Origin of the sequence: Pseudomonas sp. LRP2-20 (genome assembly GCF_024349685.1) — a bacterium.
Classification (GTDB): Bacteria; Pseudomonadota; Gammaproteobacteria; order Pseudomonadales; family Pseudomonadaceae; genus Aquipseudomonas.
In genome coordinates this window covers 2533877-2646985 of record NZ_AP025944.1, presented here as the reverse complement: position 1 = coordinate 2646985, position 113109 = coordinate 2533877, and the positions used below count along the sequence as shown (strand labels likewise).

The window sequence follows — 113109 nt, the reverse complement described above, 5'->3', positions numbered from 1 at the left end:
GAGTACCCAGGCGATGTCGGTGACAAGGACTACGCGATACCCTCCGAGGTAGCCTCGCCAGCTCGCTTTCTACGCTGCCCAAGCAAGGCGTGCGCCGCTACTGCAGCGACCACCAGGCCAGGCGATGCTGCCAGCAGCAGGCCGCCGACCCCCGCCCCCGCGGCCAGGATCTGCCCGGCCGCCAGCGGCCCGGCCATCGAACCCAAACGCCCAATGGCCACCGAAGCCCCCACACCCGTGGCGCGCACCTGGGTCGAATACAAGGTGGGCGCCAATGCATACAGCACCAGTTGCCCGCCGATGGCGCAGTAACCGGCAGTGAACCCAGCCAGTAGCATCAGGCCAAAGCTGCTCGACAAACCTAGCCCCGCCAACGACGCCAGCATCCCGGCATAGGCGATCAGCACCGCCCGCCCGGCATGGCCGCGGTCCATCATGCGCCCGGTGAGGAACGAGCCCACCGCCCCGCCAAGGTTGAACAGAATCTGCACCGCACCGGCCTGGGGCCGGCTGAAACCTTGACCGATCAGCAGCGAAGGCAGCCAGTTGAGCAGCATGTACAGCACCGTCAGGGTAAAGAAGCACGCCACCCACAGCAGCAGCGTACGGCTCACCTGCCCCGGACCGAACAGCTGGCTGAGCATGCTGTCGGCGCCGGCCTGCTTGCTGCCCTGGGCGCGGAACGCCTGGGACTCTTTCAACCAGAGCATCAGCACCAGGGCAATCGCAATCGGCGCGATGCCACCGACGTAGAACACCGCACGCCAGCCCTCGCCCACTGCACTCATGCCAATCACCGAAGCCAGCGCACCACCCAGCGGCACGCCGCAGTAGGTCAGGCTCACCGCCGTGCTGCGCAGGTGCGCGGGCGCCGCCTCGCTGGCCAGGGCGATCAGTATCGGCAACGCCGCGCCCAGTCCAAGGCCGGTCATCAGCCGCGCGATCAGCAGCGAGGTGTAGCTTTCGGCATGGGCGGTGCCGAGCGAGAAGCCGCCGAACAGCAGCACCGCCACGATCAGGATCGCCTTGCGGCCGAGCCGGTCGGCCAGCCAGCCGCCGACGAACGCCCCGGGCAACAAGCCCAGCAACCCGGCACTGAACACCCAACCCAGCATGCTCGGGGTCAGGGCAAACTCCTTGGCCATGTGCGGCGCGGCAATGCCGGTCGCCTGCAGGTCCAGCCCTTCAAGCAGTGCGACAAGAAAACACAAGCCGATCGTGATCACCGCCTTGTTGGAAGTTGCGGATGTATGACGCATGTCTGGCCCCTCTTGTTGTTATGGGTTGGGTGGTCACAGCCGGAACGTGGCGCGTACCGAGATGATCGACGAATCCTCGCCGCCTGCGTCCTTGATGGCCGCGCCGACGTCGTAGTACTTGAGGTCGAGGTCCAGGGTGAGGTTGGGCGTGGCCAGCCAGCGGGCGTTGGCGCGGTAGATGGTGCCCACTTGCCGGCCTGTACCGCGGGTGTTGGCCAGCAGGCTCATGCCGGGCATGTACACCCCGTCCTCTTCACGCTGCTTCCAGACTGCGAAGATGCCGGGTTCGAAGCGCACCGTGCGCCAAGGCGAAAAGCCGAACGTGGGCCCGACCACGATGATGTTGCTCAGGGTGGTCAGGCTGGCCTCGCCATAGACGCCATTGCGTGGGTAAAGCGGGTCGAAGGTGCCGACCTTGCCGTCGCCTGCGTCGCTGTCGCCGCTGGCGGCATCGATGCGCATGCCCAGCCGTGGTTGCCAGGGATGGGCGAAGGTATAACCGCTGTCGCTCGACACGGCCCAGGCGCGGATGGATGCATTGCCCAGGTGGCCGGTCTGCCCGGCCAGGTTCCAGCTCCAGTCCAGGGCCTGGTGGCGACCGAACAGCCGCGTGCCGAAGGTGTAACGCTGCTCGTCACCGGATTCGCCGGCCAGGCTGCGGTCATCGGTTTCCAGGCCGAAGGCGAACAGGTCGATGTTCCAGGCCGGCGACAGCGGCAAGGTACCGTACAGGCCATAGAACTTGACACCGTTGTTGCTCCCGTCGTCCCAGCTGTCCTCGCCGGTTTTCAGCGGGCGCACGGCAAAGGCATCGAGCTTGCGACCGTCCTTGAAGTTGAACCCGGCGCGCACGCCGTCGAAGCTCAGGCGAATGTTCGGTGAATCGCGGAAGGTGACGAACACCTGGTCGCCAAAAGCCATCTCCTGGCGACCTACACGGGTGGTGTAGCGCCCGCCGGCAAAGTCGTGGTTGAAGTCGACGAAGGCCTGGCGCATTTCATTGCGGCCCTCATCGTTGGGCGAGTACAGGTCCTTGCCGAAGGCGCGGGTGTTTTCCACCTGGACGAAGGTGCGCACGGCATCGTCGAACAGGTGCAGGTCGGCGTGGGCCTGCAGCCGTTGCATCAGGTAGGAATCGTCTTGCACCCCGCGCAGGCCGAAAAAGGGTTTGTCGAGCGTATCGAGCCGGTAGCGTGCCTCGGCACCGAGTTGCAGCCAGGCCGACTCGGACAGCCGGTGGTAACGCAGGCCATCGAATGGGTCGGTGGCTTTGCCGGGGGCATCGAGAAAGCGGTAGTCCTCGATCCAGCGAGGCGCGCCGGGCCGCCCTGGCCGGCTCTCTTCAAGGGGGTTGGCCGCATGCACGGACTGGCAGAGCGAAAGCAGTACAAAGGGCACCCATGCCCCTTTCAACGGCCTGGTCATCAGAATTTCCCTTTTTTCTTATATTTGTGATTGAAACTGGATAACTCTATTAACGATTATTTTTGTTAACTATTGAGCCGTCAATAGGGACAGTCGCTGCGGCAAGCGGCGACCACCAACAAGCGTTCGCTGATCGCACACTTCTGCCCCCAGCGACGGCGGACACCCATGTCGGGCCGCTAGTATTTCCATGGCGCGGCCTCTAGCGTGCGGTCGTGGCAAAACCCTCATCCACAAGAACAACAAGAGCACCGCAATGACTCATCTTCGCCCCCTTGCCGCCCTAGGCATGCTCATGCTCGGCGCCAGCCAGGCCCTGTCTGCACCAACCGTTAAACAACCAAACATTCTGCTGGTGGTCGCCGATGATCTCGGCTTCTCCGACCTGTCGGCCCTGGGCAGCGAGATCCAGACGCCAAACCTCGACAAACTGCTGGCCGACGGTCGCCTGATGCTCGACTTCCATGCAGCGCCCAGCTGCTCACCGACCCGCGCGATGCTGATGTCCGGCAATGACCCGCACCTGGCCGGGCTGGGCATGATGTCGGAAGCGCGCAAGCGCCTGCCGGCCGGTTCCGAGGTGCGCGCCGGCTACGAAGGTGTGCTCGGTGGCAACGTCGCCACCCTGGCCGAACTGCTGCATGACGCCGGTTATCGCACCTATATCTCCGGCAAATGGCACCTGGGCATGCAGCCAGCGCAGCAGCCGCAAAACCGCGGCTTCGATCAGGCCTACGTGTTGCTCGAAGGCGGCGCCGCTCACTTCAAGCAGGCCAACATGGACCTGCAGTCGAACTACAGCGCGACCTTCCGGCACAATGGCGAGCCCATCGAGTTGCCCGACGACTTCTACTCCACCACCTGGTTCACCGACCGCCTGATCGACGTCATCGATAAGGGCAAGGCCAGCAACAGGCCGTTCTTCGCCTTCGCCGCCTACACTGCGCCGCACTGGCCGCTGCAGGCGCCGGACCGCTACCTGGCGCAATACCGTGGCCGCTACGACCAGGGTTACGAGGCCAGCGCCCACGAGCGCCTGGTGCGCCAGCGCGAAACTGGCCTGGTACCGGCCGACTTCCCCCTGGAGGCGCAACTGGAAGGCGTGCCCAGCTGGGCATCGCTGAGCAAGGAACAGCAGCGCCAGTCGGCCCGCACCATGGAGGTGTACGCCGCCATGGTCACGGCCCTGGATGCCGAGGTCGGGCGCCTGGTGGAGCATCTGCGCAATACCGGCGAGCTGGATAACACGCTGATCCTGTTCATGTCCGACAACGGGCCGGAGAACGCCACCCGCGTCGACCCCGACTGGATCAAGGCCAATTTCGACAACCGCCTGGACAACTACGGCCGCCGCGACTCGTTCCTGATGATCGGTTCGGCCTGGGCCCAGGTCAGCGCCCTGCCCAGCCGCCGCTACAAGATGACCACCTACCAGGGCGGCATCCGCGTACCGGCCTTTGTCTACTACCCGGCCACCATCAAGGCCGGCCGCAGCGAGGAGCTGGCCAGCGTGCGCGACATCATGCCGACGCTGCTGCAACTGGCCGGTGCGCCGCTGCCCGGCATCAAGTACCGCGACCGCGATATCGTGCCACCACAAGGCACCTCGGCCCTGGACTACCTGCAAGGCAAGGACAGCCAGATCCACGCCAGCGACGAAGCCCTGGGCTGGGAAATCAACGGCAGCGCCTCGCTGCGCAAGGGGCCGATGAAGCTGCTGTGGGATGCCACCGACGGCAAGCCGGGCTGGCACCTGTACGACCTGCGTAAAGACCCCGGCGAGCATCACGACATCGCCGCCGAGCACCCTGGGCAGGTGGCGCAGATGCTGCGCGACTGGAAAGCCTATGCCCAGCGCAGCAACATCGCCATCGATGCCGATGGCCGCCCTGCCAGCCCGGCACGCCCGGCCTTGGCCAGGCAGCCATGATCGCCCGGGTCGCCGGCGGCGCAGCGCTCGCCGCCGGCCTGCTCGCTGCCGTCTGCGGCGCCTGGCCACAAGCCCCGGCGCCAGTGCTGCTGTGCGCGGACTACAGCGGCCTGCCCGCACCCCGCCAGGGCCCTTGGCGGGACGGCATGGTGCACGTGCCTGGCGGTGAGTTCAGCTTTGGTTCGAGCCGCTTCTACGATGAGGAAGGCCCGCCCCATCGCGCCAAGGTGTCGGGCTTCTGGATCGACGTGCATCCCGTCACCAATGCCCAGTTCGCCCGCTTCGTGAAAGCCACCGGGTACGTCACCCATGCCGAGCGCGGCATCAGTGTTGCAGACGACCCGTCCCTGCCCGACGACCTGCGGGTGCCCGGTGCGATGGTGTTCAAGCAGGGGCCGGATGTGCTCAACCCCGGCTGGCAGTTCATCCCAGGTGCCAGCTGGCGGCACCCGCAAGGTCCGGCGAGCAGCCTGGCCGGGCTGGACAACCATCCGGTGGTGCAGGTCACCCTCGAAGATGCCCAGGCCTACGCCCGCTGGTCCGGCCGCGAACTGCCCAGCGAGGCGCAGCTCGAGTACGCCATGCGCGGCGGCCTGGCGGATGCGGACTTCAGCTGGGGCGCCAGCGAGTTGCCCAAGGGCAGGCTCATGGCCAATACCTGGCAGGGCCAGTTCCCTTACCACAACGCGGCGGCCGACGGCTTTACCGGCACCTCGCCGGTCGGTTGCTTCCCGGCCAATGGCTTGGGCCTGTTCGATGCCGGCGGCAACGTCTGGGAACTGACCCGCAGCGGCTACCGTCCCGGCCACGACGCCCAGCGTGACGCCGTGCTCGACCCGCCGGGGCCGACATTGAGCGACAGTTTCGACCCCGCCGAGCCGGGTGTGCCTGTGGCGGTGATCAAGGGCGGCTCGCACCTGTGCTCGGCGGACCGCTGCATGCGCTACCGGCCCTCGGCACGTCAGCCGCAGCCGGTGTTCATGGCAACCTCACACGTAAGCTTCAGAACGCTTCGGCAATGAAGGGCAAAGGTGCAGCGGCCGCGGCGACGGCCGCCACCTGCCGGTCAAGGTCGGGTAGCAGGTAGTCGAAGAAGAAATCGATGCTTTCCTGCTTCTCGCGGCGTTGTGCCGCCAGCGCCGGCAGAGCCTCGATACAGCGGGCAGTGCGGGCCCAGGCAAAAGCCTGCAAGACCGTGGCACAAAGTTGCAGGCAGTCGCCAGCCGCGCGATAGGGGTATTCAGGATCGCCCGCTGCCATTGACCGCACGTTGGCCAGCACCGCTTGCAGTTTGTCGCAGGCCCCGCCCAGCTCGGTGGCAGCCCTGCCAGACGACGCGGCAGCCTCGGTGCGCAGCTCGCCCAGCAGCAGGGCAACCCCTTCGCCGCCATCACCCAGCACCTTGCGTAACAACAGGTCGTTGGCCTGGATCTCGTTGGTGCCTTCGTAGATCATCGCGATGCGGCTATCGCGCAGCGTCTGCTCGATGGCGAATTCCTGGGTGTAGCCATAGCCGCCGAACACCTGCAGGGCCTTGCTGGCCAAGCTGAAACCTTGCTCGGTGAAGGCCGCCTTGATGACGGGCGTCAACAGCGCGGCCAGTGTCGCCGCCTGGGCCCGTTGCTCAGGTTCGTCAGCGAACGCGGCTATATCCAGCCAGTGCGCCGCCCAGTAAGCCAATGCACGCATGCCTTCGCTGCGCACGCGCAACTCCAGCAGGGCCCGACGCATGGCCGGGTGCAGGTGGATCAGGTCGGCCCCCTGGGCAGCCTTGGCCTGCCCCGGCGTGTTCATCTGGCGCCGCTCCAGGGCATAGTCGCGGGCCTGCTGCCAGGCGGCCTCGGCATGCCCCAACCCTTGCAGGCCGACATGCAGCCGGGCCGAGTTCATCATCACGAACATCGCCGCCAGGCCACCGTGGGGCTGCCCGACCAGCCAACCCCGGGCAGCTTCGAAGCGCAACGCGCAGGTGGCGCTGCCACGAATGCCCAGCTTGTGCTCCAGGCCATCGCAATACACGGCATTGCGCTCGCCGTTTCCCTGCCACTTCGGCACCAACAGCAGCGACAGCCCACGGCTGCCGGCCGGCGCATCCGGGAACCGCGCCAGCACCAGGTGGAGGATGTCGTGGCTCAGGTCGTGCTCGCCTCCAGAGATGAACAGCTTGTTACCAGTAACCGCGTAACTGCCATCGCCCCGTGGCTCGGCACGGCTGCGCAGCAAGCTCAGGTCGCTGCCGGCCTGGGGTTCGGTCAGGCACATGGTGGGCAGGGTCTGGCCACTGACGATGCCCGGCAGATAGCGTGCCTGCAAGGCGGCGGACCCGTGGCTTTTCAGGCACAGGTAGGCGCCGTGGGCAATGCCGGTGTACATGGCCCAGCCGTGGTTGCTGCCGAAGAGCATTTCCTGCAGGGCCGCTTCCAGCACCAGGGGCAGCCCCTGGCCGCCGAGGCTGGGGTCACATGCCAGCGCCGGCCAGCCACCTTCGACGAAAGCGCGGTAGGCCGCCGGGAAACCGTCCGGCGTGCGCACCTCACCCTGTTCCAGCCGGCAGCCCTGGCGGTCACCGGACGCATTCAACGGCGCCAGCACCTGTTCACTGAAACGGGCCGCCTCCTCCAGCACCTGAACGGCCAGGTCGAGGTCGACGTCGGCATAAGCCGCCAGCTGCGGCCAGGACTGGTCGACCCGCAACCAGTGTTGCAGGACGAATTGCATGTCGCGCAGCGGAGCCTTCCAGGCCATGGCATACCTCGGGATCAGTCAGTGAAATGGGGGTTTTCGATCAGCAGCGCCATGCCCTGGCCTCCGCCGATGCAGGCCGCTGCGATGCCATAACGCAGGTTGCCGTGGCGCAGCTGCCGGGCCAGGGTGTGCACCAGGCGCAGGCCGGTGGCGGCCAGGGGGTGGCCGAGGGCAATGGAACTGCCGTGAACGTTGAGCTTTTCCCTATCGAGTTCGAGTGCCTGAGCTACCGCCAGCAACTGGGCGGCTTGCGCCTCGTTGATCTCGAAGCGGTCGATCTGTTCCAGGCGCAGGCCGCTGCGCTCGAGCAGCAGTGCGATGGCTGGCACGGGCCCGATGCCCATGGTTTTCGGCGGCACGCCAACGGCCGTGGCCATCAGCAAGCGCGCCAGCGGTGGCTGGCTGCAACCCGAAAAGCGCGTGACCACTGCCGCCGCCGCGCCATCGACCACGGCACAGCTGTTACCGGCGGTTTGAACGCCACCGTCATGCACTGGGCGCAATCGGGCCAGAGACGCCGCGTCGGTAGGCCGTGGGTGGCTGTCCCGGCTGACCTCGCTCACTGCGCGCGGTAACGCGATGGCCCGTGGCAGGCAGCCTTCTGCGCTGAACGCCTGCGCCGTGACAGGTACGATCTCATCGTCGAACCAACCCTGCGCCTGGGCGTGCAAGGCGCGCTGGTGGCTGCGCAAGGCCCAGGCATCCACCGCGTCACGGCCCAGGCCATGCTCACGGGCCAGCAGCTCGGCGGTAGCGATCATGTCCATGCCGGCAGCGGGGTCGTACAACGCCTCCCAGAGAAAGTCCTTGAACCCGACCGGCGCGCCAAGGCGGAAGCCGCCCCGGTGTTCGTAGGCAGCGATCGGGTTGCGCGACATCGACTCGGCGCCCACGCACAGCACGTACTGCGCGCCACTGCGCAACTGCTCACCGGCCTGGCGCAGCAACTCCAGCCCGGTGCCGCAGATACGCTGCACCGCCAGCGCCGGAACGCCTTGCGCTACGCCACAGTACAGGCCGATGTGACGCGGCAGCATGTAAGCATCGAAACTGGCCTGGGCCATGCTGCCGGCAAGCACGCTGTCCACTGCCTGGGGTGCGATAGCGGCCCGCGCCAGCACCGCCCGACCGGCCAGGATACCCAGGTCGATGGGCGAAACCCCGGCCAACGCACCGCCCAGGTCGACCCAAGGCGTGCGCGCCATCTCGACGATGGCGGCGTCCTCGAACGCCGTGCACAGCCCGCCGCGGCTCATGGCAGCGCCCCGGCGCGCAGTGCGCCCGGGTCTTCGCCGCGGTACAGCGCTTCGACCTGCGCAGCGCGCCGTTGCAGCACAGCACGCTGGTTGATCGAGCCCTTGTCGGTGATCTCGCCGGCATCGATCGACGGCGACTCGGCGAGCAGCGATAACCATTCGATGCGGCTGGCGTTGCCCTGGGCATCCCGGTTCAGGCGCTCCAGCCAGCCGCCGAACCACTGGCGCACGGCATCACTGGCCAATACTTCGGCATCGCTAGCACCGGCAGCCAGACCAGCCAGTTGCCGGCACTCGGGCATACGCGGGAATACCAGCAGGCCCAGGCATTCCCGGTCCGGCGCGGTCACCACGACATCCTGCACATAGGGTGAGCCCTCCAGTACCGCACGGTTGCGCAGCGGGCCAACACTGACGAACACCCCCGAAGACAACTTGAAGTCCTCGGCGATGCGGCCATCGAACATCAGGCCCTGCTCGGGTTGCTCGGCAACAGCAAGTTTCAGGGCGTCACCCGAGCAGTAGAAGCCTTCTGCGTCGAAGGCCTCGGCGGTCTGCTGCGGCGAGCGCCAGTAGCCCGGCATGATGTGTGGGCCACGGAAACGCGCCTCCAGCTTGCCGGCCTGCGGCACCAGCTTCACTTCGCAGCCCGGCGCGGGCAAGCCGACATAGCCGGCCATCGACAGCGGCCCGGTGGTGAAGGTGCACGACGGTGAGGCCTCGGTCATGCCCAGGCCGGCCATCATGCGGATACGCTCGCCACAATGCTGCTCGGCAATCCGGTCGAGGCGGTCCCACACGCTCTGCGACAGGCCCGCAGCGGCGAAGAAGAACAGCTTGATGCGGGCAAAGAACACCTCGCGCAGCGTGGCGTCCTGCTCCAGCGCCTTGACCAGCTCTTCCCAGCCCTTGGGTACGGTGAGGTAAGCCGTGGGGGAAATCTCGCGCAGGTTGCGCAGGGTCTCGGCAAAGCCTTGCGCAGTCGGCTTGCCGGTGTCCAGATAAAAGCTGCCGCCGTTGTACAGCACGATGCCAAGGTTGTGGCTGCCCCCGAAGGTGTGGTTCCACGGCAGCCAGTCCACCAGCACCGGGGGCTCCTCGGCGAACACCGGGAAGGTCTGCAACAGCATCTGCTGGTTGGCGCACAGCATCCGCTGGGTGGTGATCACCGCCTTGGGCAGCTTGGTCGAGCCCGAGGTGAAGAGGAACTTGGCGATGGTATCCGGCCCGGTGGCGGCGAATGCCGCATCGGCCGCAGCCAGGTCGGCAGGCCGCAGCAGGCGGTCAAAACTCAGGTGGCGACGGCCCGAGGCCACGCCGCGCACGCTGATCACCGCGACCGATTCGTCCAGCACCGCGTCGAAGGCACGCTGGAACGGTTGCGCGTCGCAGGCAAACACCAGGCCTGGCGTCAGTACCTCGCACACATGGCGCAGCTTGGCGAAGTCCTGCGACAGCAGCGCATAGGCCGGCGACACCGGGCAATAGGGAACGCCGGCGTACATGGCGCCAAGGGCGATCTGCAGGTGCTCGATATCATTGCCGGAAAACACTGCCAGCGGCCGCTCGGCGCTGAGGCCAAAGCCCAGCAGGTTGGCGGCGATGGTGCGCACAGCGGCGAGCATCTGTGCGTAGCTGATCGCACGCCAGGCACCGTCCGCCTGGCGCGCCGCGATGAAAGGGGTGTCGGGGCGCACGGCAGCCCAGTGCAGCAGGCGGTCCAGCAGGCGCGCCGGCAGCGGCGCCAAGGACTCGACGGGCTGCATGCGCAGCACGCCATCGACATGGCTGACCTGCACCTGGGGATGCCCGATGGCCACCTGCCGGTAGCGCGGACGTTGGCCAGGGTCGGTCGACCGTGAGCGGGCTTCGGTATTCACGCAGGTTGCTCCTTGTTCTTGTTGTACATCCTGCCGCCGCCTGGCGTTGCAGGCGGCGGTCTTCTTGCGCGTTGCCTGGGAATTGGAGGCTAGATCGGGTAATGCCGCGGGCCTTGCTGCAGGGTGACCCAACGCAGCTGGGTGAACTGGTCGATGGCGGTGCGGCTGCCGAAGCTGCCGTAGCCGCTGGACTTGACCCCGCCGAAGGGCATCTGTGCTTCGTCGTGCACGGTCGGGCCGTTGATATGGCAGATACCCGACTCCACCCGTTGTGCCAGGCCCAGGGCGCGGCTGGTGTCGCGGCTGAAGATGGCCGACGACAAACCGAATTCCGAATCGTTGGCCAGCGCCAGCAGCGCTTCGTCCCCCTCGGCGCGCAGCACCACCGCCACCGGCCCGAAGGACTCCTCGCGGTACAGGCGCATGCTGGCATCGACGTTATCGAGCAAGGTCGGTTGCAGGATGCTGCCGTCCAGCTGGCCACCGCACACCAGGCGCGCACCCTTGGCCACGGCGTCGTCGATCAGCGCCTTGATGCGCTCGCCAGCCTCAGCGCTGACCAGCGAACCGAGCACCGAGGTGCTGGCCTGCGGGTCACCGGCGCGCAGCCCGGCGACCTTCCCCGCCAGCTTGTCGACAAAGGCGTCGGCGATGCGGCTGTCCACCACCAGGCGTTCGGTGGACATGCAGATCTGGCCCTGGTTGAAGTAGGCGCCAAAAGCCGCGGCTTCTACCGTGGCGTCCAGGTCGGCATCATCGAGTACCAGCAGCGGCGCCTTGCCACCCAGTTCAAGCAAGGCAGGCTTGAGATGGCGGGCGGCCAACTCGCCGACGATGCGCCCGACATGGGTTGAACCGGTGAAGTTGACGCGGCGCACTGCCGGGTTGGCGATCAGGCGCTCGACGATGGCCGGGGCATCTTCCGGGGCATTGCTGATGACATTGACCACCCCGTCGCCGAGGCCGGCGTCATGCAACACCTGGCCGATCAACCGGTGCACCGCAGGGCTCAGCTCCGAGGCCTTGAGCACCACGGTATTGCCGCAGGCCAACGGCATGGCGATGGCGCGTGTGGCGAGGATCACCGGGGCGTTCCACGGCGCGATGCCCAGCACCACGCCACAGGGGGCGCGCAGGGCCATGGCGAAGCTGCCAGGCACATCCGAGGGAATCACCTGGCCGGTGATCTGCGTGGTCATGGCCGCGGCTTCGCGCAGCATGTTGGCGGCCAGCTTCACATTGAAACCGTACCAGTTGGCCATGGCCCCGGTTTCGCCGGCCGCGGCGATGAACTCGGCAGCCCGCGCCTGCAAAAGGTCCGCTGCGCCGAGCAAGCGGCTGCGCCGCTCACCGGGGGCCAATACCGCCCAGGCCGGAAATGCCGCGTGTGCCGCAGCCACCGCCGCATCGGCATCGTCCAGGGTGGCGGCAGCGGCTTGCGACACCACCTCGCCCGTCACCGGATTGCGGCGTTCGAACGTGCGTCCATCGCTGGCGGGACGTGGCTGCCCGCCAATCAGCAAAGGCACCTGCAACATGCTCATTCCTCTTGTTGTAGTTATAGAGAAATACCCGCGGGCAGCGGCGGATCAGGCCATTGCCCGCTGCTGGATTCAGCGCTTGTAGGCTTGCAGACCGGGCTTGATGCTCTTGTCGTCAAGGAACTGCTTCATGCCCTGCTCGCGACCACCCGTGGTGTCCAGCAGGCGCGACTGGTCGAGCTTGGCGTAGAGGTAGTCTTCGTTCTGCTCCCAGGTGAGCTCGCGGCAACGCTTGAAGCCGTTTTTCGCGGCGCGCAGCACCACCGGGTTCTTTTCCAGCAGGTTCAGCGCCAGCTCACGGGTGGTTTCACGCAGCTCGGCCAGCGGCACGCTGTCGTTGACCAGGCCCATTTCGGCAGCCTTGCGGCCGTCGAAGGTCTTGCCGGTCATGATGTAGTACAGCGACTGGCGATGGCCAACGGTATCGGCCATGGCCTTGCTGACCAGGTTGCCTGGCGGGATACCCCAGTTGATTTCCGACAGGCCGAAGGTCGCCTCGTTGGCGCAAATGGCCAGGTCGCAAGCCACCAGTGGGCTGAAGCCGCCGCCGAAGCACCAACCGTTGACCATCGCGATGGTCGGTTTGGCGTACAGACGCAGCAGCTTCCATTGCCACTGCGAGGCTTCACGGCGGATCTTCTCCTGGAGGATTTCCGGGCCGGCGTCCACCTCTCGGAAGTATTCCTTCAGGTCCATCCCTGCCGTCCAGGATTCGCCGGCCCCCGTCAGCACCAGCACACCTGCATCGGCGTCCTGCTCGAGGGTTTCCAGCACGTCGACCATCTCCCGGTTCAGGGTGGGGCTCATGGCGTTGCGCTTTTCCGGGCGATTGAGGGTGACCCAGGCGATGCCCGCCTCCAGTTCGACCTTGACGGTGGTCCAGCGGCCTTCGTATTTGCTCATGGTTCTGCACTCTTGTTGTTCGGGGTGATGGGCTTACGCTAATCGAGCAAATTAGTTATGTCAATTAACCATTATGAAAGTTATCTTTCTTCACCTTGCTATCGAGCAGCTTTTTTACTGGCACGCCCCTAGCCTGATCGTGCGGGGGCAGGCAAACTGGGTAACTTTCTTATCAATAATCGAGGAGCATGCCCTCTGATGGCCAGGTCTGCCCACACTGCCGATACCGCCCCCCTGCTTCCCGCTGCCGGGGAAGTGGTACTCGAGGACTTGATCGGTTACGCGTTGCGCCGCGCGCAACTGAAGCTGTTTCAGAACCTGATTGGTCGTCTCTCGGCGTACGACCTGCGCCCGGCGCAGTTCTCGGCGCTGGCGATCATCGAGCAGAACCCGGGGCTGATGCAGGCAGACCTGGCGCGGGCGCTGGCGATCGAGCCGCCGCAGGTGGTGCCCATGCTGAACAAGCTGGAAGAACGGGCGCTTGCAGTAAGGGTGCGCTGCAAGCCGGACAAGCGCTCGTACGGCATCTACCTGAGCAAGGCGGGTGAAGCGCTGCTCAAGGAGCTGAAGCAGATCGCCAGCGACAGCGATCGCGACGCGACGTCAGCGCTGGATGATGAGGAACGGGGGCAGTTGCTGAAATTGCTGACAAAGATCTATCAGGATTGAGCCCATCACAGCGCAAGCACCAACTCGGGGCGAAACCTGCAGCAGGCTGCATGACGCGCCTTTTTGATGCACGCCAGGCGACAGCATCGGTGCAGGCCAGCCACCACTGGGCGCTACACCGCCCTTCGACGCCAAGGTAAAACCACACCTTTTCAATGCCTTAGCGCTCACTGCCGCGCATTCCGGTGCTGCGCCGAACTTTCGGCACTTTCATTGCAATGGCCTTTTGCATGCACAACGCACTGCCAGCAACGGTAGCAAGGAGTGGCTATGTCCCGGGCTTTTTTCAATGAAATGTACGAAGTGAACGGCAATTGCCGCCCGCATTACCAGGAGTTCGCCCGCTGGTTGGCCAATACCCCGCTGGAGCTGCTGGAGCAACGCCGGCGCGAAGCCGACCTGCTGTTTCACCGCGCCGGCATCACCTTCACCTTGTACGGCGACAAACAGGACACCGAGCGCCTGATCCCCTTCGACATCATCCCGCGCAGCATTCGCGCCAGCGAATGGCGCATGGTCGAGCGCGGTTGTATCCAGCGGGTGCAGGCGCTGAACCTGTTCCTTCAGGACATCTACCACGACCAGCGCATTCTCAAGGCTGGCATCATCCCGCCAGAGCAGGTGCTGGCCAACGAGGGCTACCAGATCGCCATGCAGGGCCTGGACCTGCACCGTGGGCTCTATGCCCATATCGCCGGCGTCGACCTGGTGCGCGACGGCGATGGCAGCTACTTCGTGCTGGAAGACAACCTGCGCACCCCCAGCGGGGTGAGCTACATGCTCGAAGACCGCAAGATGATGATGCGGCTGTTCCCCGAACTGTTCGCCGCCCAGCGTATCGCCCCCATCGACCACTACCCCAACCTGCTGCTGGATACCCTCAAGAGCGCCAGCCCCCTGGACAACCCGACCGCCGTGCTGCTCACCCCGGGCCGCTTCAACAGCGCCTACTTCGAGCATGCCTTCCTGGCGCGGGAAATGGGCATCGAACTGGTCGAGGGTGCCGACCTGTTCATCCGTGACGAGCATGTCTACATGCGCACCACCGCCGGCCCGCAGCAGGTGGACGTGATCTACCGGCGCCTGGACGACGACTACCTGGACCCGCTGTCGTTCAACCCGGACTCGATGCTGGGTGTGCCGGGGCTGATCTCGGTGTACCGCGCCGGCAATGTAGTGCTGGCCAACGCGGTGGGTACCGGGGTGGCCGACGACAAGTCGATCTACCCCTATGTCGGCGACATGATCCGCTTCTACCTGAGCGAAGAGCCGATCCTCAACAACGTGCCCACCTGGCAGTGCCGCCGGCCTGCAGACCTGTCCCATGTCCTGGCCCACTTGCCCGAGCTGGTGGTCAAGGAAACCCAGGGCTCCGGTGGCTACGGCATGTTGGTCGGGCCGGCGTCGACCAGTGCCCAGATCGAGGACTTCCGCGCCCGCATCAAGGCCCGCCCGCATGCCTATATCGCGCAACCCACACTGTGCCTGTCCACCTGCCCGACCTTCGTCGACAGCGGCATCGCCCCACGCCATATCGACCTGCGCCCGTTCGTGCTGTCGGGCAGTGAAACCCGCCTGGTACCCGGTGGCCTGACCCGCGTGGCGTTGCAGGAAGGCTCGCTGGTGGTCAACTCGTCGCAGGGCGGCGGTACCAAGGACACCTGGGTGGTGGAGGACTGAACCATGCTTTCGAGAACCGCTTCCGACCTGTACTGGATGTCACGCTACCTGGAACGTGCAGAAAACCTCGCGCGCATGCTCGAGGTCAGTTATTCGCTGTCGCTGATGCCCCAGGCCGGGCGCAGTGACGGCCATGCCGAACTGGCCATGTCGCTGCTGGCCTCCGGCACGCTGGACGACTACCGCCGCCGGCACACCGAACTCGACACCGAGCGCATGTTGCACTTCTTTGCCCTCGACGCGACCAACCCCAGCAGCATCTATTGCTGCCTGCAGGCGGCCAGGACCAATGCCCATGCGGTACGTGGGCGGATAACCGCCGACATGTGGGAAAACATCAACGCCACCTGGATCGAGATGCGCAACATCGCCCGCAACGGCCTGGGCCAGTATGGCATCAGCCAGTTCTGCGACTGGGTCAAGGAGCGCTCGCACCTGTTCCGCGGGGCGACCTCGGGCACCATCATGCGCAACGACGCGTACAGCTTCATCCGCCTGGGGACCTTCCTGGAGCGGGCGGACAACACCCTGCGTCTGCTCGATGCGCGCTATGAAATGTTTGGCGAGGCCTCCGAAGAGGTCAGCGACGACTCTGCCCGCGGCTATTACCAGTGGAGTGCCCTGCTGCGCGCGCTGACCGCGTACGAAGCCTTCAACGAGCTCTATCGCGCTGCGCCCAGTGCCCGGCCAGTGTCCGAGCTGCTGTTGCTGCGGGTGGACGTGCCGCGCTCGCTGCATGCCTGTATCGAGGAACTGGACCAGATCCTCGCCAGCCTGCCCGGCAGCACCGGGCGCGCCGCCCAGCGCATGGCCGCCGAACTCAATGCACGCCTGCGCTACACCGCGGTAGACGAAATCCTCGAAGCCGGCCTGCACCCGTGGCTGACCGACTTCATCGGGCGCATCAACCAACTGGGCCAGGCGGTCCATCACTCCTACCTGGAGGTCGTATGAAACTGTCCATCCGCCACGACACCACCTACAGCTACGCCAGCGACGTCAGCAACAGCATCCAGTTCCTGCGCCTGACGCCACGCAACAGCGAACGCCAGCGCATCGATGAATGGCAGCTGGACCTGCCGTGCAAGGTGAAGGGCCAGATCGACCCGTATGGCAACATCCTGCATGTGCTGACCCTGGAAAAGCCCCATGGCCATCTGGCGCTGACCGCCAGCGGCCAGGTCGACATCGACCCGGCATGCGAGCACGAGGCGGGTGAACTTTCACCACTGCCCTTCCTGCGCGGCAGCCACCTGACCCAGGCCGACGACACCCTCAAGGCCTTTGCCCGCCAGCACTGTGGCGAACACCGCGACCGCTCGGCGCTGATCGGGCTGATGCAAGGCCTGGCCGAGCACATGCCGTACCGCCCAGGTGCCACCTCGGTGGGCACCACCGCCATCGAAGCGTTCAACGGCGCTGCCGGGGTCTGCCAGGACCACACCCACGCCTTCCTCGCCTGCGCGCGCAGCCTGGGCATACCGGCACGCTACGTCTCCGGCTACCTGTGCACCGAGGACGAGCAGCACCTGGCCAGCCACGCCTGGGCCGAAGCCTGGGTCGACGACGCCTGGTATAGCTTCGACATCACCAACCGCCTGACTCGGCCAGAACGCCACCTGAAGCTGGCAGTCGGCCTGGACTACCTCGATGCCTGCCCGGTCAGGGGCGTGCGCCGTGGTGGCGGCGCCGAATCGATGCAGGCCAGCGTCCATGTCCACCGCCAGTGACCGCGGCAACATCCGTTCATTGAGATAACAAGGGAACCCGCATGACTTACTGTGTCGCCATGCACCTGGCGGACGGGCTGGTCTTCATCAGCGACTCACGCACCAATGCCGGCATCGACCAGATCTCGACCTTTGCCAAGCTGTTCGTGTTCAGCCTGCCAGGCGAGCGCCTGATCGTCCTGCAGACCGCCGGCAACCTGGCCACCTCGCAGTCGGTGGTGAACCTGCTCCAGCAACGCACCCGGGGCCCCGGCCCTCACCTGCTGAACGTGGCCACGCTGTACGACGCCACCGTGCTGGTCGCCGATACCCTGCGTGAGGTGGTCAGCCGCGACCGCAGCAAGTTGACGGCCGGCATCGACCTGAGCTGCTCGTTCATCGTCGGCGGCCAGATTGCCGGCGCCGACATGGCCATCTACAACATCTACGCGCAGGGCAACTTCTTCCAGGCCACCGCCGACACGCCGTTCCTGCAACTGGGCGAAAGCAAGTACGGCCGGCCGATTCTCGACCGCAACCTGAGCTACCACACGCCCCTGGACGAAGCGCTGCGCTGCGGCCTGATCTCGTTCGACTCGACCATTCGCAGCAACCTGTCGGTTGGCATGCCGCTGGACCTGCTGGTGTACCGCAAGGACAGCCTGGAAACCCACTCGCGCCAACGCATCAGCAACGACGACGCCTATTACGCACAGATTCGCCGGCAATGGAGCGATGGCCTGAAAAAACTGCTGGCCGAGCTGCCAGCGCCGCCGTATGGCTGAAGGCCAGCCACTGACGAGGGGCAAATCTGTACAAAATTATTTTTCTGTATAGCTTTATCCGGACACCTGCACTATACCTTGTACATCGACTTAACTTTGTACAGGTATTGTGCATGTCCACCTACCTGCAGCACTTCACCGAACGCTTTGCCACGCTGGGTGCAGACAACCTCGAGCTGCTGGGCGACCTGTACAGCGAGGATGTCACCTTTCGCGACCCGCTCCATCACATCAGTGGGCTGACGGCCTTGCGTGGCTATTTCGCGCAGCTGTATGCCAATGTTGCCGAGGTCCGCTACACCTTCGAGGGCCTCGACGAGCCGCAACCGGGCCACGGCTACATCCGCTGGACCTTGCACTTTCGCCACCCACGCCTGGCCGGCGGCCAGCCGATCAGCCTGCAAGGCTGCAGCCACTTGCGCTGGCGCGGCCGGGTGCACTTTCACCAGGACTACTTCGACGCTGGCGCCTTGCTGTATGAACATGTTCCGGTCATGGGCCGGGCAGTTCGCTGGCTCAAGGGCAGGCTGGCATGAGCCGGTGCTGGCTCACCGGTGCAAGCAGCGGCATCGGCGCGGTGCTGGCGCAGCGCCTGCTGGAGCAAGGGCACCAGGTGGCGCTGGGGGCACGCCGGGCAGAAAGCCTGACAAACCTCGCCGCACGCTTTCCGGGCCAGACCCTGCTGGCCGTGGGCGATGTCGACCAGCCTGAGCAGGTGGCGCGGATTGCCACGCAGATCGAGCAGGCCTGGGGCGCGCTCGACCTGGTGATCCTGAACGCTGGCACCTGCGAGTACCTGGAGCCCGGGCAGTTCGACCCAGCCCTGGTCGAGCGGGTGATCCGTACCAACCTGATCGGCACCAGCCATTGCCTGGCGGCTGCCCTTCCCTTGCTGCGCCGCGGCCAGCGCCCACACCTGGTGGTGATGGGCAGCTCGGTCAGCTGGCTGGCGCTGCCACGGGCCGGTGCCTACGGCGCGTCCAAGGCAGCACTGCGCTACCTGGTCGAATCGCTGCGCCTGGACCTGACCCGCGAGGGTATCGATGTCACCCTGATCAGCCCCGGCTTCGTCGACACCCCGCTGACGCGCCGCAACGACTTTGCCATGCCCCAACTGTGGAGCGCCGAGCGCGCCGGCGGGTATATCGTCGCGCGCCTGCCCCGTCGCCCGCTGGAGATCACCTTCCCTGCCAGCTTCATCCTGTTGCTGCGCCTGCTCGGCGCACTGCCGGCACGCTGGCGTCTGAAGCTGGGCCAACGCCTGGCGCGTCAACCCCAGGGCTGAACCATGCGCATCGCTATCATCGGCAGCGGCATCGCCGGCCTCACCTGTGCCCACCTGCTGTCACGTCGGCACGCAATCACCCTGTTCGAAGCGGCGGACCGGGTCGGTGGGCACACCCATACCGTCGATTTGCACTGGCGTGGCCAGCACTACGCGGTGGACACCGGCTTCATCGTCTTCAACGACTGGACCTATCCGCACTTCATTCGCTTGCTGAAGCACCTCGGTGTCGCCTCGCGGATGACCGAGATGAGTTTTTCGGTGCACGATCCGCGTACCGGCTTCGAGTACAACGGGCACGACCTGAACAGCCTGTTTGCCCAGCGCCGCAACCTGCTGTCGCCAGGCTTCTGGGGCATGCTGCGCGATGTGCTGCGCTTCAACCGCCAGGCGCTGGCCGACCTGGACCAGCAACGTATCGATGGCGCGACCACGCTGGGCAATTACTTGCGCGACAACCGTTACGGTCAACGCTTCATCGACCATTACATCGTGCCGATGGGCTCGGCCATCTGGTCCATGTCACGGGCCGATATGCTGCATTTTCCGCTGCAGTTCTTCGTGCGTTTCTGTCGCAACCACGGGCTGCTGTCGGTCAACCAGCGCCCGCAATGGCGGGTGATCGAGGGTGGTTCACGCAGCTATCTGGCACCCCTGTGCCGGCCCTTTGCCGAGCACATCCGGTTGAACTGCCCGGTGCAACGGGTAAGCCGCGACGATGAAGGCGTGACCGTGGCCTGGCCAGGCGCCAGCGAGCGCTTCGACAAGGTGGTGTTCGCCTGCCACAGCGACCAGGCCTTGGCGCTGCTGAGCAACCCCAGTGAGCAAGAGCAGGCAATCCTCGGCGCCATCCGCTACGCCAGCAACGACGTGGTGCTGCACACCGATACCCGCCTGCTACCCCGCCGACGCCGGGCCTGGGCCAGCTGGAACTACCGCCTGGATAGCAGCCAACAGGCCCCCGCAGCGCTCACCTACGACATGAACATCCTGCAGGGCATCGAGGCGCCGGTCACCTTCTGTGTCAGCCTCAACCAGACCGTGCTGGTGGACCCGGCGCAAATCATTGCCCGCTTCGAGTACGCGCATCCCCAGTACAGCCTTGCCGCCGTGGCCGCCCAGGCCCGCCAGGACGAACTGCAGGGCCCGCTGCACAGCTACTACTGTGGCGCCTACTGGGCCAATGGTTTTCACGAAGACGGTGTGCTCAGTGCGCTGAACGTCGCCAGGCACTTTGGAGAACAGCTGTGAACAGTAGCCTGTGCCACGGCTGGCTCAACCACCGGCGCCTGACGCCTGGGCAGCACGCGTTCCGCTACCGCATCGGCATGTTCTACCTGGACCTCGACGAGCTGCCGCAGCTGCTGAGCCTCTCCCGCTGGCTCGGTCGCTCGCGCCTGGCACCGCTGTGCTGGCGCGAAACCGACTACCTGCCCGTGTTGACTGGCCAGGGCATGCCCCTGGTCGAGGCCGCGCGCCTGCTGGTTGGCCAGGCCACCGGGCAGGTACCCGACGGCGCCGTGTACCTGCTGACGCAACCACGCTGCTGGGGTCTGTCGTTCAATCCGGTGAGCATCTATTTCTGCCACGACCGCCACGGGCAGGTCGCGGCCGTGTTGCTGGAGGTACGCAACACCCCGTGGCGCGAGCGCTTTCACTACGTGCTGCCAGCGCATGGCGAGCTGGCCCAGCCCTTTGCCGTGGCCAAGGCCTTCCACGTCTCGCCGTTCATGCCCATGGACATGGACTACCGGCTGCGCTTCGCCGTCGATGCGCAGCGCGTGCGCGTGCACATGGAAAACTGGCGCGCCGGGCAACAGGTGTTCACAGCGGACCTCGCCTTGCATCGCCAGCCGCTCGACCGCGCCAACCTGCAACGTCACATCCTCGCTTTTCCCTGGATGAGCCTGCGCACCGTGACCGGCATCTACTGGCAAGCCCTGCGCCTGCTGCTCAAACGCACCCCCGTATACGATCACATCGCCAGCCAGCACGACCTGGCGCTTGGCCAAACCCTCCGCGAGGAACCCGACCATGTCCGAACCGACCTTGAGCGTTAGCAAATCGGCCAGCATCGCTCCGCTGCTCGGCAGCCTGGCCCGGCGTGCGGTGCTGGCGCAGCTGCGCCAGCTGAGCCATGGCCACCTGCGCCTGATCAGTCGGGACCAGCAATGGACATTCGGCGATATTGCCAGCCCGCTCTACGCGGAGGTGGAGATCGTTGATGAGGCAGCCTGGGGCCTGGTGGCCGGCAATGGTTCGATCGGCGCTGGCGAAGGCTACATCCACGGTTACTGGCGCAGCCCGGACCTGGCTGCGGTGACGCGGCTGTTCGTCGCCAATCTCGAGGTGCTGGACGCCCTGGAGGGCGGCCTTGCTCGCCTGGCGCAGCCGGCCCTGCGCCTGCTGCATCGCCTCAACCGCAACAGCCGGCGCGGCGCGCGGCGCAACATCCTGGCCCATTACGACCTGGGCAATGCCCTGTTCGAACGGCTGCTCGATCCGACCATGATGTATTCCGCGGCGCGCTTCGACAGCGCCGAGCAAAGCCTGGAACAGGCCCAGGTGAACAAGCTCCGGCAGATCTGCCAGAAGCTCGAACTCAAACCCGGCGAACACCTGCTGGAAATCGGCAGCGGCTGGGGCAGCCTGGCCATCCACGCGGCGGTGCACCATGGTTGCCGCGTCACCACCACCACGCTCTCTGCCGCGCAGCACGCGCACACCGTGCAGCGGGTCAAGGCGCTGGGCCTGGAGCGGCAAGTCAGCGTACTGCACGAGGACTACCGCGACCTGCGCGGGCGCTTCGACAAGCTGGTGTCCATTGAAATGATCGAGGCCGTCGGCCACCGCTACCTGCCCACCTACTTCCGTCAGTGCGCCGCGCTGCTCAAGGACGAAGGCCTGATGCTGCTGCAGGCCATCACCATCCGCGACCAGCGCTACGCCCAGGCCCGGCGTTCGGTGGACTTCATCCAGCGCTACATCTTCCCCGGTGGCGCCCTGCCCTCGCTGAGCGTCCTGCTCGACACCGCCAGCCGCCAGACGGCGCTTAACCTGGTGCACCTTGAGGATTTCGGCCAGGACTATGCACGCACCCTGCGCCATTGGCGCGACAACCTGCGCCATTCGCGCACCGAGCTGGCCAGGCTCGGTTACGACGACACCTTCCAGCGTTTGTGGGAGTTCTACCTGTGCTATTGCCAGGGCGGCTTCGAGGAGCGAACCATCGGCGTGGCCCAGATGCTCTGGGCCGGGCCCAAGGCGCGGCGGGCGCCACTCCCGGGCGCCTGAGCATGGGCCGCCGTGGCTGGCTGCTCGGCAATGCGCTGTGGCTGCAGGCCGGCTGGTGGCTTTGCGTGCTGGGGGCGCACAGGCCCTGGCTGTTGCTGATCGTGGTGGTCGGCCTGCTGCTGCACCTGTGCCTGAGCCCAGGCGGCGAGCTGCGCGTGCTGCTGGGGATAGCAGCGGCTGGCTGGCTGCTGGACAGCACCCTGGGCGTGCTCGGTGTGTTCCGCTTCGGGCAATGGCCGCTGCCGCCCTGGCTGGCATTGCTGTGGCTGGTGTTGGCCAGTGGCATGCGCCATAGCCTGGCAGGGTTTGCCCAGCCCGCATGGCGCGCAGTGTTGCTGGGCATGTTCGGTGGCCCGTTGGCTTACCTGGCCGGCGCCCGGTTGGCCGGTGTCGACCTGCCGATGGGGCGCCTGGATACCGCGCTGATCCTGGCGCCGGTCTGGGCATTGGTGCTGCCGCTGGGGTTGCGCCTTACGGCTAGGGTTTGATCAAAGGCGGTGCTCACAGGCGCTGAACAACCGTCGACGAACACCTGGTGGCCGTTATGCGTTCCTAACCAGCACACAGGCGTGACCGATCACCTCCCCCATAAGCCGTCGCGCGAGCCGGCCCCGCGACAACAACCCGCCTTGCGTGCCCCACGCCCCAGGCCAAGGCGCGGCTCATCGATTCCCCAGGCCTGGAAGCGAACGCCTCTTCATGCAGCGCCCTGCCACAGCCTGCGTACACGCCGATGAACATCTGCGTGTTACCTGTTCGCGACAGTCGCACCTGGACATCGATGGTTGTGCCATCGTCCAAAGTTTCATCATGAGCCTGATGATGAAGTATCGGATCAGCCCAGTTCCTGAACACATCACCACGAATCCGCATGCCGCCCTCCTGCGACTTTAGTCTTGTATGTATGGCTCACCAAACCATAGCGGAGAAGGTCAATAGCGCAACGCGATAATGGCAGATTGCCAACCCCGTCCGACTAGCGGCCCGCCTAGTCGGCCAGCGGATACAGGCTTTGCAACAATCGGTCCTGCTCAGATTGTGGTCCCAGGTAGCGCGTGAACAGCTCCTGGCCGCGCAGCCCGGCAAGCGCCTGGCTCAAGGCGCTGTCCACCAGCAGCCGAAAATCCTCATCGCCACGGGCCATCGCCAGCGCGACGCGGTTCATCACGAACAAATGCTCCGGTACCCACAACTGCGCGCGCTCGGCCTGCCCAGCCTGGTAGGCCAGCAAGACCATCCGCTCGCCCAGGAAGGCATCGACCTCACGCGCCGCCACCCGGCGCACCCCTTCCTGATAGGTGGGCACCTCTTGCAGGGTGGATTGCAAGCCAAGCTGGCGAATGCGTTGCCGGGCCCAGTCGCTGCTCACCGTGCCTTGCAGCACGGCAAAGCTGTGTTTGCTCAAGCCTGCATTGATCGTCGCACGCCAGCGCGGGGCGCTATCGCTGGCATTGCCGCTGAGTGGGCCAAGCAAGGTACTGGGCGCATCACGCCGAACCATGGCCGCCAGCCCGGAGGTGAAGATCGGGATGGAGAAGTCCAGGTTCTTTCGCCTGGCGAGGGTTTCCACCACAGGGGTGCAAAACAGATCGACCTGGCCCGAACTCAGCGTGTTCGCAACCTCCTGCTCCGCCAGCGCCCGCCAGCGCACCTGCAGCCCGGCAAAACCGGGCGTCTGGCGAAGCCGTTCGGCGACGGCCCGGCACAATTCGACCGCGTAACCTTGGGGTGCCTGTTCGCTGCCCGAAGAAAACGGTGCAAAGCCATCCATGAAGCCAAGCGTCAGCACCTGGCTAGCACGTAGCCGGCTCATGGTATCGGCTGCGGCAACCGCGCCGTAAGGTGCCGCCCAACCGAGCAGGCCGGCAAGGCACACGCTGGCCAGTCTTGCTTTGCGGCTCATGGCGTACCTCCGATCATGTCCAGCGCCTTGATGAAACGCTTGGCAATGAAGCCGAACAACAGGTACCCCAACGCCATGATCAGTGCCGCACCGAACACGGCCTCCAGGCCCGAGGCGTAAAGCGCATAGAAGCAATAGCACACGGCGACCAGCATGATTGCACTGTTGCGGCGGAAAATGGCGATGTCCACCTGGGCCTTGTACATGATCACCAGCAAGCCGGTCAGCGAGGTGATGTAGGGAATGATGTTGGTGACCGCCGCCAGGTTGACCAGCCTGCCGAACTGGGCGCTGGCGTTGGGCGACAAGGTCGACAAGGCAATCAGGCTCTGCAGCACCGCACAGGTCAGCATCCCGGCCAGGGGAACACCCCGGGCCGTGGTGCGGGTGAACAGCTTCGGGAAAAGCCCCTGCCCGGCCGTTACCTTGGCGGTTTCTGCCAGGGTGAACTGCCAGCCCAGCAGCGAGCCGACGCAGGCGATCACCGCCAGGCCCATGATCACGTTGCCAACGGTGTCATCGAACATCCGCGCGTACGCCAGGGCAAACGGTGCGCTGGCGTTGGCCAAGTCGGCGTTGGGCACGATGCCCTGTATGACACTGGTCGACAGGATGTACACCACTGCCGCGCCCAGCGTGCCGAACAGGCAGGCCAGCGGCACATTGCGCTTGGGGTCCTCCACCGCGTCGGAGTTCTGCGCGGCCGACTCCATGCCCAGGAACGCCCACAGTGTCAGCGGAATACTGTTGGTGATCGCCTGGCCGACAGGTACCTGCCCCGGGTTCCAGGCCTGCTGGAACGTAGCAGTACTGAACCAGAACCAGCCGATCAGGCTCAGGCCTGCCACCGGGACGATGACGCCCCAGACACTGATCGCCCCCAGGCGCCCGGTGATGTCGGCGCCCCCCAGGTTCGCCAGGGTCGTGAACCAGATCAGCGTCACCGCCCCGACCAGCAGCGGCACCGCACCGCTGCCGAGCCAGGGAATGAAGGGCGTGAGGTAACCGACGGCGGAAATGCCTATGGCAACATTGCCGATCATCAGCGAAAGAAAATACAGGTAGGAACAGAGGAAAAAGGCCGATTTGCCATGGGCCTCTTCACTGTAGGCCGACATGCCACCTGAGCGCGTGCAGTAGATGCCGCACTGGGCGAAGCAATAGGCGATGGCCATCGACCCCACCGCCGTGATCACCCATGACAACAACGAGACGGCGCCGATCTGCGCCATGCTTGCCGGCAGCATGATGATGCCGGAGCCCATCATGTTCACCGTGACCAATGTCGTGAGCCCGACCAGGCCCATTTTCTTTGCAGGATCGCGCACGATGATGACCTCCGCGCAACTAGTCGATGGCAATAGGGGCGATTGCACTACAAGAGCGTCGGCCAGCCAGGTGCAGCGCACCCACAACGCGGCCAGTACCGCTAGATTCTGCTACATGATGATGGCTGGTGATTTGCCGTGCAGCCAGGTACGAGGGTGAACAAAACCGTCGTTTGCTTCTTTCCAGGAGTGCCCCATGCGAGCCATGAAACAGTTGCGGCATGACTTCATCCGTGAGTTCTGGCGCGGCCTGCGCGTCGTCTGGCCAATCGTGTCGGTACTGCTGGCCGTCATGGCCTTGCTTGGGCTGGTGGTCGGCGAGCTGGAAGGCTGGCCCTTGGGCGATGGCCTGTACTTTTCCTTCGTGACAGGCCTGACCATCGGCTACGGAGACCTGGTGCCCAAGCTTGGCCTGGCGCGCTGCCTGGCCATGCTGATCGGCCTGGCCGGCATCGTCATGACCGGATTGATCGTTGCAGTCGGCGTGCATGCGTTGCGCAAATCCCTTGAAGATCAGGGTGTCCACTGACCAGTAGCCGGCTCCACCCGCCCTGCATGGCAACGGCAAGCAGATCGGCTACAACAGTACATAGCACTCGGGCGGCCTGACAGGAAGCGAGCGAATGGCGGCGAAACACAGACTCTACGAGATCAGGCTGAGTCCATTGCTGATCCCAATGCTACTGTTCGCTCAGGCAGCAATCGCCGAGGATCTGGAACCCAGGGCCTACGCCAACACGCCGGTCGGCATCAACTTCCTGTTGCTGGGCTACAGCGAACTGCGTGGCAACGTGACCGCCAACCCCTCAGTCCCGCTGGAGGACGCCAGGCTCGACATCGAAACGGTGGTGTTTGCCTATGCCAGGTCATTGGAGGTCTGGGGCCGTTCGGCCAAGTTCGATGTCGTCGTACCCGAGGCAAGGTTGACGGGCTCTGCCTTGTTCGCCGGTGAGCCGCGGGAGCGCAATGTGACCGGCCTGATCGACCCGAGATTGCGCTTTTCGGTCAACTGGTATGGCGCCCCGGCACTGTCCCTGGCGCAGTTTCCCAGCTACCAGCAGGACGTGATCATCGGCTCCAGCCTGGCGATCACCGCGCCGCTTGGCCAATACGACTCCAGCCGGCTGGTCAACCTCGGCAACAATCGCTGGTCGTTCAAGCCCGAAATCGGCATCTCCAAGCGCATCGGCGCGGTGACCCTGGAATTGTCAGGCGCGGGCACCTTCTTCACCGACAATGACCAGTACCTTGGCAACCGCAGGTTTTCCCAGCGGCCGATCTACCAGACCCAGGTGCACCTTATCTATGCCTTTCAAAACGGTATCTGGGCCTCGCTTGACGGTACCTACTTCGCGGGTGGCAACACCTCGGTCGACGGGGTTGGCAACCACGACTTCCAGGAAAACTCCCGCTATGGCTGCACCCTCACCCTTCCGGTCAACCGCAACAACTTGGTGAAGCTGTTTGCCAGCAATGGCGCGCACACCCGCACCGGCAGCGAGTTCGATGTGGCGGGAGTGGTCTGGCAGTATCGCTTCGGTGGCGGGCTGTGAAGGCCAGCGGCATTTGACAGCCTCCTCCCGGCCAACTACTCAATAGGTTTGTGAAATCGCAAGGTGAGGAGCATGAACATGGAACGTACCCTGGCTTCCCTGCTGATCGCGAGCGGCGTGCTGGCAACCGGGCAGTCCCTTGCCGGCGGAAAGGACCTGGCGCCAGGGCCGACTGTCAACGATGGTCCGTTGCTTTGGCACAATGAAAGCCTGACTTACCTCTGGGGCAAGAACTACAAGGTCGACCCGCCCATCCAGCAGACCTTCACCTTCGAGAGTGCGAGCAACTGGACGTGGGGTGACATCTGGTTCTTCGTCGACCAGATCAACTACAACGGCAAGGAAAGCGCCAATAATGGCAACAGCAGCTATTACGGCGAATTCAGCCCGCGCCTGTCGCTGGGCAAGCTCAGCGGCGCCGACCTGTCATTCGGCCCGATCAAGGATGTGCTGATCGCCAGTACCTACGAGTTCGGCGAGGGTGATGTCGAGGCTTACCTGCTCGGCCCAGCCGTCGATCTGGCCATACCTGGTTTCGACTACTTCCAGCTGAACGTCTACTACCGCAAGCCCGACGGCAACCGCGTACCCTCCGGCGCGTGGCAGGTGACGCCGGCCTGGGCCATCACCTTTCCGGCAGGCAACTCGGACATCCTGTTCGACGGTTTCATGGATTGGGTGATCAACAACAAGGATGCCAGCGCCAGCCACCGCAACCAGTCGGACTACCACGCCAACCTGCACTTCAACCCGCAGCTCAAGTACGACCTCGGCAAGGCCATGGGCTACGAGGCCAGGCACTTGTACGTGGGCCTGGAGTATGACTACTGGTCGGACAAGTACGGCATCAGGGACTCGAAAGGCTTCACCACCGATCAGAACACCGCGAGTGCCTTGGTCAAGTATCACTTCTGAGCTCACTAGCAACGGTGGGGCGGAATCCGCCGGTCGCAGAGTGACCGCTATCGACCCATTGCAGCCGCTCACGAATGGGAACGATCGCCCGGCATCGGATGATTGTTTGACACGGCCTACGTTCACCCGCTGCACCTTTGGAGTGCTAGCTCACACTCAAACGGTTTCCACCTGTGCCTTGTGGAAAAGCGAAAACAGTTCTTGCGGCGATTTTATATTCAGCTTCACGTAGACATGCCGCCGGTGGACCTTGACGGTCTCTGCCGAGATACTCAGCTTGCCGGCCACTTCCTTGTTCGAGCAGCCGCTGAGGATCAGGCGGATCACATCCAGCTCCCTGGCGGTCAAAGGCGTACCAAGGCGCACCATCGCCTCTTCAAGGTTGGATTGCCAGCGCGGCGCCTGGCGAGGTGCGCTTTCAGGCATCGCTGCCTCGAAAAACATACGCTGGCGCATCAGGCCCACTACCCACGGGCGAATCATCTCCAACAGCGAAACCTGCTCGGGCGTGAACAGGTGCCGGCTTCCCAGTGACAGGCACAGGCTGCGCACTTCATCCAATCGCACGTTGTAGTGCAACTCATCCTGCTTCACATAATGGTTGAAGTAACGCTCGTGGTACTCGGTGTCCTTGAAGCGCTCCGGCGCCACGTCCGCCAGACGGAACAGCCCGGTTGCAGGTTGTTCGCGGTTGGCGATGTAGAAAGGGTCGAGTAGATACATGCCCTTGATGTAGTCGTGGAACAGCGGGTCGGGGCCTTCCCCTTCATACGGGCTTTCAGCGAATGCAAACGGGCAACCGTCGCTGAACAGCAGCACCGCCCAGTTATCAATCGGCACATATTCGCTTATCAAACGGCTTAGGGTTCGCCAGAAATCCGCCTTGTCCAGGTGTTCGATCACGTGGCCGGCAGCGCGATGCCAGGCCATGTCCTGGAGCGTTGGTGTCATGTATCTACCCCCTGGGGTTAACCACTCGACGTGATAGGAAACGGGCTGAAAAAACGCATAATTGCATCGACCTTTTGCAAAAGTCACTTATTTCCTGACCGGGACTTAGCCCGATACCAAGGTCCGAATATGAAGCTCGAACTTGTACAGCTGGCGGGGCGCGATGGCGACACCGCCTACAATCTGCGACGTACGCTGGACGCCATCATCCATTGCGCTCCAGGTGTCGATATCATTGTTTTTCCCGAAGCGCAGATCACCGGTTTCCTGAACCACCAGAACATTGCCGAACAGGCCTTGGCCCTGGACAGCCCCATTATCCTGGCCGTCCAGCAGGCCGCTCGTGAGCGCCAGGTGGCGGTGGTAGTGGGGCTGATCGAGAACGACGGTGGGCATTATTACAACACGACGTTGTTCATCACCCCTGAAGGGGTTCAGCTCAGTTATCGCAAGACCCACCTCTGGGTTTCCGAACCCGGGCTGGTGCTGCCCGGCGACCGTTATGGCACCGTGGAGTGGCGCGGCGTGCGTATCGGCCTGCTGATCTGCTACGACACCGAGTTCCCGGAAACCGCCCGGGCTGTAGCGGCACTGGGCGCCGAGTTGATCCTGGTCACCGATGGCAACATGGAACCCTATGGTCACGTGCATCGAACCTCGGTCACCGCCCGTGCGCAGGAAAACCAGGTGTTCGCCGTGGTCGTGAACCGGGTTGGGGACGGTGAGGACAATACCGTTTTCGCCGGTGGCAGTGCGGTAATCGACCCGTCCGGGCAGATGTTGTTGGAAAGTGGGCGCCAGGAGTGCCGACATGTCATCGAGTTGGACATGACCCAACTGGCCGATGCTCGTGCGCTCTACCACTACCAGGCGGACCAGCGCTTCCAGTTGCCCGGTGAACGCATCGAACACGCCGATGGCCGCCGTGAACTGCTGATTCCCTGAGCAAGGCTTCACGTGCCCACGACCACCGGGCTCGCGCCAACGATAACAATAATCCAGCGACAGTCTGCGGACTGCACGGTCGCAAGCCGGCACTCCGCCAGGAGTCTTCCATGACGCTTCACCGTTTACTGAAGTTCGGCCTCATCGCGCTGCTCGGTACCAGCTTGAACCCCGCATACGCGGAGCCTGCCCGTGTGCACCTGTATAACTGGTCGGACTTCCTGGCACCGGAAACACCCAAGGAATTCGAAGCAGATACGGGTATCTCGCTGATCTGGGACGCCTTCGACAATGCCGAAGTGATGCAAAGCAAGCTGATGACCGGGCGCACCGGTTATGACGTGGTGATGGTACCCGACGACCTGTTGCCCAGTTTGGCCAAGGCCGGAGTGATACAGGAGCTGGATCGTGAACGGCTGAACAACTGGTCTCACCTAGCCCCGGAAATCCTGGAAAAGCAGCAAGGCAACGACCCGGAAAACCGCTATGCCGTACCGTACATGTGGGGCACTACTGGGATCGGCTATGACCAAGCCAAGGTCGAGCAACTGCTGGGCAAGAACGCGCCGGTGAATTCCTGGGACCTGATATTCAAAGAGGAAAACATCGCGAAGCTCAGTAAATGCGGCGTCGCGATGCTGGATGCACCCGTGGAGATCGTGCCTATTGCGCTGAACTACCTGGGGCTGCCACCCAATAGCAAGAACCCCGAAGACTATCGCAAGGCTGAAGCGTTGCTGCTCAAGATCCGCCCGTATATCCGCTACTTCGATTCCTCGAAGTTCACCACCGACCTGGCCAATGGTGACATCTGTGCCGTGGTCGGCTGGGGCGGCTCGGTCTACAGCGCCAAGGTTACGGCAGACCATGCCAACAATGGCGTCAAACTGGCCTACAGCATCCCGAAAGAAGGCGCGCCGGTCTGGTTTGAAAACATGGTGTTGCTCAAGGATGCACCTCACCCGCAGCAGGGCTATGACTTCATCAACTACATGCTGCGCCCGCAAGTGATTGCCAAAAGCTCCGATTATGTCGGTTATCCCAATGGCAACAAGGACGCCACGGCCCTCATCAATCCGCAGCTGCGCGACAATCCGGCGTTTTACCCCTCGAAGGAGATAATGGCAACGCTGTATGCGCTCGAAACGCTGCCGCTCAAACTGGAGCGTGTGCGTACCCGGATCTGGAGCAAGGTGAAGAGTGGCACTTGATTGTCGCGCCGCAGATCGTCCGCATTATAAAAATCCGCTTGACCGGAGTACGCATGACTATCTCAGCAGACTTGATCATTACCCACGCTGACATCCACACCATGGACCCGAACCTGCCGAGGGCCCAGGCCATTGCCGTGCATTAGGGGCGCATGGTCGCTGTGGGTGCTAACGTCGATATCGAACGCATGGCGGGCATCGAGACCCGCCGAATCAACGCACAGGTCGGCTGATGGTGCCCGGCCTGCAAGACACCCACTTGCACTTTCAGCTCAGCAGCGCCGACCTCTACCACAATGCTGCGCTATACACAGCTACCACCCTGGATGAACTCGTGGGCTGTGCCCTCGACGTGATCTATCTCACCTGGCTGACACGAGCTTTCCGTCAGCCTGCGCCCGACCTTCGGTCGTGGTGACACCACGGGCATTCGATGTTCAGTCCACAGCTTATGCTGGGCAAGTTGTTAATGGGTGAACGTCCGCTATGGGTCGATAGCAGACGCACACGACCGGCTGCTTCCGACCCAAAGCAGACATGCCGCTCGAATGTTACGGGGTGGGTAACCCAACGCGGTGTGCTTCAGCGCTTTCACTCATCGGTTTCCCTTTAGCACCGGCTTATACCCGAGCAGGGCAATGGCCGGTTCAAGGCTCTCGTCCGGAGGCACCAGCAGGTCGTGAAGGCGTTCAAGGCTTGCCCTGCTGTGCTCGGCTAGCAGGCCCTGCGCCGCGTCGAGAACGTCGTGATGATTCAGGCGGCCCGGCAGCGATCACGCCAGAGGCCTCTCATGGTCAAAGGCGTGCCAGCTAGCGTAGCGACATGACTGCGTTTTGCACGGGTAACCGGGATTGCTCCGGGTGCTGCTGCAAGAAATGCTTGATCGCTTGGCCCTGCCAGTCCACGACGCACACGTTCACGGTGGCGTGAGGGACCGTGCATTCGTCCAGAGCGAGAAATCCGCAGTTCATCACGCCGTAGAGCGCGACCGGCTGAGCGACGGATGAGCAGTCGTACACCATCTCCCCAAGGTAGTTGAGCTTCCCTTGATTGACGGTGAACCGCAGCGGGCTGGAATACGGGCCCATGACCCCGCGGCGGTGCCCCAGGCGAGTGACTTCATATTCCCCGGCGGGCAACCACGCCGAGTAATCGTCCTTGGGCCCCCAGCCATAGGTCTTGTGACTATTGATGTCCTGGAATTCCAGGTAGGTGCCATAAGGGCCACCTCCTATCAGCGCGCCGACCACAAGGCCGGCATTTTGCGCGTTATAAGTGGTTGAATCCAATGCCATCTCAGTGGGTATTTGCGAGCAACCGGCCAATAGTCCTATCAGGCCGATTGCAACGATGTGGTGCGAGCAAAGCATTCCATTACCTCAGTAAAAAAAAGAGCACGCCGTTGGAATAGGCGCGCTAGACGGCAGCTACCGCCTTCACTAGGATGGCGGCCTTTCGCTTTCCTGTGAATCAAGGACGATACATCATCATGTTCGATTTCTACCAATGGCGCCTGTTTGGCGCCGTCAGCATCGCCGCCCTTTCCATCAGCGGGTGCAGTATCAACGGTTCCTATCCAGACGCCACCGAGCCCGACGCGGCAAAGCTGCGCTTCATCAGCAGCAATCAAAATTCGACGATGGATGTGTTCGACGCTGCCCATTGTGGCGGACAGACCACAGGGCTGCTCAACAACCTGTTCACCGCCAACACCCGGCGTCGCGCAGCCATGAGTGTCCCCGCGCCAAACGACGCCAAGGCTTATCTGGAGGTGCGGCTACAACCGGGCCGCGAGTTGTTTGTTCGTGCCAATACCTTGGGCTCCGCCAGTGTCTGCACCGTCGCGTTCAACTTCACGCCTCAGAGCGGTGGCGAATACGAAGCGAACTTCCGCTACGTGGGTAACAATTGCCTGGTCACGCTTAACCGGCTGCGCGAGATCGACGGGAAGGCGGTGCGTTCGCCCATCGTGCTAATCAACAAAGGCCTGCCCGCTTGCTCCGGCAGCAACCCGATTTTCTCCAAACCCACCCAGGCACAACCGCAGTCAGCAGAGCGTACGGCCTTGATCAGTCAGATCGTGGACGCCAGCGTCATAGCCAAGATGAAGTACGCTCCTGCCGACACCACTGCGCAGACAGCGTTGTTCGATAAGGGAATTGAGGAGCGCAAGCAGCGCCTGGGCTTCACCCTGCCGGATGCCTACTGGACCGAATACCGCCTTAATCTGGAGCAATCGGCCAACGACATGGCGAGTACCCAGGCGCGCTCGCTGCAGCTGTACAAGGATTACTACAGCAATAAACTGGGCCTGCTCGACACGCCGGCGATCAAGGAACTGCTTCCGGACAGTGAGACCGCAGACCGCAGCAAGGCGATGACCACCAATAACACTATGCTGGAGTATTACTACCGGACCCAGCGGGAACTTCAGAAAGAAGCATTCAGCGCGCATCAAGCACGCATGGCCGATCTGGACCAGCGCTTTGACGTATGCAAACGTTACCCGACGTGCTGGCAGAACTAGGTCGGGCCCAAAACGCACGATACGTGTGTTTCTGGAGCGGTCGGTCATTTAAGTGAGTCTATTGGATAGTCGCGGCGAGCATCGCCTTGGCCAGCATGTCCTGCTGCTCTTCTGGCTCAATGAGCTCCAGGCTGACCACCTCGCGATCGAGACGGCAGTTTTGAGCCCATTCTGATCCCCAAGCATGAGCGCCGTTACACCGGATTTGATGACAAAATCATCGCCATGTACGCCCGTGACATGACGGTCAGAGAGATCCGGGCCTTCCTTTCAGAGCAGTATGGAACCCACGCTTCACCCGACTTCATCAGCTCTGTGGCAGACGAGGTCGTGGAGGAGATTGGCGCGTGGCAACAACGGCCATTGGAGCCGATGTACTCGGTCATTTTCTTCGATGCGCTGCGGGTGAAGATTCGCGAAGAAGCCCTGGTACGCAAGGCCATTTACTTGGCGCTGGGTGTTCTCGCCGACGGGACGCGCGATATCCTTGGGATCTGGATCGAGAACACCGAGGGTGCGAAGTTCTGGATGAAGGTTTTCAACGATCTCAAGACACGTGGTGTCGAGGATGTGCTGATTGCCGTGACCGACGGCCTCGAAGGCATGCCTGAAGCCCTTAGCGCAGTATTTCCAGAGACGACGTTGCAGACGTGCATCGTACACCTGATCCGCAACAGCCAGGACTACTCGGCCTGGGACAAGCGCCGGGCACTAGCCAGAGAGCTGAAGCCGATTTACCAAGCCATCAATGCAGAAGCGGCTGATGAGAAATCGCCCCTGACTTGACCAAGCGTTTACATCCCACTTGACCACCTGTTTGCATCCGACTTGACCAGCCATTTGCATCGAATGTGACCTGTGCACGGGTACGTCTTGACCGGCGGAATCGACCCAAAGCAGACGTTCACTATTGGCTGCATACGGCCCCATGCCGTCAGTCGCTTACTGGCGTGTACCAAAGGGCTGCGGCGTCAGCATGAACATGTTTTTGTTTATGGGGTATGAAGGGTGTGTCGAGCGTGCCTAAGGCTATCGAAACCCAGTCGGCAAACTCCCCGTGCGATCGTGACCAGAACAAGGTCGAACCACACTCCATGCAGAACTCACGCACGACCTTCCGTGAAGAGGCATAGGCTTTGATCTGGCTGGAACCTTCTAATACTCGAAGCGCGCTGCGAGGAACGCTGCCGTACGAAGCGAACAACGCTCCGTGCCCTTTTCGGCACTGGCTGCAATGACAATGACTTACTGCTTGGGGTGCACCAATCAGCTCGAATCTGACCTTCGCACATAAGCAACTCCCCTGATAGACCTCAGCCATACGCCCGCCCATGCACGCAAAAGAACGCCAGCTTAATCTTCCGCATCCGAGCAGTCGACTGACTGCTATTGGCCGATTGCTGCCCCGCACGAAGGGCTGCTTTGGGTCGTTAGCAGCCATTCGCGACCGACCGCTATCGACCCAAAGCGGACTCGATCAACCCCGATGATTCCTGTGCAACGAGCCAAACATACAGGTATGTCCATCTGCGCATGAGTATTTGCAACGTTCAGAATCTGAACACTTCGAGCGCAGGTAATTGTTCAAACGCTGTACACCCTCCGCACTAATACGCCGGAATCTAGCCCCAGCAGCTCGTTGGCATGCCCTCTGCAATAAGCATCCTGACTACAACAACATAAAGGATGCTTAGCGTGGAAACCTTATTGCCACCCCAACTCTGGAACGAGCGTCTGTTCACCGGGAGCTGGGTTCCGGGTGAACTGCCCGTCACTACAGTCACCTCCCCTGGCAGTGGCCAGCCGCTGGGGACCTTGGCCAACGCTGGTACCAAGCAGGTGGAGCAAAGCGCGCAGGAGGCCGCCAAAGCCCAGCGCAACTGGTATGCCCTGCCCTATGACGAACGCGCCAGTGTGCTGCGCAAGGCGGCAGCCATCGCCGAGCAGTATCAGGCCGAGATCGCCGACTGGATTGTGCGTGAAAGCGGCTCGACTCAGTCCAAGGCAAGCTTCGAATCCTCCATCACCATCAAGTCGCTGCACGAAGCCTCGGCCCTACCATCGCGCAGCCAGGGCGAAGTGCTGCCCTCCACGGCCGGTCGCCTAAGCATCGCCCGGCGACGCCCTCTTGGCGTGATTGGGGTGATTTCGCCGTTCAACTTTCCGCTTTACCTGGCCATGCGCGCAGTCGCTCCGGCGCTAGCGTTAGGCAATGCGGTGGTGCTCAAACCCGACCCACGCACTGCGGTATGTGGCGGCCATGTGATTGCCCGGATCTTCGAGCTGGCTGGCTTGCCGGATGGGGTACTGCATGTGCTGCCAGGCGGCGCCGAGGCCGGCGCTGCACTGACGGCGTCACCCAACGTGGCGATGATCCAGTTCACCGGCTCCACGGCCGCTGGGCGCAAAGTTGGGGAAGCTGCCGGCCGCCACCTGAAAAAAGTCTCGCTGGAACTCGGTGGCAAGAACTCGCTAATTGTCCTCGACGATGCCGACCTCGATCTGGCCATCGCTAACGCAACGTGGGGCGTGTATCTGCACCAGGGGCAGATCTGCATGTCGACCGGGCGCTTGCTGGTGCAAAGAGGCATCTATGCCGCCTTCGTCGAACGCCTGGTGGCCAAAGCGCGCAGCCTGACCGTGGGAGACCCGACCAGCGGCCAAGTGCATCTCGGGCCGCTGATCAATACCGCCCAGCGCGACAACGCCCTACGCGTCGTCGAGGCCGCACGCGCTGCCGGGGCGACGCTTGCCACCGGTGGCTCGGCCGACGGGCTGTTCTTCCAGCCGACGGTGCTCAGCGATGTGCAGCGCGACAACCCTGCATTCCAAGAAGAGATCTTCGGCCCGGTGGCCGTGGTGGTGCCATTCGACAGCGACGACCAAGCGGTGGAGCTGGCCAACGACACTGATTACGGTCTGAGCGCCGCGATCCTTTCCCGCGACACTGGCCGCGCCCTGCGCCTTGGCGAACAACTGCGCACTGGGTTGTTACATATCAACGACCAGACCGTCAACGATGAGGTCATCAACCCGTTCGGCGGTGTCGGCGCGTCCGGCAACGGCACCAGTATCGGTGGTGCCGCCAACTGGGAAGAGTTCACCCAATGGCAATGGCTTACCCTCAAAGGCGAAGCCCCTGCCTACCCCCTGTAAACCCGGAGAACAATAACAATGACGACACCTCTTTTCCGCCCCATTCAAGCTGCCGTGACGCGCGGCAAAGGCGCACCTTTCGTCCTAGAACAAGCAGGTATCCGTGCTCCGCAAGGTGATGAAGTGCTAGTGCGCGTGGTCGCAACCGGCATGTGCCATACCGACATGATCGTGCGTGACCAGTACTACCCGGTGCCGCTCCCGGCGGTCTTGGGCCACGAAGGGTCTGGCATCGTCGAGGCTGTTGGCCCGCTGGTGCAGAACCTGGCGGTCGGCGACCACGTGGTGATGACCTACGGTTACTGCGGCCATTGCCTGGCATGCGACGCCGGACAGGCGGCTTACTGCCAAGACTTCTTCGGGCGTAACTTCAGTGGGGCCGGTCCCGAGGGCCAGCATGCCCTGCAGGATGCACAGGGCCAAGCCCTAAATGACCACTTCTTCGCCCAGTCTTCGTTCGCCACGTACGCCTTGGCGCGTGAGAACAACACCGTACGCGTGCCCAAGGAAGCACCAATTGAGTTGCTCGGCCCGCTGGGTTGCGGCATCCAGACCGGCGCCGGCGCGGTGATCAATTCGCTGAAGGTAACCCCTGGCAGCGCCTTTGCCGCCTTTGGCGGCGGTGCTGTTGGCCTTTCTGCCGTGCTGGCCGCGCAAGTCGCGGGGGCTGCAACCATCATCGCGGTCGACGTCGTGCCGTCACGCCTGGCTTTGGCCCTGGAGCTGGGCGCCACCCACGTGGTCAACAGCCGCGAGGCCGACCCGGTGGCTGCCATCCGGGAAATCACCGGCGGCGGCGTGCAGTTTGCCCTGGAGTCCACCGGCCGCCCGGAAGTGCTGCGCCAGGCCGTGGATGCCCTGGGTAGCCGTGGCGCGCTGGGGGTGGTCGGCGCACCGCCGCTGGGTACCACAGCGCAATTCGATGTCAACGACCTGCTACTGGGCGGTAAGGTCATTCGCGGCATCGTCGAAGGAGACAGCGTGCCGAAGAAGTTCATCCCGGAGCTGGTCAACCTGTACCTGCAAGGCCGCTTCGCCTTTGACAAGCTGGTGCGCTTCTACGACTTCGAACAGATCAACCAGGCCGCCGAAGACAGCGAGAAAGGCCTGACGCTCAAACCCATCATTCGTATCCAGAAGTAAGCGCCAGGGGGCGGCCATGCGCTGCCCCCACCCATAACAAGAACAACGGAAAACCTGTCATGACTAAAATCTCCAGCCTTGCCTGGGGCACGCTGGCCTGTGCGCTGGTTTCGGCCAAGGTCCACGCCGTAGACGTGAATGCCGGCGACTACACAGCGCTGCCACCGGGCACCAACGTCGCCGCCTGGTACCAGCAGTTCAGCCGCGCGGATCGCTTCAACGGCGATGGAGCACCCGACGCTACCCACAACACCAGCCTGCGCTCCAACATCAGCATCCTGCGCCTGATCCACTTCACCGAGATCGCCGGGATCACGGTGGACCCACAAATCCTCCTGCCTTTCGGCCACGTCTACGACGTGAAAGTGGGGGGCCAGTCGCTGGGCAGCAACAGCGGTATGGCCGACCCGATCATCGGTGCCACGTTCTGGCTGGTCAACCAGCCGGGCGTTGGCGCCAGCGGCCGCTACTTCGGCATTACCCCGCTGCTGTATCTGCCGTGGGGCCAGTATGACCGCGACGCCGGGGTGAACCTGGGCGAAAACCGCTGGAAAGGCGACCTGCAACTGGGCTGGGTGGAACCGTTGTGGGGCCGCTGGTCGATGGAGTGGTACGCCGATGCGGTGTTCTATGGCAGCAATGACAAGGCCGGCAGCGGCAGCCAGACCTTGCGCCAGGACCCGACCTACCAATTGCAGACCAACCTGCGCTATGACTTCAACCCGGCACAGCGCCTGGCGTTGGGCTTCTCGGCCAGTGAGGGCGGCAAGCAACAATTGTCGGGGGATTACACCGGGCAGAAGACCGAGATGCAGCAAGTGCGCCTGGAGTTCCAGCAGATGGTCGGCGAGACCGTGCAACTGAGCGGCCAGCTGACCCACGACACCCGCGTGGTAGGCGGCTTCCAGGAAGACAGCGGGGTCAACCTGCGGGCGCTGCTGCTGTTCTGATTCGCCCGGCCGCCTTGACGCGCTGCTGGCAGCGGCGCAACGTGCGCAATCAGTAGCGTGCCGCCAACCCTCAAAAGGTGTACTCATGGATCGCCTACAGCTGCAGTTGCATAGTGCCCGCCGGCAGTTTGCCGAAGGCCTGCCATTACCAGCGGGACTTCTGCCCGAGCCAATCGAGCGCTCGTGGGAACGTTCCCGCGCCGCCGGCCTCAGTCCGTGGCAACCGCGCCTGGCCCAAGGCCAGCTGGATGTACTGCCACTGACCGAGGCCGACAGTCAGCTGGCCGCCTGCGTGCAGCCAGAACTGGAGCGGCTGTGGGAGCTGATTGGCGATTCGCATTGGATGCTGTTTTGCGTTAATCCGGACAACCGTATCGTCCAGACGCGCAAACCAGCGGGCATCGACGGCCCTCTGTCGGCACTGCACATCGGGCGCCGGGTCAGCGAAGCCGATGTCGGCACTACTGCCCCGGCCTGCACGCTGATGGATGGCCTGCCGGCGATCGTAGCTGGCAACCAGCACTATCTGCAGGAGTTTGCCGAGTTTTTCTGCGTCAGCGTGCCGTTGCGCGGGGTCAATGGCGAGCTGCTCGGGGCGCTGGACCTGACCGGCATCGGCACCCGTAACGCCGGCACCATGCTCGAACGACTCAAACACGCCGCGCTGGCTACCGAAAACAACTTCTTCCTCAAAATGCAGGGTTGCCGCATCCTCGAATTGCAACACGATCCCAGACTGCTCGGGTCGCCGCTGCAGGCGCTGTTGGCGGTGCATGACGATGGTACGGTGCATGCGGCCAACCGTGCCGCGCAACAGTTGCTGGGTGTACCGAGTTACCGCCCTGAACGTCTGACCCTGGACCAACTGTTCGACCGCCCCAGCCACAACGGCCTGGACGGCTCGACACAGCTGCTGGCCCTGGCCGATGGCTCACGCCTGTATGGCCGGCTACTTGCGCAGCCCACCGCCAAGGCACGGTCGTTGCGGCCCAGCAGCACGACACTGGGCAGCGACCGGCGGGTCAACGCGCGCTTCGAGGATGCCTGTAAGGCCGTGGCCGGCAACCTGCCGGTGCTGATCACCGGGCCGACCGGCTCTGGCAAGGAAGTGTTCGCCAAAGCGCTGCATGCACACTGCTGCCCGCAGGCCCCGTTCGTAGCCATCAACTGCGCCGCCCTGCCCGAAAGCCTGATCGAAGCCGAGCTGTTCGGCTACACCGAGGGCAGTTTCACCGGCGCGCGTAAAGGCGGTGCCATGGGCCTGATGGAGTCCGCCGGCAACGGTATCCTGCTGCTGGACGAAATTGGCGACATGCCGTTGCCTCTGCAAAGCCGCCTTCTGCGGGCCTTGCAGGAGCGACAGATCACCCGCGTCGGCAGCACCAGTACGGTACCACTGAAAGCCCACGTGATCGCCGCCACGCACAAGGACCTGGCCAGCCTGGTGAGCAGCGGTGGTTTTCGCGAAGACCTTTTTTACCGTCTGGACGGCATGCGCGTAGCTTTGCCCGCACTGGAGCACCGGCTGGACAAGGTGCAACTGATCGACAGCTTTTTCCAGCGCCCGGGCGTCCCGCCGCTGGCGCCCGAGGCCCGGCGACAACTGCAGGTCTATCACTGGCCGGGCAACCTGCGGCAACTGGAAAACGTCGCGCGTCTCGTCGGGGTATTAGCCGTCGGCGAACCATGCATCGGCATGCGACACCTGCCTGATGAACTGCAGTGCGGGGCCATAGCGGTCTCTGGCAACCTGGCCGATGCCACTCGAGACGTCATTGAGCGCGTACTACTGGCCCATTCCGGAAACGTCAGCGCTGCCGCCAAAGAGCTCGGCATCTCCCGTACCACATTGTACAAGCGCCTGGCCAGGTTGGGTTCTCAGTGATATGACTGCTGCCGCAGGCGTTCCCTCTTCTTAGCGAAACCCCACCCACCGCGAGTGGCGGCTTTGGGTCGGTAGCTGCCTTTCGTGGCATACGACCCCATACGGACACAACCTGCTCTGATTTCGGCCATCCCGTCACGGAAGTACCTGTCGCCGCGCTTCTCGCCTCACCACCTCCGGCAACTGCACGATCGATTCTCCAGGCCTGAGCCATTGGACCGCCACATGCCTTTGAGCATGGGGCAACGTCGCACGCCGTACTGACAGTGTTCGCCCAGAGCATGATGGCAACCGTCCAACCCGCCTACCCTGCCACCCTGTCAAAGGCGTAATCCTTGAAAACCAACCACCCGATCCCATAAGAGCACTGTACATGCCTATCGACTTCAGACCCGCTCAAGCCTCGGACGCACAAGATATTGCGCGCTTCTTTCAACTGACATCGGAAGGCATGGCCGATTACATATGGAGCAAGCTTGCCGCACCTGGAGAAGCATTGCTGAGTGTCGGTGCGTCTCGCTATGCCAGGGAACAGGGCGACTTTTCCTACAAGAACTGCCTGATGGCCACTTTCGAAGGGCGCGTCATCGGAATGATGCATAGCTATGCCTTGCGCGAGACCCCTGACAGGCCGGTCGAGACAGACCCGGTCCTCGCGCCGTACTCCGACATGGAAATACCCGACACCTTGTACATATCCAGCCTGGCCCTGGATGAGGCCTGGCGCAGCCAGGGGCTGGGCGTCCAGTTTCTTCACCACGCCCAGCAGCGCGCTGAGGATTCTGGCCTGGATGGGCTATGCCTGATCGATTATGCAGAAAACCACGGTGCACGCCGCTTCTACGAACGTCACGGTTTTCAGATTGTTAAAACCTGCCAGATCGTTGCGCACCCGATGCTGGGCGTCACCGGTGAAGCCTATTTGATGTATCGCCCTAACCCCAACGTGCTCGAGAAAAAACCATGAACAAGAAACTCACCGTGTTCCGCGAACTGGATATCCAACCGGTGCGCGACCTTCCCTTTTTTGAAGAGGTCGTGGAAGGCACCCCTCACACGCTGACGTCCAAGTACTATCACGATGAACAGCAAGGTCGCATTTCCGGAGAATGGGAAGCCAGCACCGGAGCGTGGCGCATCGACTACAAAGTTTGGGAGTTCTGCCATGTGCTGAGTGGCTGCTGCGTCATCGAGCTTGACGGGTGCGCCCCCGTCACACTGACCGCCGGCGACACGTTCATCATCGAACCGGGCGCCAAGGGCAAATGGACCGTGCTGGAAGATATGAAAAAGAACTTCGTGATCCTCTTGCCTGCGAACTAGACGCGGGGTCGCGTTTCAACTGCATCTCATGGGCCGGCCTCTTCGCAGGGCAAGCCCGCTCCCACAGAATCACTGCCAACCTCACTGGCAGCCATGGGTCGAAAGCTGTCGGTCGAGGATCACTGCCTTCGGCCCATGACTGCCCGTAAGCTCAGAGGCGATCTTTGTGGGAGCGGGCTTGCCCCGCGAATACGGGCGCAGCCCGTGCCATGCATCTGCTTTACATGGGCCGGCCCCTTCGCGGGGCAAGCCCGCTCCCACAGAATCACTGCCAACTTCACTGGCGGCTTCGGGTCGCAAGCGGTCACCCGAACAGCTGATTTCGATTCCTGGCGGTTATCAGCCTCTGCCCTGTTTGAAGGCACTACCCGTCAGGTAGCAATGCTCGACGCGGCATTGACTCCTTCCAAGGTCGCAAAGGAAATGTCCTTTGCAGTGAGCAGGAAATCACTCATGAAAGGCACTTCGAGCATGTCGCTGCGCACCGCCGCGTACAGCGTCGCCTGCAAGCCTTTTTCGCCCAGGCGCCTGGCGACCACATAGCCCCGCGAGGTGTACTCATGCACCGCCCAGTTTGGCAGGCAGCACACACCCCGGCCGCTGGCCACCAGTTGCATCATCATGACGGTCATCTCTGCAGTACGTACCTGAGCCGGCTCGATATCGGCCGGGTCGAGGAAGCCAGTGAAGATGTCCAGGCGGCTGCGCTCGATCGGGTAGGTGATCAAGGTCTGGCCGGCGATATCGGCAGGTTGCACATACGGTTTTGCGCACAGGGCATGATGCTTGTCGATGGCCAGCAGGGCCTCATAGCCGAACAGCGGCACGTAGGTAATACCCGGCAAGGTCAGCGGGTCGGAAGTCACCACCAGGTCGAGGTCGCCGCGCTCAAGGGCCGGCAGCGGCGCGAACGACAAGCCCGAGGCCAGGTCCAGTTCAACCTCCGGCCAGGCACTGCGAAACGCATCCAGCGACGGCATCAGCCACTGGTAGCAGCTGTGGCACTCGATCGCGATGTGCAGGCGATCGGCCGTGCCGTTGGCCAGCTTGCTCAAGTTGCGCTCGGTGGTACGGATCAGCGGCAGCACTTGGTCGGCCAGTTGCAGCAGCTTGAGGCCCGCAGTGGTGAAGCGTACCGGTTTGGACTTGCGCACGAACACCGCCATGCCGACACGGCTTTCCAGCTCCCGGAACTGATGCGACAGCGCCGACTGGGTCAGGTGAAGGCGCTCGGCGGCTTCAGGCATGCTGTCGGTTTCGCGCAAGGCATGCAGGGTGCGCAGGTGTCTCAGATCGATCATGGGCAGCAGGCAAGTTCGGCGTAAATAATCGCTATCATCCTGACGGTCGAGGTTCGTCACTTGCGCGAGAGTTCGCTGCGAACGATCTCTGCCCCTGCACTCAAGGCGCGCAGCTTGCCGCTCGCGACCCGACGCGGTAGCGGCGCCATGCCACAGTTGGTGCAAGGGTAGAGCTTGTCGGCATCGACGAATTGCAATGCCTTGCGCAGGGTATTGGCGACTTCCTCAGGGGTTTCAATCGCGTGGTTGGCGACATCGATGGCACCGACCATCACTTTCTTGCCACGGATGAGTTCGAGCAGGTCCATCGGGACATGGGAGTTGTGGCATTCCAGCGAGATGATGTCGATGCTGGACTTCGCAAGCTTGGGGAAGGCTTGTTCATATTGCCGCCACTGCGAACCCAGGGTCTTCTTCCAGTCGGTGTTGGCCTTGATGCCATAGCCATAGCAGATATGCACCGCCGTTTCACACTTCAGGCCTTCGACCGCCCTCTCCAGGGTGGCTACACCCCAGTCATTGACCTCGTCGAAGAAGACATTGAAAGCCGGCTCATCGAACTGAATGATGTCAACGCCAGCGGCCTCCAGCTCCCGCGCCTCCTGGTTGAGGATCGTGGCGAACTCCCAGGCCAGTTTTTCACGGCTCTTGTAATGGCTGTCATACAGCGTATCGATCATGGTCATGGGGCCTGGCAGCGCCCACTTGATCGGTTGCCGGGTCTGCTGGCGCAGGAACCTGGCATCTTCGACAAACACCGGCTTTTGCCGCGCAACGGCGCCCACTACTGTCGGCACGCTCGCATCATAGCGGTCACGGATCCTGACGGTCTTGCGCTGGTCGAAGTCAACGCCGCTCAGGTGCTCGATGAAGGTGGTGACAAAGTGCTGGCGCGTCTGCTCGCCGTCACTGACGATATCGATGCCGGCGTGCTGCTGCTCTTGCAGGGCCAGGCGCAGGGCATCCTGTTTGCCTTCAGCCAATGCCTCGTCTTGCAACTTCCAGGGTGACCAGAGCGTCTCGGGTTGAGCGAGCCAGGAAGGTTTCGGCAAGCTGCCGGCAGTGGAAGTGGGTAGCAGTTTTTTCATGGTGTATGACCTTGTATGCCGGGTAATTCAAGCCGCGTAATGAGCGGACCACTGCGCGAGCACATCGTGGTAAGGCTTGATGAAGTGCTCCTCGACAAAGCGCCCCTGTTCGATGGCCAGCCGGCTACGCTCCTCGCGGTCATAGACGATCCGCGTCAATGAGTAATCCTGATGCTGCAAGCTGGGCTGGTAAGACTTGCCTGCAGCAGAATTCGCGTTGTAGATCTCGGGCCGATAGATCTTCTGGAACGTATCCATGGTGCTGATGGTGCTGATCAGTTCCAGCGCCGTGTAGTCGCCGAGCAAGTCACCAGAAAAATAAAACGCCAAGGGCGCAACACTGTTCGGCGGCATGAAGTAACGCACCTTCAGGCCCATTTTTTCGAAATACTCATCCGTCAGCGAGTCTTCATCTTGCTGATATTCAACGCCCAGTACCGGGTGCTGGTTTTCAGTTCGACGATACGTTCGGCTGCTCGAAACGCTCAGGCAGATAACCGGTGGCTTGGCAAAATGTTCTTTATACGCCGTTGAGTTGACGAAGCATTTGAACAACTTACCGTGCAGTTCACCAAAGTGCTCAGGCGTGCTGAAGGCTGCCTGGTCTTTATTGTGCTGCAGCAGTAATACACTGAAGTCGTAATCGCGCACATAAGAAGAGAAATTGTTGCCGACCATGCCCGTGATGCGCTGACCGGTGGTGCGATCGACAATGTTCGTTTTCAGCATTTCAATCAAGGGTAGCGCGTGATCGCGGCGCTCATCCCCCATGTTCATTGCGACAGAAACAATTTCAAGCTCGACCCTGTAACGGTCCCCGGCAGGATTGTCCCAGTGCGCCAGGGTGTTGAAACGGTTGTCGATCATCTTCAACGTGTTACGCAAATTCTGCTGACGGCTCGCGCCTCTGGCCAAATTGGCGAAGTTGGTAGTGATACGCGTTGTTTCCGCAGGACGATAGTTTTCGTCAAAACGGATGCTCTTGATGAAAAACTTGAAATGTGTGGGCGTCATGATCGACCGTCTCACTCAAATATTTAATTAATCTCTTATGGGTGCGCATTCTAGGTTGAGGGGCTGTTCGCGTGGAACTGAATTGATTTCACAGAACCTTTAGCCACGCTCATGACAGGCGCTGCAGCTACCGTTGAAGTGCAGGCTGTGGTCTATGCTGAACCTTCTCTGGTGAAGGAGTTACCCCATGTCAAAGCTTTATCCCAGTATTGATCCCGAGGGCCTGGTCGAGTACTCGGTGGTGTACACCGACCGTTCGCTCAATCACATGTCGCAGGCCTTTCAAGGCGTGATGAAAAACATTTCCAGGACCCTGAAACAGGTCTACAACGCCCAGGCCGTTGCGGTAGTCCCGGGCAGCGGTACCTTCGGCATGGAGGCGGTAGCGCGACAGTTTGCCAACGGCCAGCAATGCCTGGTGATACGCAACGGCTGGTTCAGTTATCGCTGGAGCCAGATCCTTGAGATGGGCAACATCCCGGCGGCCACCACGGTGCTGAAAGCCCGGCCGATCGACACGGGGCGCCAGGCGGCCTACGCCCCGCCCCCTCTGGACGAAGTGCTGGCGGCCATTCAGACGCACAAGCCGCAGGTAGTCTTCGCCCCCCACGTCGAAACCTCCTCCGGGATGATCCTGCCCGACGATTACCTGCGGGCCGTTGGCGACGCCGTGCATGCGGTTGGCGGCCTGTTCGTGCTGGACTGCATCGCCTCCGGCACGCTGTGGGTCGATATGCAGAAGTGCGCAGTCGACCTGCTGATCAGCGCCCCCCAGAAAGGCTGGAGCGCCTCCCCTTGCTGCGCCCTGGTGATGCTCAGCGCCTTGGCCCTCGAGCGCATCGCGCAGACCCAGAGCAGCAGCTTTGCCTGCGACCTGAAAAAGTGGCTGCAGATCATGCAGGCCTACGAACAGGGCGGCCATGCCTACCATGCGACCATGCCCAGCGATTCACTGGCGCGCTTCAACGACGTCATGAACGAGATGCAAGCCTACGGTTTCGACAAGCTGCGCCACGAACAACAGGCGCTGGGCGATCGGGTGCGTGCCATGCTGGCTGGCAAGGGCATCAAGATCGTGGCCGCGGCCGGCTTTCAGGCCCCAGGCGTGGTGGTGAGCTACACCGATGATGCCGACATCAAGACCGGCAGGAAATTTGCCGAGCACGGCCTGCAGATAGCCGCCGGCGTGCCGCTGCAATGTGACGAGCCAGCCGATTTCCAGACCTTCCGCATCGGTCTGTTCGGGCTTGAAAAACTGCACAACATCGAGCGCACGGTGAGCATCCTTGAGCAGGCACTGGACGAAGTGATGGTGAGCTGAGCGGCGAAGTTGGCGATCAGCGCACCTTCAGCAAGTGATCCAGGGACAGCCTGCCCGCCCCGCGCGCGATCAACAGCAGCAGCAACCCTGCCCAGGTCAGGTGGGTGGGCCAGGCATCGGGGTAGACGAACACCTCGATCACCGTGGTCATGCCCAGCAGTGCCAGCGCCGACAGGCGGGTCATCAGGCCCAGCACCAGCAGCAGCGAGAACAGGTGCTCGGCGTAGGTGGCCAGGTGTGCCGCCAGCCAGGGGGAAATCAGCGGCAAGGCATACTCGGTGCGAAACAGCTCGTAAGTGCTCGGCGTGATGGTCAGCAAGCCTTCGACCTTGGTGCGCCCGGAAAGGAAGAACACCGAGGCAATGCCGAACCGCGCAACCAGGCACAGTACGCTGTCGCTCAGGTGCTGTTGCAGGGACTCGGCAAGCCGGTTCCAGGCGTGCCGCAGGTTGCTGGCCAAAGGCGTGGGGTGGACGTGGTCCATGGTGGTTTCCTCAGGGAAAGCTCAGCGGGCAGAAGACCTGTGCACTGATCAGGCGGCCGAGCAGGTCGCTGAAGTCCAGGTCCGGTTGGGTGTGTTGGGCAAACGATGAGGCCTGTTCAAGGGGCTGCCCGGCTGCGCAGGCTTGCAGGAACGCACAACCGCCCTGCTCCAACGGCTGGTGGCTGACGCCCTCGGGGCTGCCGACGAACAGCACGCCTTCGCCGTCCCAGGGCTGATCGTCTGCCCACTCCAGCTGCTCGCGGCCGCAGCGCCACAGGCGGTAGGCCGGGTGCTCCGCGCACCAGTGCCAGCGGGCATTGTCACGGGGGTACAAGACGCTACGCGCAAGGTCGCCGGCCGTCATGCCGGCCAGCTCGGCAAGGTCGAGGCAAGGTGCATCGACTGCGCTGAAGGCCTCGTTCCAGCAGGTATCCAGCCGCGCAACCGCGGCCAGGTACGGCACGCCATGTTGTGCCTGCGCCTGTTCGAGAAAGTCGGCGAAGCCTGCGCCGTAATGGATCAGCCGGGGATCGCCGGGCGGCATTTGCCCTGCGTAGGCCGCCGCCACAGCCTCCATCCATTCGCGCCCGACCAGGGTCAGGACGCTGGGGAAGTTGGCACACAATGCCTCCACGCAACCGGCCATGACCGTGTTGCGGTACACCGCGAACGCCGGCTGCCTGGTGAGCGCCGCCAGGCCCGGTGCCGGGCGCCCCTGCAAGGCTGCAACGAAGGCGTCCTGAAACTCGCTCAAGGTCAGGTTCATGGCTGCACTCCCGGGCCACTCAGGGCCGACTGGGCCACGGCGCGTTCGCCCAGCAGCTCGGTGAAAGGCGGAACATTGCCATCACGCTCGACCAGTGTCGGGCGCGGGCCGATTCGTGCGATCAGGCGCCGGTAAAGCGCCCAGACCGGCTCGGCGATGCGCGCATCATGGGAGTCGATCAACAAACTGCCTTGCGCATCATGGCTGTAACCCGCCAGGTGCACTTCGCTGATGGCCTGCGCCGGAAAACGGTCCAGGTAGTCACTGGCACTGAAGCCCAGGTTGTGGGCACTGACGTACACGTTGTTGACGTCCAGCAGCAAGCCGCAGCCGGTGCGCCGGGCCAGCTCGGCAAGGAAATCGATCTCATCCCAGTCGTGCCCGTCCAGCTGCAGGTAGTGGCTGGGGTTCTCGATCGAGATCCGCCGCCCCAACGCTTCCTGGCTGCGCTGGATGTTGCGGGTGATGCGGACCAGGGCCTCGCTGTTGCGCGGGAATGGCAACAGGTCGGGGTGATAGGCACCGCGCCAGGTCGACCAGGCCAGGTGCTCGGACACCAGCACCGGCCGGGCCTGGTCGATCAGCGTGCGCAAACGCTGCAGGTGCAGCGGGTCCGGGTCGGCATCGGCCGCCAGCGACAGCGCCACCCCGTGCAGCGACAGCGGATGGCGCTCAGCGATGCGCATCAACCAGGCAAGGCGCGGGCCGCCGACCATGTAGTTCTCCGGGTGGACCTCGTACCAGAGCCCCTCGGCGCGGCACGCGAGCGCCTGGGCATAGTGCTCGGCCTTGAGCCCGATGCCGGCGCCCAACGGTAGATTGCCGTTCATGGTCGGCCTCCCCTGCTCAGGACTTGATCGGTGTCAGCGAACCCATGCCGGCCGGGGTCTTGATCGAGGTGCAGGTGCCGGCCGGGACGTTTTTCCAGTGCATGCCGTCGTAATCCTTCTTCGCAGAACCGGCACAGGTGGTACCGGCACCGGCCTTGCAATCGTTCTTGCCGGCCATGGCGACGCCGTAGCATTTTTCCATGGCGGCGCCGCTGCCGGCTGGCTGGGTCGGGGTGGCCGCCAGGGCGGCGCTTGCCAGCGAAGCGAGGGCCAGGGCGGCGGTGGCGAGGGCTAAGGTTTTCATGTGGAAGTCTCCTGGGTCTGTGGCCGTGGCATTTTTACCGGCGGCTCATGGAGTAGTTCGCGGCGTGCGCGGATCGGGTTACAGCCCTGGAAAAATTTTTCGCTCAACTGGCTGCGGCGACCTAACGTTTCAATCCAGGGGGCGCATGCGTGGGTGCCATGCATCGCTAACGGTCGGCTCACAGTAAATGCACCCAGGGTGTAACCCAGGCGGCCCATGCAGCGAACTAACTCACAGGCAGTACTCGAGGCGCGCGAGGCCCAGCTGCAAACTTTGCTGCTGGGTGGGCTCGCGGGCGATGCGCAGGCCTACCGGGCATTTCTTGCGGCCCTGGCGCTGCATATCCGGGCGTTTCTGCGCCGGCGCCTGGCCAATCGCCCGGCCGAGATCGAGGACCTGCTGCAGGAGGTGCTGCTGGCGGTGCACAACGCGCGGCATACTTACCAGGCACAACAGCCGTTGACCGCCTGGGTGCAGGCGATCGCCCGCTACAAGCTGGTCGATTACCTGCGCAACCGGGCCCGCATCGATGCGCACAACGCGCCACTGGATGACGATGCCGAACTGTTCGCCAGCAGCGATGCCGAGCCGGCCGAAGCCAGCCGGGACCTGGCCAGGCTGCTGGAGCAACTGCCGGCGCGTCAGCGCCTGCCGATCGTCCACGTCAAGCTGCAGGGGCTGTCGGTGGAAGAAACCGCACAACTGACCGGGCTTTCCAGCTCTGCGGTCAAAGTGGGCATACATCGCGGCCTGAAGGCACTGGCCAGGTTGATTGGAGGCAAGCATGAAGACCGATGAGCTGATCAGCCTGCTGGCCGCAGGCGAAGGCCCGGTACAGCACAACGCAACCGGCAGGCGCCTGGGGCTGGCCATGCTGCTGGGCATGCTGGCGGCCGTGCTGATGACCGTGGCCCTCTACGGTGTGCGCAGCGACCTTGCCGAGGTGGCGCGCACCCCGCTGTTCTGGGCCAAGGTGGCCTTGCCCAGCAGCCTGGCGGTGCTCGGGCTGTGGCTGACCAGCCGGCTGGCAAGGCCCGGCGTGCGCGGTGGCATGGCCTGGGGGCTGCTTGGCCTGCCCCTGCTGCTGCTGTGGCTGGGCGCGGCGCTCAGCCTTGCCGGCGCCCCCCTCGAGGCGCGCGCCGACCTGCTGTTCGGCCGCACCTGGCGCACCTGTGCGCTGAACATTACCTTGCTGTCGCTGCCGGGGCTGGTGAGTGTGTTCTGGGCCTTGCGCGGCCTGGCACCGACCCGCTTGCGCCAGGCCGGCGCAGCAGGCGGCCTGCTGGCCGGGTCTACGGCGACCTTGGCCTACTGCCTGCACTGCCCGGAGATGGGCGTGCCGTTCTGGGGCCTGTGGTACGTCCTCGGCATGCTGCTGCCAACCGCACTCGGCGCGTGGCTGGGGCCACGGCTGCTGCGCTGGTGAGCCTGCCCGCAAGCATTGCTCAGTCGCGCCGCAACCAGCTGATGAACTGGGCAAACAGCTCCGATTGCGAGTTGATTTCCAGCTTCAGGTAGAGGTTCTTGCGGTGCATCCGCACTGTCTCTGGCGAAATGCCCAGCTCGTGGGCCGTGGATTTCACCGAATGCCCCTGCAGCACCATCTGCGCCACTTGCCGCTCGCGCTCGGTCAGCACCCCGCAACCGAAACTGTCGAACGCAGCCTGCACGCTCCCTTTCGCTTCCGGCTGCTGCGCCAGCCCGTGCCGGGCAAAACGCATCAGCAGCTCGCGCACCATCGGTTCCACTGCCTGCAACAGGTGCAGCTGCGCCACGCCCAGGCGTGCACCGCTGCAGCCCTGGAACAGGCTCAGGGAGATCTTGCTGTCATTGCCCAGGTCGACGATGAAGTAGCTGTCCTCGCTGCAGCCGGTGCCCAGGTAATAGGTCTTGTAGTAGTCGCTGTCGAAGAAGTTGTCCGGGGCGATGTCTTCCAGGTGGTAGAAGCCTTGGGCCAGGCCCTTCTCCACCGCCAGGCAGAACGGGTCAAGCAGGTAACCCGCGGCGAAATAGCGCTCCAGCACCGCCTCGTGGTAACGGTGCGGAATGCCCTGCTGGTACAGCAGCTGTGGTGGCTGGCCCTTGCGCTCAAGGCTGATCAGCATCGATTCGGCGGCCACCAGCTGGCTGATGGCTGCCGCCAGCCAGCTCAGCGCGTCCGGGCCCTCGCTGTGGGCGAAGGCCTGTTGCAGGGCGCTGTGCCATTGCTGCAGGGCATGAAACGGCAGGTTTATTGTGGTGTTTTCGTGTGCTCGGCTCATGCCCCGCAGTCTACCGGCCGGGGCATGCGCGTGCATCTTTGGCTGCAAGTCGATCATTGGCCGTGATACAGGCCCTGTTCGGTCAGTTCCTGCGCCGCCTCGATTATGCAGCTGCGCAGGGTAGCGACGATCTCGTCCACCTGGGCATGGGTGATGATCAGCGGTGGCGACATCACGTTCAGGTGCATGATCGGGCGTACCAGCAGCCCCTTCGCCTGGGCCCGCACGTGGATGCGCTCGCCGATGTTCACCGCGTCCGGGAACAGGGCCTTGGTCTGCTTGTTGGCGACGAATTCGACACAGGCCATCAGCTTCATGCAGCGCACCTGGCCTACCAATGGCAGCTCGGCCAGGGTCTGCAGGCGCTGCTCCAGGTAGCTGCCGACATCGTTGACGTGGGCCAGCAGGTTTTCCCGCTCGATGATCTCGATGTTCTTCAGCGCCGCCACGCAGCACACCGGGTGCCCGCTGTAGGTGAAGCCGTGGGTGAAGCAGCGGCCCTTGCCCGGCTCGGCGATGACCTTCCAGATGCGCTCGGAGAAGATGCACGCGCCCAGTGGCAGGTAGGCCGAGGTCAGGCCCTTGGCGGTGGTGATGATGTCCGGGGTGACGCCGAACAGTGCTTCGGAGGCGAAGAAGGTGCCCAGGCGGCCGAACGAAGTGACCACCTCATCGGCGACGAAGAGGATGTCGTAGGTCTGGCACACCTGCCACATGCGCTGGAAATAGTCCTTGGGCGGGATGATCACCCCGCCCGAACCCATGATCGGCTCGGCGAAGAAGGCCGCGACGTTGTCCGCACCCAGGGAGAGGATCTTGTCCTCGAACTCGGCCACCAGGAAGTCGAGGAACTCGGCCTCGTCCATGTCGTCTGCCGCGCGGTAGAAGTTGGGGTTGGAGACATGGTGGATCAGCTCGTGGGCGTAGTCGAATTCCGGCACCCGGTCGGCGGCCTTGTTGCCGATCGACATGGTCAGGCAGGTGGAGCCGTGGTAGGCGTTGTAGCGGGCGATCACGTGCTTCTTGTGCGGCTTGCCGCGGCAGTTCTGGTAGTACTGGATCAGCCGGTAGGCGGTGTCCACCGCCGTGGAGCCGCCGGTGGTGAGGAATACGTGATCGAGGTCGCCCGGCGCCAGGCTGGCAAGCTTCTGGCACAGCTCGATGGCTTTCGGGTTGGCCATGTCCGAGAACGGGTTGGAATAGGCCAGCTGGCGCACCTGGTCGGCGATGGCCAGGGCCATTTCCTCGCGGCCCAGGCCGATGTTGGTGCACCACATGCCGCCAACGGCGTCGAGGAAGCGGTTGCCCTGGGTATCGTGGATGTAGGCGCCGTCACCGGCCTGGATGTTCAGCGCTCCCTGCTCGGCGTGCTCGTCGAACATGTGGTAGCCGTGCATGTAGTGGGCTTTGTCGGCTTTCACCAGCAGGTCGTTGATCGGGGTGGCGGCCAATGGGCGAGTCGGGGTAGCCATAAGCAATTCCTTGTCGGATCGGTACGGTGAAAGGTGTCAGATGCCGGTCTTGACCGTGCTCCAGACCCGGGTGATGGCGCGCATGGCCTGCGGGTCCTGGGACTTCTGGGTGAACAGACGCTCGCGGGTCTGCGGGTCGGGGTAGATCGCCGGGTCGTTGCGGATGTCGGCCTGCACCAGGGGCGTGGCGGCCGCGTTGCTGTTGGCGTAGTGGATGTAGTTGGTCACATCGGCCATGGTCTTGGGTTGCAGCAGGTATTCGATGAAACGGTGGGCGTTGGCCACGTGGGGGGCATCGTTGGGCAGGTAGAGGCTGTCGAACCAGATCAGTGAGCCTTCCTTGGGAATGAAGAACGCCAGGTTGATGTCCTTCTTCGCCTCCACCGCGCGGGCCTGGGCCGTGGCGTAGTCGCCGGACCAGGTCAGGGCCATGCACACGTCCCCGTTGGGCAGGCTGGTGAGGTAGTTCACCGAATCGAACTTCTTGATGTAGGGGCGGATGCCCATGAGCACGTCCTGGGCAGCCTTCAGGTCTGCCGGCTTAGCACTCTGCGGGTCTTTGCCAAGGTACTTGAGGGCCAGCGGGATCACTTCGCTGGGCGCGTCCATCACGGTCACCCCGCAGTCGGCGAAGCGCGAGACGACTTTCGGGTCGAACAGCATGGCCAGCGAGCCGATGGGGGCGTCGGGCATGCGCTGCCTGATCTTGTCGACGTTGTAGGTGATGCCGGAGCTGCCCCAGGTATACGGCGCCGAGTAGCGCATGCCGGGGTCGAAGGCCTGCAGGCTCTGCACCACCTGCGGGTCGAGGTTGGCCCAGCTGGGCAGCCGGGCCTTGTCCAGCGGCTGGAACACCCCGGCCTTGATCAGCGGTGGCACCAGGGAGCCATTGAGCATCACCAGGTCGTAGCCGGAGCGGCCGGTGAGGAGTTTGGTCTGGACCGTCTCGTAGCCGTCGAAGGTGTCGTAGATCACCTTGATGCCGGTTTGCCTTTCAAAATCGGCGAGGGTGTTTTCGCCGATGTAGTCGGTCCAGTTGTACAACCTGAGCGTGTTGCTGGTGTCTGCCTCGTTGGCCAGGGCGGCCGTGGCGCTGCAGCACAGCAACAGACTGGAAATCACCTTCAATGCCTTGCGCATAGCAACTCCATCGTGTGATCAGGATCGGCTCGGGTGAGCGGATGGAGCCACTATCCGGGGGATTAGCCCAGGGGGCCATAACCCGAATGGGTGGGGTCGCGCATTAATAGACTGAACTTATATATGCATACGTTAAATCGATTTTATTTATGAAGAGGGCACTGCAAGGATGCGTGGCACAGGGCACGCGTTGCTTGGTGCCCTTTTCGGTCCCTTTCTGGAGAAGCACGATGCGCCCTTTCTGGCTGGAACAAGCCCTGAAAAATCAGCCCGATGAACCCTGCCCGCCCCTGCGGCAGAACACCCGCGCCGATGTCTGCATCGTCGGCGGCGGCTACACCGGCCTGTGGACCGCCATCATGCTCAAGGAGCAGAACCCCGAGCTCGATGTGCTCATCGTCGAAGCGGACATCTGCGGCGCGGGCGCCAGTGGGCGCAACGGCGGTTGCGCGCTGTCGTGGTCGGCGAAGTTCTTTACCCTGGAGCGTCTGTTCGGGCTCGAAGAGGCCGTGCGCCTGGTCAAGGCGTCGGAGCAGAGCATCTACGCGATCGGCGACTTCTGCAGAAAGTACGGCGTGGATGCCGACTACCGCCTCGACGGCACGCTGTATACCTCGACCAGCCAGGCTCAGGTCGGCTCCACCGACGCGGTGGTCGCGGCGCTGGAGCGCCATGGCATCAACACCTTCAGCAAACGCCCGCTCACCGACGTGCAACGGATGGCGGGCTCGGCCCAACACCTGGAAGGCTGGTACTCGCCCGCAGCGGCCAGCGTGCAACCGGCCAAGCTGGTGCGTGGCCTGCGCCGTGTGGCGCTGGGGCTGGGCGTGCGCATTCATGAAGGCTCGCCGATGGTCGGCCTGGACGAAGGGCAGCCAGCCTCGGTCATCACACCCCACGGCAAAGTCACGTGCAGCAAGGTGGTGCTGGCGATCAACGCCTGGATGGCCCGGACCTTTCCACAGTTCTCGCGTTCGGTGGCCATTGTCTCGAGCGACATGATCATTACCGAACCGCGGCCGGACCTGCTGCAGCGCATCGGCCTGACCAGCGGCGTGACCGTGCTCGACTCACGCATCTTCGTGCACTACTACCACAACACACCCGACGGGCGAATCATGCTGGGCAAAGGCGGCAATACCTTCGCCTTCGGCGGGCGCATGCTGCCGGTATTCGACCAGCCATCACCCTATGCGAACCTGCTGCGCGGTGCGCTGGAAAGGTTCTTCCCGGCATTCACTGGCGTCGATATCGCGGCAAGCTGGAACGGCCCTTCGGATCGCTCGGTCACCGGTTTGCCGTTCTTCGGCCGCATGGGCGCCAATCGCAATATCTTCTATGGCTTCGGTTATTCCGGAAGCGGTGTAGGCCCCTGTCACATGGGCGGGCAGATCTTGTCGTCGCTGGTGCTGGGGCTGGATAACCCCTGGACACGCTCGCCATTGCTCAATGGCCCGCTCGGGCATTTCCCACCGGAACCCATCCGTTATCTGGGGTCCTTGATGGTGCGCAATGCCATTCGCCGCAAAGAGCGGGCCGAGGACCTTGGCCGGCACCCTCGCCGGCTGGATGTTCGGTTGGCCAAGTTCGCTGCAGCGGCGGGCAAGGCAGACAAGGCGTGAGTGCTCGAGAACCCCGGGGCCGCTTTGCGGCCCCGACAATCCAAGCTGCCCTATGATCAGCGAGGCAGTGGATACAGCGCCTCATCGAACTGGTCCAGGCGTGGGAAGCTCAGCGGCAGGTCATCCGACAGGTGCTGAAGGCGTTGCGCGTAACTGTGCAGGAACGCCTGACGCGCCTCATCGCTGATGTACGGCACATGCCACGCCACGAACGGCTCCAGCACCTCGAAGCCGACATAGGCCAGGGTCCCGCGCAGGATCGGCCGCAGCATGTCTTGCAGCGGCCCGTGGATCGCCCCTTCGCCGAACATGTGCTCTCGCCCGCCCAGGGTCACGGTCACCAGCGCGCGCTTGCCGGCCAGGCCGCCCTGGTCGTAGAAACGCTTGCCGCCATAGCACACCCCGGACACCAGCACCCGGTCGATCCAGCCCTTGAGCATGGCCGGTGCCGAGAACCAGAAGATCGGGAAGTTGAGCACCAGCAGGTCCGCCCACAGCAGCTTGTCCAGCTCTTGCTGGATGTCGGGGGCGATGGAACCGCTCTTCACCCCCAGGCGCTGCTCCAGCGCGTACACCAGGTAGTCGGGGTTTTCCCGGTGGCTGAAGTCGTCGGCGCTGGCCACCGGGTTCCAGCCCATGGCGTACAAGTCGCTGACCTGCACCTCATGGCCCTGGGCGCGGAAGGTCTGTGCCGCCTGGTCACGCAGTGCGGCGGTGAAGGATTGAGGCTCGGGGTGAGCGTGAACGATCAGGACTTTCATGGGCAATCCTCAAACAGTTGTCAAAGGGGAAATGGGGTTGCGCGCGGCCAGCAGACGGTCGAGCCAGTCAGGGTCCATCTCGGGCTCGCAGGCGAACAGCAGCCCGGTGTAGTCACGGTGCGGCGGCTGGAAGATCGCCTCGCGGCTGCCATGGTCGACCACCCGCCCGCGTTGCATCACCAGCACTTCGTCGGCGATGGCGCGCACTGTGGCCACGTCGTGGGTGATGAACAGGTAGGCCACGCCCAGCTCGCGCTGGATGCGGTCGAGCAGCTTGAGCACGCCCTCGGCCACCAGTTGGTCGAGCGCCGAGGTCACTTCGTCGCAGATGATCAGCTGCGGTTCGGCGGCCAAGGCACGGGCGATGCAGATCCGCTGCTTCTGCCCGCCCGACAGCTCCCGTGGCAGGCGATCCATGTACTTGGCCGGCTCCAGGTCGATCATCCGCAACAGCTCGGCGACCCGCTCGCGCAGCGCCTTGCCCTTGAGCCCCAGGTAGAAGCTCAGCGGCCGGCCGATGATGTCGACGATGCGCTGCCTTGGGTTGAGCGCGGTGTCAGGGATCTGGTAGATCATCTGGATGCGCCGCAACTGCTCCTTGCTGCGCTGGCGGTAGTCGGCCGGCAAGGCCTCACCGTCATACAGCACCTGGCCCGAGGTTGGCGGCAGCAGGCCGCTGATCAACCGCGCCGTGGTGCTCTTGCCGCTGCCCGACTCGCCGATCACCGCCAGGGTCTGGCCGCGATAGAGCTTCAGCGACACATCGTGCAGCACCGGCTGCTGGCCATAGCGGGCATCGGCATTGCGTACTTCCAGCAAAGGCTGTTCATGGCGCGGGCAGGCCTTGGCCGCGGTGTGGAAATTGCGCACCGCCCACAGCGACTGGGTGTAGGCCTGCTGCGGGGCACTGAGCATGCTGCGGGTCTGCGCCTCTTCCACCAGGCTGCCGTGGCGCAGCACCATGATGCGGTCGGCCATCTGCGCCACCACCGCCAGGTCGTGGCTGATGTACAGCGCGGCGCTGCCGAAGGTCTTCACCGCGTCACGGATCGCAGCCAGCACCTCGATCTGGGTGGTGACATCCAGCGCCGTGGTCGGTTCGTCGAAGATGATCAGGTCCGGGTGGCAGGCCATGGCCATGGCCGTCATCACCCGCTGCAACTGGCCACCCGACAGCTGGTGCGGGTAGCGCTGGCCGATGTGTTCGGGGTCGGGCAGGCGCAGGATGCGGTACAGCTCCACCGCCTCGGCCTCGGCCTTGGCGCGCTCGATGCCGCCATTGATCACCGCGGTCTCCACGTGCTGGTCGATCAGCCGGTGCGCCGGGTTGAACGAGGCGGCAGCGCTCTGCGCCACGTAGGCGATGCGCAGCCCGCGCAGCTTGCGCAGGGTTTCGGCGCTGCAATCGAGCAACGGGATGCCATCGAAGCAAACGCTGCCGCCGCTGATCCGGCAACCGTCGCGCACGTAGCCCATCGCGGCCAGGCCCAGGGTCGACTTGCCGGCACCCGACTCGCCGATCAGGCCTAGCACCTCGCCGCGCTTGAGGGTCAGGTCGATGCCCTTGATCAGCGGGTGCCAGGCGCCGTCGTGGTGGCCCTCGATGCGCAGGTCACGGATTTCCAGCAACGTATCAGGGTTCATGTTCAGCACTCCTTCAGGCCACTGGACAGGTGCAGCACCCAGTCGACGACGAAGTTCACGCTCACCGTGATCAACGCCACCGCCAGGGCCGGAAGCAGCGGGCTGATGTCACCGAAGGTGATCAGCACCGCGTTGTCGCGCACCATGCTGCCCCAGTCGGCGGTCGGCGGCTGGATGCCCAGGCCAAGGAACGACAAGGCGCTGATGAACAGGAAGACAAAACAGAAGCGCAGGCCGAATTCGGCAATCAGCGGCGCCGCAGCATTGGGCAGCACTTCCCGGCTGACCAGCCACCACAGCCCCTCCCCGCGCAGCCGCGCGGCCTCGACGAAGTCCTGCACCACCACGTTCATTGCCACTGCCCGCGACAGGCGGAACACCCGCGTGGCGTCGAGCAGGGCGATCACCAGCACCAGCGAAGTGGCCGTGGTGCCGACCACACTGAGGATCAGCAAGGCGAAGATCAGTTGCGGGATGGCCATCAGGATGTCCACCAGGCGCGACAGGCCCTGGTCGATCCAGCCGCCCTTGATGGCCGCGACCAGCCCGCACAGGCCGCCCAGCAGGAAGGCCAGGCTGGTGGTCAGGAAGGCGATGCCCAAGGTGTTGCGGGCGCCGAACAGCAGGCGGCTGAAGGTGTCGCGGCCAAGGTTGTCGGTGCCCAGCAGGAACTGCGGGCTCCAAGGCGCGAAGCCCTCGCCCACCACCTGGGTTTCGCCGTACGGCGCCAGCAGTGGCGCAAACAGCGCCACCACGGTGTAGGCAACAATCACCAGCAAGCCGAACTTGGCGCTCAGGGGCGCACGCAGCACAGGTGTGATCAGACTCATGGTCTACCCCTTCGGATGCATCAGGCGTGGGTTGCTGGCGATCGACAGCACGTCGGCGCCGGTATTGAGCAGGATGTAGGTGCCGGCAAAGATCAGGCTGCAGGCTTGCACCACCGGGATGTCGCGCTTGGCCACCGAGTCCACCAGCAACTGGCCGAGCCCCGGGTAGACGAACACCACCTCCACCACCACCACGCCCACCACCAGGTACGCCAGGTTCAGCGCCACCACGTTGACGATCGGCGCCAGGGCATTGGGCAAGGCGTGCCTGAAGATCACCCGCGCCGGCGACACGCCCTTGAGCCGGGCCATTTCGATATAGGGGCTGGCCAGCAGGTTGATCAGCGAGGCACGGGTCATGCGCATCATCTGCGCGATCACCACCAGGCTCAGGGTCGCCACCGGCAGCACCGAGACTTCCAGCACCTCGCCCAGCGAGGCATCCGCAGGCAGGCTGGAGATGCCCGGCAGCCATTCGAGCTTCACCGCGAACACCAGGATCAGCAGGTAGGCGACGAAGAACTCGGGGAACGACACCGCGCTCAGCGCAGCGGTATTGAGCAGCCGGTCGAACCAGCTGTTGCGATACAACGCCGCGAGCATGCCCAGCAGCAAGGCCGTCGGCACCGAGAACAGCGCCGCCAGCAGGGCCAGGCTGAAGGTGTTGCCCAGCCGCGTGCCCACCAGTTCGACGATCGGCCGCTGGTTGGCCAGCGATACCCCCAGATCACCGTGCAACAGGCGCCACGCCCACTGGACGAAACGCTGCACGGGTGACAGGTCCAGCCCCAGCTGGGCACGCAAGGCGGCCACGGTTTGCGGGGTGGCCGACTGGCCGAGCATGGCCTGGGCGATGTCGCCTGGCAGCATGCTCACTGCCAGGAAGATCACCACCGAGACCGCAAACAGCGACAACAGGCCCAGGGCCAGCCGCTGCACTAGCAGTTTGCCAAGATTATTCACCGTAAAACTCCTCGAATGGAGGCCTGGACTGGATGCCTCGGCTGGTTGCAGGGTTGAGCCTTGCGCAACATGGCCGGCTCAGGCCTGCCACCAGCGCTCGATCACCCGCAGGCCATCCAGCTCGCCATAGGGCGCCGTGAGCGGGCCATGGGCCACGCGGCTGGAACGGGCGGCGACGGAACTGGCGAACAACGGCACGATCGCCCCGCCGTCATCGCGGCACAGCGCCTGCATTTCGTTGTACATCTCGCGGCGCAGGGGCTCGTTCATCTCGCCACGGGCGGCGTTGAGCAGCTGGTTGAAGCGCGGGTTGTCCCAGTGGGTCTCGTTCCATGCCGCGCCCTTGGCGTAGCCGATGCTGAACATGCGGTCGGCGGTGAGGCTGGAGTACCAGAACGAAGTGGTGAACGGCTGCTTCATCCACACATTGGTGAAGAAACCATCGGCAGGCTCGCGCACCACGTCGATGTCGATCCCGGCCACGCGCGCCTGCTCCTTGAACAGCACCGAGGCATCCACCGCGCCGCTGTAGGCGGCATCGGACGCCTGCAGGCGCACCTTGAGGCTGTCCATGCCGGCCTGGCGCAGGTAGAAGCGCGCCTTGTCCGGGTCATAGACGCGCTGCTCCAGCGCCGGGTTGATGAAGCGGTTGGCCGGCTGCAACGGGTGGTCGTTGCCGACCTGGCCGTAGCCATACAGCACCGAGGCCAGCAGGGTCTCGCGGTTGATCGCGTGCTTGAGGGCCATGCGCACGTTGTTGTCACGGAACTGCTGGCTGTCGGTGAGCATCGGGAAGGTGTAGTGCTGGGCGCCCTTGGTTTCCTCGATCACCAGTTTCGGGTTGCGCTTGAGCAAGGACACGGTCTTGAGGTCGACCTTGTTGATCACATCGACCTTGCCGGTCACCAGGGCGTTGACCCGCGCGGCGCCGTCGGCGATGGCGATCAGCTCGGCGCTGGCGAAGTGCGCCCTGCCCGGCTTCCAGTAGTCGGGGCTGCGCTCCAGGTCCATGCGCACGCCCGGCTCGAAGCCCTTGATGCGGTAACCGCCAGTGCCGATGCCGGCCTGCCAGTCGGCCAGGCCGTCCTTGGCGGGCATGATCACCAGGTGGTAGTCGGCGACCACGTAGGCGAAGTCGGCGTTGCCCGAGTGCAGCTCGAACACCACGGTGTCGGGGGCGCTGGCGTACACCTTGGCCACATCGCCCAGTACGGTCTTGGCTGCGGAGGTGGATTTCTCGCCCAGGTGATGCTGGATCGAGGCCACCACATCGTCGGCGCTCAGGGTCTTGCCGTTGTGGAAGGTCACGCCCTGGCGCAGGGTGAAGGTCCAGACCCTGGCGTCGGGGCTCGACGCCCAGTGCTCGGCCAGCTCGGGGATGGCGGTGCCGTCCACGGCAATTTCGGTGAGTGTGTTGTACACCGCCGAGAAGCCGATGAAGGTGAAGGTGTCGACCCACGAACCGGGGTCCTTGGAGTCGGTGGTGCTGCCCCCGGCCAGCCCCAGGCGCAAGGTGCCGCCCGGCTTTGGCGTGGCCTCGTCGGCAAGGCCGCGCAGCGGCAGGCCGAGGGAAAACGCCCCGGCCATGGCCGCAGCGGCCGCGCTGTACTTGAGGAAGTCCCGGCGCGGCAGGCCGCCGCCCGGAATGGCGTGAGGATTGTTCTTGTTGTTATCGCTCATGGCATTTGCCCCTGTTGAACCGCAAGTATTTGTTGTTCGGTCAAAGCGGATTGCGTAGAAGCTGTTTACAATTTGTAATTGTTACCGTAACAAATACATTAGCGGCAGGACAAGCTGATTTCCAGCGCCCGATACCGGGCTTTTTCAGTGGTGTAACATTGACGTTTTCGCAGGGAGCCTTTGCCCCATGAGCCAGTCGACCCGACTCATCACCGCCTCGTACATCCTTTCGTTCGTGGCGGCCAATGCCCCGCAGAAGCTGCGCACCGAAACCATCGCCAAATGGGTCAAGGTACACCCGACCCGCGTGCGCTCGATGGTGTCGCAGATGGTCAAGGCCAACATCCTGACCTCGTATCGCGGCGCCCAGGGCGGCGTGACACTGGCCCGCGCGCCGCAGGAAATCACCCTGCGCGAGGTGTATGACGCCGTGCAGGAAAGCTCGCTGATCGCCGAGAAGATCGACAACCCGTTTGCCGGGCTCGAGGACCACTGCAAGGTGTACGAGGTGTTCACCCGGCTGTTCGCGATGCTGGAGCAGAACATGCGCCTGGACCTGGGGGCGATCACGGCGGATCAGCTGTTCGTGGCGTTCGATACGCCGAAGGAACACACCCGCACGGCCTGAACGCCAGTTTCCGAGAGCTGGCGCGGTCCCAGTGGGAGCCGCGCTTGCCGGCGATGGGGCGCGAAGCGGCCCCGGCAATTTATGCAACAACCTTGAAATCGTGGGGCCGCTTCGCGGCCCATCGCCGGCAAGCGCGGCTCCCACAGGGTGAATCGCGCCCGCTTTCAGAAATTGAGCAAGACAGTTGCTCTTTCGCCCTTCAGAGCTGAATGGCCTTCACCTCGACAAACTCGTTCAGCCCTTCCTCACCCCACTCACGCCCATTGCCCGACTGCTTGTAGCCGCCAAACGGTGCCTGGTAGTTGAACGCCCCACCATTGACGAAACACTGCCCCGCGCGCAGCTGGCGGCCCAGTTGCAGCGCTTTGTCGCGGCTACCGGCCCACACCGCGCTGGACAGCCCGAACGGCGAGTCATTGGCCAGGGCAATGCCTTCGGCCTCGTCGGCATAGGGAATCAGGCACAGCACCGGCCCGAAGATTTCTTCCTGGGCAATGCGCATGCGGTTGTCGACGTCGGCAAAAAGCGTTGGTGGCACATAGAACCCACGCTCGAAGCCCGGCGCGCTCGCACCGCCACACAGCAGCCGCGCGCCCTCTTCCTGGCCAACCCGAATGTATTCCTGCACCGTGCGCCGCTGCCCGGCCGAGCACATCGGCCCAAGGAAGCTGCGCGGGTCTTGCGGGTCGCCCATGACCAGGCCACGGGCCTCGTCCACGGCGATCTCCAGGGCCTGGGCATAACGCGAGGCCGGCAACAGCATGCGCGTCAGTGCCGTGCAGGTCTGCCCCGAGTTGATCATCACATCCTGCACGCCATGGCGCACCGCCGCGTCGAGCGGGGCGTCGGCGGTGATCAGCAGCGGCGACTTGCCGCCCAGCTCCAGGCACACCCGCTTCACCGACGGTGCCGCCGCCTGAGCGACCCGCACGCCCGCGCTGGTGGACCCGGTGAACGAGACCATGTCTACCTGTGGGTGCAGTGCCAGTGCCTCACCGACCTTCGCCCCCGGCCCGCTGACCAGGTTGAACACCCCGGCCGGCAACCCGATGGCCTCGATCATTTCAGCCAGCAGGAAGGCATGCAGCGGGGTCTCCTGGCTCGGCTTGACCACCACCGTGCAGCCTGCGGCCAAGGCAGGCGCAAGCTTGCCGATCAACTGGTGCAACGGGTAGTTCCAGGGGTTGATGAACGCGCACACGCCCACGGCCTCGCGGTACACCAGCGAGTTGCCGACTTCGCGCACCTCATCCATCAGGCCGGCCAGTTCGATGTACTGCTCAAGACCAACGATGGGCCCGTCGACCTGCACCGGCCGGCACCACTGCACCGGCATGCCCAGCTCGCGGGTAATCAGCGCAGCCATCTCGTCGGCCCGCGCCTTGAGCTGCTGCGCCAGGGCGCGAATGAACCCGGCGCGCACGCTGGACGGCGTTCGCGACCAGTCGGCGAAGGCATTGCGCGCGGCACTCACCGCCCGCTCGACATCTGCTTCGTTACCCAGCGGCACCTTGCCGACCACCGCCTCGCTGGCCGGGTCGATCACCTCGGCCATGCCCTGCCCCGCCGGTTGCTGCCAGCGGCCATCGATGAACAGACGGCTGTATTCACGCATTGCCTTGCGCCTCCATCAGTTCGCTGGCGCACAGGGCAATGCGCCGGCAGGCTTCGCCCAGGGCCTGGGTATCGAGCACCAGGCCCAGGCGGATATGCCCGGCCGCGCTCGGGCCGAACGCCTCACCGGCCAGCACCGACACCCCGTGCAGGTCGAGCAGGCGGTTGGCGAATGCCTGCGCGCTGAGCCCGGTCTCGCGGATATCGACCATCACGAACATACCGCCATCGGGTTTGAGTGCCCGCAGGCCTGGGCAGCCTGCAAGGCGTGCACACACCAGGTCACGGCGCCGGCGGTAGGCTTCGCGCATGCCGTCGAGTTCTGGCAATGGCTGCTCCAGCGCGGCCACCGCCGCATCCTGGATGAAATCGGGCGAGCCATACAGCATGCACAGCGCCAGGTTTTCCAGGTGCCCGGACAGCGCCGGCGAGCCAACTACCCAGCCGACTCGCCAGCCGGTCATGGCATGGGACTTGGACAGGCTGTTCAGGGTCGCCGTGCGCTCGGCCATGCCCGGCAGGCTGGCCGGGCTGATGTGCTCGCCCTCGAACAGCAGTTCGCTGTACACCTCGTCACTGATCAGCCACAGGTCATGGCCGATGCACAGTTCGGCCAGGGCCTCCCAGGTGCTGCGCGGCAGGCTGGCACCGGAGGGGTTGTGCGGGCTGTTCAGCGCCAGGGCACGGGTGCGCGAGGTAATGCGTGCGGCGACGTCTTCGGGCTGCACGCGAAAGCCATGCTCCGGGCGCACCGGAACCGGCACCACCGTGGCACCGCAGGCACCGAACACTGCCTCATAGGTGACATACATCGGCTCGGCGACGATCACTTCATCACCCGGCTCCAGCACGCATTGCGCCACGCAGAACAGCGCGCACTGCGCCCCCGCCAGCACTGTCACCTGGTCGGCGCTGACCGCCTGGCCGCTGCGCTGCTGATGGCGCCGGGCAATGGCCTCGCGCAGGTTGCGCTTGCCGCGCACATCGGCGTAATGGGTATTGCCGGCTTCGAGGCTGGCCACGGCGGCCTGGACGATCGGCGCCGGGGTGTCGAAGTCCGGGTCGCCGACGGAAAGCAGCAGCACGTCGCGGCCCTGTTCGAGCATGGCCAGGGCGCGGTAGTGGATCTCCCAGGCGGCGGCGCCGTCGCCGGCGATCCGTTGGGTCAAAGAGGAAAATCGCATGGCTGGTTGTCCTGTTGTGCGGGGTGGGCTCAGCGCGCGCAGGCGTGCTTGAGCTCGATCAGGGTCACGCCGTTGCGGGCAAAGCCGCCGCGCAGGTCGCGTTGCAGTTCGTCCAGGCTCTGCGGCTGTGCGACCGTGCAACCGAAGGCACGGGCCAGGCCGGCGAAGTCCGGGTTGCGCGGCAGTACGCCGATGGGCTCGATGTTCAGGTCGAGCATGTCGTCGCGGATCTGCCCCAGCGCGTCGTTGTTCCACAGCAGCACCACCAGCGGGCGGTCCAGCTCCTCGACCGCGGTCGCCAGTTCCTGCGCCGTGTAGAGGAAGCCGCCGTCGCCGACCAGCACCAGGCCTGGGCGCTCGGCAGTGGCGAACATGGCGCCGATACCTGCGGGCAGGCCATAACCGAGGGTGCCGTAGCCGGTGGGGTGCAGCCAGCTGCGCGGCGCCCTGCTGCTGAACAGGTAATTGCCGGTGTAGGCCAGTTGGGTCATGTCGGTGCTGATGAAGGCGTTGTCCGGCAGCTCGGCCGCGACCCGCTGCAGGATCGCCTGGTGAAGCGCCTGCAAGGGCCCCAGGCTCGCCTGCACGGCATCGCGCAGGCGGGCCACGGCGGCGCTGGCCTGGGTGGCGTCGCGCACGCCGTCCGGCAGCTGTTCGAGCAACCCCGCCAGGGTCTGCCGGGCATCACCGTGCAACGCCAGCGCGCAGGGATAGAAGTCGTTGAACTTGCGCGGGTCGATATCCACCCGCAGCAGCTCGCCGGTCAGTGGCAGGCGCTCGCGCCAGAAGTCGGTGTCAGCCATTTCGGTACCGACCGCCAGCACTACGTCGGCCTCGGCGATAAGCGCCCAGCCCGGCTCCACGCACAGGCTGGAGCCGGCGTTGAGCGGCGAGTCCAGTGGCGCCAGGCCCTTGCCGGCGACACTGGTGAACAGGGGCGCCGCCAGGCGTGTGCTCAACTGCTGCAGCTCGGCGCCGGCCTGCAGGGCGCCACCGCCGGCGATGATCATCGGGCGCTTCGCTGCCGCCAGCCTGGCGGCCGCCTGTTGCAGGCTGTCGAGGCTGGCCGGGCCACGCCCGGGGCGACGTACCACGTCATTGCTCCAGTCCCGCGCCACAGGCGCGGCCAGCACGTCCAGCGGCACCGAGATGTGCACCGGGCGCGGGCGCTCGCTGTCGAACACGGCATAGGCGCGGGCGATCAGCTCCGGCAGGTCCTCGGCCTTCAGCGCCACGGCCGAGAAGGCGGTGATCGGCGCGGTCATGGCGCGCTGGTCCTGGGTCTCGTGCAGGCAGCCCCAGCCTTTGCCCAGGCTGGCGGTGTGGTTGACGCTGGAGATCATCAGCAACGGAATCGAGTCGGCGTAGGCCTGGCCAATGGCGGTGGCCGCGTTGGTCACACCGGGGCCGGTGATGACAAAGCAGACGCCGGGCTTGCCGCTGACCCGGGCATAGCCGTCGGCCATGAAACCGGCGCCCTGCTCGTGCCGGGTGAGCACGTGGCGAATGCCGCTGCCGGGCAGGCCGCGGTACAGCTCCAGGGTGTGCACGCCGGGGATGCCAAAGACGGTATCGACGCCGTAGTTGGCCAGCAGGCGCACCAGCGCCTGGCCGCCTGTGAGTGTTTGGTTCGTCATGTTCATGTCCTTACACCAGGCCGAGGCGGATCAAGGCATCGACCGCTGTGGTGCCGCTGGCACCGACCATCAATGGGTTCACATCCAGCTCCAGCAGCTGGCTGGCGTTTTCGCAGGCGTAGTCGGCTACCGCGCGGATGGCGGCGACCAGTGCCTCCAGGTCGGCCGCCGGTTTGCCGCGAAAGCCCTGCAGCAAGGCAGCGCTGCGCAGGCCCAGTACGGCTTTGCGGATGGCGCCATCGGTGGTTGGCAGCAGCAGGCTCTGGCTGTCCTTGAGCAGCTCGACCAAAACACCCCCGGCACCGATCACCAGCGCCAGGCCGAAATCCGCCTGGCGCTTGATGCCAACGATCAGCTCGGCCAGCGGCGCAGCGGCCATGGGTTCGAGCAGCACCTGGTCGAAGGCGACACCCGGCGCGTAAGCGGCAATGCGTGCGCGCATCTGCCCAAGCGCATGGCTGAGCGCCGCTTCGTCGGCCAGGTTCAGTGCCACCGCGCCGGCTTCGGTCTTGTGCGGCAACTGCGCGCTGACGGCCTTGAGCACCAGCGGGAAGCCCACCTTGGCGGCATCGGCCAAGGCGTTCTCTGGGCTGCTCAGCACGCCATTCGGAATGGGCAGGCCGAAGCCGCGCAGGGCTTGCTTGGACTCCCACTCGTTGAGCAGGCGATTGTCCCCGGCAAGCGGCTGCGGGCACAGCGGTACCAGCGCCGACTCACCCATTGCCAGCAACGCCGGGCGCTGTTGTGCGTAACGGGCCACCCGGCCCCAGGCCGCCAGGCCATCCTCCACCCCTTGCAGCGCCGGCACACCGGCCGCGTGCAGGCATTCACGGGCACTGGCCGGCAACAGCTCGGGGAAGGCCGAGGTGACGAAGCCGGCCTTGCCATGGCGCTTGAGCGCCGCGCAGTACAGCTCCAGCAGCAGGTCGCATTCCTTGCGCTCGCCGGTGAGTTCGGCGGGGTAATCGAGCACCAGCATCGCCGCATCGGCGTCGCTGCGCAGGGCGCTGTCGAGCATGCGCGCCTTGGCCGGGCCGTCGCCCCAGATCGCCGTGGTGAAGTCCAGCGGGTTGACCAGGTTGGCATAAGCCGGCAGCACCTGGGCCAGTGCTTCGACCTGGCTGGCGCCAAGTGCCGGCAGGCTCAGCTGGTTGCTTTCGCTGTAGTCGGCGATCAGCCCGGCATCACCGCCCGAGCAGGCCAGCGCGATCAGGCTGGGGCCCTTGGGCAGGTTGCCGCAGGCCGCCGCCTTGAGGGTTTCGACGAAACTCACCGGGCCGCTGACACGGATCACCCCCAGGCGCTCGAACAGGCTGTCGTACAGGGCATCGGAGCCAGACAGCGAACTGGTGTGGCTCAGCGCCAGCTCGGCGCCGATCTGCGACACGCCGGTCTTCAGCGCGACGATCGGGATGCCCTTCTCCAGCGCCTTGTGCGCGGCGCGGGCAAAGCCCGGCACATTCTTCAGGCCTTCCAGGTGCAGGCCGATGGCAGTGACCCGTGGCTCATCGAGCAGCACGTCCATCAGCTCGGCGATGCCCAGTTGCGCCTGGTTGCCGACCGAGGCCATGTAGGCCACCGGCAGCGAACGGTCGCTCATCGACAGGTTGTAGGCGAAGTTGCCGCTCTGGGTCAGTACCGCCACGCCCTGCTCCACCGCCTTGCCACCGTGGGCCACCGGCCACAGGGCGGCACTGTGCAGGTAGTCGAGCAGGCCGTAGCAGTTGGGCCCGAGCAGCGCCATGTGGCCGGCGGCTTCGAGCAGTTGCTGCTGCAGTGCCTGGCCCTCGGCGCCGCTTTCGGCAAAGCCCGAGGCATAACAGATCGCCCCGCCCGCACCCTTGGCGGCGAGCTCGGCGACACAGGCCAGGGTCAGTTCGCGGTTGGTGGCGATGAACACCGCATCCGGCGCGCAGGGCAGCTCGGCCACGCTGCGTACGCAGGGCACAGCGTCGATGCTGTCGTGTTGCGGGTTGACCAGCCACATCTGGCCTGGGTAGCCGCCGTCGGCGCAGCGCTTGAGCGCGCGGGCCATGCTGCGCCCGCCGACGAATGCCAGGTGCCGGGGGGCCAGCAGGCGTTTGAGGTTGTCACGAATGGCTTGCGACATGGTGAGGCTCCGGTCAGCGCAGCAGTGGGCGCAGCAGTTCGCGCGAGATGATGTGCCGCTGGATTTCCGAGGTGCCTTCCCAGATCCGCTCAATGCGTGCGTTGCGCCAGATCCGCTCGACCGGCCCCTCGTCCATCAGGCCCATGCCGCCGTAGATCTGCACCGCCTCGTCGGCGACCTTGCCGAGCACTTCGCTGGCGAACAGCTTGGCCATGCCCGCCTCGCCGTCGGTCATGCTGCCCTGGTCCATCTTCCAGGCGGTGTGCAGGGTCAGCAGTTCGGCGGCGCGGATCTGCGTGGCCATGTCGGCGAGCTTGAACGACACGCCCTGGTAGGTGCCGATCGGCTGGCCGAACTGCTTGCGGTCGGCGGCCCATTGCAGCGACACGTCCAACGCGCGCTGGGCCTGGCCGACGCAGTTGGCGGCGACCATGACCCGGCCTGCGGTCAGCCAGGCGTTGGCCACGTCCCAGCCCTTGCCGACTTCACCGAGCACCTTGGCGGCCGGTACCTTGCAGTCGTCGAAGAACAGCTCGTAGGTGTGGTAGCCCCGGTTGCTCACGCATTTGGGGCCACGGCGGATGGTCATGCCCGGGGTGCCCCGGTCGACCAGGAAGGCGGTGACGGCGTTACGCTTGCGGCCGTTATGCTCATAGGTGTCGGTGACGGCAAAGACGATGGCGAAATCAGCGTGCCCGGCATGGCTGATGAAGTGCTTGCTGCCATTGATCACGAAATCATCGCCTTCACGCACGGCGCGGGTCTTGATCGAGTTCGCGTCGGAGCCGGCGCCCGGTTCGGTCAGGGCGAAGCAGTCGGTCTTCTCGCCACGGATGCACGGCAGCAGGTAGTCCTCGACCTGCTGGCCGGTGCAGGCCATGAGGATCTTCGAAGGCCGGGCGACGAACACATGCAGCGCCCAGGAAACCTTCGACAGTTCGCGCTCGATCAAGGCCTGGGACAAGTAGTCGAGACCACCGCCACCGACTTCCTCGGGCATGTTGAAGGCATAGAAGCCAGCGGCGATGGCCTTGCCACGGATCTGTGCGGCAAGCTCCGGGGACACCTCATCGGCACGGTCCACGGCTTCTTCATGGGGCAACAGCTCCTTGGCGACAAAACTGCGTACGGCATCCACCAACATTTCTTGTTCTTGGGTCAGTTGGAAATTCATGGCCTGTTCCTGGGTAACCGGGGAATGAGTGAGTGCTTACTTGCCGCTGAAGCGGGGCGCGCGTTTTTCCGTGGCCGCGCGCAGGGCCTCGGCGCCGTCCTCGCTGCGCCCGCAGAGCAGGCCGGCGGCCAGTTCTGCAGTGAGCTGCTCGGCCAGGCTGCGCGAAGCGCCTTCGCGCATCAGGCGCTTGGTCTGGGCATAGGCGAACGTCGGCCCTTGGGCCAGGCGCGCCGCCAGTTCGGCGGTGGCGGCCGGCAGCTGGTCGTCGGCAACCACGTCACCGACCAGGCCAGCCGCCAGTGCGCGTTCGGCGCCCCACAGTTCGTCAAGGAACAGCAGGCGCTTGGCCTGCTCGCTGCCGATCAGCCGTGGCAGGTGCCAGCTGGCGCCGGCATCCGGCGAGTAGGCCATGCTGGTATAGCCGGCCTTGAACCGGGCCGACTGGGCGGCCAGGCGCAGGTCACAGCACAGCGACAGGTCCATGCCGGCGCCGACGGCGGTGCCGTTGATGGCGGCGACGGTGGGCTTGTCCAGGTTGTGCAGGCAGTGCATCAGGGCGTGTGCGGTTTCGGTCCAGCCGTAGGTTTCCAGTGCACCACGGGCTTCGGCTTCGGCCCATTCGGCGAGGTCGGCGCCGGCGCAGAAGCTGCGGCCAGTGCCGGTCAGGACGACCACGCGCACGGCGGGGTCGGTGTTGTAGGCCTCGAGGGTGGCGTGCAGGGTTTTCAGGGTGGGGATGTCCAGCGCGTTGCGCTGCTCGGGGCGGTTCAGGGTGATCCAGGCAACGCCGGCTTCAACCTGGGTGATTAGGGACGACGGAGCGGTCATGTGGGGCCTCGGATTATTGTGATTGCTGTGAGAGGTGAGGCTCATGCTAAACGAGTGTTCAGTAAGGAGGCAATTGGGGGAGGAAGCGGTGTTACAACTTCGAACAAGTGGTGGGAAATCAGGGGGCTGAGGTGAATTGCTTTTGGGCTGACAGGTGTATGGCGACAGGTTTTCAGCGCCTGTGAGATCGAGCGCCGCCCGCGCGGCGCATCGCGAGCTTTGCTCGCTCCTACGTTTGTTTCGGGCCAATCAGTCCTGGGGGATATGCGCGCGAACGCCTTGGCGCATGGCGCGACATCCCGTCGTACAAACCAGGCGGTCGCGCGCGCCTGTCACAGGCTTTACTGGCCCGAAACAAACGTAGGAGCGAGCAAAGCTCGCGATGCGCCGCGCGGGCGGCGCTCGATCTCCCAGGCGCTGCAAGAACAACGGCGAACACCTTGCGGCCCTCACTCAATACCCCGCCATGCAACACCAAGCCCTTCTCATGCCACCGGCACTTCCAACCCCACCCCCTGGCGCTTGCGCTGCACCACAAAGTAAGCCGCATAACACAGCGCGATAAAGCCAAACCCCCAATACAACGAAGGCCGCTGCGTCTCATCCATCGCCATGAACACAAACAGCGAACTGCACAAGGTGATGCACAGCAACGGCACCAGCGGGTACAGCGGCGCGCGGTACTTGAGCTCGCTCAACTGGCCGCCATCACGCAAGAACTGCTTGCGGAAGCGGTACTGGGCCAGGGCAATGACGATCCAGGTCACCGTGCCGGACATGCCGCTCACGGCCATCAGCACCATGAACAGCGTGTCGGCAGCGACAAAGCTGGTCATCAGCGACACCAGCGCGAAGCACAAGGTGATGAACAGCGCCCGCAGCGGCACGCCACGGCTGCTCAGCGGCGACAGGCTGCGCGGCGCCATGCCGGTCTTGGACATCGCCCAGAGGATGCGGGTGGAGGCATACAGCCCGGAGTTGCCGACCGACAGAATCGCGGTGAGGATCACGAAGTTCATCAGGTCTGCGGCGTAAGGAATGCCGACCATGTCGAACACCTGCACGAACGGGCTTTCCATCAGCCCGGCCTGCTGCCACGGCACGATCGCCGACAGCACCACGATCGCCAGCACATAGAAAATCAGCACGCGGAACACCACGTTGCGCACGGCCCGCGGGATGCTCTTTTCCGGCTGGTCGGTCTCGCCCGCCGCCACGCCCATGATCTCGCAGCCCTGGAAGGCATAGACCACGGTCATCATCACCGCGAACACCGCCGACAGGCCATTGGGGAACAGCGAATCGCCGATCAGGTTGCTCATCATCGGCGCCGGCGCCCCGCTGTTCAGCGAAATGCCGCCGAAGATCACCAGCACACCGACGATGATGAAGCCAAGAATTGCCGCCACCTTGATGCCGGCAAACCAGTATTCCGCCTCACCGAAGGCGCGGGTGGCCAACGCGTTGATGCCGAACAGCACCGCAACGAACAGCGCCGACCAGTACCAGATCGGCACCCCGGGGAACCAGCGTTCCATCAGCATGCCAGCGGCGGTGAACTCCAGGCCCACGGTGGTGGCCCAGCTCATCCAGTACACCCAGCCGATCATGAAGCCGGTGGCCGGGCCGATGAATTTCGTCGCGTGGGCCTGGAACGAACCGGACACCGGCATCTGCACCGACAGTTCACCCAGGCAGACCATCACCAGGTACATCAGGAGACCGGCCACCAGGTAGGCCAGGATCGCGCCCACCGGCCCGCCCTGGTTGATGGTCACCCCCGAGCCCATGAACAGCCCGGTGCCGATCACGCCACCGAGCGAGAGCATGAAGATGTGCCGGCTCTTCAATGCCCGTGTGAGGTGGATACCTTCAGCTTTACGGCCTTTCATTATTATTATCTCCAATAAGCGTCGAAGACCGCGTGTTCAGCGGTTGAATGCGATTATTGGAAAGCGATGTAAGGCCCGATTGATCGTAAAGATCAAAGATGTAAAAAGTCGTAAGGATTTTGTCGCTCAGGCGGCCAGCAGTTCGGCCAGGCTGTTTTGCGCACGTTGCAACTGCTCGTGCAGCAATGGCGCCATGGCACGCACCCCTGGCTTGTCACGGGCCAGGGCACGCGCTTCAAGCCGGCGCAGAGTCGCCGCCAGGCCGCACAGGCCCATGGAGTCGCTGCTGCCGGCCAAACGGTGGGCCAGGTGAGTCACCTCGGTGCAGTCGCCTGCGTCGACCGCTTCGAGCAGGGGCTGGCGCTGTTGCGCCAGGCCATCGCGCAAGCCAGCCAGCAGGCCCTGCAGCTTCTGCTCGCCGAGCAGCGTGCGGTGCGTGCTCAGCAACTCATGGTCAAGCCACGCCGGGGTTGCCGACGGTGCCTCCTGGCACTGGCCCGCCAGGGCCTGGCGCAGGTTCGCAAGCTTCAGCGGCTTGCCCAGCACACCCTGCATGCCGGCATCCAGATAGGCACGCACCAGCCCCGGCTGAACACTGGCGGTCAGTGCCAGGATGCGCGTATCGCGGTTGGGCGTGGCGCCGGCACGCAACTGCCGGCACAGCTCCACGCCACTGAGGCCTGGCAGGTGCACATCCAGCAGGAGCAGGTCGAAGCGCCGCTGTGCACACAGCTGCAAGCCCTGCTCGGCATCCTCGGCCAGCCAGACTTCATGGCCGTCGCGCTCCAGCAGCCCGCGCACCACTTCACGGTTCAGGGCCACGTCTTCCACCACCAGAATGTGCAGCGGTACCGCGGCGCGCTCTGCCAGCGCCTGGGCCGGCGGCGCCAGCGCCGTTTGCAGCTCCAGCTCCAACCAGAAACAGCTGCCTTCTCCCTCGCGGCTGCGCACTCCAATCTGCCCGCCCATCTGCTCGACCAGGTGCTTGCTGATCGCCAGCCCCAGGCCGGTGCCGCCATAGCGGCGGGCGACCGCCTCGCTGGCCTGGACGAAACGGTCGAAGATCTTCGGCTGCATCGCCTCGCAGATGCCGATGCCATCGTCGGTGACGCTCAAACGCAGACGCTGCCGCCCGGGTTGCCCCTGCAACACCTGCACGTCGACGAGGATCTCGCCACCCTCGGTGAACTTGATCGCGTTGGCCAGCAGGTTGCTCAGGACCTGGCGCAGGTACTGCTCGGCGCCGTGCTGGTAGGTGGCCAGCTGCGGGTCGAGGCGGCACAGCACCAGGCTGTGGTTGGCCAGCGCACGGGGTTCGAGCAGGGTCACGACCTCGGCACACAACTGGCGCAAGGAGAAATCCACCGCCTCGGGGCGGCTTTCGCCCTCTTCGAGGCGGGCAAAATACAGCACCTCGTTGAGGATGCTCAGTAACCCCTCGCCGGCCTTGTACAAGGCCTCCAGGCGCAGACGGTCCGCCGCAGCGAGCCCGGCGCCACGCAGCAGCTCGGCCATGCCGAGAATGCCGTTGAGCGGCGTGCGCAGTTCATGGCTCATGGTGGCGAGGAAGCGCGACTTGGCCAGGTTGGCCGCTTCGGCATCGTCCTTGGCACGCATCAGGCTCGCCGTGCGCCGCTCGACCTGCTTCTGCAGTTCGTCGCGCTTGTCCTGCAAGGCCAGGCGGTCGGTTTCACGGCGTTCGCTGTCACTGAGGATGGCCCGGCGCATGTCCTCCAGTGCCAGCGCCACGCTGTCGATTTCGTCGGCATGGGGCGAGCGGCGCTTGTTCAGGCGCAGTGGCTCGTGCCATTGCCCGGCACCGATGCGCCGGGCGAAGTCGGCCATCACCTGCAGGTGGCGGGTGACCAGGCGGTAGAACAATCCCGACAACGCCAGCGCCAGGCCGCAAAGGAACACGCTCATCCACAGCAGGCTGGTCAGGCCGGTGGCGAACAGCCGCCGGTGCACCGCGCCCAGGTCAATGCTCACCTCCAGCTCGCCCAGGTGCCGCACAGGCCCGGAAGGCGGCTGGTAGTCCAGCGCAAAGCGCTCGACCCGCAGCGGCCCCTGCGGGTTCGGATCACCTTGCTGCAAGGTGAAGTCGGCACTGTTCAGGCGCACCAGCGCCACATCGGAAAAGTCCACCAGCCCACGCAACTGCACGTTCAGCTGCTCCTGGTTGAGGTCCCACAGGCTGCGCTCCAGGCTGGCCAGGTAGCCGGCGCGGATCAACGCCATGCGCGCATCGATCTCGCGCATTTCGCGACGGTACTCGAAATACAGCTGCACGCTGCTGGCCAGCACCGTGAAGCACAGGCTGAACAGCAGGATGAACAGCAACAGCCGCCGCAGCAGGCCACCCGGTTGCAGGCGCATCATGGCTGCTTGACCATGTCGCGGTAGGTGACCTCGCTTTCATGCAGCCAGCGCTCCAGCTCGCCGGCGTCGGTCATCTGCTGCAGTTGCGCGTCGATGTCGCCCATGCGCTCGCTCAACGGTGAATGGCGTGACACCGCCACGCGCAGGTAGTCGACGCTCAGGGCCGGTGGTAGCGCAACGATGTCCTGGGCACCGGGCAGGTGCTCGACGAACAGCTGGCCGGTGCGCCGTTCCTGGACCACAAAGTCGATACGCCCGCGAATCAGCTTGCCGAAGTTCTGCCCACTGTCCGACACCCACTCGATGTTCTGGTGCTGCGCCACGAAATGGTCGAATGCCGGGCCGTAGCTTTCACCGAACAACAGCCCGCCACGGTAGCGGGCCAGGTCTTCGAGCGTGTCGAACTGCAGCGGGTGCTGGCGGTTGGCGAACACCGCCACCTCCTCGCGCAGTACCGGCACCTGGGAAAAGCGCATGGTTCTGGCGCGCTGCTCCGAGGTGTAGGCCAGCACCACATCCACCCGCCCTTCGGCAGCGTCGAGCAGGCAGCGTTGCCAGTTGCCCAGCACGACCATTTCGACCCGGTAGCCCAGCCGCCCGAACAGCTCGCGGACCACCGTCGGCGCCAGCCCGCGCGGCTGCTTGCCATCGCTCCAGGACACCGGTGGGTACACCGGGTAATCGCAGTAGCGCACGCTGCCGGCGGCCTGCAGCGCGCCGCTGGCCAGCAGCACCAGCAGGCCGACCAGGTACTTGCTCACGCGGCCACGCTGGCGGTGAACAGGTAGCCGGCGCCGTGGATGGTGATGATCAGTTCAGGCTCGGCGGGGTCGTCGTGCAGCTTGCGGCGCAGGCGGCCGACCAGCACGTCGATGGAGCGGTCGTTAGGCACCCACTCACGATTACGGATCTGGTCCATCAGCTGGTCGCGGCTCAGGGTGTGGCCACTGTTGCGCAGGAACACGCTGAGCAACTGGAACTCGCCGTGGGTCAACAGGGTTTCGCCGCCTTGAGCATCGATCAGGCGGCGGCGGTCGCAGTCCAGCGACCAGTCGCCGAACTGCTTGAGGGTGACATTGGCCACGCTGGCCGGCCGAGCGCCCTGGGCGTGGCGCACGCGACGGATCAGGTTCTTCGCCCGGGACACCAGTTCGCGAGGGTTGAGCGGTTTGCTGACATAGTCGTCGGCGCCGCACTCCAGGCCGACGATGCGGTCGATTTCGTCGTTGCGACCGGTGATCAGGATGATCCCCACTTCCGAGCGCACCCGCAACTCGCGGGTCAGGGTCAGGCCGTCCTTGCCGGGCAGGCGGATGTCCAGCATCACCAGTTCCACCGGCTGCTCGCTCAGCAGCGTTTCGGCCTGTTCCGCGGTGGCGGCGCAGTGGACGGTATAGCCTTCCTGGGACAGGTAGGCCTGGAGCAAGTCACGAATCAGCGGATCGTCATCGACGATCAGTACCTGAGAGGTCATTGCGGGTAGTCCTGAGGCGCCCGAAGGCGATTTTTTTATTAGAGTGGGCCAAGACTAGCGATTGCTGAACGGTCGATCAACAGCCCTCTGGGGTGCTGGTGAAGCGTTGCCGACCGCCGGCCTGCAGGCCATCGACCCAGGCCTCGCAGATCTGCACGCCCTGGGCCGGGGTGAAGGTGCCCGGGTTCAGCCCGGACTCCAGCCACAGGCCATCGAGCAAGGCGCTGAGGCTGATGGCGGCGAGGTCGGCATCGAAGTGTTCCCAGCCCTCCTCCCGGGCCAGTTCAGCCAGCAGCGTGCGCAACTCGCGGCGGTACTCGCCATAGGAATGGTCGTGCACCTGGTTGATCGCCTCGGCGGTTTTCACCGCGCCCCAGAACGCCAGCCAGGCATCGAGCAGTTGCGGGTCGAGCAGTTCGGCGCTGAACGAGCCACGGAAGAACGCCGACAGCCGTTCGCGGGCGTTGGGCGCGACCTGGGCCATGGCCTCGCGCAGCAGTTGCATGACCCGGCCGGTGACGGCCATGTAGGCTTCGGCGACCAACTCGTCCTTGCCCGAATAATGGTGGCTGATCAGGCCCACCGAGACGCCGGCTTCGGCGGAGATCTTGCGGATCGAAGCCCCCTGGAAACCATGGCGCTTCAGGCAGGCCAGGGTGGCCTCGACCAGGTTGGCCTTGCGCAGTTCGGGCAGCATGCGGCTGAAGCGGGCTTCTTGGGTCATCGGTGGCTCTCATGGGGCGCGCAGTTGAACGACTGTATAGCAACTCGCCTCGCTCGCGATAGCCTGTTTATACTCGGGCACGATAACAACAACAGAGGCGCCGCCCATGACCGACCTGATCCACTCGCAACTCGACGAAGGCCTGCTGACCCTGCGCCTGAACCGTGCAGACAAACTCAATGCACTGACCAACGCCATGTACACACGGCTGGCAGAGCTGTTCGAAGCGGCCAACAGTGACCCGCAGGTCGAGGTGATCCTGATCACCGGTAGCACCGAATGCTTCACCGCCGGCAACGACCTGCCGGACTTTCTCGAGCAGCCGCCGACCGACCTGCAGAGCCCGGTGTTTCGCATGATGTGGGCGGTGCTGGCGCTGGACAAACCGCTGATCGCTGCGGTTGCCGGGCCTGCGATCGGCATTGGTACCACGCTGCTGCTGCACTGCGACCAGGTGCTGGTCAGCCGTGACGCCAGACTGCGCACGCCGTTCGTGGCACTGGGCGTGTGCCCGGAGTTTGGCGCGAGCCTGTTGCTGCCGCAGATGCTGGGGCATGCGCGGGCTGCGCAGCTGCTGCTGTGCAACCAGGCGCTCAATGGCGAACAGGCCGTGCAGTGGGGGCTGGCGAGCGAACTGTACGACGATGGCGCGCAATGCCTGGCCGCCGCCGTCACGCTGGCGCGGCGCCTGCAGCAGCTGCCGGCCGATGCCCTGCGTATCAGCAGGCGTTTGCTCAAGGACGCCCAGCGCGAAGCCCTGGCCGCGACGGTGGCCAAGGAAGGCCTGCTGTTCATCGAGCGGCTTAACAGCGACGACGCAAAGGCAGCCCTGACTGCAATGGTATCGCGCAAGGGTGCCTGAAGCGGTGGGTTGCTACGTTTGGTATCACAGTATTACGGCATACCACATGCCAGTTAGTAACACTGCCGAGCGCGACCCGTCAAACTCGCTACTCCCGGCACATTGGCGGCAATGGCCCGCGTCTTGCTTTGCATGACTGCACGATTGTCTCGAGTGATCTGCTCATGGCCCGCCTCCCCTCCATCGTTGGCACATTTCGCACCCGCCTCACTGGCCGGGTGCACGCTGTGCCATGCGGGGCCATGCACGGGTTCCTGCGCCGAGCGGCCGGGCCGTTGCAGGTCACGTTGCAACGCCTTCGCGCCGCAGTCGCCGCCAAGCAGAACGGTTTCTGGCAGATAGTCGACTGATTCCTTCCACGAGCGTTGCGCTCGCCTCACGCAGGCACCGCTGTCGCGGCGCCCGCGCACCTGTATCCGCAGAACCGCCTGACGCGCCCTTGGTGCAGCGCCCGGTGTACTGCACCTGGAAGAAATCCGATGACTCAAGACACCGCCATGCTCGTGATTGACCTGCAGCGGGAAGACAGCTTCCCCCTGCCGCGCTTCGACAAAGTGATCAACAACGCGGCCGCGCTGATTGACGGCGCCCGCCGGCGCAATCTGCCGCTGTTCTACACCCGCCACGTCAACGATGCGCTGGGCCGCAACCTGGCATTCGGCGAACCGGTGGACGCGCAAGGCCGGCCAACCACTTACTGCGCCGGTACGCCGGCCATCGAAATCATCGATGCCCTGGCACCGCAGGCTGCCGACGTGGTGATCGACAAGCAGCGCTACAGCGCCTTCCACGGCACGCGCCTGGCCCAGACCTTGAAATGCCGCGGCATCACGCGCCTGGTGGTGATCGGTGTACTGACCGACGTGTGCGTGATGAGCAGCCTGTTCGATGCCTACCAGCACGACTTCAAGCTGGTGCTGGTCGCCGACGCCTGCACGGCAACCACGCTCGCCGCCCACTACTCGGCACTGTTCATTCTCTCCAACTGGCTCTACGGGCTGGAAATCTTCTCCACCGAGCAGTTGCTGCAGCACTGGAACAACCAGCCGGCGACCTCAGTGCTCAGCGCAGAACCCGACCACCTTGCCTTCGAGCCAGACGCGTTCGTGCAGACGATTGCGCGCTTCGAACGCCAACTTGCTGCCCAACGCTGAGCGGAGAACGACATGAAAGTAGAGAAAAGAAGCATCGACTTCATCCCGGAAGCCGAGCGCCATGGCGAACCGCGTTCGCTGTTCTTCGTCTGGTTTGGCGCCAACGCCAACATCACCACTGTGGCCGCAGGTGTGCTGCCGATCAGCCTGGGGCTCAACCTGTTCTGGAGCGCGCTGTCGATTCTGCTCGGCTCGTTGATCGGCGCCATCTTCATGGCTTCGCATTCCGCCCAGGGCCCTCGGCTGGGCATCCCACAGATGATCCAGAGCCGGGCGCAGTTCGGCGTGTTCGGCGCGATCGTGCCGTTGCTGTTCGTGATGCTCATCTACCTGGGTTTCTTCGTCAGCAACACGCTGCTGGCCGCCCAGGCCATCGCCAGCGCCAGCCCGTTGGGCAATGGCGGGAACATCGCCCTGCTCGGTGGCCTGTGCTTCCTGGTGGCACTATTCGGCTACACGCTCATCCACCGCCTGCAGAAGTTGCTGTCGCTGCTGTCGATCGTGGTCTTCGGCATCGCCACCCTGCTCGCCCTGGCGCTGCCGATAGAGCCTGACCAATGGACCGCGCAAGGCTTCCACCTGGCCAGCTTCCTGGCCTCGGTGAGCATTGCGGTGACCTGGCAGCTGTCATACGCCCCGTATGTGGCCGACTACTCGCGCTATCTGCCGACCCGTACATCCACGCGCCAGGTGTTCTGGTACAGCTACGCGGGCACGGTCATCGGCGGTAGCTGGATGATGCTGCTGGGCGCCGTACTGGCCAAGGCCGTCGCCGGTTTTACCGACAACGTCGGCCTGCACCTGCTTGGCGTGCTCGGTGGCGGGACCTTGCTGGCGGTGGCGTTCGTGCTCTACGGGCAGATCGCAATCAACGTGTTCAACCTGTATGGCGCCTTCATGTCGACCGTGACGGTGATCGAGCCGTTCGCGGCGCTGAAGGTCACCCCTGGGGTGCGCGCCAGCTTCATGCTGGTCATCTGTGCCCTGGCGACGGCGTTGTGCACCTTGGCCCAGGATGACTTCATCCAGTTCTTCCTGAACTTCATCTTCTTCATGAGCTATTTCCTGATCCCTTGGACCGCAATCAACCTGGTGGACTACTACGCGCTGCGCAAAGGGGTCTACCAGATTGCCGACATCTTCGACCCCGCGGGCATTTATGGCCGGGTGAACGGGATCGCGGTCGGCGTGTTCCTCGCCACCATCGCGTTGGAGATCCCGTTCATGAACACCTCCCTCTACGTGGGGCCGGTCGCGGCCTCGCTGCAGGGCGTTGACCTTGCCTGGGTGGTTGGTCTGCTGTTCCCGGCAGCCTGCTACTACGGGCTGATGAGCAAGCGCAAGGCCCCGGCAACCAGCGCCGTGTAGACCTGATAACCCCGGGCATTGCGGCCACCCAGGTGGCCGCAATGCCGATCAGGTGCGCAATACCTGCTCGCCGGCATTGCCGGGCAGGCGCACGGCATCGACCAGCGCGACACAGGCAATCAGCGCCACACCGAGCAGTGCCCAGTGGAAGTCGCTGACTGTCATCCCGCCCTCAGCGCCGCGCACCATCATCGACACGCGCAACAGAAGCGCCACCACGGCAACGCCCAAGGCCATCGCCAGCTGGAAGAACATGCTGAACAGCGTCGACGCCTCCCCCATCTGCTGCTTGGGCACTTCAGAGAAACCGACAGCGTTGTAGGTGGTGAACTGCATCGAACGCGACAGCCCGCCTACGAACAGCACCAGTGCCATCCAGTACCACGGCATGCCCTGCTGCAACCCCAGGCAGGCCAGGATGCAGCCGACACCGATCAGGCCATTGACCAGCAACACCCGGCGGAAACCATAGCGGCGCAGCAAGCCGGTGGTGAACGGCTTCATGGCCAGGTTGCCGGCGAAGATCGCCAGCACCAGCAAGCCGGCATCCACCGCAGACAGGCCAAAACCGACCTGCAGCAACAGCGGAATGAGGAACGGCAAGGCGCTGATCGACAGGCGGAACAATGTGCCGCCAACGATACTGGCCCGGAACGTGGCGATGCTCAGGGCCGCCAGTGGCAACAGCGGTGCCGGGTGGCGCTGGCAATGGCGGATCGCCAGCCAGCTCAGCAGCCCGCCCAAGGCCACCAGTGCCGCCCCGGCACGCAGGCTGCCAGCGCCCAGTGAACCGAGCATTTCCAGGCCGATCAGCCACGCGGCGCAGGCCGAGGCGAGCCACACGAAGCCCAGCAGGTCGAAGCGCCGTGCTTCGCTGCAACAGGTGGCGGGAATCAGCCACCACGCTGCCGCCATGGCCAGCAGGCCAAGCGGGATGTTCAGGTAGAAGATCCATGGCCACGCCAGGTGCGTGACGATCAGCCCGCCGATGGGCGGGCCCAGTACCGGCGCCACCAGCCCGGGCCAGGTGATCACCGCGAGCATTTTCACCAGGTCCTGCTTCTCGGTGGTACGCAGCACCACCAGCCGGCCGACCGGCACCATCAGCGCACCGCCAATGCCTTGCAGCACCCGCGCGGCGACGAACGTTTCCAGGTTGGGGGCCAGGCCGCAGAGCCACGAGGCCAGGGTAAACAGGCCGATGGCCCCGGCGAACACCTGGCGGGCGCCAAAACGGTCGGCCACCCAGCCACTGAGCGGGATGAACACTGCCACCGCCAGCAAGTAGGCACTGATGCCGATGTTCAGGCTCACCGGGTTCTCGCCGAAGTCGCTGGCCATCTGCGGCAGCGCCGTGGCGATGACGGTGGCGTCGAGGTTTTCCATGAAGAAGGTGACGGCGACCAACAAGGCGATGCCGGTGGCTTGGCGGGCGGGGTTCGGGACTGCTGGATTTGCCACGGTTACAGGTCCTTCTGCTGGGGCATGGGAAGTGGGCAATCACCTCCCTGTGGAAGCGGGCTTGCCCGCGAAGCTGGCACCGCGGTGACTGGCACCGGCTTCGCCGGTGTTCGCGGGCGAGCCCGCTCCCACAGGTTCTGCATGAATGTTCAGATCATCTTCAATGCGGCACGCAGAGCCAGCAGGTAGGTCTCGACACCGAATCCGCAGATCTGCCCGCGCACCACCTCGGCGAACACCGAGTGATGGCGGAACAGCTCTCTAGCATGGATGTTCGACATATGCACTTCAACCACCGGCGCCTCGACAATGGCCAGAGCATCACGAATGCCGTAGCTGTAATGGGTCCAGGCTCCGGCATTGATCAGCACGGCATCCACCCGCTCCTCATAAGCCCGATGGATGCGCTCGCACATCGCCCCTTCGTAGTTGGTCTGGAAGCTCTCGACCCGCGCGCCGAGCTCCTCGCCCAACGCCTGCAGGGCTTGATCGATGTCGGCAAGGGTGGCCGTGCCGTACTGGCGCGGGTCGCGCTTGCCGAACATGTTGTGGTTGATGCCGTGCAGCATCAAGACATTGGCGGCCATGGCTCACTCCAGGGGGATGGTCAGGCGGTCGATCACGGCACGGGTTTCAGGCCGTACCCCGCGCCACCAGGCAAACGCCTCTGCCGCCTGCTCCACCAGCATGCCGACCCCATCGGCCAGGCGCGCCACACCTTGCTCCTGGGCCATGCGCAGGAACGGTGTCAGACCTTTGCCGTATGCCAGTTCATAGGCCAGGCGCGCCTGGCCCAGCACATCAGCGGGCAGCGGCGGCAACTCACCGGTCAGGCTCGCGGAGGTAGCGTTGACCACGATATCGAAAGCTTGCCCCTCCAGTTCCTCATAACGGCTGATACGCAGCAACGGATGATCCAGCTCGTTGCGCAAGGTCAGCGCCTTGGCCATGTCGCGGTTGGCGATCACCAGTTCACGCGGACCGGCCTGCAGGAACGGCAGCAGGGCGCCGCGCACCGCGCCACCGGCACCGAGCAACAGCACCCGGCGGTTGCGCAGCGGTTCGCCCAGGTTCTGTTCGATATCCCGCAGCAGGCCGATGCCATCGAAGTTTTCGGCAACGATGCGGCCATCCTCGAATTTCAGCGCATTGGCCGCCCGTGCCAGCTGCGCACGCTCGCTGCGCCGGTCGGCCAGTTCGAAGGCGCGCAGCTTGAACGGCGCGGTGATGTTCATGCCCAGCCCGCCTTCACTGCGAAATTTCAGTACCTGGGCCTCGAAGCCCTCGAGTTCGCCCTCGATGGCGCCGTACTCCAGGGTCTGGCCGCTGGCCTCGGCGAACAGGCCATGAATCAAGGGGGACTTGGTGTGGTTGATCGGCCGGCCGATCACTGCGTAGCGGTCGCTCATCGTGCATCTCCGTGGGTGAACAGCACACCGTCTGCCTGCATGGCGGTGATTTCTTCAGGGCTGAAGCCAAGTGCCGCGGCCACTTCGGCGTTGTGCTGGCCAAGGTCCGGGGCCACCTGGTGGATCGTCGTGTCGCAGTCGGAAAAGCGGAACGGCAGGTTGGGCAGGCGCAAGGTGCCGTAGCGCGGGTGCTGCTGTTCGATGACCATGTTGCGCGCCTGGATCTGCGGGTCGGCCAGTACCTCGTCGATGCGCTGCACCTTGGCACTGGGGATGTCGATGCCATCCAGCAGTCGCAGGATTTCGGCCACCTGCCGGGCGCCGACCCAGTCGCGGACCACGGCCAGGATCGCCTGGCGGTGGGCATTGCGACCGTTGAGGCTGTGGTAGCGCTTGTCGCTGCCAAACCCGGGCGGGCCGCCATTGGCTTCAAGCATGGCGGCAAAGCGCTGCCAGGCATCGTCGACCTGGGCCGCGATCACCAGGTCGCCATCGGCGGCGCGGAACACGCCGTACAAGGTCGAGGTGGGCATGTCATGGCCAGTCTGCTCGGGCAGCACGGTGCCGTCGGACAAGGTGTAGCACTGCACCGCGTACTCATGCATCGACACCAGCGTGTCGTACAGGGCCATGTCGATATGCTGCCCACGGCCGCTGCTGACCCGGCCCAGCAACGCCGCATTGATCGCGGCCACGGCATGGATGCCGGTGTACATGTCGCCCAGGGAAATCCGCAGCAGCGGCGGCGCTTCGCCGGGTACGCCGACCATCTGCATGATCCCGCTCTTGGCCTCGGCGATCAGCCCGAAGCCGGCGCGGTGTGCGTCTGGCCCGGTATGGCCGTAGGCGGAAATCGAGCAATACACCAGGCGCGGATTGCGCGCGGCCAGTTCGGCATAGCCCAGGCCCAGTTTGTCCAGGGCGCCGGGGCGGTAGTTTTCGATGAACACGTCGGCCGAGTCGGTCAAGCGCTGCATGAAGGCCTTGCCGCGCGGGTCCTTCATGTTCACGCTGACGCCCTGCTTGCCCATGTTCAACTGCAGGAAGTAACCACTCTGCTGGTCATCCAGGGTGAACGCGTGCTGGCGGCCGGCATCGCCGCTGCCCGGCCGTTCGACCTTGATCACCTCGGCGCCCAGCGCCGCCAGGCAGCGGCCCACATAGGGCCCGGCAAGGAAGTGGCTGTAATCGATGACGCGGATACCCGCCAATGGCAGTGCCTGGCTCATGCTTCTACCCTCCTGGGCACCATCAGGCGGTGCTCACCGCGCTGCACGACTTCGCCGTGCTGGTTGATCAGTTCCGACGGCAAGACCACGATGCCCCAGCCCGGGCGGCTGTTGCTCGGGCGCATCGCCCCCACGCGCATGCGCACGTGCAGCACATCGTTGACCTTGATCGGCCGCACGAAGTCCCAGGTCCAGCCCAGCGACATGCCCGGCAGGAAGCGGTACTCGCACTGGGTTTTCAGGCCATCGGCGATGGACAGCCCGAACAGGCCGTGGGCAACCAGGCAGCCGAAGTGGCTGGCATTGGCATAGTCCTCGTCGACGTGCACCGGGGTGTGGTCACCGGTGAGGTCGGCGTAGGCCAGGATGCGCTCACGGGTCACGGTATAGGTGGGGCTGATGCACTCGTCGCCTTCGCGGGCATCGTCCCAGTATTTTTCCACCACGCTCATGCCTGCACCTCGGCCCGCGGGTCAATGGCCAGGGCCTGGGCGACGCACTTGGCCGGCATCGCCTGGATGAACTCCACCGCCAGGCCGTCGGGCAGGCGCAGCCAGTTGTGGCCCTGGGGCATTTGGCTGACGCCGAAGCGCTGGGCGGCCGCCAGGGTGGCCTCGAGGTCTTCGCACATGATGCCCAGATGCGCCATGCGCCCTTCCGGGCCGGCGAAGTCCGGCTGGTGGATGAACTGCAGGCCACCGAGGGTCCAGTACTGCGCGGGCTGCTCGACGTCGCCCTGCACTTCGCGCATGGTCATGCCGCACACTTCGCTGAAGAAGCGGATGTGCCACTGGATGTCACGCACCCAGAATGCGACGTGTTCGAGGTAGGCTTTTGGCTGGCTCATGGGTTCTCCCTTTTCTGGTGATCGGCCATGGCGCGTTCGATGCCCTTGATACAGGCCACCAGGGTCGCGTTGACCGGCGTGGCCACGCCGTGGCGCTGGCCCCAGCGCACGACAGCGCCGTTGATGTAGTCGATTTCGGTGATCGAGCCCTTTTCCAGGCTCTGCAGCATCGAGGTGCGGAAGCTCGCCGGCAGGCCTTCGGCGGCCAACGTCCAGGCGGCCTCGGGGCTGGTCAGGCTCAGGCGGATGCCGGCGCGCTCGGCCACGGCGATGGCTTCGGCCACCGCTGCCTTGGCGGTGCTCTCCAGCAGCGGCTCGCTGTACAGCTGGCCGTAGCTGAGCATGGTGATGCCGCTCAGCGCGCCGGTGGCAACGTTGACCAGCAGCTTGTCCCACATGGTGCCAAGGATGTTGTCGCTGACCGTGGTGGCCAACCCGGCGCCGCTGAAGGCCGCTGCAATGGCTTGCACGCGGGGCGTCAGCTGGCCGTCCAGCTCGCCGATGAAGGTCTGCTTGCCTGCCACGCCAGCGCGTATCGAACCCGGCGCCAGCAGCACGCCGCCGACGTAGGTCTTGCCCGCCAACACCCGTTCGCGCCCTACGGCCTCGGCCAGGATATCCTCGTGGCCCAGGCCGTTCTGCAGCGACAGCACCAGTGTCTGCGGCCCGATCAGCGCGCTGGCGCCGGCAATGGCCTCGGCGGTGTGGAACGACTTGACCAGCACCACCACCAGGTCAGCCACGCCGACGTCTTCGGCGTCGATCGCGGCATTGACCCGCACGTGGCGCTCGCCGCGTTCGTCCTGTACCTGCAACCCGTGCTGGTTCATCGCCTCCACATGGGCACGGCCACGGTTCAACAGCCAGGTTTCATGCCCCGCCTCGCTCAAGGCCGCGCCAATGGCGCAACCCAGGGCTCCGGCCCCCAGAATGCAGATTTTCACGTCGCAGACCTCCTGTGGTTTGCGACTACCTTATGCAGCGAGGCTTATTTGAGCTATACAATGGCGTTAATACCGCTATTGAGATTTGCAATAATGACCACGCTGGAGCCCCTGCCGGAACCCAAGTTGTTGCAGTTGTTCGAGGTGCTGTACCAGTGCCGCAGCGTGACCCGCGCCGCCGAGCAGCTCGGCCAGAGCCAGCCGACCATCAGCATCTGGCTGGCGCGCCTGCGCGAGCAGTTGAACGATCCGTTGTTCGTGCGCACGCCGGGCGGCATGGCCCCTACCCCGCGGGCCGACCAGTTGATCGGGCCGTGCCGCGAAGTGCTGGAATCGCTGCGCCGCCTGACCGCCTGGGCACCGCAGTTCATACCGGCCACGGCGCAGCGACGCTTTCGCCTGTGCGTCAGCGATGCCAGCCATATCACCTTGCTGCCCAGTATCCTCAACCACTTGCGCAGCCATGCCCCGGGCATTCGCCTGGAAGCAGCGCGGATCGATGGCAATACCGAGAGCGCCCTGGAGTCGGGCGAAGCGGACCTGGCCATCGGCTTTGTACCCTGGCTGGGTGGCGGCATGTATCAGCAGATGCTGTTCGAACAGGATTGGGTGTGCCTGAGCAACCGGCAGCACCCGCGCCTGGCCAACGGCATGGGCGTGGCCCAGTACCGTGCCGAAGGGCACGTGCAGATCAGCGCCGGGACCGGGCAGAAGTTGCTGGAGGCCGGCTTGGCGCGGGCCGGGATCGAGCGCAGGATCATGCTCGAACTGCCGGCCTTTCTTGGCCTTGGGATGATTGTCGGGTCGACCGACCTGGTGGCGACGCTGCCTCGGCATATCGGCCAGACACTTGCCGACATGCATGGGCTGCGGGTGCATGACTGCCCGTTTGCGGTAGAAGGCTTCACAGTCAAGCAGCACTGGCATGCGCGTTACCATCAGGACAGCGGCAACCGCTGGCTCAGGGAGGTCGTCCGGGCGTTGTTCCAGTCGGGGCAGCCCTGACCTCAGCTTGCCTCCACACACGTGGTTGCATTTCATATATGAAAATCCGTATATTCGGATTTCCATATGTTTTGGTGTTGCCATGCTTACTCCACCCGATGTCTTCAAGTGCCTGTCGGACGAAACCCGCACCCGCGCCACCCTGCTGATCGCAGGGCTGGGTGAGCTCTGTGTCTGCGAATTGATGTGTGCGCTGAACGACAGCCAACCGAAGATCAGTCGCCATCTGGCGCAGCTGCGCAGCAGTGGCATGCTGCTGGATCGCCGCCAGGGGCAATGGGTGTATTACCGCCTGAACCCGGAACTGCCCGCCTGGGTGCACGAGATGTTGCAGGCGACCTTGCAGGCCAACGCGCAATGGTTGGCCGAGAACACCCTGCGCCTGCAGAACATGGACGGCCGCCCCGTCCGTGACGCTGCCTGCTGCTGATCAACGTCGAGCGAGGTGTTCATGCTGGTCGCCATTGCAGTCTTTGTTTTCACCCTCATCCTGGTCATCTGGCAACCGAAGGGGCTGGGCGTCGGCTGGAGTGCCGCGCTCGGTGCCCTCATCGCCCTGGCGGCCGGTGCCGTTTCGCTGCACGACATCCCGGCCGTGTGGGCCATTGTCTGGAACGCCACCGCCACCTTCATTGCCGTCATCATCATCAGCCTGCTGCTGGACGAGGCCGGTTTCTTCGAGTGGGCCGCGCTGCATGTGGCGCGCTGGGCAAACGGCAGCGGCCATCGCCTGTTCGCCTTCTGCGTGCTGCTGGGTGCCGCCGTGTCGGCGCTGTTCGCCAACGATGGCGCAGCGCTGATCCTCACGCCCATCGTCATGTCGATGCTGCTGGCGCTGCGTTTTTCGCCCGCTGCGACGCTGGCCTTCGTCATGGCCGCAGGCTTCATTGCCGACACGGCGAGCCTGCCACTGGTGGTCTCCAACCTGGTGAACATCGTGTCGGCGGACTACTTCAAGCTGGGCTTCGCCGAGTATGCCTCGGTGATGGTGCCGGTGAATCTTGCCAGTGTGGCCGCGACCCTGCTGGTGCTGTGGCTGTTTTTCCGCCGTGATATCCCCAGGCACTACACGGTCGCGGCCCTGAAGCAGCCCAGCGAAGCGATTCATGACCGTGCCACCTTCAACGTCGGTGGCTGGGTGTTGCTGGTGTTGCTGATCGGCCTGTTTGCCCTGGATCCGCTGGGCATCCCGATCAGTGCGGTAGCCGCTGCCTGTGCAGCGATCCTGTTTGCCGTCGCTGCCCGTGGCCACCGCATCTCGACCCGCCGTGTGCTGCGCGAAGCGCCCTGGCAGGTGGTGATCTTTTCGCTCGGCATGTACCTGGTGGTCTACGGGCTGAAGAACGCCGGCCTCACCGATTTGCTCACCCACCTGCTCGACCGCCTTGCGCAGCAAGGGCTATGGAGTGCTGCCATCGGGACCGGGTTGATCGCTGCAGCACTGTCATCGGTCATGAACAACATGCCCAGCGTGCTGGTCGGCGCCTTGTCGATCCAGGCCAGCGAGGCGCCGGGGCTGGTGCGCGAGGCGATGATCTACGCCAACGTCATCGGCTGCGACCTCGGCCCGAAAATCACCCCCATCGGCAGCCTTGCCACGCTGCTCTGGCTGCATGTGCTGGAACGCAAAGGCGTGCGCATCACCTGGGGTTACTACTTCAAAGTCGGCATCCTGCTGACGCTGCCGGTTCTGCTGATCACCCTTTGCGCTTTGGCATTGCGCCTTAGCCTCTGACACCCGCCACGAAGCGGAGGAGCCCTCCATGCGAGTTCTGTTCATGTGCACGGCCAACAGTTGCCGCAGCATCCTTTCCGAGGCCATGTTCAACCACCTGGCGCCTCACCCGTTTGCAGCCGTCAGTTCCGGCAGCTTCCCGAAAGGCCTGGTGTTGCCGCGCAGCCTGAGCACCTTGCAGCACGCCGGTATCTCGACGGATGGGTTGAGCAGCAAGGGCAATGAGGCGTTCGAGGATTGCCCACCCGACATCGTCATCACCGTGTGCGACAAGGCGGCCGGCGAAGCGTGCCCGGTGTATTTCGGCCCGGCGCTGAAGGCGCACTGGGGGCTGGAGGATCCGTCCGATGTGGTGGGTGACGAGGCTACGGTCGACGCTGCGTTCCGCGCCACGCTGGCCCGCATCGAGTCGCGCTGCCAGGCGTTCTTCGGGCTGCCTTTCGACACCCTGGACCGTGAGCAGCTCAAGCAAGAGCTGGATCGCATCGGTACCCTTTGAGCAGGAGCAAACATGTCCGAGCAACTGCCTAACCTCGACCTCGCGCTGTTCGATGGGCCGCCAGCGGCGCCCGGCTCCAGCACGCACAAACCGCGCATCCTGCTGCTGTATGGCTCGACCCGCGAACGCTCCTTCAGTCGCTTGCTGGTGGAAGAAGCCGCACGCCTGCTGGAGCACTTCGGTGCCGAAACGCGCATCTTCAATCCGTCGGGCCTGCCGCTGCCTGACGATGTACCTGTCGAGCACCCCAAGGTGCAGGAACTGCGTGACCTGATGCAGTGGTCCGAAGGCCAGGTCTGGTGCTCGCCAGAGCGCCATGGTGCGATGTCTGCGGTGTTCAAGGCGCAGATCGACTGGGTCCCCCTGGCCCTGGGTGCGGTGCGCCCCACCCAGGGCAAGACCCTGGCCGTCATGCAGGTGTGTGGCGGCTCGCAATCGTTCAACGTGGTCAACCAGCTGCGCGTGCTTGGCCGCTGGATGCGCATGTTCACCATACCCAACCAGTCTTCGGTCCCCAAAGCCTACCTGGAGTTTGACGACGCCGGGCGGATGAAGCCTTCGCCGTACTACGACCGCGTGGTGGATGTGATGGAGGAACTGGTGAAGTTCACCGTACTGCTGCGCGACCGCCAGGCATTCCTGGTGGACCGCTATTCGGAGCGCAAGGAAAGCGCCGAGCAGCTCTCTGCCCGCGTCAACCAGCGCTCGATCTGAGCGCCGCCCTTTTCGCTATTTGCTGGCGATCGATTGGCTCGCCAGCGGGCAGCTCTGGGCGTTGAGGTAGCGTGATGTCTTCAGCCAGTCCTGCTGCGGGTAGTAGGCAAACACATAGCTGCCGCGCTGCAGCGTGTCGATCAGCTTGCCGGCAATCGCCGGCCGCACGGCCGGGCAGCCCTGGCTGCGCCCCAGGCGCCCCAGGCCGGGCACGACCTTGGGGTCGGCATAGGCGGCGGCGTGCATGACAATCGCCCGCGACATGCTGTTGTCGTTGAACCCCGGCTCCAGCCCCTGCAGGCGCAGCGAGCGGCCGTGCTTGCCGCTGTAGATCTGGCCGGTTTCATACAGGCCGAGAGAGGACTGGTAACTGTTGGGGGCGTTGGAGAACGTCGTCGGTACATCGGCACCGCTGTTCTTGCCATGGGCGACCCATTCCTCGAACAGCAGTTTGCGTGCGCGCAGGTCGAACACCCACAGGCGCTTGTCCCGCGAGGCCTTGGAGTAATCGATCACTGTCAGCAACTTGTCCGCCTCGCTGTGGCTGGCGCAGGCATAGGCGGTGAGGGCCAGGGCCAGTGTCGACAGGCTGGCGTTCGGTGCCAGCTGCTGCAGTTCGGCGGCACTGGGCAGCGGTTGTGCCTGGGCGATTTGCCAGGCACCCAGGAAAAACAGGCCAAAACTGGCCACCGAGAGCCGGACGGCTCCCCGCAAGGGTTCAAACATCGACATGGTTACCCCGGTAACGGCCTGTCAGCAATAAGTCAGCTGGCTTGCGGCCAAAAGCCACCACTTTGCTTGAATTCTTCGGGATTGCCGATCATTTCTTGACCAATGGTTTAACTTCTTCACGGTCTTCGGTGCTGATGACCGTGAATTTTCCGTCGCTGCGGGTATCCCGGGTCGACGCCCAGTCGGTGATCACCAGCATCGTGCCGACATCCATCGCTGCGCGCAGATGCTGGCGGAACTCCGGGTTGATGGTCAATTGCCCCAACTGTTCATAGGGCGTGCTCCCGTATTCCGGGTTGCTCAGGCCCACCACCGACCAACGTAAGGGTAGCGCACCGTCGAGCGCCAGGGCGGAGGGTTTTTGCAGCAGCGAAAACACCGCCATGCCACTGCGCTGCTGGCTGCTTGCCAACGAGAGTGCTGGCGCCGAGCCGATCAGCTGGCCGCCGCGATACACATAGGCGCGCAAGTCGGCACGGCTGATCAGGATCGACAGCGGCCCTGACGTCGGGTCCGGGTCGTTCCAGAACTGTTGGTTGCTCAGTACCAGCGGGCCTTGGGCCTTGCCTGCACTGACCGTGGGGGCCAGCACGCCAGGGTGGTACACCTCCACCGGTGCACTGTGGGTATCGGAGACGATGACGGTGGTCGAGCTGAAACCGGTGACCTCATACAGCTTCTTGGCAAATTCCAATGGCAGGCGCACGCAACCATGGGAGGCCGGGTAGCCCGGCAGATGGCCCGCGTGCAGGGCAATGCCGTCCCAGGTCAGCCGCTCCATGTACGGCATCGGTGCGCTGTTGTAGAGGCTCGATTGGTGTTCGACCTTCTTCTGCAGAATGCTGAAGACCCCGGTGGGGGTTTCCCGGCCTGCCTTGCCGCTGCTCACGGTGCTGACGCCAATGGCGATGCCATTGCGATAGACGTAGGCACGTTGCTCGGTGAGGCTGACCACCACGGTCACCGGCCCTACCGGCGAGACCTGCGGGTACCAGAGAAACTGGCCAGGCTTGAGGCTTTCGAGCTGGCTCCTGAGCTGGGCCGGGGTGGGCACCTGCAGCGGCGCCGCTTCGACCACAGTGGCAGCAAGTAACAGACCCAGCGCGAGCGGTAGATGCGACATCGACGGACCTCCATGGCAACCTGCTACAAGCTTATGCGGAACAATCCCGGCAAGCCATCTGTTCAGCACATCGGGTGCACGTGGTAACAACTGTGCACATTAAACGTGCACATAATTCCCACCTGAAAGGTCAGTGCGCCACGCAGCTATCTGGCAACAAAGCGCCAAGACCAGGGATTGCACCCCGGCCATGGGTTGGTACGAATCTTGTTTGTATACAAATACAAACAATAAAAGTACACAACCATCATGGAGTCCCGATGGCGTCGATTTCCCGTTCCGATGTTGGCCAGCTTGCCGATCTCCCCGCCGAAACAGCCGGGTCGAGTCAGTCGCAACTGAGCCCGCGCCTGTACAGCACCGACCTCGCACCGACCCGTGCGGCCAATCGCACCTGGGGGCGCTACAGCCTGTTTGCGCTGTGGACCAACGATGTGCACAACATCGCCAACTACTCCTTCGCCATCGGCCTGTTCGCCCTGGGCATGAGCGGCGCACAGATACTCGCCGCCTTCGCCCTCGGCGCGCTGGTGATCTACGGCCTGATGAACCTGTCCGGCTACATGGGGCAGAAGACCGGCCTGCCCTACCCCGTCATGTGCCGGATCAGCTTTGGCATCCACGGCGCGCAGATCCCGGCACTGATCCGCGCGGTGATCGCCATTGCCTGGTTCGGCATCCAGACCTACCTCGCCTCGGTGGTGCTGCGCGTGCTGCTCACCGCCATCGCGCCGGACCTCAAGCCCTACGACCAGAACGCGATACTCGGCCTGTCGACCCTGGGCTGGGTCACCTTCCTCGGCATCTGGTGCGTGCAGGTGGCGATCTTCGCCTACGGCATGGAGATGGTGCGCCGCTTCGAATCCCTCGCCGGGCCGATCATCCTGGTCGCCTTCAGCAGCCTGGCGGGCTGGATGTACTGGCGCAGCGGCCTGTCGATTGCCTGGTCCAGCGGCAACGCGCCGACTGGCTCCGCCATGTGGCTGAAAGTGTTCGGCGCCGCCGCGCTGTGGGTGTCGCTGTACGGCACCATGATCCTCAACTTCTGCGACTTCACGCGTAACTGCCCGGATCGCCGCACGATCAGCGTGGGCAACTTCTGGGGCCTGCCGGTGAACATGCTCGGCTTCGCGCTGATCGCCGTGGTGCTCGCCGGTGCGCAGTTCAGCATCGACGGCAAGCTGGTGCAGAGCCCGAGCGAAATCGTCGCCGCCATCCCGAACACCGGCGGCCTGGTGCTGGCCTGCCTGGCCTTCCTGATCGTCACCGTGGCGGTGAACATCATGGCCAACTTCGTCGCCCCGGCCTTCGTGCTCACCAACCTGGCACCGAAGGTGCTGAACTTCCGCCGCGCGGGCTTGCTCAGCGCCAGCATCGCGGTGGTGATCCTGCCCTGGCACCTGTACAACAGCCCGTCGGTGATCGTGTACTTCCTCGGCGGCCTGGGCGCCCTGCTCGGCCCGCTGTACGGCATCATGGTCACCGACTACTACCTGGTGCGCCGTGGCCGGGTGAACCTGCCTGAGCTGTATAGCGAAAGCCCTGAAGGTGCCTATCACTACCGTGGCGGGGTCAACCTGCGGGCAGTGGCGGCGTTCATCCCGGCTGCGCTGATCGCCATCCTGCTGGCGCTGGTGCCGGCGTTCGAGACGCTGTCGCAGTTCTCATGGTTCTTTGGCGCTGGGCTGGGTGGGTTGATCCACTATGCCATTGCCAACCGCAGTGACGGGTACCTGGAGGTGTCTGGCGAAAGTATTGCTGTCGAGAGTGCGCAGCACTGAGGCTTTGCCTGTCTTGAGAGGGGTGGTGCCTGGGAGACCGAGCGCCGCCCGCGCGGCGCATCGCGAGCTGCGCTCGCTCCTACGTTTGTTTTGGGCCAGTAACGCCTGTGACAGGCGCGCGCGACCGCCTTGTGGGTACGACGCGATATCGCGCCATGCGCCAAGGCGTCCGCGCGAAAATCCCACAGGAATAATTGGCCCGAAACAAACGTAGGAGCGAGCGCAGCTCGCGATGCGCCGCGCGGGCGGCGCTCGATCTCCCAGGCGCTGCATTCCTCTGTCTTTTCGCAACCCGCTCGAATGCTCAGGAAGCCAATGCCTGCGACCGCCGCGCCCCAGGCATTTCGAACCGCTGCGGCTGCTGCCAGGCCAACTGGGCCTGCACCTGCTCGGCAGCGTCCATGACCTTCTGCGCCCAGCTGTCATCTTCCGGGTTGACCACGACCACGCGGAAACCGTGGTCAAAGCCCTCGATCCCGACCCCTTCGGAATCATCGACGTGCAAGTCGATATCGAATGCCGGCGGGTACTTCGAGGGGGCATTCTCAAGCCCGTGCTGCTGCAGCACATGCTGATGGCGGTCACTGTTGACCACGCCGTCGACGTGAATGCCGTAAAGCATCAGCCAGCGCCGGATATACGCCGGCGTGCGGCCCGAAGAGGTGTAGATCCAGATGCTGCAGCCCTGGCGGCGCAGGTCGCGGATCAGCGAACGCGTACCGCTGCGCAGCGGCTCGCCCAGCCAGCGGTGGATGAAGGCCGGCAGCTTGCTGTGCTCTTCATCCGCGTGATGCGGCAGGCAGGCCAGCGTGTCATCGATATCGAAGGAAATGCGCATCTGCGGGCGCCTGAATTTGCGCCCGATGGCCCGCCACGCACGTCGGCCACCGGCCTTGCCTTGTTCCAGCATCGAATACCTTTCCATCATCGGCTCCCCTGACGGGCCGGCACGCAGGTGCCGCGCAGGAAGAACGTTTCGGGTTCAGGTGCCTTCGCTTCCAGGAAGGCCGCATACTTTTTCTTGATCTTGGGCAATTCGTACAAAGCTTTCACACCATGCTTGGCGGAGTTGCGAATGACCGAGGACGGGTTGAAGTAGCCCTCGGCGTTGTCCAGCGTCAGCACGAATGGCGGCAGCCCTGCACGCATCAGCAGATAGCTGACGATGAGCGACCCCGTGCGGTTGTTCCCTTCGATGAACAACTGCGGCTTGCTGAGGATGCGGACATAGACACCGGCCGCCCGCTTCCAGATCGACTCGCTGCGGTACGAGCAATACCAGTTGTACAAGTCCTTGATGCCGCCTTCCACGTTGTTGAAAAAACGTGCCTCGGTGGCCGCCAGGTGTGGGGCGAATTCGCGGCGGCGTGCCGGGTCGCTGCCGCACAGCACGGTGGCGTTGATCTCCAGCATCAGGTTCAGCTGCTGCAGGTCGAACAGGTCCACACCCCGGGCGACATAGTCGTCAATCAGGGCATAGCCTTCAAGCACATTGAGCAGCACCTCGTCGGTGAACGGATCACGCGGCTCGGTGAAGTGTTGGCTGAGTTCGCCAAAGCGGCCCTGCACCTCGCGCAGTGCGCGCTCTACCGCTGGCAGGTCAAGACGACATGTCGCATCCATTGGTAATCTCTTGAAACAGAACAGAGGTAAAAGCGACCCGCCCCGCTCGGCCATCCTGGTCTGCGGGGCGGGTCGCCTGGCGGGTTCAGCTGAACTTGCCGCTGATGTAGTCACTGGTCAGCTGTTCACGCGGGTTCTGGAAGATCTGCGTGGTCGGGCCCATCTCCACCAGGTAACCGGTGCGGGTGCCCTGGGAGATGTCCACCGAGAAGAACGCCGTGGTGTCGGCCACCCTGATCGCCTGCTGCATGTTGTGGGTCACCAGGGCGATGGTGTAGTCCTTCTTCAGCTCGACCATCAGCTCTTCCACGCGGCGGGTCGCGATCGGGTCGAGTGCCGAGCATGGCTCGTCGAGCAGCAGCACTTCTGGCTCGGTGGCGATGGCGCGGGCGATGCACAGGCGCTGCTGCTGGCCGCCGGACAGCGACAGGCCGCTGACCTTGAGCTTGTCCTTGACCTCGTCCCACAGCGCAGCGCCTTGCAGGGCATGCTTGACGCGGTCGCCGATGTCACCCTTGTAGCGGTTCAGGCGCAGGCCGAAGGCGACGTTGTCGAAGATGCTCATGGAGAACGGGTTCGGCTGCTGGAACACCATGCCGATGTAGCGGCGCACCACCACCGGGTCCACACCCTTGCCATAGACATCCTGGCCGAGGAAGTGCACATGGCCCTCGAAGCGGAAGCCTTTGACCAGGTCGTTCATGCGGTTGAGGCTGCGCAGCACGGTACTCTTGCCGCAGCCGGACGGGCCGATGAAGCCGGTGATCTCGTTTTTCCGGATCGGCACATGGCTGTCGCGGACCGCCATGAAGTTGCCGTAGAAGATCTTGTCCAGCTTGCAGTCCATGACGATTGGCGCTTCGCTGACCAAGGGAGCGGCTCTTTGCGCTGTTGATACGTTCACGGTCGAATGCTCCCTTTCTCAGTACTTGGGCTTGCCGAAGATACGGCTAAGAATGTTGACTACCAGCACGATCATCACCAACACCAGCGAGGCCGCCCAGGCGAGCTCCAGCTGGTTGTCGAACGGCATGCCGGAGAAGTTGTAGATCAGTACGGCAAGCGATGCCGTGGGGTTCATGACGGCCAGGCTGCCGTCGTGGTAGATCCAGTAGTTGCTGAACAGTGCGGTGAACAGCAGCGGCGCCGTTTCACCGGCAGCGCGGGCCACCGCCAGCATGACGCCGGTGAGGATGGCCGGCATGCCGGTCGGCAGGACGATCTTCCAGATCACCTGGGCGCGGGTGCAGCCCATGCCGTAAGCGGCATCTTTCATGATCTTGGGCACCATCTTCATGGCTTCTTCAGCGGTCAGCACGACGATCGGCAGCATCAGTACCGCCAGTGCCACGCCACCGGCCGGGGCCGAGTAGGTACCGGTGGTCATCACCACCAGGGCGTAGGCGAATACACCGGCGAGGATCGACGGCAGGCCGGTGAGCATCTTCGCCGCAAAGCGCGAGGCGTTCGCCAGTTTGCTCTCGGGCCCGAGTTCGGCGAGGAACACCGCCGCCAGGATGCCGACCGGCACCGCGATGGCGGCGGCAATGCCGACCATGGCGAAGGTACCGGCCATGGCGTTACCAAAACCACCGCCCATCTCGAAGCCGGTGGGTGGCAGCTCGGTGAACACTTCCAGGTTCAGGCGCGCACCGCCGCGGGAAATCAGCATGTACAGCACGGAAATCAGCGGTACGCTGGCCAGCAGGGCCACGCACCAGACCAGGGTGGTCAGCACCAGGCTGCGCAGGGCGCGGCCTTCGAAGCGGCGCTGCAGGCTGGGCAATGCGGTGGATGCCGCGGTCAGGTCAGTCATTGTTTGTTACCCCGCTGGGCGTAGAGCATGATCAGCGACCCGAACACGTTCACCAGCAAGGTGATGAACATCAGGACCAGTGCGGCATACATCAGCACTTCGACCTCGTTCGGCCCGGCTTCCGGGAAGTTCAGCGCCAGCAAGGCTGCCAGCGTGTTGGCCGGGGCAAACAGCGAAAGGGTGATGGTGTTTGCGTTACCCACCAGCATGGCCAGGGCCATGGTTTCGCCCAGTGCGCGGCCAAGGCCCAGCACCAGGGAGCCGAAGATGCCGGTGGCGGCCGACGGCACCATCACCTTGAGGATGGCTTCCCAATGGGTGGTGCCCATGCCGTAGGCGGCCTGTTTGGTCTTCATCGGTACGCTGGTCAGCGCATCCTGGGACACCGCGGCAATGGTCGGCAGGATCATGATCGCCAGCACCAACGCCGCCGGCAGCAGGCCGGGGCCACTCAGGGAGGTGCCGAAGAACGGGATCCAGCCCAGCTCGCTGTTCAGCCAGGCGGTCAACGGCCGGATGGCCGGAATCACCACATAGATGCCCCACAGGCCGTAAACGACGCTGGGGATGGCGGCAAGCAGCTCGACGATGGTGCGAAACACCGCGGCAAGCCTCGCCGGCAAGAAATCCTGGGTCAGGAAAATGGCCATGCTGACACCGAAGAAACCGGCGATCAACAAGGCGATCAGGGCGCTGTAAAGCGTGCCCCAGATGGCGGGCAGAATGCCGTATTTGCCCTGGTTGACGTCCCACACACTGCCAAACAGCACGTCAAACCCGTGCTTTTCCATGCCTGGAAGTGCTTTGCGTCCTACTTCGTATACCAACGCGAATACCAGCGCGAGAATCAGCACCACACCGATACGTGCAAGGGCACGGAAGGTGCGATCGACCAGGAAGTCCTTGGTGGACGGCGGCTGGCACGCGGAGTCTGGGTTATCCGGTATGGCAAAAGGTGTGTTCATTCGGCTGATTCCGGGACTAAGGGCAAACACGCCCGGCACGGTGGCCACACCGCGCCGGGAGCGCCTGAGGGTGTTACTGGATGCTTTGCGACGCTTTGCGCACTTCGTCGACAACCGACGGTGGCAGCGGGATGTAGCCCATCGAGTCGGCGATCTTCTGACCGTGGGTCAGGCCGTACTCGACCATGTCACGCATGGCCTTGGCCTTTTCCGGGCTGCCGTTGTCCTTGCGGAAGATCATCCAGGTGTAGGAAGTGATCGGGTAGGACTTGGCACCTTCCGGGTCCGGCAGGTGAGCAATCAGGTTTTCCGGCATCTTCACCGCCGCCAGCGCCTCGGCACCGCTCTCGGCGTTCGGCACGACGTATTGGCCGGCCTTGTTCTGCAGCGAGGCGAAATCGACCTTGGCCAGCTTGGCGAAGCCGTATTCGATGTAGCCGATGGCGCCCGGGGTCTGGCGAACGGTGGCGGTCACGCCGTCGTTCTTCGGCGACTTGATGAACTTGTCGGTGGCCGGCCAGTTGACGGTGTTGCCTTCACCCAGGTCTTTCTTGAAGTCGGCGTTGATGGCCGACAGGTGCTTGGTGAAGACCGCGTTGGTGCCGCTGGAGTCGGCACGCACGACCACGGTGATCGGCATGTCAGGCAGTTTCAGCTCTGGGTTGGCCGCGACGATCTGTGGGTCGTTCCACTTGGTGATCTTGCCGAGGAAGATGTTGGAGTACACATCCCGCGGCAGCTTGAGGCCTTTCGGGTTGCCCGGCAGGTTGTAGGCCAGGACGATTTCACCGGCGGTCATCGGCAGCAGCTGCACGCCCTCGCCGACCTTGGCAATGTCTGCTTCGCTCATGGCCGAGTCGCTGGCGGCGAAGTCGACGGTCTTGTTCAGGAAGTCCTGAACACCTGCCCCGCTCCCCTTGGACTGGTAGTCGACGGTGACGCCAGCGGTGTTCTTGCTGAAGTCCTTGAACCAGGTCAGGTAGATCGGTGCAGGGAAACTGGCGCCGGAACCGGTCAGGCGAACGTTGTCTGCGGCAAAGGCCGAAGTGGCGCTAAGCGAGACGGCAACGGCGAGTGCAGCAGACTTCATCAGGCGTATCATGGAAAAAGCGCTCCGTGTGATGGCCGGCACACTTTGCAGCAGCTGTGTTACAGCTTTGTGACTGTTGAATGGCAATCGAGCCATCGACCCCCTCTAAACCGGGGCAAACAGGCAGGTGGCTGTCATTCCGTAGTAACTAAATATGACTAAACACGGAATCAACGCGCTGGCCGGCTCAGAGCGCCATGACCATCTCATGCCAGGCCATGCCACCGTGGTCCGAGGGCGAAGGCCGCACGTACTGGTAGCCCATCTTGCGGTACAGCTCGACATGCTGTTGCTTGCACATCAGGTGGATGGTCTGTTTGCCCTGCGCCTTCATGCGCGTGATGAACTCGCGCATCAGCCGCTTGGCATGGCCCTGGCCCTGATGGGCCGTGTCCACCACCACCGACATGATCACCACGTTGGGCGCCTGCGGGTCGTGGCCGACCAGCTCCTTGAAGGCCTCATCGGACATCACCACCTCGTAGGCGCAGCCACTGTTGATGAAGCCGACGATGCCATGGGGGTCTTCGAGCAGCAGGAAGCCTTCAGGGTACTGGCTGATGCGCGTGCGGATCTTCTCCAGCGTGGCGGCTTCATCACCTTCGTAGGCACCGATTTCGATCGCGAAGCAGCGCTCGGCATCAGCGATGACAGGTTGGCGGAATGACGTATTGCTCATGGGCAGGCCTGTATAGATGAAATGATCGTGGCGCTAGGGTAATTGAGCTGAGCGGCAAACCCCGCATACTTTTCGAGGGCTATCATGGAACGCCTGCCGTGCGCTGGCCTCCCACTTTCTATGCAGGGCGAACAGCGCGCTGCCTTTTCACCTCTGGAGGAGTGGCTTGCATGAAAAAGATCCTGATGGTGCTCACGTCGCACGACCAGCTGGGTGACACCGGCAAGAAGACCGGCTTCTGGCTGGAGGAATTCGCCGCACCTTACTACGTGTTCGTCGACGCCAATGCCGACGTCACCCTCGCCTCGCCCAAAGGCGGCCAACCCCCGCTGGACCCGAAAAGCGACGAACCGGACGCCCAGACCGACGCCACCCGGCGCTTCGCCAGCGACACCGACGGGCAGATGGCCCTGGCCGACACCGTGCCGCTGGGTGAAATCGACCCCTACCATTTCGACGCGGTGTTCTACCCCGGTGGCCACGGCCCGCTGTGGGACCTGGCCGAAGACACCGACTCGAAGACTTTGCTCGAAGCCTTCTATGCCGCCAACAAGCCGATTGCCGCCGTGTGCCACGCGCCTGGCGTGTTCAAGCACGTCAAGGCGCCAGACGGGCATCCGGTGGTCAAAGGCAAGCACGTGACCGGCTTCGCCAACAGCGAGGAACAGGCCGTCGGGCTTACCGAGGTGGTGCCATTCCTGGTGGAAGACATGCTCAAGGCCCATGGCGGCCAGTACTCCAAGGCGGCGGACTGGGCAAGCCATGTGGTCGAGGACGGCCACCTGATCACCGGCCAGAACCCTGCCTCCTCCGAGGCCGCGGCCCAGGCACTGCTCAAACGCCTGTCGCGCTGACACCGAGCGGGCCCGGGCAGGCAAACAGGTCGCCTGCCCGGGCCTCGTAGATGCAGGCTATTTTGTAACTCCTTGATTCAGAAACTTTTTGACATCAGGTTCGTGGGTAAAGCCCTTGTCAGTCGCACACCGGCCGCAAAGCAGCGCCATTGCTGAGCCGGCGCCTTCCTCCCGATGACGGACGCTCGCAAACTGTGTAGGAAACCGTGAAATTGCCCCGGTTTTCCGGTCCTACAGACGCCTGATTTTCCTCAACACACCGTTCATTGCTGCCCCTTCGATCATTGCCCTAACCTCCGAACGCTTCTCGCATTCAAGGACAACGCAATGATCATGGACCTGGCCGCACGCCTGACGCCGCAGCATCGCCGACTGTTCAAGTTTCACCACCCGGCCGAACTCGACCAGCCGCTGCTGCTGCACAGCTTCAAGGGCCAGGATGGCCTGTCACGGCCATTCGCCTACGAACTGCTACTGCTCAGCGACACGCCGCAGATGCCGCTGAAGTCGATGATCGGCCAGCAGGTCAGCATCGAGATCGAACTGGCCGATGCCGCACCGCGCTTCATCAACGGCTACCTCACCCACTTTGCCAGCCTGGGCAGTGATGGCGCCCTGGACCGCTACGGCGCGACCCTGAGCCCATGGCTGGCGATGCTCCGGCACCGCACGGACACGCGCATCTTCCAGAACTGCACGGTAGTAGACGTGATCGCTGAGGTGTTCGCCCTGTATCCGAGCTACGTTGCCTATGCCCTGCGCCTGACCCGTACGCCCAAACGCCACACCTACATCACCCAATACCGCGAAACTGACCTCGATTTCGTCCAGCGCCTGCTGGACGACGCCGGGCTGTTCTACTGCTTCGAGCACAGTGCGCAAGCCCACACGCTGGTCATCTGCGACAACTCCACCCTGCTCGACGCGCTTCCCGAGCAGCCGCAAATCCGCTTTCACAGTGCCTCGGTCACCGAAACCGCCGATTCGATCACCCAATGGTGCGGCCACCGCCAGCTGCAGGCCGGCAGCATGGCGGCGCAGACCTTCGACTACCGCCAGCCGCGCAACCGCCTGGAGGTCGAGATGCGCAGTATCAACGAACAGGGTGACGTACAGCGCTTCGAGGTCTACTCCCCTGGCCAATACACCCACGGCAACCGTGACGAAGGCGAAGCGCTGTTGCGCAGGCGCATCGAGGCGCTGGAAATGGCCTGCAAACGGTTCGAGGGCGCCAGCAACTGCCGCGCGATGCGCCCCGGCTGCAGCTTCGAACTGCTGCAGCACCCTGGCCATGAGCCTGGCCCGGTGGAAGAACGCGAGTTCCTGCTGATGGAGGTGGCCTGCGAAGGCCATAACAATTACCTCAGCGATCAGCAGGCCGGCTACTCCAACACCTTCACTTGCATGCGCAAGAAGATCCCCTACCGCCCGCCGCTGAGCACACCAAGGCCGACCATTGCCGGCCCGCAGACCGCCATCGTCGTCGGCCCGCCGGGCGAAGAAATCTTCACCGACGAACTGGGCCGGGTGAAGGTGCAGTTCCACTGGGACCGCCATGGCGGGTTCAACGAGCAGAGCTCCTGCTGGGTGCGCGTGGCACAGGCTGGGGCCAGCGGTGGGTTTGGCAGCATCCAGATCCCACGGGTGGGTGACGAGGTGGTGGTCCTGTTTCTCGACGGCAACCCGGACCGCCCGCTGATCATCTGCAGCCTCTACAACAGCCGCAATACCCCGCCCTGGGCCTTGCCGGCGAACAAAACCCAGAGCGGTTTGTTGACGCGCTCGAACAAGGGCGATGGCGGCACCGCGAACTTCTTTCGCTTCGAGGACAAGGCCGGTGCCGAGCAGGTGATCCTGCACGCCGAGCGCAACCTGGACACGGAAGTCGAACGCGACGAGACCCACTTCGTGGGCAACGACCGCAAGGTCACCGTCACCGGCACCCACCGCGAAATCATCGGCAACGACACGCTGATCAACATTCAGGACGGCTCGTACACCCTGCAGGTCGACAACCAGTTCATCCAGGTTACAGCCCAGCGGCACATCACCCTTCAGGTCGGCACCAGCAGCCTCACCTTGAAGCCAGACACGATCCTGATCCAGGCGGACAACATTGAGGTGCGCGGCAAGCACACCTTCGTCAAGGGTGACCGGGTGGATATCAATGAGTAACGAATTCGGCAGGGCGAGGCCCAATATCTACGACCGCCTCTGGCAGCGCCGCGAAGCCGCCGAGGCCCTCGCCAGAGAGCAAGCCGAACAGGAGGCTGCGCTTGCGCTGCAGCCTCCACCCGCCTTGCCAGTGCTACCTGAACGCAACGCCATGACGATCGCTGGGCTGCAGCTGCTGATGCCTCAATGTGCAAGGCTGTGCGATGTGTGGGCCACGCTGGAGGTTGGCGGGCACAGTGTCATGGTCAACGCCCGAACCCGCAGCGTTGTACAGACGCTGACGCTAGACCAGGCACTGGAGGACTACCTGGCAGAGGCCCGTCGGCACCATGCCGAGGTTACTCCGGTGCGTCAGCAGCCCGCCCTTCTCGCCGGGCATCCCGCATTGTTGCTGGACTTTCTGTTCGGTCAGCCCGAGGCGCGCCGGCATTGCCGAACCGTGCTCACGCTGATCCCGCCCAGTGACGGCCATGAAGCGCTGTCATTTTCCCTCTCGACTGTCATCGATCCCGACCTGAGGCCGCTGGCCGACTGGCTGATCGACTTCGACGCCATGCTCGCAGCCATCACTTGCGCCTGATTCGATCACCAAGGAATACAACAGCCAATGGACTATCCACTTGCCGAAGGCACCCTCCATCTGCCCGAGGGTCTGCAGGACCGCACCGTCAACATCTTCGTCCAACCCAACAGCGGCCCGGCGCAACTGAACATCAACGTCTCACGCGATGACCTGCTGGCGGACGAAAGCTTGAGCGCCTATGTCGACCGGCAGGTCGCGCTGATCGGCACCAAGCTGCGCAACTACACCCTGCTGGCCAAGCGACCGGCCAGTCTGTCGACGTCCACACCGTTGGCGGGCCTGCAGGTCGATGCGTACTACCTGTACGAAGGCCGACCGGTGTACCAGCGCCAGGCAGCCTTCGAAGTGGTCCCCGGCCGCATCCTGGTGTTCTCCGCTACCAGCCAGAGCGATTTCGATGACCGGCAGAACGCAGGCTGGCAACAGCTGCTCGATGGCTTCCGCCCACGCGACACTGCAAGTACCGCCCACGCTCGATCGCCACAGGAGTAGGCGCCATGTTCGAAGCAGCGCGCCTGGGCGACGAAATCGAACACACTGGTGCCCTCGCCGGTTTTCTGGCCGGTGCGGTGGTGGGCCTGGCCATCGTCGCGGCAGCGTCCTTCATGATTTGCACCGCTGGCCTGGGCGGCATTCTGTTGCCGCTGGTCATCGGCATCGGCGCCAGTTTCCTGCCCTCGCGGGGGGAATCATTCGGCGCAATGTTCAACTCGCCAGCCGGGCACATCGAGCGGCCAGGCTGTTCCGACAACGTGTTCATCAATGGCCGCAACGCCGCCCACGCCACCTTGAGCACCGCCCAGTGCGACCAGCACCCGTCGCCGATCCTGGTGGCCGAAGGCTCCACCAATGTGTTCATCAACGGTGTGCCCGCCGCACGCTCGGGCGACAAGCTGACCTGCGGCGCAAGGATCGCCGGCGGGTCGCGCAACGTCTTCATCGGCGGCGGCAGCAAGCGTTACTTGCCGGTGAATGAAGAGGTGCCCGACGCGTTGCGCGTCACCGTCGACATCCTGATGGTGGTCGCGTCCATGGGCCGTTCGGTGTTCAGCGTGGCCACCCTGGGGCTGCAGGCTGGCCTGAAGGCGGCGATGCCCTGCGCCTTGCAGGTCGGTGCGTCGATCGCAGCCAGTTACCTGGCAGGCCGTTACCTCATCGGCCCGGCGGTGGAGCGCGCGCTGGGCGGCCTGGTCGGCAACCCGGTGGACCTGACCTGTGGCCGCAAGGTGCTGCCCGACGAGCGCGACTTCAGCTTGCCAGGGCTGATGCCGCTCAACTGGACCCGCTTCTATGCCAGCGACCTCGATGTCGGCAGCGTGCTGGGCCGAGGCTGGGTCTTGCCCTGGGAACAGAGCCTGCGCCGCAATGGCCGCTTCATCTACCTCAAGGACAACCAGGGGCGCAGCGTGCCATTCGTCGATGTGGAACCCGGCCAGCGCCTGTTCAATCCCAACGAGCAGGTCTACCTGGTGCGCAGCCAGGGTGGCCACTACCTGCTGCAGACCCTGGACAACCTCTTCTTCTATTTCGGTGAAGTGCACAACGACAATCGCGAAGTGCCGCTGCAGCGCCTTGAAAATGCCCACGGGCATTATCTGCATTTCAGCCGCGATGCGGCCGGGCTGCTGACGGACATCAGCGCCCCAGGCGGCATCAGGGTCCACCTGCATTACGACCACCCGCTCGGACGCCTGACCGAGGTCCGGCGCATCGTCGATCAGGCGTCAGTGGAAACCCTGGTGCAGTACCGATACGACGACGCCGGCCAGTTGACCGAGGTGATCAACCGCAATGGCGACACGGTGCGGGAGTTCGGTTACGCCGATGGCCTGATGAGCCGCCACGGCAACGCCTTGGGCCTGATCTGCGAATACCGCTGGCAAACCGTCGATGACCAACCTCGTGTGGTCGAACACACGACCAGTGACGGCGAGCACTTCCACTTCCGCTATGACGTGGCCGGCCGTACCAGCTGGGCCACCGATGTGCTGGGGCGTGAACTGGAAGTCCGCTACAACGCGGACCACCGCGTCATCGCCAGCCGCGACTTCGGTGGCGAACGCTACGGTATCGACCTGGACGACTTCGGCAACCTGGTCGGCATCGACCTGCCTGACGGCAATCACCTGGCCTTCAAGTACGACGAGTTCTCCCGGCTGACCGAAGAAACCGACCCGCTGGGCCGCTCAATCCATTACAAGCACCACCTCGCCACGCCCCTGGTCAGCGAAACCCGCTTCTCCGACGGCAGCATCTGGCAGGCCCGCTACGACCACAAAGGCAACCTCATCACCGAGATCGACCCGCTGGGCCACAAGTCTCAATACCTGATCAGCGATGACGGCCTGCCGCACACGATCATCGATGACAACTTCAAGTCCCGATACCTGTGGTGGAACGCGTACGCCCAGGTCGAACATTTCCAGGACTGCTCCGGCAAGAGCACCTACTACCGCTACGACGATCGCCAGCACCTGGTCGCGGTGACCGATGCGCTGAACCAGACCACCGCCCTGGAACGCAAACCGGACGGCGAAGTGCTGCGCATCCAGCACCCGGACGGCAGTTCGGAAACCTTCACCTACAACGCCCTGGGCCAGGTGCTGACCCACACCGACGGCAAAGGCCAGACCACGCGCCTGCAGCGCACCTTGCGCGGCTTGCCGAGCAACCGGCAGGACGCCAAGGGCGCGTGGATCCACTACGAATACGACAAGGCCCTGCGCCTGACCGCGCTGGTCAACGAGAACAACGCGGCCTACCGCTTTGCCTATGACGCATCGGACCGCCTGAGTGAAGAAGTGCGGGTCGACAACCTGACCCGACGTTTCAGCTACGACGCCGGCGGCCATCTGATTCGCCTGGACGAAATCGGCTACGGCGAGAATGGTGAACGCCCAGAACGCCATACGCTGTTCGAGCGCGACGCCATTGGCCGCTTGCTGGCCAAGGTCAACCCCGATGCCCGGCAAGACTTTACGTACGACGAGGCCGACCGGTTGCTGAGCATCCAGCGCCAGCCGACCAGTGTCGGCAAAAAGCTGGGCATCACCGCTGAGACGCTGGGCTATAGCTACGACCTGCTGGGGCGACTGACCCAGGAACTGGGCCCGAGCGGCGCACTGGACTATGAGTACGACCGGCTCAGCAACCTGACCACGCTGACCCTGCCGGATGGTCGCAAGCTCAACCACCTGTATTACGGCAGCGGCCACCTGTACCAGTTGAACCTCGACGGCCAGGTGATCAGCGACATGGAACGCGACGACCTGCACCGTGAGGTCTACCGCACCCAGGGCAAGCTCACCAGTTGCTTCGGTTACGACGCCATGGGGCGCAAGGCCTGGCAGTTTGCCTCGACCCTGCCAGCCGACAAGCTTTCACTGGTGCACAACAACGGCATCAATACCTCGCTGCTGGTGGAGCATGCTTACAACACCATTCACCGCCGTTACCAGTACGACCCGGCTGGAGAACTGGTGTGCACCCTCGACAAGCTGGCTGGCAAAATCCCCTACGCATTCGAAGCCAACGGCCAATTACACAGTCGCGACCCCGGCTCACTTATCACTGTGAAAAATTCCGCTACGAGGCGGCGGCCAACCGCCTGGCCTTCATTAGCCAGTACACCTGCCGATCTTGCGCCGCCATTGCCATCAGGTAACCGGACTGAACGCCCGGTCTTCTGCATCAGCATTCACTGACGTTTCTTGTCATCAACCTCAGCCAAGCGCTCCCTGGTCTCGCGTGTCATCTCTTCCTGCTCCTTGATCGATGTCGGCGTAATCACCTTGTCCACCGCCTCGGTATCGGGGTCCGGTCGCTCAAGCACCGGGTCTGGCGCCCTCTCGCCTTGCTGCGCCTCCTCGGATGAAATCGCCCGGGGGACTTTGTCGCCGGTCTTGCCGTCGCTGTGCTTCATGGGTTTCGCCTCATACCAGTGTTGTCTCATAAGAAGAGCCCCGGCAGCCCTCAAAAGTTTGATCCGTTCGCTCCAGCGCAACCACCCGGCAGCCATCGGCGAATCGGATTGAACAGCCAGCGCAGCACCACGCCCTAAACAGGGGTAATCACTCTGATCAGGAGACAAGCCATGATCGACCCCAACCACCCCGACCCGTATGTCGACGACGTGCCGCATAACCCGGGTGAGCCCATTCCCAAGCCTCAACCCGAACCGGAACAGGAGGCACCGGACTGGCCTGAGGGGCAGGTCCCGCCGGAAGAACAGTCAGACGGCTGATTACCTGAAGCTCCGTCCGTCGATCCCATGGCACGGTCGTGGCTGCAGCAGGCCGAACAGTGGGTAATCCACTGGAAAAGGACATTCATCATGAAGACGTTGAAACCTCAATCACTGCTGCTGGCCCTGTGCCTGGGCGTCAGCGCCCCGCTGGCGATCGCCGCCACCGACCTCAATGACCAGCATGCACCCGGCACGCAACCTCACGACAATGGGCACATGAACGGCCAGGGCGGTGCGACAGGCTCCGGCACACCCGCCGATGGCATGGGCACAGGCACTGGCGGTACGGATGACAATGACACCGACAATACCGGTGGCGATGGCACTACCAATGGATCGGGCTCGGGTTCCGGCTCGGGTGGATCGAGTGGCGGCAGCACGGGTAGTGGCGCCAGTGGTACAGGTTCAGGCAGTGGCTCAGGGAGTTGATTTACGATGCCTTTGCAGGAGCGGCCTTTCGCGACGCAAGGTCGCTCCTGCAACAGCCCGCGCAGGTCTCCCACCTACATCAACCCGCACAAGCTTCTCAGTGAAGGCATCGCAGTGACGACCCAAGCCTTGCAAAAGCCGGGTGACGGTTCAAACCAGGCGCGCGTCTACAGCACCGACATCCCCGCCCGCCTCGACCGCCTGCCGTGGACGCGTTTTCACACCTTGCTGGTGCTGGCCCTGGGCATCACCTGGCTGCTCGACGGCCTGGAGGTCACCCTGGCAGGCGCGGTGGCGGGCGCGCTCAAGGACAGCCCTGCCCTGCGCATGAGCAACACCGACATCGGCCTGGCTGGCGCCAGCTACATCGCCGGTGCGGTGCTCGGCGCGCTGTTCTTCGGCTGGCTGACCGACCGCCTGGGGCGGCGCAGGCTGTTCTTCATCACCTTGTTCCTGTACATCGGCGCCACGGCGGCAACGGCATTCTCCTGGAGCCTGGGGAGCTTCCTGCTGCTGCGCTTTCTCACCGGCGCCGGCATCGGCGGCGAGTACACGGCGATCAACTCGACCATCCAGGAGTTCACCCCGGCGCGTTACCGTGGCTGGGTCGACCTGACCATCAACGGTACCTTCTGGATCGGCGCAGCGCTCGGTGCGGCCGGCGCCGTGGTCCTGCTCGACCCGGCCGTTGCCGGGGGCGATCTGGGCTGGCGCCTGTGTTTCGGCATCGGTGCGGTGCTGGGCCTGCTGATCCTGCTGATGCGCCTGTGGATCCCCGAAAGCCCGCGCTGGCTGATGATCCACAACCAGCCGGAGCACGCCGAGCGCATCGTCGCCGACATCGAACGCCATTACCAAGCGCGCGGGATTGCGATTGCGCCATTGCAGGCCCCTCCCCTGCGCCTGCGCGCACGCGACCACACGCCATTGCGCGAGGTATTCCACAGCCTGTTCGTCGTGCACCGGCGCCGCGCGCTGGTAGGCCTGACCTTGCTCACCGCCCAGGCATTCTTCTACAACGCGATCTTCTTCACCTATGCGCTGGTGCTGACCGATTTCTACGGGGTGCCGGCGGCCAAGGTGGGCTGGTACATCCTGCCCTTTGCGCTGGGCAACTTCTGCGGCCCGCTACTGCTGGGCAGGCTGTTCGACGTGGTCGGCCGGCGCATCATGATCAGCGCCACCTATCTGATCTCGGGGGTGCTGCTGGCCGTCAGCGGCTACCTGTTCCAGCAAGGGCTGATCGACGTGACCCAGCAGACCCTGGCCTGGATGGTGATCTTCTTCTTCGCCTCGGCGGCCGCCAGTTCGGCGTACCTCACCGTGGCGGAAACCTTCCCGCTGGAGATCCGTGCGCTGGCCATTGCCGTGTTCTATGCCTTCGGTACCGGACTGGGTGGCCTGGTCGGGCCGACACTGTTCGGCGCGCTGATCGAAACCGGCGAGCGCAGCAACGTGCTGTACGGCTACCTGCTCGGCGCGGCGCTGATGATCATCGCCGCCCTGGCCCAGGCGCGCTGGGGCGTGGCGGCCGAGCGGCGGTCGCTGGAACAGGTGGCCAGGCCGTTGTCGCAGATCGGCGAGCCGTGAGCCCACCGCTCGTCCCCGCAATGGCACTCCTGGCGGCCCCGGGCTTTCAACCGTTCATACCCACCACGAAGGAGTGAATGCCATGCCACGCGGCGACAAGGACAAATACACCGACAAGCAGAAGCGCAAGGCCGAGCACATCGAGGAGAGCTACGAGGACAAAGGCGTGTCCAAAGATGAAGCCGAAGCCCGCGCCTGGGCGACCGTCAACAAGCAGTCCGGCGGTGGCGAGAAGTCGGGCGGTTCGGGCAGCAGGACCTCAGCTGGCGAGAAGAAGACCGCCCGGTCGGACTCAGCCAAGCGTGCAGCGAAGTCACGCGAAGGGCATGCGCGGGCATCGAGCACGTCGCTGGAAAGCCAGACCAAGCAAAGCCTGCTCAAGGAAGCCCGCAGCAAGGACATCAAAGGCCGCTCAAGCATGACCAAGGCAGAACTGGTGCACGCACTGCGCAAGTCAACCTGACCACCCCGAGACTGTTGCCAGGCGAACACCTCGGCAACAGTTGACCGCGCATCCAGACAGGCAACATCCGCGCTGCTCGGCTGTAACCCCTTGATTTAATGGGCCACACAGGCTGGCACAACAGCTGCAATGTGAAGTCGTCCGACTACACATCGAGTTGTCCATGCCTAGCGAAATCCTCTCTGCTGCCTACGAAATCCGCCGTCCTGCAGCCCATATCATCCGCGACGATGCCGAAGCGATCAGCGTCGCCCACCAGGTCGCCGCCCTGCTGCGTGAAGGCGCCGCCGAGCGCGATCGACGCCGGGAAGTGCCGGCAGACGTCGTCGACGCATTCTCCAACAGTGGGCTGTGGGGCATTACCGTGCCACGGGCACATGGCGGTGCGGAGGTGTCGTTCGCCACGCTGGCCCAGGTGATCGCCATCGTCTCCGCCGCCGACCCCTCGCTGGGGCAGATCCCGCAAAACCATTACTGCCTGCTTGAAGACATCCGCCTGCAAGGCACGCCCGAGCAGCAGCGCCACTTCTTCGCCCTGGTGCTGCAGGGCCATCGCTTTGCCAATGCCCTGTCGGAAACCGGCGGCAAGACCGTCCAGGACATCCGCACCCGCCTGGCGGCCGAGGGCGACGGCTATCGCATCGATGGGCGCAAAGGCTATTGCACCGGCTCGCTTTACGCCCACTGGATCGGGGTACTGGCACTGGATGAGCAGGACCGCGCGCAGCTGGCCTTCGTCGAGCGCGGCACGCCGGGCTTGGTGATCGTCGACGACTGGAGCAGCATGGGCCAACGCACCACCTCAAGCGGCACGGTGCTGCTCGATGGCCTGCGGGTACCGGCGTTCAACCTCTTCCCCAGCTACCGCTCCTACGAGCACCCGACCCTGGCAGGGCCCTTCGCCCAGCTGACCACCGCCGCCATCGATGCCGGCATCGGCCGCGCGGCACTGGACGACACCATTGCCTTCGTGCGCCAGCACGCACGGCCCTGGATTGATGCCAAGGTCGAAAAGGCCAGCGAAGACCCACTGACCATCATCCAGGTCGGTTCACTGGAAATCCGCCAGGAAGCGGCCGAGGCACTGCTGGAGCGCGCAGGCCTGGCGCTGGATGCGGCCAAGCCGGCAGCGGATGAAGACAACGTGGCCTTGGCCTCGGTGGCCGTGGCCAAGGCCAAGGTGCTCACCACCGAGGTGGCCATCGAGGCCAGCAACCGCCTGTTCGAACTGGGCGGCACGCGCTCGTCGCTGACCCAGCACAACTTTGACCGCCACTGGCGCAACGCCCGCGTGCATACCCTGCACGACCCGGTGCGCTGGAAATACCACCTGGTCGGCAACTGGGCCTTGAACGGCGTCAAGCCTGCCCGCCATGACTGGAACTGAGGCGGCCCGACCATGACCAAGCAGATCCGCCTCAATGCCTTTGCCATGAACACCGTCGGCCACCTCTCGCCCGGCCTGTGGCGCCACCCGCGGGACCAGGCCACCCGCTACACCGACATCCACTACTGGGTGGAGCTGGCCAAGACCCTGGAACGTGGCTGCATCGACGGCCTGTTCATCGCCGACGTGCTGGGCGTGTATGACGTGTATGGCGCCAATGCCGACGCGGCCTTGCGCAACGCCGCCCAGGTGCCGGTCAACGACCCCTTGCAACTGGTGCCGGCCATGGCCGCCGCCACCCGCCACCTGGGGTTCGGCGTGACCGCGTCGGTGTCGTTCGAACACCCCTACCCGTTCGCCCGGCGCATGAGCACCCTCGATCACCTGACCCAGGGGCGCGCCGGCTGGAACATCGTCACCTCGTACCTGGCCAGCGGTGCGCGCAACCTGGGGCAGCCACCACTGGGCCACGAGCAACGCTATGCACTGGCCGAGGAGTACCTGCAGGTCTGCTACAAGCTCTGGGAAACCAGCTGGGACGACGATGCGGTGCAAGCCGACCGGGCAACCGGGGTGTATGCCGACCCACGCAAGGTGCATGGCATCGACCACCAGGGCACCTGGTTCAAGGTGCCGGGCTTTCACTTGAGCGAACCTTCGCCGCAACGCTCGCCGGTGATCTACCAGGCCGGCGCCTCGAGCCGCGGGCGCGCCTTCGCTGCGGCCAATGCCGAGTGCGTGTTCGTCGCCGCGCCGAGCAAGGCGGTGCTGCGCAAGCAGGTGGCCGAACTGCGCGCTGCCGTGGCTGCCGCCGGCCGCGCGCCGGAAGATGTACAGATCCTCGAACAACTGACGGTCATCGTCGCGCCCACCGACCAACAGGCCCTGGCCCTGCTCGACGAGTACCGCCAGTACGCCAGCGCCAGCGGCGCGCTGACGCTGATGTCCGGCTGGACCGGCATCGATTTCGCCGAATACACGCCCGACCAGGTACTGCGCGAAGTGCCCAGCGAAGCCATCCAGTCCGCCGTGGAAGCCTTCACCCGCGCCGACCCGGCACGCACCTGGAC

At 64.2% G+C, this 113109-nt stretch carries 106 protein-coding genes and 2 pseudogenes (1 of these 108 running past the window's edge); 52 read left to right on the top strand and 56 right to left on the bottom strand.

Annotated features, from left to right (window positions below):
* Positions 1-29: 29 nt before the first annotated feature.
* Both mhpT and OCX61_RS11700 read right to left on the bottom strand, forming a co-directional pair.
* Positions 30-1259, bottom strand: a complete 1230-nt coding sequence (gene mhpT, locus OCX61_RS11705; protein WP_261943947.1) for a 3-(3-hydroxy-phenyl)propionate transporter MhpT — start codon at positions 1257-1259, stop codon at positions 30-32.
* Between the two features lie 33 nt (positions 1260-1292).
* On the bottom strand, positions 1293-2684 hold the full coding sequence (locus OCX61_RS11700; protein WP_261943946.1) for an alginate export family protein: 1392 nt from the start codon (positions 2682-2684) through the stop codon (positions 1293-1295).
* A gap of 256 nt (positions 2685-2940) precedes the next feature.
* Here OCX61_RS11700 and OCX61_RS11695 point away from each other — a divergent pair, with 256 nt between their 5' ends.
* Entirely contained in the window at positions 2941-4614 is a 1674-nt protein-coding gene (locus tag OCX61_RS11695) for an arylsulfatase (protein WP_261943945.1), read from the top strand.
* A complete protein-coding gene (locus OCX61_RS11690) occupies positions 4611-5636 on the top strand; it encodes a formylglycine-generating enzyme family protein (protein WP_261943944.1) in 1026 nt (341 codons plus the stop codon). The genes OCX61_RS11695 and OCX61_RS11690 overlap by 4 nt, the downstream gene beginning before the upstream one ends.
* On the opposite strand, the gene OCX61_RS11685 is transcribed toward OCX61_RS11690, so the two are convergent.
* From OCX61_RS11685 to OCX61_RS11665, 5 genes are all read right to left on the bottom strand, one after another.
* Positions 5617-7359: an acyl-CoA dehydrogenase family protein gene (locus OCX61_RS11685; protein ID WP_261943943.1), complete on the bottom strand. Its 1743-nt coding sequence runs from the start codon at positions 7357-7359 to the stop codon at positions 5617-5619. The genes OCX61_RS11690 and OCX61_RS11685 overlap by 20 nt on opposite strands.
* A 14-nt stretch (positions 7360-7373) precedes the next feature.
* Positions 7374-8615 (bottom strand): thiolase family protein, encoded by a 1242-nt coding sequence (locus tag OCX61_RS11680; protein WP_261943942.1) that lies wholly within the window; start codon positions 8613-8615, stop codon positions 7374-7376.
* The gene (locus tag OCX61_RS11675; RefSeq protein ID WP_261943941.1) at positions 8612-10495 is read right to left on the bottom strand and encodes a feruloyl-CoA synthase; all 1884 of its coding nucleotides are present in this window, start codon (positions 10493-10495) and stop codon (positions 8612-8614) included. Before OCX61_RS11675 ends, OCX61_RS11680 begins: the two co-directional genes overlap by 4 nt.
* Positions 10496-10584: 89 nt before the next feature.
* Positions 10585-12033: an aldehyde dehydrogenase gene (locus OCX61_RS11670; RefSeq protein ID WP_261943940.1), complete on the bottom strand. Its 1449-nt coding sequence runs from the start codon at positions 12031-12033 to the stop codon at positions 10585-10587.
* A 75-nt stretch (positions 12034-12108) separates the two neighbouring features.
* Positions 12109-12939 carry a p-hydroxycinnamoyl CoA hydratase/lyase gene (locus tag OCX61_RS11665; protein ID WP_010954234.1) on the bottom strand — a complete coding sequence of 277 codons (831 nt, stop codon included), beginning with the start codon at positions 12937-12939 and terminating at the stop codon, positions 12109-12111.
* 198 nt (positions 12940-13137) lie between these two features.
* Here OCX61_RS11665 and OCX61_RS11660 point away from each other — a divergent pair, with 198 nt between their 5' ends.
* From OCX61_RS11660 to OCX61_RS11610, 11 genes are all read left to right on the top strand, one after another.
* Positions 13138-13608, top strand: coding sequence for a MarR family winged helix-turn-helix transcriptional regulator (locus OCX61_RS11660; protein ID WP_261943939.1), 471 nt, complete (start codon positions 13138-13140; stop codon positions 13606-13608).
* Between the two features lie 270 nt (positions 13609-13878).
* Positions 13879-15288 (top strand): circularly permuted type 2 ATP-grasp protein, encoded by a 1410-nt coding sequence (locus OCX61_RS11655; RefSeq protein WP_261943938.1) that lies wholly within the window; start codon positions 13879-13881, stop codon positions 15286-15288.
* Positions 15289-15291: 3 nt separating this feature from the next.
* Positions 15292-16242 (top strand): alpha-E domain-containing protein, encoded by a 951-nt coding sequence (locus OCX61_RS11650; RefSeq protein WP_261943937.1) that lies wholly within the window; start codon positions 15292-15294, stop codon positions 16240-16242.
* Positions 16239-17018, top strand: coding sequence for a transglutaminase family protein (locus OCX61_RS11645; RefSeq protein WP_261943936.1), 780 nt, complete (start codon positions 16239-16241; stop codon positions 17016-17018). The genes OCX61_RS11650 and OCX61_RS11645 overlap by 4 nt, the downstream gene beginning before the upstream one ends.
* Before the next feature lie 41 nt (positions 17019-17059).
* Positions 17060-17782 (top strand): proteasome-type protease, encoded by a 723-nt coding sequence (locus tag OCX61_RS11640; protein ID WP_261943935.1) that lies wholly within the window; start codon positions 17060-17062, stop codon positions 17780-17782.
* Positions 17783-17895: 113 nt separating this feature from the next.
* Positions 17896-18318, top strand: coding sequence for a nuclear transport factor 2 family protein (locus OCX61_RS11635; RefSeq protein WP_261943934.1), 423 nt, complete (start codon positions 17896-17898; stop codon positions 18316-18318).
* Positions 18315-19067 (top strand): SDR family NAD(P)-dependent oxidoreductase, encoded by a 753-nt coding sequence (locus OCX61_RS11630; protein WP_261943933.1) that lies wholly within the window; start codon positions 18315-18317, stop codon positions 19065-19067. The genes OCX61_RS11635 and OCX61_RS11630 overlap by 4 nt, the downstream gene beginning before the upstream one ends.
* 3 nt (positions 19068-19070) lie before the next feature.
* Positions 19071-20318: an NAD(P)/FAD-dependent oxidoreductase gene (locus OCX61_RS11625; protein WP_261943932.1), complete on the top strand. Its 1248-nt coding sequence runs from the start codon at positions 19071-19073 to the stop codon at positions 20316-20318.
* Positions 20315-21127 carry a DUF1365 domain-containing protein gene (locus OCX61_RS11620; RefSeq protein WP_261943931.1) on the top strand — a complete coding sequence of 271 codons (813 nt, stop codon included), beginning with the start codon at positions 20315-20317 and terminating at the stop codon, positions 21125-21127. Before OCX61_RS11625 ends, OCX61_RS11620 begins: the two co-directional genes overlap by 4 nt.
* The gene (locus tag OCX61_RS11615) at positions 21102-22361 is read left to right on the top strand and encodes an SAM-dependent methyltransferase (protein ID WP_261943930.1); all 1260 of its coding nucleotides are present in this window, start codon (positions 21102-21104) and stop codon (positions 22359-22361) included. The genes OCX61_RS11620 and OCX61_RS11615 overlap by 26 nt, the downstream gene beginning before the upstream one ends.
* A 2-nt stretch (positions 22362-22363) precedes the next feature.
* A complete protein-coding gene (locus tag OCX61_RS11610) occupies positions 22364-22849 on the top strand; it encodes a DUF2878 domain-containing protein (RefSeq protein ID WP_261943929.1) in 486 nt (161 codons plus the stop codon).
* A gap of 64 nt (positions 22850-22913) precedes the next feature.
* Here the strand turns inward: OCX61_RS11610 and OCX61_RS11605 are convergent, their stop codons facing one another.
* The 3 genes from OCX61_RS11605 to potE all read right to left on the bottom strand — a co-directional run bounded on the left by OCX61_RS11605 (position 22914) and on the right by potE (position 25592).
* Entirely contained in the window at positions 22914-23234 is a 321-nt protein-coding gene (locus OCX61_RS11605; RefSeq protein WP_261943928.1) for a hypothetical protein, read from the bottom strand.
* Positions 23235-23349: 115 nt separating this feature from the next.
* Positions 23350-24264 carry a transporter substrate-binding domain-containing protein gene (locus OCX61_RS11600; RefSeq protein WP_261943927.1) on the bottom strand — a complete coding sequence of 305 codons (915 nt, stop codon included), beginning with the start codon at positions 24262-24264 and terminating at the stop codon, positions 23350-23352.
* Positions 24261-25592, bottom strand: a complete 1332-nt coding sequence (potE, locus tag OCX61_RS11595; RefSeq protein ID WP_261943926.1) for a putrescine-ornithine antiporter — start codon at positions 25590-25592, stop codon at positions 24261-24263. Before potE ends, OCX61_RS11600 begins: the two co-directional genes overlap by 4 nt.
* Before the next feature lie 196 nt (positions 25593-25788).
* On the opposite strand from potE, the gene OCX61_RS11590 reads away from it, so the two are divergent.
* From OCX61_RS11590 to OCX61_RS11580, 3 genes are all read left to right on the top strand, one after another.
* Complete coding sequence (locus tag OCX61_RS11590) at positions 25789-26121, top strand: potassium channel family protein (RefSeq protein WP_261943925.1); 333 nt, start codon at positions 25789-25791, stop codon at positions 26119-26121.
* A 148-nt stretch (positions 26122-26269) separates the two neighbouring features.
* Entirely contained in the window at positions 26270-27145 is an 876-nt protein-coding gene (locus OCX61_RS11585) for a transporter (protein ID WP_261943923.1), read from the top strand.
* 78 nt (positions 27146-27223) lie between these two features.
* On the top strand, positions 27224-28060 hold the full coding sequence (locus OCX61_RS11580; RefSeq protein WP_261943922.1) for an outer membrane protein OmpK: 837 nt from the start codon (positions 27224-27226) through the stop codon (positions 28058-28060).
* Positions 28061-28216: 156 nt separating this feature from the next.
* Here the strand turns inward: OCX61_RS11580 and OCX61_RS11575 are convergent, their stop codons facing one another.
* The gene (locus OCX61_RS11575) at positions 28217-29011 is read right to left on the bottom strand and encodes a helix-turn-helix transcriptional regulator (RefSeq protein ID WP_261944302.1); all 795 of its coding nucleotides are present in this window, start codon (positions 29009-29011) and stop codon (positions 28217-28219) included.
* A gap of 129 nt (positions 29012-29140) precedes the next feature.
* On the opposite strand from OCX61_RS11575, the gene OCX61_RS11570 reads away from it, so the two are divergent.
* Positions 29141-29956, top strand: coding sequence for a carbon-nitrogen hydrolase family protein (locus OCX61_RS11570; RefSeq protein ID WP_261943921.1), 816 nt, complete (start codon positions 29141-29143; stop codon positions 29954-29956).
* Positions 29957-30066: 110 nt separating this feature from the next.
* Positions 30067-31167: a polyamine ABC transporter substrate-binding protein gene (locus OCX61_RS11565; RefSeq protein ID WP_261943920.1), complete on the top strand. Its 1101-nt coding sequence runs from the start codon at positions 30067-30069 to the stop codon at positions 31165-31167.
* Between the two features lie 809 nt (positions 31168-31976).
* Here OCX61_RS11565 and OCX61_RS11560 read toward each other — a convergent pair.
* Positions 31977-32462: a hypothetical protein gene (locus tag OCX61_RS11560; RefSeq protein ID WP_261944301.1), complete on the bottom strand. Its 486-nt coding sequence runs from the start codon at positions 32460-32462 to the stop codon at positions 31977-31979.
* Positions 32463-32656: 194 nt separating this feature from the next.
* Between OCX61_RS11560 and OCX61_RS11555 the strand changes: the two genes are divergently transcribed.
* Entirely contained in the window at positions 32657-33694 is a 1038-nt protein-coding gene (locus OCX61_RS11555) for a hypothetical protein (protein WP_261943918.1), read from the top strand.
* A 138-nt stretch (positions 33695-33832) separates the two neighbouring features.
* Positions 33833-34456: pseudogene (locus OCX61_RS11550) on the top strand (IS256 family transposase); the annotation flags it as partial.
* 172 nt (positions 34457-34628) lie between these two features.
* Here the strand turns inward: OCX61_RS11550 and OCX61_RS11545 are convergent.
* Positions 34629-35015: a GFA family protein gene (locus OCX61_RS11545; RefSeq protein WP_261943916.1), complete on the bottom strand. Its 387-nt coding sequence runs from the start codon at positions 35013-35015 to the stop codon at positions 34629-34631.
* A 365-nt stretch (positions 35016-35380) separates the two neighbouring features.
* Between OCX61_RS11545 and OCX61_RS11540 the strand changes: the two genes are divergently transcribed.
* The 6 genes from OCX61_RS11540 (at position 35381) to OCX61_RS11515 (ending at position 42151) form a co-directional block, all read left to right on the top strand.
* Positions 35381-36850, top strand: coding sequence for a benzaldehyde dehydrogenase (locus tag OCX61_RS11540; protein WP_261943915.1), 1470 nt, complete (start codon positions 35381-35383; stop codon positions 36848-36850).
* An 18-nt stretch (positions 36851-36868) separates the two neighbouring features.
* Positions 36869-37993, top strand: a complete 1125-nt coding sequence (locus tag OCX61_RS11535) for an NAD(P)-dependent alcohol dehydrogenase (RefSeq protein WP_261943914.1) — start codon at positions 36869-36871, stop codon at positions 37991-37993.
* A 59-nt stretch (positions 37994-38052) separates the two neighbouring features.
* Positions 38053-38943, top strand: coding sequence for a transporter (locus tag OCX61_RS11530; RefSeq protein WP_261943913.1), 891 nt, complete (start codon positions 38053-38055; stop codon positions 38941-38943).
* A gap of 85 nt (positions 38944-39028) precedes the next feature.
* Positions 39029-40828: a sigma-54-dependent Fis family transcriptional regulator gene (locus tag OCX61_RS11525; protein ID WP_261943912.1), complete on the top strand. Its 1800-nt coding sequence runs from the start codon at positions 39029-39031 to the stop codon at positions 40826-40828.
* Positions 40829-41201: 373 nt separating this feature from the next.
* The gene (locus OCX61_RS11520) at positions 41202-41795 is read left to right on the top strand and encodes a GNAT family N-acetyltransferase (protein ID WP_261943911.1); all 594 of its coding nucleotides are present in this window, start codon (positions 41202-41204) and stop codon (positions 41793-41795) included.
* A complete protein-coding gene (locus tag OCX61_RS11515; protein ID WP_261943910.1) occupies positions 41792-42151 on the top strand; it encodes a cupin domain-containing protein in 360 nt (119 codons plus the stop codon). Before OCX61_RS11520 ends, OCX61_RS11515 begins: the two co-directional genes overlap by 4 nt.
* A 371-nt stretch (positions 42152-42522) precedes the next feature.
* On the opposite strand, the gene OCX61_RS11510 is transcribed toward OCX61_RS11515, so the two are convergent.
* From OCX61_RS11510 to OCX61_RS11500, 3 genes are read right to left on the bottom strand one after another with little or no spacing between them, the layout of a single operon-like run.
* Positions 42523-43452 (bottom strand): LysR family transcriptional regulator, encoded by a 930-nt coding sequence (locus OCX61_RS11510; RefSeq protein WP_261943909.1) that lies wholly within the window; start codon positions 43450-43452, stop codon positions 42523-42525.
* A 56-nt stretch (positions 43453-43508) separates the two neighbouring features.
* Entirely contained in the window at positions 43509-44540 is a 1032-nt protein-coding gene (locus OCX61_RS11505; protein ID WP_261943908.1) for a methionine synthase, read from the bottom strand.
* A 27-nt stretch (positions 44541-44567) separates the two neighbouring features.
* On the bottom strand, positions 44568-45554 hold the full coding sequence (locus tag OCX61_RS11500) for a DUF1852 domain-containing protein (RefSeq protein WP_261943907.1): 987 nt from the start codon (positions 45552-45554) through the stop codon (positions 44568-44570).
* A gap of 187 nt (positions 45555-45741) precedes the next feature.
* On the opposite strand from OCX61_RS11500, the gene OCX61_RS11495 reads away from it, so the two are divergent.
* Positions 45742-46875: an aminotransferase class V-fold PLP-dependent enzyme gene (locus OCX61_RS11495; protein ID WP_261943906.1), complete on the top strand. Its 1134-nt coding sequence runs from the start codon at positions 45742-45744 to the stop codon at positions 46873-46875.
* 16 nt (positions 46876-46891) lie between these two features.
* On the opposite strand, the gene OCX61_RS11490 is transcribed toward OCX61_RS11495, so the two are convergent.
* Genes OCX61_RS11490 through OCX61_RS11475 form a run of 4 tightly spaced genes read right to left on the bottom strand, consistent with a single transcriptional unit; the run spans position 46892 to position 49259 of the window.
* Complete coding sequence (locus OCX61_RS11490; protein WP_261943905.1) at positions 46892-47359, bottom strand: DoxX family protein; 468 nt, start codon at positions 47357-47359, stop codon at positions 46892-46894.
* Positions 47360-47369: 10 nt separating this feature from the next.
* The gene (locus tag OCX61_RS11485; RefSeq protein WP_261943904.1) at positions 47370-48125 is read right to left on the bottom strand and encodes an HvfC/BufC N-terminal domain-containing protein; all 756 of its coding nucleotides are present in this window, start codon (positions 48123-48125) and stop codon (positions 47370-47372) included.
* Positions 48122-48955, bottom strand: coding sequence for an MNIO family bufferin maturase (gene bufB / locus OCX61_RS11480; protein ID WP_261943903.1), 834 nt, complete (start codon positions 48953-48955; stop codon positions 48122-48124). The genes OCX61_RS11485 and bufB overlap by 4 nt, the downstream gene beginning before the upstream one ends.
* A 16-nt stretch (positions 48956-48971) precedes the next feature.
* The gene (locus OCX61_RS11475) at positions 48972-49259 is read right to left on the bottom strand and encodes a BufA1 family periplasmic bufferin-type metallophore (RefSeq protein ID WP_261943902.1); all 288 of its coding nucleotides are present in this window, start codon (positions 49257-49259) and stop codon (positions 48972-48974) included.
* Positions 49260-49475: 216 nt separating this feature from the next.
* Between OCX61_RS11475 and OCX61_RS11470 the strand changes: the two genes are divergently transcribed.
* Together OCX61_RS11470 and OCX61_RS11465 are read left to right on the top strand one after the other, a co-directional pair.
* Positions 49476-50057: a sigma-70 family RNA polymerase sigma factor gene (locus OCX61_RS11470; RefSeq protein WP_261943901.1), complete on the top strand. Its 582-nt coding sequence runs from the start codon at positions 49476-49478 to the stop codon at positions 50055-50057.
* Positions 50044-50685 carry a DUF1109 domain-containing protein gene (locus tag OCX61_RS11465; RefSeq protein ID WP_261943900.1) on the top strand — a complete coding sequence of 214 codons (642 nt, stop codon included), beginning with the start codon at positions 50044-50046 and terminating at the stop codon, positions 50683-50685. The genes OCX61_RS11470 and OCX61_RS11465 overlap by 14 nt, the downstream gene beginning before the upstream one ends.
* Positions 50686-50704: 19 nt before the next feature.
* Here OCX61_RS11465 and OCX61_RS11460 read toward each other — a convergent pair whose 3' ends face one another.
* The 3 genes from OCX61_RS11460 to OCX61_RS11450 are packed head-to-tail and all read right to left on the bottom strand — an operon-like array spanning position 50705 to position 54132.
* Entirely contained in the window at positions 50705-51520 is an 816-nt protein-coding gene (locus tag OCX61_RS11460) for a helix-turn-helix transcriptional regulator (protein ID WP_261943899.1), read from the bottom strand.
* A gap of 53 nt (positions 51521-51573) precedes the next feature.
* On the bottom strand, positions 51574-52992 hold the full coding sequence (locus OCX61_RS11455) for an aminotransferase (protein WP_261943898.1): 1419 nt from the start codon (positions 52990-52992) through the stop codon (positions 51574-51576).
* 36 nt (positions 52993-53028) lie between these two features.
* Positions 53029-54132, bottom strand: coding sequence for a polyamine ABC transporter substrate-binding protein (locus OCX61_RS11450; RefSeq protein ID WP_261943897.1), 1104 nt, complete (start codon positions 54130-54132; stop codon positions 53029-53031).
* 230 nt (positions 54133-54362) lie between these two features.
* Between OCX61_RS11450 and OCX61_RS11445 the strand changes: the two genes are divergently transcribed.
* Complete coding sequence (locus OCX61_RS11445; protein WP_261943896.1) at positions 54363-55754, top strand: FAD-dependent oxidoreductase; 1392 nt, start codon at positions 54363-54365, stop codon at positions 55752-55754.
* 56 nt (positions 55755-55810) lie between these two features.
* Here OCX61_RS11445 and OCX61_RS11440 read toward each other — a convergent pair whose 3' ends face one another.
* From OCX61_RS11440 to OCX61_RS11420, 5 genes are all read right to left on the bottom strand, one after another.
* Positions 55811-56515 carry an NAD(P)H-dependent oxidoreductase gene (locus tag OCX61_RS11440; protein WP_261943895.1) on the bottom strand — a complete coding sequence of 235 codons (705 nt, stop codon included), beginning with the start codon at positions 56513-56515 and terminating at the stop codon, positions 55811-55813.
* Positions 56516-56524: 9 nt separating this feature from the next.
* Entirely contained in the window at positions 56525-58159 is a 1635-nt protein-coding gene (locus OCX61_RS11435; RefSeq protein ID WP_261943894.1) for an ABC transporter ATP-binding protein, read from the bottom strand.
* Positions 58160-58161: 2 nt separating this feature from the next.
* On the bottom strand, positions 58162-58989 hold the full coding sequence (locus OCX61_RS11430) for an ABC transporter permease (protein WP_261943893.1): 828 nt from the start codon (positions 58987-58989) through the stop codon (positions 58162-58164).
* 3 nt (positions 58990-58992) lie between these two features.
* Positions 58993-59952, bottom strand: a complete 960-nt coding sequence (locus OCX61_RS11425) for an ABC transporter permease (protein ID WP_261943892.1) — start codon at positions 59950-59952, stop codon at positions 58993-58995.
* 78 nt (positions 59953-60030) lie between these two features.
* Positions 60031-61632 carry an ABC transporter substrate-binding protein gene (locus OCX61_RS11420; RefSeq protein WP_261943891.1) on the bottom strand — a complete coding sequence of 534 codons (1602 nt, stop codon included), beginning with the start codon at positions 61630-61632 and terminating at the stop codon, positions 60031-60033.
* A 187-nt stretch (positions 61633-61819) separates the two neighbouring features.
* Between OCX61_RS11420 and OCX61_RS11415 the strand changes: the two genes are divergently transcribed.
* Entirely contained in the window at positions 61820-62260 is a 441-nt protein-coding gene (locus OCX61_RS11415; protein WP_261943890.1) for an RrF2 family transcriptional regulator, read from the top strand.
* Between the two features lie 199 nt (positions 62261-62459).
* Here OCX61_RS11415 and OCX61_RS11410 read toward each other — a convergent pair whose 3' ends face one another.
* From OCX61_RS11410 to OCX61_RS11360, 11 genes are all read right to left on the bottom strand, one after another.
* Positions 62460-63875: an aldehyde dehydrogenase family protein gene (locus OCX61_RS11410; protein ID WP_261943889.1), complete on the bottom strand. Its 1416-nt coding sequence runs from the start codon at positions 63873-63875 to the stop codon at positions 62460-62462.
* Positions 63868-65058, bottom strand: coding sequence for a pyridoxal phosphate-dependent aminotransferase (locus tag OCX61_RS11405; protein WP_261943888.1), 1191 nt, complete (start codon positions 65056-65058; stop codon positions 63868-63870). The genes OCX61_RS11410 and OCX61_RS11405 overlap by 8 nt, the downstream gene beginning before the upstream one ends.
* Positions 65059-65087: 29 nt before the next feature.
* On the bottom strand, positions 65088-66695 hold the full coding sequence (locus OCX61_RS11400; RefSeq protein WP_261943887.1) for a 5-guanidino-2-oxopentanoate decarboxylase: 1608 nt from the start codon (positions 66693-66695) through the stop codon (positions 65088-65090).
* Between the two features lie 10 nt (positions 66696-66705).
* The gene (locus OCX61_RS11395) at positions 66706-68805 is read right to left on the bottom strand and encodes an acetate--CoA ligase family protein (protein ID WP_261943886.1); all 2100 of its coding nucleotides are present in this window, start codon (positions 68803-68805) and stop codon (positions 66706-66708) included.
* A gap of 13 nt (positions 68806-68818) precedes the next feature.
* Positions 68819-69979, bottom strand: a complete 1161-nt coding sequence (locus tag OCX61_RS11390; protein ID WP_261943885.1) for an acyl-CoA dehydrogenase family protein — start codon at positions 69977-69979, stop codon at positions 68819-68821.
* 36 nt (positions 69980-70015) lie between these two features.
* Positions 70016-70807 carry an enoyl-CoA hydratase/isomerase family protein gene (locus OCX61_RS11385; protein ID WP_261943884.1) on the bottom strand — a complete coding sequence of 264 codons (792 nt, stop codon included), beginning with the start codon at positions 70805-70807 and terminating at the stop codon, positions 70016-70018.
* Positions 70808-71292: 485 nt separating this feature from the next.
* The gene (locus tag OCX61_RS11380; RefSeq protein ID WP_261943883.1) at positions 71293-72699 is read right to left on the bottom strand and encodes an amino acid permease; all 1407 of its coding nucleotides are present in this window, start codon (positions 72697-72699) and stop codon (positions 71293-71295) included.
* 126 nt (positions 72700-72825) lie between these two features.
* Positions 72826-75078: an ATP-binding protein gene (locus OCX61_RS11375; RefSeq protein ID WP_261943882.1), complete on the bottom strand. Its 2253-nt coding sequence runs from the start codon at positions 75076-75078 to the stop codon at positions 72826-72828.
* Positions 75075-75839: a substrate-binding periplasmic protein gene (locus tag OCX61_RS11370; RefSeq protein WP_261943881.1), complete on the bottom strand. Its 765-nt coding sequence runs from the start codon at positions 75837-75839 to the stop codon at positions 75075-75077. The genes OCX61_RS11375 and OCX61_RS11370 overlap by 4 nt, the downstream gene beginning before the upstream one ends.
* A complete protein-coding gene (locus OCX61_RS11365; RefSeq protein ID WP_261943880.1) occupies positions 75836-76552 on the bottom strand; it encodes a response regulator in 717 nt (238 codons plus the stop codon). Before OCX61_RS11365 ends, OCX61_RS11370 begins: the two co-directional genes overlap by 4 nt.
* A 76-nt stretch (positions 76553-76628) precedes the next feature.
* Complete coding sequence (locus OCX61_RS11360; protein WP_261943879.1) at positions 76629-77276, bottom strand: TetR family transcriptional regulator C-terminal domain-containing protein; 648 nt, start codon at positions 77274-77276, stop codon at positions 76629-76631.
* A gap of 106 nt (positions 77277-77382) precedes the next feature.
* On the opposite strand from OCX61_RS11360, the gene OCX61_RS11355 reads away from it, so the two are divergent.
* The 4 genes from OCX61_RS11355 (at position 77383) to OCX61_RS11340 (ending at position 80660) form a co-directional block, all read left to right on the top strand.
* Positions 77383-78138: an enoyl-CoA hydratase-related protein gene (locus OCX61_RS11355; RefSeq protein WP_261943878.1), complete on the top strand. Its 756-nt coding sequence runs from the start codon at positions 77383-77385 to the stop codon at positions 78136-78138.
* A 164-nt stretch (positions 78139-78302) separates the two neighbouring features.
* Positions 78303-78488 carry a hypothetical protein gene (locus OCX61_RS11350; RefSeq protein WP_261943877.1) on the top strand — a complete coding sequence of 62 codons (186 nt, stop codon included), beginning with the start codon at positions 78303-78305 and terminating at the stop codon, positions 78486-78488.
* Between the two features lie 129 nt (positions 78489-78617).
* The gene (locus OCX61_RS11345) at positions 78618-79292 is read left to right on the top strand and encodes a cysteine hydrolase family protein (protein WP_261943876.1); all 675 of its coding nucleotides are present in this window, start codon (positions 78618-78620) and stop codon (positions 79290-79292) included.
* Between the two features lie 12 nt (positions 79293-79304).
* Positions 79305-80660, top strand: coding sequence for a purine-cytosine permease family protein (locus OCX61_RS11340; RefSeq protein ID WP_261943875.1), 1356 nt, complete (start codon positions 79305-79307; stop codon positions 80658-80660).
* A gap of 48 nt (positions 80661-80708) precedes the next feature.
* On the opposite strand, the gene OCX61_RS11335 is transcribed toward OCX61_RS11340, so the two are convergent.
* The 7 genes from OCX61_RS11335 to OCX61_RS11305 form a co-directional block, all read right to left on the bottom strand.
* Positions 80709-82121 carry an MFS transporter gene (locus tag OCX61_RS11335; RefSeq protein WP_261943874.1) on the bottom strand — a complete coding sequence of 471 codons (1413 nt, stop codon included), beginning with the start codon at positions 82119-82121 and terminating at the stop codon, positions 80709-80711.
* Positions 82122-82270: 149 nt separating this feature from the next.
* Positions 82271-82708: a type II 3-dehydroquinate dehydratase gene (gene aroQ / locus OCX61_RS11330; RefSeq protein WP_261943873.1), complete on the bottom strand. Its 438-nt coding sequence runs from the start codon at positions 82706-82708 to the stop codon at positions 82271-82273.
* 3 nt (positions 82709-82711) lie between these two features.
* Positions 82712-83530: a shikimate dehydrogenase gene (aroE, locus tag OCX61_RS11325; RefSeq protein WP_261943872.1), complete on the bottom strand. Its 819-nt coding sequence runs from the start codon at positions 83528-83530 to the stop codon at positions 82712-82714.
* Positions 83527-84759 (bottom strand): CaiB/BaiF CoA transferase family protein, encoded by a 1233-nt coding sequence (locus tag OCX61_RS11320; RefSeq protein ID WP_261943871.1) that lies wholly within the window; start codon positions 84757-84759, stop codon positions 83527-83529. Before OCX61_RS11320 ends, aroE begins: the two co-directional genes overlap by 4 nt.
* Positions 84756-85211 (bottom strand): MaoC family dehydratase, encoded by a 456-nt coding sequence (locus OCX61_RS11315; RefSeq protein WP_261943870.1) that lies wholly within the window; start codon positions 85209-85211, stop codon positions 84756-84758. The genes OCX61_RS11320 and OCX61_RS11315 overlap by 4 nt, the downstream gene beginning before the upstream one ends.
* Positions 85208-85606, bottom strand: coding sequence for a VOC family protein (locus OCX61_RS11310; protein WP_261943869.1), 399 nt, complete (start codon positions 85604-85606; stop codon positions 85208-85210). Before OCX61_RS11310 ends, OCX61_RS11315 begins: the two co-directional genes overlap by 4 nt.
* Complete coding sequence (locus tag OCX61_RS11305) at positions 85603-86550, bottom strand: ketopantoate reductase family protein (protein WP_261943868.1); 948 nt, start codon at positions 86548-86550, stop codon at positions 85603-85605. The genes OCX61_RS11310 and OCX61_RS11305 overlap by 4 nt, the downstream gene beginning before the upstream one ends.
* A gap of 93 nt (positions 86551-86643) precedes the next feature.
* On the opposite strand from OCX61_RS11305, the gene OCX61_RS11300 reads away from it, so the two are divergent.
* From OCX61_RS11300 to arsH, 5 genes are all read left to right on the top strand, one after another.
* Positions 86644-87555 carry a LysR family transcriptional regulator gene (locus OCX61_RS11300; RefSeq protein ID WP_261943867.1) on the top strand — a complete coding sequence of 304 codons (912 nt, stop codon included), beginning with the start codon at positions 86644-86646 and terminating at the stop codon, positions 87553-87555.
* Positions 87556-87637: 82 nt separating this feature from the next.
* Positions 87638-87985 (top strand): metalloregulator ArsR/SmtB family transcription factor, encoded by a 348-nt coding sequence (locus OCX61_RS11295; protein ID WP_261943866.1) that lies wholly within the window; start codon positions 87638-87640, stop codon positions 87983-87985.
* A 21-nt stretch (positions 87986-88006) separates the two neighbouring features.
* Positions 88007-89290, top strand: a complete 1284-nt coding sequence (locus tag OCX61_RS11290) for an arsenic transporter (RefSeq protein WP_261943865.1) — start codon at positions 88007-88009, stop codon at positions 89288-89290.
* 28 nt (positions 89291-89318) lie between these two features.
* A complete protein-coding gene (locus tag OCX61_RS11285; protein ID WP_261943864.1) occupies positions 89319-89789 on the top strand; it encodes an arsenate reductase ArsC in 471 nt (156 codons plus the stop codon).
* Positions 89790-89801: 12 nt separating this feature from the next.
* Positions 89802-90503 (top strand): arsenical resistance protein ArsH, encoded by a 702-nt coding sequence (gene arsH, locus OCX61_RS11280; protein WP_261943863.1) that lies wholly within the window; start codon positions 89802-89804, stop codon positions 90501-90503.
* A 15-nt stretch (positions 90504-90518) separates the two neighbouring features.
* On the opposite strand, the gene OCX61_RS11275 is transcribed toward arsH, so the two are convergent.
* Both OCX61_RS11275 and OCX61_RS11270 read right to left on the bottom strand, forming a co-directional pair.
* Positions 90519-91229 (bottom strand): murein L,D-transpeptidase catalytic domain family protein, encoded by a 711-nt coding sequence (locus OCX61_RS11275; RefSeq protein WP_409260892.1) that lies wholly within the window; start codon positions 91227-91229, stop codon positions 90519-90521.
* A 94-nt stretch (positions 91230-91323) separates the two neighbouring features.
* The gene (locus OCX61_RS11270) at positions 91324-92358 is read right to left on the bottom strand and encodes a L,D-transpeptidase (protein WP_261943861.1); all 1035 of its coding nucleotides are present in this window, start codon (positions 92356-92358) and stop codon (positions 91324-91326) included.
* Positions 92359-92618: 260 nt separating this feature from the next.
* On the opposite strand from OCX61_RS11270, the gene OCX61_RS11265 reads away from it, so the two are divergent.
* Positions 92619-94139: an NCS1 family nucleobase:cation symporter-1 gene (locus OCX61_RS11265; RefSeq protein WP_261943860.1), complete on the top strand. Its 1521-nt coding sequence runs from the start codon at positions 92619-92621 to the stop codon at positions 94137-94139.
* 304 nt (positions 94140-94443) lie between these two features.
* Here the strand turns inward: OCX61_RS11265 and OCX61_RS11260 are convergent, their stop codons facing one another.
* The 7 genes from OCX61_RS11260 to OCX61_RS11230 form a co-directional block, all read right to left on the bottom strand.
* Positions 94444-95064, bottom strand: coding sequence for a hypothetical protein (locus tag OCX61_RS11260; protein ID WP_261943859.1), 621 nt, complete (start codon positions 95062-95064; stop codon positions 94444-94446).
* Positions 95064-95762: a hypothetical protein gene (locus OCX61_RS11255; protein WP_261943858.1), complete on the bottom strand. Its 699-nt coding sequence runs from the start codon at positions 95760-95762 to the stop codon at positions 95064-95066. The genes OCX61_RS11260 and OCX61_RS11255 overlap by 1 nt, the downstream gene beginning before the upstream one ends.
* Positions 95763-95847: 85 nt before the next feature.
* Positions 95848-96609, bottom strand: coding sequence for a phosphate ABC transporter ATP-binding protein PstB (gene pstB, locus OCX61_RS11250; RefSeq protein WP_050437214.1), 762 nt, complete (start codon positions 96607-96609; stop codon positions 95848-95850).
* A 75-nt stretch (positions 96610-96684) separates the two neighbouring features.
* Entirely contained in the window at positions 96685-97578 is an 894-nt protein-coding gene (gene pstA / locus OCX61_RS11245; RefSeq protein ID WP_085677344.1) for a phosphate ABC transporter permease PstA, read from the bottom strand.
* Positions 97575-98543 carry a phosphate ABC transporter permease subunit PstC gene (pstC, locus tag OCX61_RS11240; protein WP_085677345.1) on the bottom strand — a complete coding sequence of 323 codons (969 nt, stop codon included), beginning with the start codon at positions 98541-98543 and terminating at the stop codon, positions 97575-97577. The genes pstA and pstC overlap by 4 nt, the downstream gene beginning before the upstream one ends.
* A gap of 73 nt (positions 98544-98616) precedes the next feature.
* Positions 98617-99645 (bottom strand): phosphate ABC transporter substrate-binding protein PstS, encoded by a 1029-nt coding sequence (gene pstS, locus OCX61_RS11235; RefSeq protein ID WP_261943857.1) that lies wholly within the window; start codon positions 99643-99645, stop codon positions 98617-98619.
* A 175-nt stretch (positions 99646-99820) separates the two neighbouring features.
* On the bottom strand, positions 99821-100312 hold the full coding sequence (locus OCX61_RS11230) for a GNAT family N-acetyltransferase (RefSeq protein ID WP_261943856.1): 492 nt from the start codon (positions 100310-100312) through the stop codon (positions 99821-99823).
* Between the two features lie 170 nt (positions 100313-100482).
* On the opposite strand from OCX61_RS11230, the gene OCX61_RS11225 reads away from it, so the two are divergent.
* The 5 genes and pseudogenes from OCX61_RS11225 to OCX61_RS11205 form a co-directional block, all read left to right on the top strand.
* Positions 100483-101166, top strand: a complete 684-nt coding sequence (locus tag OCX61_RS11225; RefSeq protein WP_261943855.1) for a type 1 glutamine amidotransferase domain-containing protein — start codon at positions 100483-100485, stop codon at positions 101164-101166.
* A gap of 327 nt (positions 101167-101493) precedes the next feature.
* Positions 101494-103341 (top strand): type VI secretion system Vgr family protein, encoded by a 1848-nt coding sequence (locus OCX61_RS11220; protein WP_261943854.1) that lies wholly within the window; start codon positions 101494-101496, stop codon positions 103339-103341.
* On the top strand, positions 103334-103921 hold the full coding sequence (locus OCX61_RS11215) for a hypothetical protein (RefSeq protein WP_261943853.1): 588 nt from the start codon (positions 103334-103336) through the stop codon (positions 103919-103921). The genes OCX61_RS11220 and OCX61_RS11215 overlap by 8 nt, the downstream gene beginning before the upstream one ends.
* Before the next feature lie 27 nt (positions 103922-103948).
* Positions 103949-104416, top strand: coding sequence for a DcrB-related protein (locus OCX61_RS11210; RefSeq protein ID WP_261943852.1), 468 nt, complete (start codon positions 103949-103951; stop codon positions 104414-104416).
* Between the two features lie 5 nt (positions 104417-104421).
* Positions 104422-107540: pseudogene (locus tag OCX61_RS11205) on the top strand (DUF6531 domain-containing protein); the annotation flags it as partial.
* 81 nt (positions 107541-107621) lie between these two features.
* On the opposite strand, the gene OCX61_RS11200 reads toward OCX61_RS11205, so the two are convergent.
* Positions 107622-107846, bottom strand: coding sequence for a hypothetical protein (locus tag OCX61_RS11200; RefSeq protein WP_261943851.1), 225 nt, complete (start codon positions 107844-107846; stop codon positions 107622-107624).
* Positions 107847-108017: 171 nt separating this feature from the next.
* Here OCX61_RS11200 and OCX61_RS11195 point away from each other — a divergent pair, with 171 nt between their 5' ends.
* From OCX61_RS11195 to OCX61_RS11170, 6 genes are all read left to right on the top strand, one after another.
* Positions 108018-108167 (top strand): hypothetical protein, encoded by a 150-nt coding sequence (locus OCX61_RS11195; RefSeq protein WP_158090053.1) that lies wholly within the window; start codon positions 108018-108020, stop codon positions 108165-108167.
* A 90-nt stretch (positions 108168-108257) separates the two neighbouring features.
* Complete coding sequence (locus OCX61_RS11190; RefSeq protein ID WP_261943850.1) at positions 108258-108599, top strand: hypothetical protein; 342 nt, start codon at positions 108258-108260, stop codon at positions 108597-108599.
* A gap of 114 nt (positions 108600-108713) precedes the next feature.
* A complete protein-coding gene (locus OCX61_RS11185; protein WP_261943849.1) occupies positions 108714-110189 on the top strand; it encodes an MFS transporter in 1476 nt (491 codons plus the stop codon).
* A gap of 82 nt (positions 110190-110271) precedes the next feature.
* Positions 110272-110652: a termination factor Rho gene (locus tag OCX61_RS11180; RefSeq protein WP_261943848.1), complete on the top strand. Its 381-nt coding sequence runs from the start codon at positions 110272-110274 to the stop codon at positions 110650-110652.
* A gap of 163 nt (positions 110653-110815) precedes the next feature.
* Positions 110816-112039, top strand: coding sequence for an SfnB family sulfur acquisition oxidoreductase (locus OCX61_RS11175; protein WP_261943847.1), 1224 nt, complete (start codon positions 110816-110818; stop codon positions 112037-112039).
* A gap of 12 nt (positions 112040-112051) precedes the next feature.
* A protein-coding gene (locus OCX61_RS11170; RefSeq protein ID WP_261943846.1) for an LLM class flavin-dependent oxidoreductase crosses the window boundary here: on the top strand, positions 112052-113109 show its 5' portion. 313 nt of this gene lie beyond the right edge of the window; only the first 1058 of its 1371 coding nucleotides appear in the window; it begins with the start codon at positions 112052-112054; the stop codon falls past the right edge of the window.

Excerpts from the sequence above, each read along its gene's own strand:
- mhpT (WP_261943947.1), bottom strand. The coding sequence starts at position 1,259 with ATGCGTCATACATCCGCAACTTCCAACAAGGCGGTGATCACGATCGGC.
- OCX61_RS11700 (WP_261943946.1), bottom strand. The coding sequence starts at position 2,684 with ATGACCAGGCCGTTGAAAGGGGCATGGGTGCCCTTTGTACTGCTTTCG.
- OCX61_RS11695 (WP_261943945.1), top strand. The coding sequence starts at position 2,941 with ATGACTCATCTTCGCCCCCTTGCCGCCCTAGGCATGCTCATGCTCGGC.
- OCX61_RS11690 (WP_261943944.1), top strand. The coding sequence starts at position 4,611 with ATGATCGCCCGGGTCGCCGGCGGCGCAGCGCTCGCCGCCGGCCTGCTC.
- OCX61_RS11685 (WP_261943943.1), bottom strand. The coding sequence starts at position 7,359 with ATGGCCTGGAAGGCTCCGCTGCGCGACATGCAATTCGTCCTGCAACAC.
- OCX61_RS11680 (WP_261943942.1), bottom strand. The coding sequence starts at position 8,615 with ATGAGCCGCGGCGGGCTGTGCACGGCGTTCGAGGACGCCGCCATCGTC.
- OCX61_RS11670 (WP_261943940.1), bottom strand. The coding sequence starts at position 12,033 with ATGTTGCAGGTGCCTTTGCTGATTGGCGGGCAGCCACGTCCCGCCAGC.
- OCX61_RS11665 (WP_010954234.1), bottom strand. The coding sequence starts at position 12,939 with ATGAGCAAATACGAAGGCCGCTGGACCACCGTCAAGGTCGAACTGGAG.
- OCX61_RS11660 (WP_261943939.1), top strand. The coding sequence starts at position 13,138 with ATGGCCAGGTCTGCCCACACTGCCGATACCGCCCCCCTGCTTCCCGCT.
- OCX61_RS11655 (WP_261943938.1), top strand. The coding sequence starts at position 13,879 with ATGTCCCGGGCTTTTTTCAATGAAATGTACGAAGTGAACGGCAATTGC.
- OCX61_RS11650 (WP_261943937.1), top strand. The coding sequence starts at position 15,292 with ATGCTTTCGAGAACCGCTTCCGACCTGTACTGGATGTCACGCTACCTG.
- OCX61_RS11645 (WP_261943936.1), top strand. The coding sequence starts at position 16,239 with ATGAAACTGTCCATCCGCCACGACACCACCTACAGCTACGCCAGCGAC.
- OCX61_RS11640 (WP_261943935.1), top strand. The coding sequence starts at position 17,060 with ATGACTTACTGTGTCGCCATGCACCTGGCGGACGGGCTGGTCTTCATC.
- OCX61_RS11635 (WP_261943934.1), top strand. The coding sequence starts at position 17,896 with ATGTCCACCTACCTGCAGCACTTCACCGAACGCTTTGCCACGCTGGGT.
- OCX61_RS11630 (WP_261943933.1), top strand. The coding sequence starts at position 18,315 with ATGAGCCGGTGCTGGCTCACCGGTGCAAGCAGCGGCATCGGCGCGGTG.
- OCX61_RS11625 (WP_261943932.1), top strand. The coding sequence starts at position 19,071 with ATGCGCATCGCTATCATCGGCAGCGGCATCGCCGGCCTCACCTGTGCC.
- OCX61_RS11615 (WP_261943930.1), top strand. The coding sequence starts at position 21,102 with ATGTCCGAACCGACCTTGAGCGTTAGCAAATCGGCCAGCATCGCTCCG.
- OCX61_RS11610 (WP_261943929.1), top strand. The coding sequence starts at position 22,364 with ATGGGCCGCCGTGGCTGGCTGCTCGGCAATGCGCTGTGGCTGCAGGCC.
- OCX61_RS11605 (WP_261943928.1), bottom strand. The coding sequence starts at position 23,234 with ATGCGGATTCGTGGTGATGTGTTCAGGAACTGGGCTGATCCGATACTT.
- OCX61_RS11600 (WP_261943927.1), bottom strand. The coding sequence starts at position 24,264 with ATGAGCCGCAAAGCAAGACTGGCCAGCGTGTGCCTTGCCGGCCTGCTC.
- OCX61_RS11590 (WP_261943925.1), top strand. The coding sequence starts at position 25,789 with ATGCGAGCCATGAAACAGTTGCGGCATGACTTCATCCGTGAGTTCTGG.
- OCX61_RS11585 (WP_261943923.1), top strand. The coding sequence starts at position 26,270 with ATGCTACTGTTCGCTCAGGCAGCAATCGCCGAGGATCTGGAACCCAGG.
- OCX61_RS11580 (WP_261943922.1), top strand. The coding sequence starts at position 27,224 with ATGGAACGTACCCTGGCTTCCCTGCTGATCGCGAGCGGCGTGCTGGCA.
- OCX61_RS11575 (WP_261944302.1), bottom strand. The coding sequence starts at position 29,011 with ATGACACCAACGCTCCAGGACATGGCCTGGCATCGCGCTGCCGGCCAC.
- OCX61_RS11570 (WP_261943921.1), top strand. The coding sequence starts at position 29,141 with ATGAAGCTCGAACTTGTACAGCTGGCGGGGCGCGATGGCGACACCGCC.
- OCX61_RS11565 (WP_261943920.1), top strand. The coding sequence starts at position 30,067 with ATGACGCTTCACCGTTTACTGAAGTTCGGCCTCATCGCGCTGCTCGGT.
- OCX61_RS11560 (WP_261944301.1), bottom strand. The coding sequence starts at position 32,462 with ATGGCATTGGATTCAACCACTTATAACGCGCAAAATGCCGGCCTTGTG.
- OCX61_RS11555 (WP_261943918.1), top strand. The coding sequence starts at position 32,657 with ATGTTCGATTTCTACCAATGGCGCCTGTTTGGCGCCGTCAGCATCGCC.
- OCX61_RS11545 (WP_261943916.1), bottom strand. The coding sequence starts at position 35,015 with ATGGCTGAGGTCTATCAGGGGAGTTGCTTATGTGCGAAGGTCAGATTC.
- OCX61_RS11540 (WP_261943915.1), top strand. The coding sequence starts at position 35,381 with ATGCTTAGCGTGGAAACCTTATTGCCACCCCAACTCTGGAACGAGCGT.
- OCX61_RS11535 (WP_261943914.1), top strand. The coding sequence starts at position 36,869 with ATGACGACACCTCTTTTCCGCCCCATTCAAGCTGCCGTGACGCGCGGC.
- OCX61_RS11530 (WP_261943913.1), top strand. The coding sequence starts at position 38,053 with ATGACTAAAATCTCCAGCCTTGCCTGGGGCACGCTGGCCTGTGCGCTG.
- OCX61_RS11525 (WP_261943912.1), top strand. The coding sequence starts at position 39,029 with ATGGATCGCCTACAGCTGCAGTTGCATAGTGCCCGCCGGCAGTTTGCC.
- OCX61_RS11520 (WP_261943911.1), top strand. The coding sequence starts at position 41,202 with ATGCCTATCGACTTCAGACCCGCTCAAGCCTCGGACGCACAAGATATT.
- OCX61_RS11515 (WP_261943910.1), top strand. The coding sequence starts at position 41,792 with ATGAACAAGAAACTCACCGTGTTCCGCGAACTGGATATCCAACCGGTG.
- OCX61_RS11510 (WP_261943909.1), bottom strand. The coding sequence starts at position 43,452 with ATGATCGATCTGAGACACCTGCGCACCCTGCATGCCTTGCGCGAAACC.
- OCX61_RS11505 (WP_261943908.1), bottom strand. The coding sequence starts at position 44,540 with ATGAAAAAACTGCTACCCACTTCCACTGCCGGCAGCTTGCCGAAACCT.
- OCX61_RS11500 (WP_261943907.1), bottom strand. The coding sequence starts at position 45,554 with ATGACGCCCACACATTTCAAGTTTTTCATCAAGAGCATCCGTTTTGAC.
- OCX61_RS11495 (WP_261943906.1), top strand. The coding sequence starts at position 45,742 with ATGTCAAAGCTTTATCCCAGTATTGATCCCGAGGGCCTGGTCGAGTAC.
- OCX61_RS11490 (WP_261943905.1), bottom strand. The coding sequence starts at position 47,359 with ATGGACCACGTCCACCCCACGCCTTTGGCCAGCAACCTGCGGCACGCC.
- OCX61_RS11485 (WP_261943904.1), bottom strand. The coding sequence starts at position 48,125 with ATGAACCTGACCTTGAGCGAGTTTCAGGACGCCTTCGTTGCAGCCTTG.
- bufB (WP_261943903.1), bottom strand. The coding sequence starts at position 48,955 with ATGAACGGCAATCTACCGTTGGGCGCCGGCATCGGGCTCAAGGCCGAG.
- OCX61_RS11475 (WP_261943902.1), bottom strand. The coding sequence starts at position 49,259 with ATGAAAACCTTAGCCCTCGCCACCGCCGCCCTGGCCCTCGCTTCGCTG.
- OCX61_RS11470 (WP_261943901.1), top strand. The coding sequence starts at position 49,476 with ATGCAGCGAACTAACTCACAGGCAGTACTCGAGGCGCGCGAGGCCCAG.
- OCX61_RS11465 (WP_261943900.1), top strand. The coding sequence starts at position 50,044 with ATGAAGACCGATGAGCTGATCAGCCTGCTGGCCGCAGGCGAAGGCCCG.
- OCX61_RS11460 (WP_261943899.1), bottom strand. The coding sequence starts at position 51,520 with ATGAGCCGAGCACACGAAAACACCACAATAAACCTGCCGTTTCATGCC.
- OCX61_RS11455 (WP_261943898.1), bottom strand. The coding sequence starts at position 52,992 with ATGGCTACCCCGACTCGCCCATTGGCCGCCACCCCGATCAACGACCTG.
- OCX61_RS11450 (WP_261943897.1), bottom strand. The coding sequence starts at position 54,132 with ATGCGCAAGGCATTGAAGGTGATTTCCAGTCTGTTGCTGTGCTGCAGC.
- OCX61_RS11445 (WP_261943896.1), top strand. The coding sequence starts at position 54,363 with ATGCGCCCTTTCTGGCTGGAACAAGCCCTGAAAAATCAGCCCGATGAA.
- OCX61_RS11440 (WP_261943895.1), bottom strand. The coding sequence starts at position 56,515 with ATGAAAGTCCTGATCGTTCACGCTCACCCCGAGCCTCAATCCTTCACC.
- OCX61_RS11435 (WP_261943894.1), bottom strand. The coding sequence starts at position 58,159 with ATGAACCCTGATACGTTGCTGGAAATCCGTGACCTGCGCATCGAGGGC.
- OCX61_RS11430 (WP_261943893.1), bottom strand. The coding sequence starts at position 58,989 with ATGAGTCTGATCACACCTGTGCTGCGTGCGCCCCTGAGCGCCAAGTTC.
- OCX61_RS11420 (WP_261943891.1), bottom strand. The coding sequence starts at position 61,632 with ATGAGCGATAACAACAAGAACAATCCTCACGCCATTCCGGGCGGCGGC.
- OCX61_RS11415 (WP_261943890.1), top strand. The coding sequence starts at position 61,820 with ATGAGCCAGTCGACCCGACTCATCACCGCCTCGTACATCCTTTCGTTC.
- OCX61_RS11410 (WP_261943889.1), bottom strand. The coding sequence starts at position 63,875 with ATGCGTGAATACAGCCGTCTGTTCATCGATGGCCGCTGGCAGCAACCG.
- OCX61_RS11405 (WP_261943888.1), bottom strand. The coding sequence starts at position 65,058 with ATGCGATTTTCCTCTTTGACCCAACGGATCGCCGGCGACGGCGCCGCC.
- OCX61_RS11400 (WP_261943887.1), bottom strand. The coding sequence starts at position 66,695 with ATGACGAACCAAACACTCACAGGCGGCCAGGCGCTGGTGCGCCTGCTG.
- OCX61_RS11395 (WP_261943886.1), bottom strand. The coding sequence starts at position 68,805 with ATGTCGCAAGCCATTCGTGACAACCTCAAACGCCTGCTGGCCCCCCGG.
- OCX61_RS11390 (WP_261943885.1), bottom strand. The coding sequence starts at position 69,979 with ATGAATTTCCAACTGACCCAAGAACAAGAAATGTTGGTGGATGCCGTA.
- OCX61_RS11385 (WP_261943884.1), bottom strand. The coding sequence starts at position 70,807 with ATGACCGCTCCGTCGTCCCTAATCACCCAGGTTGAAGCCGGCGTTGCC.
- OCX61_RS11380 (WP_261943883.1), bottom strand. The coding sequence starts at position 72,699 with ATGAAAGGCCGTAAAGCTGAAGGTATCCACCTCACACGGGCATTGAAG.
- OCX61_RS11375 (WP_261943882.1), bottom strand. The coding sequence starts at position 75,078 with ATGATGCGCCTGCAACCGGGTGGCCTGCTGCGGCGGCTGTTGCTGTTC.
- OCX61_RS11365 (WP_261943880.1), bottom strand. The coding sequence starts at position 76,552 with ATGACCTCTCAGGTACTGATCGTCGATGACGATCCGCTGATTCGTGAC.
- OCX61_RS11360 (WP_261943879.1), bottom strand. The coding sequence starts at position 77,276 with ATGACCCAAGAAGCCCGCTTCAGCCGCATGCTGCCCGAACTGCGCAAG.
- OCX61_RS11355 (WP_261943878.1), top strand. The coding sequence starts at position 77,383 with ATGACCGACCTGATCCACTCGCAACTCGACGAAGGCCTGCTGACCCTG.
- OCX61_RS11350 (WP_261943877.1), top strand. The coding sequence starts at position 78,303 with ATGGCCCGCCTCCCCTCCATCGTTGGCACATTTCGCACCCGCCTCACT.
- OCX61_RS11345 (WP_261943876.1), top strand. The coding sequence starts at position 78,618 with ATGACTCAAGACACCGCCATGCTCGTGATTGACCTGCAGCGGGAAGAC.
- OCX61_RS11340 (WP_261943875.1), top strand. The coding sequence starts at position 79,305 with ATGAAAGTAGAGAAAAGAAGCATCGACTTCATCCCGGAAGCCGAGCGC.
- aroQ (WP_261943873.1), bottom strand. The coding sequence starts at position 82,708 with ATGGCCGCCAATGTCTTGATGCTGCACGGCATCAACCACAACATGTTC.
- aroE (WP_261943872.1), bottom strand. The coding sequence starts at position 83,530 with ATGAGCGACCGCTACGCAGTGATCGGCCGGCCGATCAACCACACCAAG.
- OCX61_RS11320 (WP_261943871.1), bottom strand. The coding sequence starts at position 84,759 with ATGAGCCAGGCACTGCCATTGGCGGGTATCCGCGTCATCGATTACAGC.
- OCX61_RS11315 (WP_261943870.1), bottom strand. The coding sequence starts at position 85,211 with ATGAGCGTGGTGGAAAAATACTGGGACGATGCCCGCGAAGGCGACGAG.
- OCX61_RS11310 (WP_261943869.1), bottom strand. The coding sequence starts at position 85,606 with ATGAGCCAGCCAAAAGCCTACCTCGAACACGTCGCATTCTGGGTGCGT.
- OCX61_RS11300 (WP_261943867.1), top strand. The coding sequence starts at position 86,644 with ATGACCACGCTGGAGCCCCTGCCGGAACCCAAGTTGTTGCAGTTGTTC.
- OCX61_RS11295 (WP_261943866.1), top strand. The coding sequence starts at position 87,638 with ATGCTTACTCCACCCGATGTCTTCAAGTGCCTGTCGGACGAAACCCGC.
- OCX61_RS11290 (WP_261943865.1), top strand. The coding sequence starts at position 88,007 with ATGCTGGTCGCCATTGCAGTCTTTGTTTTCACCCTCATCCTGGTCATC.
- OCX61_RS11285 (WP_261943864.1), top strand. The coding sequence starts at position 89,319 with ATGCGAGTTCTGTTCATGTGCACGGCCAACAGTTGCCGCAGCATCCTT.
- arsH (WP_261943863.1), top strand. The coding sequence starts at position 89,802 with ATGTCCGAGCAACTGCCTAACCTCGACCTCGCGCTGTTCGATGGGCCG.
- OCX61_RS11275 (WP_409260892.1), bottom strand. The coding sequence starts at position 91,229 with ATGTTTGAACCCTTGCGGGGAGCCGTCCGGCTCTCGGTGGCCAGTTTT.
- OCX61_RS11270 (WP_261943861.1), bottom strand. The coding sequence starts at position 92,358 with ATGTCGCATCTACCGCTCGCGCTGGGTCTGTTACTTGCTGCCACTGTG.
- OCX61_RS11265 (WP_261943860.1), top strand. The coding sequence starts at position 92,619 with ATGGCGTCGATTTCCCGTTCCGATGTTGGCCAGCTTGCCGATCTCCCC.
- OCX61_RS11260 (WP_261943859.1), bottom strand. The coding sequence starts at position 95,064 with ATGGAAAGGTATTCGATGCTGGAACAAGGCAAGGCCGGTGGCCGACGT.
- OCX61_RS11255 (WP_261943858.1), bottom strand. The coding sequence starts at position 95,762 with ATGGATGCGACATGTCGTCTTGACCTGCCAGCGGTAGAGCGCGCACTG.
- pstB (WP_050437214.1), bottom strand. The coding sequence starts at position 96,609 with ATGGACTGCAAGCTGGACAAGATCTTCTACGGCAACTTCATGGCGGTC.
- pstA (WP_085677344.1), bottom strand. The coding sequence starts at position 97,578 with ATGACTGACCTGACCGCGGCATCCACCGCATTGCCCAGCCTGCAGCGC.
- pstC (WP_085677345.1), bottom strand. The coding sequence starts at position 98,543 with ATGAACACACCTTTTGCCATACCGGATAACCCAGACTCCGCGTGCCAG.
- pstS (WP_261943857.1), bottom strand. The coding sequence starts at position 99,645 with ATGATACGCCTGATGAAGTCTGCTGCACTCGCCGTTGCCGTCTCGCTT.
- OCX61_RS11230 (WP_261943856.1), bottom strand. The coding sequence starts at position 100,312 with ATGAGCAATACGTCATTCCGCCAACCTGTCATCGCTGATGCCGAGCGC.
- OCX61_RS11225 (WP_261943855.1), top strand. The coding sequence starts at position 100,483 with ATGAAAAAGATCCTGATGGTGCTCACGTCGCACGACCAGCTGGGTGAC.
- OCX61_RS11220 (WP_261943854.1), top strand. The coding sequence starts at position 101,494 with ATGATCATGGACCTGGCCGCACGCCTGACGCCGCAGCATCGCCGACTG.
- OCX61_RS11215 (WP_261943853.1), top strand. The coding sequence starts at position 103,334 with ATGAGTAACGAATTCGGCAGGGCGAGGCCCAATATCTACGACCGCCTC.
- OCX61_RS11210 (WP_261943852.1), top strand. The coding sequence starts at position 103,949 with ATGGACTATCCACTTGCCGAAGGCACCCTCCATCTGCCCGAGGGTCTG.
- OCX61_RS11200 (WP_261943851.1), bottom strand. The coding sequence starts at position 107,846 with ATGAAGCACAGCGACGGCAAGACCGGCGACAAAGTCCCCCGGGCGATT.
- OCX61_RS11195 (WP_158090053.1), top strand. The coding sequence starts at position 108,018 with ATGATCGACCCCAACCACCCCGACCCGTATGTCGACGACGTGCCGCAT.
- OCX61_RS11190 (WP_261943850.1), top strand. The coding sequence starts at position 108,258 with ATGAAGACGTTGAAACCTCAATCACTGCTGCTGGCCCTGTGCCTGGGC.
- OCX61_RS11180 (WP_261943848.1), top strand. The coding sequence starts at position 110,272 with ATGCCACGCGGCGACAAGGACAAATACACCGACAAGCAGAAGCGCAAG.
- OCX61_RS11175 (WP_261943847.1), top strand. The coding sequence starts at position 110,816 with ATGCCTAGCGAAATCCTCTCTGCTGCCTACGAAATCCGCCGTCCTGCA.